Origin of the sequence: Acidovorax sp. LjRoot129 (assembly GCF_964253765.1) — a bacterium.
Classification (GTDB): Bacteria; Pseudomonadota; Gammaproteobacteria; order Burkholderiales; family Burkholderiaceae_C; genus Acidovorax.
On sequence record NZ_CAXUSE020000001.1, the window covers coordinates 3,712,335 to 3,823,228 of the forward strand.

General features: G+C 64.6%; 111 protein-coding genes and 2 pseudogenes (2 of these 113 cut by a window edge). 52 read left to right on the forward strand and 61 right to left on the reverse strand.

The window, feature by feature from the left end:
• Positions 1–447, forward strand: the 3' portion of a protein-coding gene (locus ACSQ3Q_RS16965; RefSeq protein ID WP_436135509.1) for a hybrid sensor histidine kinase/response regulator. The gene continues 1,470 nt to the left of window position 1, outside the view; 447 of the gene's 1,917 nt are visible here — the last part of the coding sequence; its start codon lies beyond the left edge, outside the window; it ends in the stop codon at positions 445–447.
• Here the strand turns inward: ACSQ3Q_RS16965 and ACSQ3Q_RS16970 are convergent.
• The 6 genes from ACSQ3Q_RS16970 to ACSQ3Q_RS16995 form a co-directional block, all read right to left on the reverse strand.
• Positions 419–1,858 carry a coniferyl aldehyde dehydrogenase gene (locus ACSQ3Q_RS16970; RefSeq protein WP_436135510.1) on the reverse strand — a complete coding sequence of 480 codons (1,440 nt, stop codon included), beginning with the start codon at positions 1,856–1,858 and terminating at the stop codon, positions 419–421. The two genes, ACSQ3Q_RS16965 and ACSQ3Q_RS16970, sit on opposite strands and share 29 nt — an antisense overlap.
• Before the next feature lie 224 nt (positions 1,859–2,082).
• Positions 2,083–2,457: a hypothetical protein gene (locus ACSQ3Q_RS16975; RefSeq protein ID WP_436135511.1), complete on the reverse strand. Its 375-nt coding sequence runs from the start codon at positions 2,455–2,457 to the stop codon at positions 2,083–2,085.
• Between the two features lie 84 nt (positions 2,458–2,541).
• Positions 2,542–5,148, reverse strand: coding sequence for an ATP-dependent chaperone ClpB (gene clpB / locus ACSQ3Q_RS16980; protein WP_436135512.1), 2,607 nt, complete (start codon positions 5,146–5,148; stop codon positions 2,542–2,544).
• Between the two features lie 263 nt (positions 5,149–5,411).
• On the reverse strand, positions 5,412–5,771 hold the full coding sequence (locus ACSQ3Q_RS16985; protein ID WP_436135513.1) for a collagen-like protein: 360 nt from the start codon (positions 5,769–5,771) through the stop codon (positions 5,412–5,414).
• Between the two features lie 356 nt (positions 5,772–6,127).
• Positions 6,128–6,658, reverse strand: coding sequence for a molybdenum cofactor biosynthesis protein MoaE (locus ACSQ3Q_RS16990; protein WP_436137020.1), 531 nt, complete (start codon positions 6,656–6,658; stop codon positions 6,128–6,130).
• Between the two features lie 53 nt (positions 6,659–6,711).
• The gene (locus ACSQ3Q_RS16995) at positions 6,712–6,942 is read right to left on the reverse strand and encodes a hypothetical protein (protein WP_436135514.1); all 231 of its coding nucleotides are present in this window, start codon (positions 6,940–6,942) and stop codon (positions 6,712–6,714) included.
• A 120-nt stretch (positions 6,943–7,062) separates the two neighbouring features.
• On the opposite strand from ACSQ3Q_RS16995, the gene ACSQ3Q_RS17000 reads away from it, so the two are divergent.
• The 4 genes from ACSQ3Q_RS17000 (at position 7,063) to dapA (ending at position 9,592) form a co-directional block, all read left to right on the forward strand.
• Positions 7,063–7,317 (forward strand): hypothetical protein, encoded by a 255-nt coding sequence (locus tag ACSQ3Q_RS17000; RefSeq protein WP_436135515.1) that lies wholly within the window; start codon positions 7,063–7,065, stop codon positions 7,315–7,317.
• 129 nt (positions 7,318–7,446) lie between these two features.
• Positions 7,447–7,899 (forward strand): hypothetical protein, encoded by a 453-nt coding sequence (locus tag ACSQ3Q_RS17005; RefSeq protein ID WP_436135516.1) that lies wholly within the window; start codon positions 7,447–7,449, stop codon positions 7,897–7,899.
• A gap of 58 nt (positions 7,900–7,957) precedes the next feature.
• Positions 7,958–8,347, forward strand: a complete 390-nt coding sequence (locus ACSQ3Q_RS17010) for a hypothetical protein (protein WP_436135517.1) — start codon at positions 7,958–7,960, stop codon at positions 8,345–8,347.
• 324 nt (positions 8,348–8,671) lie between these two features.
• Positions 8,672–9,592 (forward strand): 4-hydroxy-tetrahydrodipicolinate synthase, encoded by a 921-nt coding sequence (dapA, locus tag ACSQ3Q_RS17015; RefSeq protein WP_436135518.1) that lies wholly within the window; start codon positions 8,672–8,674, stop codon positions 9,590–9,592.
• 42 nt (positions 9,593–9,634) lie between these two features.
• Here dapA and moaD read toward each other — a convergent pair whose 3' ends face one another.
• From moaD to ACSQ3Q_RS17050, 7 genes are all read right to left on the reverse strand, one after another.
• Positions 9,635–9,889, reverse strand: coding sequence for a molybdopterin converting factor subunit 1 (gene moaD / locus ACSQ3Q_RS17020; RefSeq protein ID WP_436135519.1), 255 nt, complete (start codon positions 9,887–9,889; stop codon positions 9,635–9,637).
• The gene (locus tag ACSQ3Q_RS17025) at positions 9,886–11,139 is read right to left on the reverse strand and encodes a molybdopterin molybdotransferase MoeA (protein ID WP_436135520.1); all 1,254 of its coding nucleotides are present in this window, start codon (positions 11,137–11,139) and stop codon (positions 9,886–9,888) included. The genes moaD and ACSQ3Q_RS17025 overlap by 4 nt, the downstream gene beginning before the upstream one ends.
• A complete protein-coding gene (gene mobB, locus ACSQ3Q_RS17030) occupies positions 11,136–11,693 on the reverse strand; it encodes a molybdopterin-guanine dinucleotide biosynthesis protein B (RefSeq protein WP_436135521.1) in 558 nt (185 codons plus the stop codon). The genes ACSQ3Q_RS17025 and mobB overlap by 4 nt, the downstream gene beginning before the upstream one ends.
• 167 nt (positions 11,694–11,860) lie before the next feature.
• Positions 11,861–13,300 carry a threonine synthase gene (gene thrC / locus ACSQ3Q_RS17035; protein WP_436135522.1) on the reverse strand — a complete coding sequence of 480 codons (1,440 nt, stop codon included), beginning with the start codon at positions 13,298–13,300 and terminating at the stop codon, positions 11,861–11,863.
• Positions 13,300–14,634, reverse strand: a complete 1,335-nt coding sequence (locus ACSQ3Q_RS17040) for a homoserine dehydrogenase (protein ID WP_436135523.1) — start codon at positions 14,632–14,634, stop codon at positions 13,300–13,302. Before ACSQ3Q_RS17040 ends, thrC begins: the two co-directional genes overlap by 1 nt.
• 79 nt (positions 14,635–14,713) lie before the next feature.
• Positions 14,714–15,763, reverse strand: a complete 1,050-nt coding sequence (locus ACSQ3Q_RS17045; RefSeq protein ID WP_436135524.1) for a DUF1176 domain-containing protein — start codon at positions 15,761–15,763, stop codon at positions 14,714–14,716.
• Between the two features lie 32 nt (positions 15,764–15,795).
• Positions 15,796–17,052, reverse strand: a complete 1,257-nt coding sequence (locus tag ACSQ3Q_RS17050; protein ID WP_436135525.1) for a pyridoxal phosphate-dependent aminotransferase — start codon at positions 17,050–17,052, stop codon at positions 15,796–15,798.
• A gap of 158 nt (positions 17,053–17,210) precedes the next feature.
• Between ACSQ3Q_RS17050 and ACSQ3Q_RS17055 the strand changes: the two genes are divergently transcribed.
• From ACSQ3Q_RS17055 to ACSQ3Q_RS17065, 3 genes are all read left to right on the forward strand, one after another.
• Entirely contained in the window at positions 17,211–17,582 is a 372-nt protein-coding gene (locus tag ACSQ3Q_RS17055) for an Mth938-like domain-containing protein (RefSeq protein ID WP_436135526.1), read from the forward strand.
• Between the two features lie 226 nt (positions 17,583–17,808).
• A complete protein-coding gene (locus tag ACSQ3Q_RS17060; protein ID WP_436135527.1) occupies positions 17,809–18,294 on the forward strand; it encodes a peroxiredoxin in 486 nt (161 codons plus the stop codon).
• Between the two features lie 196 nt (positions 18,295–18,490).
• A complete protein-coding gene (locus tag ACSQ3Q_RS17065) occupies positions 18,491–20,266 on the forward strand; it encodes a PhoH family protein (protein ID WP_436135528.1) in 1,776 nt (591 codons plus the stop codon).
• A 135-nt stretch (positions 20,267–20,401) separates the two neighbouring features.
• Here the strand turns inward: ACSQ3Q_RS17065 and dnaB are convergent, their stop codons facing one another.
• The 5 genes from dnaB to rpsF all read right to left on the reverse strand — a co-directional run bounded on the left by dnaB (position 20,402) and on the right by rpsF (position 23,500).
• The gene (gene dnaB, locus ACSQ3Q_RS17070; protein ID WP_436135529.1) at positions 20,402–21,826 is read right to left on the reverse strand and encodes a replicative DNA helicase; all 1,425 of its coding nucleotides are present in this window, start codon (positions 21,824–21,826) and stop codon (positions 20,402–20,404) included.
• A 170-nt stretch (positions 21,827–21,996) separates the two neighbouring features.
• Positions 21,997–22,449, reverse strand: a complete 453-nt coding sequence (gene rplI, locus ACSQ3Q_RS17075; RefSeq protein WP_436135530.1) for a 50S ribosomal protein L9 — start codon at positions 22,447–22,449, stop codon at positions 21,997–21,999.
• Between the two features lie 12 nt (positions 22,450–22,461).
• On the reverse strand, positions 22,462–22,743 hold the full coding sequence (gene rpsR, locus ACSQ3Q_RS17080; RefSeq protein ID WP_005795932.1) for a 30S ribosomal protein S18: 282 nt from the start codon (positions 22,741–22,743) through the stop codon (positions 22,462–22,464).
• 17 nt (positions 22,744–22,760) lie between these two features.
• Positions 22,761–23,051, reverse strand: coding sequence for a primosomal replication protein N (gene priB / locus ACSQ3Q_RS17085; protein ID WP_436135531.1), 291 nt, complete (start codon positions 23,049–23,051; stop codon positions 22,761–22,763).
• 14 nt (positions 23,052–23,065) lie between these two features.
• Positions 23,066–23,500 (reverse strand): 30S ribosomal protein S6, encoded by a 435-nt coding sequence (rpsF, locus tag ACSQ3Q_RS17090; RefSeq protein WP_409785448.1) that lies wholly within the window; start codon positions 23,498–23,500, stop codon positions 23,066–23,068.
• Between the two features lie 318 nt (positions 23,501–23,818).
• On the opposite strand from rpsF, the gene grpE reads away from it, so the two are divergent.
• The 8 genes from grpE (at position 23,819) to leuB (ending at position 32,289) form a co-directional block, all read left to right on the forward strand.
• On the forward strand, positions 23,819–24,370 hold the full coding sequence (gene grpE, locus ACSQ3Q_RS17095) for a nucleotide exchange factor GrpE (RefSeq protein WP_436135532.1): 552 nt from the start codon (positions 23,819–23,821) through the stop codon (positions 24,368–24,370).
• Between the two features lie 87 nt (positions 24,371–24,457).
• Positions 24,458–26,407, forward strand: coding sequence for a molecular chaperone DnaK (gene dnaK, locus ACSQ3Q_RS17100; RefSeq protein ID WP_436135533.1), 1,950 nt, complete (start codon positions 24,458–24,460; stop codon positions 26,405–26,407).
• Between the two features lie 85 nt (positions 26,408–26,492).
• Entirely contained in the window at positions 26,493–27,638 is a 1,146-nt protein-coding gene (gene dnaJ, locus ACSQ3Q_RS17105) for a molecular chaperone DnaJ (RefSeq protein WP_436135534.1), read from the forward strand.
• Positions 27,639–27,838: 200 nt separating this feature from the next.
• Positions 27,839–28,795: a LysR family transcriptional regulator gene (locus tag ACSQ3Q_RS17110; protein ID WP_436137021.1), complete on the forward strand. Its 957-nt coding sequence runs from the start codon at positions 27,839–27,841 to the stop codon at positions 28,793–28,795.
• A 30-nt stretch (positions 28,796–28,825) separates the two neighbouring features.
• A complete protein-coding gene (gene leuC, locus ACSQ3Q_RS17115; protein WP_436135535.1) occupies positions 28,826–30,247 on the forward strand; it encodes a 3-isopropylmalate dehydratase large subunit in 1,422 nt (473 codons plus the stop codon).
• 83 nt (positions 30,248–30,330) lie between these two features.
• A complete protein-coding gene (locus ACSQ3Q_RS17120) occupies positions 30,331–30,459 on the forward strand; it encodes an entericidin A/B family lipoprotein (RefSeq protein WP_436135536.1) in 129 nt (42 codons plus the stop codon).
• Between the two features lie 18 nt (positions 30,460–30,477).
• Entirely contained in the window at positions 30,478–31,128 is a 651-nt protein-coding gene (gene leuD / locus ACSQ3Q_RS17125) for a 3-isopropylmalate dehydratase small subunit (protein ID WP_436135537.1), read from the forward strand.
• Between the two features lie 87 nt (positions 31,129–31,215).
• Entirely contained in the window at positions 31,216–32,289 is a 1,074-nt protein-coding gene (gene leuB / locus ACSQ3Q_RS17130) for a 3-isopropylmalate dehydrogenase (RefSeq protein ID WP_436135538.1), read from the forward strand.
• A gap of 73 nt (positions 32,290–32,362) precedes the next feature.
• On the opposite strand, the gene ACSQ3Q_RS17135 is transcribed toward leuB, so the two are convergent.
• Complete coding sequence (locus tag ACSQ3Q_RS17135) at positions 32,363–33,037, reverse strand: dihydrodipicolinate reductase (protein WP_436135539.1); 675 nt, start codon at positions 33,035–33,037, stop codon at positions 32,363–32,365.
• Between ACSQ3Q_RS17135 and ACSQ3Q_RS17140 the strand changes: the two genes are divergently transcribed.
• From ACSQ3Q_RS17140 to accD, 8 genes are all read left to right on the forward strand, one after another.
• Positions 33,036–33,323, forward strand: a complete 288-nt coding sequence (locus ACSQ3Q_RS17140; RefSeq protein WP_436135540.1) for a hypothetical protein — start codon at positions 33,036–33,038, stop codon at positions 33,321–33,323. The genes ACSQ3Q_RS17135 and ACSQ3Q_RS17140 overlap by 2 nt on opposite strands.
• A gap of 95 nt (positions 33,324–33,418) precedes the next feature.
• Positions 33,419–34,549: an aspartate-semialdehyde dehydrogenase gene (gene asd, locus ACSQ3Q_RS17145; RefSeq protein WP_436135541.1), complete on the forward strand. Its 1,131-nt coding sequence runs from the start codon at positions 33,419–33,421 to the stop codon at positions 34,547–34,549.
• A gap of 288 nt (positions 34,550–34,837) precedes the next feature.
• On the forward strand, positions 34,838–37,483 hold the full coding sequence (locus tag ACSQ3Q_RS17150) for a FimV/HubP family polar landmark protein (RefSeq protein WP_436135542.1): 2,646 nt from the start codon (positions 34,838–34,840) through the stop codon (positions 37,481–37,483).
• A gap of 49 nt (positions 37,484–37,532) precedes the next feature.
• On the forward strand, positions 37,533–38,354 hold the full coding sequence (truA, locus tag ACSQ3Q_RS17155) for a tRNA pseudouridine(38-40) synthase TruA (RefSeq protein ID WP_436135543.1): 822 nt from the start codon (positions 37,533–37,535) through the stop codon (positions 38,352–38,354).
• Positions 38,351–39,112 (forward strand): phosphoribosylanthranilate isomerase, encoded by a 762-nt coding sequence (locus tag ACSQ3Q_RS17160; RefSeq protein ID WP_436135544.1) that lies wholly within the window; start codon positions 38,351–38,353, stop codon positions 39,110–39,112. Before truA ends, ACSQ3Q_RS17160 begins: the two co-directional genes overlap by 4 nt.
• Positions 39,090–40,367, forward strand: a complete 1,278-nt coding sequence (trpB, locus tag ACSQ3Q_RS17165) for a tryptophan synthase subunit beta (RefSeq protein ID WP_436135545.1) — start codon at positions 39,090–39,092, stop codon at positions 40,365–40,367. The genes ACSQ3Q_RS17160 and trpB overlap by 23 nt, the downstream gene beginning before the upstream one ends.
• Positions 40,364–41,173, forward strand: coding sequence for a tryptophan synthase subunit alpha (trpA, locus tag ACSQ3Q_RS17170; RefSeq protein ID WP_436135546.1), 810 nt, complete (start codon positions 40,364–40,366; stop codon positions 41,171–41,173). Before trpB ends, trpA begins: the two co-directional genes overlap by 4 nt.
• Positions 41,174–41,348: 175 nt before the next feature.
• Positions 41,349–42,221, forward strand: a complete 873-nt coding sequence (accD, locus tag ACSQ3Q_RS17175) for an acetyl-CoA carboxylase, carboxyltransferase subunit beta (RefSeq protein WP_436135547.1) — start codon at positions 41,349–41,351, stop codon at positions 42,219–42,221.
• A 127-nt stretch (positions 42,222–42,348) separates the two neighbouring features.
• On the opposite strand, the gene ACSQ3Q_RS17180 is transcribed toward accD, so the two are convergent.
• A complete protein-coding gene (locus ACSQ3Q_RS17180) occupies positions 42,349–42,897 on the reverse strand; it encodes a YggT family protein (protein ID WP_436135548.1) in 549 nt (182 codons plus the stop codon).
• Positions 42,898–43,186: 289 nt separating this feature from the next.
• On the opposite strand from ACSQ3Q_RS17180, the gene ACSQ3Q_RS17185 reads away from it, so the two are divergent.
• The 13 genes from ACSQ3Q_RS17185 to ACSQ3Q_RS17245 all read left to right on the forward strand — a co-directional run bounded on the left by ACSQ3Q_RS17185 (position 43,187) and on the right by ACSQ3Q_RS17245 (position 57,127).
• Positions 43,187–43,828, forward strand: coding sequence for an LON peptidase substrate-binding domain-containing protein (locus tag ACSQ3Q_RS17185; protein WP_436135549.1), 642 nt, complete (start codon positions 43,187–43,189; stop codon positions 43,826–43,828).
• Positions 43,829–43,878: 50 nt separating this feature from the next.
• The gene (locus ACSQ3Q_RS17190; protein ID WP_436137022.1) at positions 43,879–45,789 is read left to right on the forward strand and encodes a polysaccharide biosynthesis protein; all 1,911 of its coding nucleotides are present in this window, start codon (positions 43,879–43,881) and stop codon (positions 45,787–45,789) included.
• Positions 45,786–47,018, forward strand: coding sequence for a lipopolysaccharide biosynthesis protein (locus tag ACSQ3Q_RS17195; RefSeq protein WP_436135550.1), 1,233 nt, complete (start codon positions 45,786–45,788; stop codon positions 47,016–47,018). Before ACSQ3Q_RS17190 ends, ACSQ3Q_RS17195 begins: the two co-directional genes overlap by 4 nt.
• On the forward strand, positions 47,002–47,610 hold the full coding sequence (locus ACSQ3Q_RS17200; RefSeq protein ID WP_436135551.1) for an acyltransferase: 609 nt from the start codon (positions 47,002–47,004) through the stop codon (positions 47,608–47,610). Before ACSQ3Q_RS17195 ends, ACSQ3Q_RS17200 begins: the two co-directional genes overlap by 17 nt.
• Positions 47,603–48,697, forward strand: coding sequence for a glycosyltransferase (locus ACSQ3Q_RS17205; protein WP_436135552.1), 1,095 nt, complete (start codon positions 47,603–47,605; stop codon positions 48,695–48,697). The genes ACSQ3Q_RS17200 and ACSQ3Q_RS17205 overlap by 8 nt, the downstream gene beginning before the upstream one ends.
• An 8-nt stretch (positions 48,698–48,705) precedes the next feature.
• A complete protein-coding gene (locus tag ACSQ3Q_RS17210) occupies positions 48,706–49,746 on the forward strand; it encodes a glycosyltransferase family 2 protein (protein WP_436135553.1) in 1,041 nt (346 codons plus the stop codon).
• A complete protein-coding gene (locus tag ACSQ3Q_RS17215) occupies positions 49,743–50,438 on the forward strand; it encodes a class I SAM-dependent methyltransferase (protein WP_436135554.1) in 696 nt (231 codons plus the stop codon). The genes ACSQ3Q_RS17210 and ACSQ3Q_RS17215 overlap by 4 nt, the downstream gene beginning before the upstream one ends.
• A gap of 52 nt (positions 50,439–50,490) precedes the next feature.
• Positions 50,491–51,819, forward strand: coding sequence for a UDP-glucose dehydrogenase family protein (locus tag ACSQ3Q_RS17220; protein ID WP_436135555.1), 1,329 nt, complete (start codon positions 50,491–50,493; stop codon positions 51,817–51,819).
• A 35-nt stretch (positions 51,820–51,854) separates the two neighbouring features.
• Positions 51,855–53,036, forward strand: coding sequence for a DegT/DnrJ/EryC1/StrS family aminotransferase (locus ACSQ3Q_RS17225; RefSeq protein WP_436135556.1), 1,182 nt, complete (start codon positions 51,855–51,857; stop codon positions 53,034–53,036).
• 8 nt (positions 53,037–53,044) lie between these two features.
• A complete protein-coding gene (locus ACSQ3Q_RS17230; RefSeq protein WP_436135557.1) occupies positions 53,045–53,677 on the forward strand; it encodes a sugar transferase in 633 nt (210 codons plus the stop codon).
• Positions 53,678–53,757: 80 nt separating this feature from the next.
• Positions 53,758–55,302: a lysine--tRNA ligase gene (lysS, locus tag ACSQ3Q_RS17235; RefSeq protein WP_436135558.1), complete on the forward strand. Its 1,545-nt coding sequence runs from the start codon at positions 53,758–53,760 to the stop codon at positions 55,300–55,302.
• A 59-nt stretch (positions 55,303–55,361) separates the two neighbouring features.
• Positions 55,362–56,399, forward strand: coding sequence for a GGDEF domain-containing response regulator (locus ACSQ3Q_RS17240; protein ID WP_436135559.1), 1,038 nt, complete (start codon positions 55,362–55,364; stop codon positions 56,397–56,399).
• Between the two features lie 62 nt (positions 56,400–56,461).
• Positions 56,462–57,127 (forward strand): mechanosensitive ion channel family protein, encoded by a 666-nt coding sequence (locus ACSQ3Q_RS17245; protein ID WP_436135560.1) that lies wholly within the window; start codon positions 56,462–56,464, stop codon positions 57,125–57,127.
• Between the two features lie 101 nt (positions 57,128–57,228).
• On the opposite strand, the gene ACSQ3Q_RS17250 is transcribed toward ACSQ3Q_RS17245, so the two are convergent.
• The 10 genes from ACSQ3Q_RS17250 to lepA form a co-directional block, all read right to left on the reverse strand.
• A complete protein-coding gene (locus tag ACSQ3Q_RS17250; protein WP_436135561.1) occupies positions 57,229–58,065 on the reverse strand; it encodes a HesA/MoeB/ThiF family protein in 837 nt (278 codons plus the stop codon).
• Positions 58,066–58,203: 138 nt separating this feature from the next.
• Positions 58,204–59,295, reverse strand: a complete 1,092-nt coding sequence (nagZ, locus tag ACSQ3Q_RS17255; protein WP_436135562.1) for a beta-N-acetylhexosaminidase — start codon at positions 59,293–59,295, stop codon at positions 58,204–58,206.
• A 52-nt stretch (positions 59,296–59,347) separates the two neighbouring features.
• Positions 59,348–59,764 (reverse strand): holo-ACP synthase, encoded by a 417-nt coding sequence (gene acpS, locus ACSQ3Q_RS17260; protein WP_436135563.1) that lies wholly within the window; start codon positions 59,762–59,764, stop codon positions 59,348–59,350.
• Positions 59,765–59,821: 57 nt separating this feature from the next.
• On the reverse strand, positions 59,822–60,610 hold the full coding sequence (locus ACSQ3Q_RS17265; protein ID WP_436135564.1) for a pyridoxine 5'-phosphate synthase: 789 nt from the start codon (positions 60,608–60,610) through the stop codon (positions 59,822–59,824).
• Positions 60,607–61,371: a DNA repair protein RecO gene (recO, locus tag ACSQ3Q_RS17270; protein ID WP_436135565.1), complete on the reverse strand. Its 765-nt coding sequence runs from the start codon at positions 61,369–61,371 to the stop codon at positions 60,607–60,609. The genes ACSQ3Q_RS17265 and recO overlap by 4 nt, the downstream gene beginning before the upstream one ends.
• 243 nt (positions 61,372–61,614) lie before the next feature.
• Positions 61,615–62,619 carry a GTPase Era gene (gene era, locus ACSQ3Q_RS17275; protein ID WP_436135566.1) on the reverse strand — a complete coding sequence of 335 codons (1,005 nt, stop codon included), beginning with the start codon at positions 62,617–62,619 and terminating at the stop codon, positions 61,615–61,617.
• Entirely contained in the window at positions 62,616–63,299 is a 684-nt protein-coding gene (rnc, locus tag ACSQ3Q_RS17280; protein ID WP_436135567.1) for a ribonuclease III, read from the reverse strand. The genes era and rnc overlap by 4 nt, the downstream gene beginning before the upstream one ends.
• The gene (locus ACSQ3Q_RS17285; protein WP_436135568.1) at positions 63,299–63,664 is read right to left on the reverse strand and encodes a DUF4845 domain-containing protein; all 366 of its coding nucleotides are present in this window, start codon (positions 63,662–63,664) and stop codon (positions 63,299–63,301) included. Before ACSQ3Q_RS17285 ends, rnc begins: the two co-directional genes overlap by 1 nt.
• A gap of 40 nt (positions 63,665–63,704) precedes the next feature.
• Positions 63,705–64,676: a signal peptidase I gene (gene lepB, locus ACSQ3Q_RS17290; RefSeq protein WP_436135569.1), complete on the reverse strand. Its 972-nt coding sequence runs from the start codon at positions 64,674–64,676 to the stop codon at positions 63,705–63,707.
• Positions 64,676–66,484 (reverse strand): translation elongation factor 4, encoded by a 1,809-nt coding sequence (lepA, locus tag ACSQ3Q_RS17295; protein ID WP_436135570.1) that lies wholly within the window; start codon positions 66,482–66,484, stop codon positions 64,676–64,678. Before lepA ends, lepB begins: the two co-directional genes overlap by 1 nt.
• Between lepA and ACSQ3Q_RS17300 the strand changes: the two genes are divergently transcribed.
• Positions 66,474–66,857: a hypothetical protein gene (locus ACSQ3Q_RS17300; RefSeq protein WP_436135571.1), complete on the forward strand. Its 384-nt coding sequence runs from the start codon at positions 66,474–66,476 to the stop codon at positions 66,855–66,857. The two genes, lepA and ACSQ3Q_RS17300, sit on opposite strands and share 11 nt — an antisense overlap.
• Before the next feature lie 113 nt (positions 66,858–66,970).
• On the opposite strand, the gene ACSQ3Q_RS17305 is transcribed toward ACSQ3Q_RS17300, so the two are convergent.
• From ACSQ3Q_RS17305 to ACSQ3Q_RS17365, 13 genes are all read right to left on the reverse strand, one after another.
• On the reverse strand, positions 66,971–68,443 hold the full coding sequence (locus ACSQ3Q_RS17305; protein ID WP_436135572.1) for a DegQ family serine endoprotease: 1,473 nt from the start codon (positions 68,441–68,443) through the stop codon (positions 66,971–66,973).
• A gap of 158 nt (positions 68,444–68,601) precedes the next feature.
• On the reverse strand, positions 68,602–69,576 hold the full coding sequence (locus ACSQ3Q_RS17310; protein ID WP_436137023.1) for a MucB/RseB C-terminal domain-containing protein: 975 nt from the start codon (positions 69,574–69,576) through the stop codon (positions 68,602–68,604).
• A gap of 135 nt (positions 69,577–69,711) precedes the next feature.
• Positions 69,712–70,329, reverse strand: a complete 618-nt coding sequence (locus tag ACSQ3Q_RS17315) for a sigma-E factor negative regulatory protein (RefSeq protein WP_436135573.1) — start codon at positions 70,327–70,329, stop codon at positions 69,712–69,714.
• A 63-nt stretch (positions 70,330–70,392) separates the two neighbouring features.
• Positions 70,393–71,019, reverse strand: coding sequence for an RNA polymerase sigma factor RpoE (rpoE, locus tag ACSQ3Q_RS17320; RefSeq protein ID WP_436135574.1), 627 nt, complete (start codon positions 71,017–71,019; stop codon positions 70,393–70,395).
• Between the two features lie 6 nt (positions 71,020–71,025).
• On the reverse strand, positions 71,026–71,454 hold the full coding sequence (locus tag ACSQ3Q_RS17325; protein ID WP_436135575.1) for a hypothetical protein: 429 nt from the start codon (positions 71,452–71,454) through the stop codon (positions 71,026–71,028).
• 222 nt (positions 71,455–71,676) lie between these two features.
• Positions 71,677–72,921: a beta-ketoacyl-ACP synthase II gene (gene fabF, locus ACSQ3Q_RS17330; protein WP_436135576.1), complete on the reverse strand. Its 1,245-nt coding sequence runs from the start codon at positions 72,919–72,921 to the stop codon at positions 71,677–71,679.
• A gap of 50 nt (positions 72,922–72,971) precedes the next feature.
• On the reverse strand, positions 72,972–73,211 hold the full coding sequence (acpP, locus tag ACSQ3Q_RS17335; protein ID WP_003058049.1) for an acyl carrier protein: 240 nt from the start codon (positions 73,209–73,211) through the stop codon (positions 72,972–72,974).
• A gap of 102 nt (positions 73,212–73,313) precedes the next feature.
• Positions 73,314–74,060: a 3-oxoacyl-ACP reductase FabG gene (gene fabG, locus ACSQ3Q_RS17340; protein ID WP_436135577.1), complete on the reverse strand. Its 747-nt coding sequence runs from the start codon at positions 74,058–74,060 to the stop codon at positions 73,314–73,316.
• Complete coding sequence (gene fabD, locus ACSQ3Q_RS17345; protein ID WP_436135578.1) at positions 74,057–75,007, reverse strand: ACP S-malonyltransferase; 951 nt, start codon at positions 75,005–75,007, stop codon at positions 74,057–74,059. Before fabD ends, fabG begins: the two co-directional genes overlap by 4 nt.
• Positions 75,008–75,070: 63 nt before the next feature.
• Positions 75,071–76,048 carry a beta-ketoacyl-ACP synthase III gene (locus tag ACSQ3Q_RS17350; protein WP_436135579.1) on the reverse strand — a complete coding sequence of 326 codons (978 nt, stop codon included), beginning with the start codon at positions 76,046–76,048 and terminating at the stop codon, positions 75,071–75,073.
• A complete protein-coding gene (gene plsX, locus ACSQ3Q_RS17355; protein WP_436135580.1) occupies positions 76,048–77,100 on the reverse strand; it encodes a phosphate acyltransferase PlsX in 1,053 nt (350 codons plus the stop codon). The genes ACSQ3Q_RS17350 and plsX overlap by 1 nt, the downstream gene beginning before the upstream one ends.
• Positions 77,101–77,206: 106 nt before the next feature.
• The gene (gene rpmF / locus ACSQ3Q_RS17360) at positions 77,207–77,389 is read right to left on the reverse strand and encodes a 50S ribosomal protein L32 (RefSeq protein ID WP_007830466.1); all 183 of its coding nucleotides are present in this window, start codon (positions 77,387–77,389) and stop codon (positions 77,207–77,209) included.
• A gap of 187 nt (positions 77,390–77,576) precedes the next feature.
• Positions 77,577–78,128, reverse strand: a complete 552-nt coding sequence (locus ACSQ3Q_RS17365; RefSeq protein ID WP_436135581.1) for a YceD family protein — start codon at positions 78,126–78,128, stop codon at positions 77,577–77,579.
• A gap of 25 nt (positions 78,129–78,153) precedes the next feature.
• Here ACSQ3Q_RS17365 and ACSQ3Q_RS17370 point away from each other — a divergent pair, with 25 nt between their 5' ends.
• A complete protein-coding gene (locus tag ACSQ3Q_RS17370) occupies positions 78,154–78,753 on the forward strand; it encodes a Maf family nucleotide pyrophosphatase (protein ID WP_436135582.1) in 600 nt (199 codons plus the stop codon).
• The gene (locus tag ACSQ3Q_RS17375) at positions 78,750–79,568 is read left to right on the forward strand and encodes an SAM-dependent methyltransferase (RefSeq protein WP_436135583.1); all 819 of its coding nucleotides are present in this window, start codon (positions 78,750–78,752) and stop codon (positions 79,566–79,568) included. Before ACSQ3Q_RS17370 ends, ACSQ3Q_RS17375 begins: the two co-directional genes overlap by 4 nt.
• 269 nt (positions 79,569–79,837) lie before the next feature.
• Here ACSQ3Q_RS17375 and ACSQ3Q_RS17380 read toward each other — a convergent pair whose 3' ends face one another.
• From ACSQ3Q_RS17380 to ACSQ3Q_RS17395, 4 genes are read right to left on the reverse strand one after another with little or no spacing between them, the layout of a single operon-like run.
• On the reverse strand, positions 79,838–80,887 hold the full coding sequence (locus tag ACSQ3Q_RS17380; protein WP_436135584.1) for a S49 family peptidase: 1,050 nt from the start codon (positions 80,885–80,887) through the stop codon (positions 79,838–79,840).
• Positions 80,888–80,945: 58 nt separating this feature from the next.
• Positions 80,946–81,323 carry a Rieske (2Fe-2S) protein gene (locus ACSQ3Q_RS17385; RefSeq protein ID WP_436137024.1) on the reverse strand — a complete coding sequence of 126 codons (378 nt, stop codon included), beginning with the start codon at positions 81,321–81,323 and terminating at the stop codon, positions 80,946–80,948.
• A gap of 28 nt (positions 81,324–81,351) precedes the next feature.
• Complete coding sequence (locus tag ACSQ3Q_RS17390) at positions 81,352–82,026, reverse strand: HAD family hydrolase (protein WP_436135585.1); 675 nt, start codon at positions 82,024–82,026, stop codon at positions 81,352–81,354.
• 22 nt (positions 82,027–82,048) lie between these two features.
• A complete protein-coding gene (locus tag ACSQ3Q_RS17395) occupies positions 82,049–83,053 on the reverse strand; it encodes an RluA family pseudouridine synthase (RefSeq protein ID WP_436135586.1) in 1,005 nt (334 codons plus the stop codon).
• A 599-nt stretch (positions 83,054–83,652) separates the two neighbouring features.
• Here ACSQ3Q_RS17395 and ACSQ3Q_RS17400 point away from each other — a divergent pair.
• The 4 genes from ACSQ3Q_RS17400 (at position 83,653) to queF (ending at position 90,001) form a co-directional block, all read left to right on the forward strand.
• On the forward strand, positions 83,653–86,841 hold the full coding sequence (locus tag ACSQ3Q_RS17400; protein ID WP_436135587.1) for an Rne/Rng family ribonuclease: 3,189 nt from the start codon (positions 83,653–83,655) through the stop codon (positions 86,839–86,841).
• Between the two features lie 585 nt (positions 86,842–87,426).
• Positions 87,427–88,206, forward strand: a complete 780-nt coding sequence (gene yaaA, locus ACSQ3Q_RS17405; RefSeq protein WP_436135588.1) for a peroxide stress protein YaaA — start codon at positions 87,427–87,429, stop codon at positions 88,204–88,206.
• Positions 88,207–88,221: 15 nt separating this feature from the next.
• Entirely contained in the window at positions 88,222–89,085 is an 864-nt protein-coding gene (locus ACSQ3Q_RS17410; protein ID WP_436135589.1) for a 2OG-Fe(II) oxygenase, read from the forward strand.
• A gap of 70 nt (positions 89,086–89,155) precedes the next feature.
• The gene (queF, locus tag ACSQ3Q_RS17415) at positions 89,156–90,001 is read left to right on the forward strand and encodes an NADPH-dependent 7-cyano-7-deazaguanine reductase QueF (protein ID WP_436135590.1); all 846 of its coding nucleotides are present in this window, start codon (positions 89,156–89,158) and stop codon (positions 89,999–90,001) included.
• Between the two features lie 11 nt (positions 90,002–90,012).
• Here the strand turns inward: queF and ACSQ3Q_RS17420 are convergent, their stop codons facing one another.
• The 11 genes from ACSQ3Q_RS17420 to amaB form a co-directional block, all read right to left on the reverse strand.
• Positions 90,013–90,279 (reverse strand): hypothetical protein, encoded by a 267-nt coding sequence (locus ACSQ3Q_RS17420; RefSeq protein WP_436135591.1) that lies wholly within the window; start codon positions 90,277–90,279, stop codon positions 90,013–90,015.
• A 176-nt stretch (positions 90,280–90,455) separates the two neighbouring features.
• Positions 90,456–90,947, reverse strand: a complete 492-nt coding sequence (locus ACSQ3Q_RS17425) for a tetratricopeptide repeat protein (protein WP_436135592.1) — start codon at positions 90,945–90,947, stop codon at positions 90,456–90,458.
• A gap of 151 nt (positions 90,948–91,098) precedes the next feature.
• Positions 91,099–91,872: an anti-sigma factor gene (locus ACSQ3Q_RS17430; RefSeq protein ID WP_436135593.1), complete on the reverse strand. Its 774-nt coding sequence runs from the start codon at positions 91,870–91,872 to the stop codon at positions 91,099–91,101.
• Positions 91,869–92,510 carry an RNA polymerase sigma factor gene (locus ACSQ3Q_RS17435; protein ID WP_436135594.1) on the reverse strand — a complete coding sequence of 214 codons (642 nt, stop codon included), beginning with the start codon at positions 92,508–92,510 and terminating at the stop codon, positions 91,869–91,871. The genes ACSQ3Q_RS17430 and ACSQ3Q_RS17435 overlap by 4 nt, the downstream gene beginning before the upstream one ends.
• 117 nt (positions 92,511–92,627) lie before the next feature.
• Complete coding sequence (locus ACSQ3Q_RS17440) at positions 92,628–93,857, reverse strand: Y-family DNA polymerase (protein WP_436137025.1); 1,230 nt, start codon at positions 93,855–93,857, stop codon at positions 92,628–92,630.
• 150 nt (positions 93,858–94,007) lie between these two features.
• Positions 94,008–95,060, reverse strand: coding sequence for a M48 family metallopeptidase (locus ACSQ3Q_RS17445; protein ID WP_436135595.1), 1,053 nt, complete (start codon positions 95,058–95,060; stop codon positions 94,008–94,010).
• 129 nt (positions 95,061–95,189) lie between these two features.
• On the reverse strand, positions 95,190–96,887 hold the full coding sequence (locus tag ACSQ3Q_RS17450; protein WP_436135596.1) for a thiamine pyrophosphate-binding protein: 1,698 nt from the start codon (positions 96,885–96,887) through the stop codon (positions 95,190–95,192).
• A 44-nt stretch (positions 96,888–96,931) separates the two neighbouring features.
• Positions 96,932–98,173: a pyridoxal phosphate-dependent aminotransferase gene (locus tag ACSQ3Q_RS17455; protein ID WP_436135597.1), complete on the reverse strand. Its 1,242-nt coding sequence runs from the start codon at positions 98,171–98,173 to the stop codon at positions 96,932–96,934.
• Entirely contained in the window at positions 98,170–99,084 is a 915-nt protein-coding gene (locus ACSQ3Q_RS17460; protein WP_436135598.1) for an amino acid ABC transporter substrate-binding protein, read from the reverse strand. The genes ACSQ3Q_RS17455 and ACSQ3Q_RS17460 overlap by 4 nt, the downstream gene beginning before the upstream one ends.
• Before the next feature lie 85 nt (positions 99,085–99,169).
• A complete protein-coding gene (locus tag ACSQ3Q_RS17465; RefSeq protein WP_436135599.1) occupies positions 99,170–100,360 on the reverse strand; it encodes an NAD(P)/FAD-dependent oxidoreductase in 1,191 nt (396 codons plus the stop codon).
• A 23-nt stretch (positions 100,361–100,383) separates the two neighbouring features.
• Complete coding sequence (gene amaB, locus ACSQ3Q_RS17470) at positions 100,384–101,922, reverse strand: L-piperidine-6-carboxylate dehydrogenase (protein WP_436135600.1); 1,539 nt, start codon at positions 101,920–101,922, stop codon at positions 100,384–100,386.
• Between the two features lie 244 nt (positions 101,923–102,166).
• On the opposite strand from amaB, the gene ACSQ3Q_RS17475 reads away from it, so the two are divergent.
• The 4 genes and pseudogenes from ACSQ3Q_RS17475 (at position 102,167) to ACSQ3Q_RS17490 (ending at position 105,955) form a co-directional block, all read left to right on the forward strand.
• Positions 102,167–103,078 carry a LysR family transcriptional regulator gene (locus ACSQ3Q_RS17475; RefSeq protein ID WP_436137026.1) on the forward strand — a complete coding sequence of 304 codons (912 nt, stop codon included), beginning with the start codon at positions 102,167–102,169 and terminating at the stop codon, positions 103,076–103,078.
• Between the two features lie 176 nt (positions 103,079–103,254).
• Positions 103,255–103,706 (forward strand): annotated as a pseudogene (locus tag ACSQ3Q_RS17480) (DUF1016 N-terminal domain-containing protein).
• 46 nt (positions 103,707–103,752) lie between these two features.
• Positions 103,753–104,316, forward strand: coding sequence for a PDDEXK nuclease domain-containing protein (locus ACSQ3Q_RS17485; RefSeq protein WP_436137027.1), 564 nt, complete (start codon positions 103,753–103,755; stop codon positions 104,314–104,316).
• 133 nt (positions 104,317–104,449) lie between these two features.
• A complete protein-coding gene (locus ACSQ3Q_RS17490; RefSeq protein WP_436135601.1) occupies positions 104,450–105,955 on the forward strand; it encodes a hypothetical protein in 1,506 nt (501 codons plus the stop codon).
• 127 nt (positions 105,956–106,082) lie between these two features.
• On the opposite strand, the pseudogene ACSQ3Q_RS17495 reads toward ACSQ3Q_RS17490, so the two are convergent.
• From ACSQ3Q_RS17495 to ACSQ3Q_RS17505, 3 genes and pseudogenes are all read right to left on the reverse strand, one after another.
• A pseudogene (locus tag ACSQ3Q_RS17495) lies at positions 106,083–106,364 on the reverse strand (IclR family transcriptional regulator domain-containing protein); the annotation flags it as partial.
• Positions 106,365–106,373: 9 nt separating this feature from the next.
• A complete protein-coding gene (locus tag ACSQ3Q_RS17500; RefSeq protein WP_436135602.1) occupies positions 106,374–106,763 on the reverse strand; it encodes a TipAS antibiotic-recognition domain-containing protein in 390 nt (129 codons plus the stop codon).
• Positions 106,764–107,021: 258 nt separating this feature from the next.
• Entirely contained in the window at positions 107,022–107,894 is an 873-nt protein-coding gene (locus ACSQ3Q_RS17505) for an IclR family transcriptional regulator (RefSeq protein WP_436135603.1), read from the reverse strand.
• Between the two features lie 292 nt (positions 107,895–108,186).
• Here ACSQ3Q_RS17505 and ACSQ3Q_RS17510 point away from each other — a divergent pair, with 292 nt between their 5' ends.
• The 4 genes in view from ACSQ3Q_RS17510 to ACSQ3Q_RS17525 are tightly spaced (at most 3 nt apart) and all read left to right on the forward strand, a layout consistent with a single transcriptional unit that may run on beyond the window.
• Positions 108,187–109,281: an ABC transporter ATP-binding protein gene (locus ACSQ3Q_RS17510; protein WP_436135604.1), complete on the forward strand. Its 1,095-nt coding sequence runs from the start codon at positions 108,187–108,189 to the stop codon at positions 109,279–109,281.
• Entirely contained in the window at positions 109,278–110,174 is an 897-nt protein-coding gene (locus ACSQ3Q_RS17515) for an ABC transporter permease (RefSeq protein WP_436135605.1), read from the forward strand. The genes ACSQ3Q_RS17510 and ACSQ3Q_RS17515 overlap by 4 nt, the downstream gene beginning before the upstream one ends.
• On the forward strand, positions 110,171–110,356 hold the full coding sequence (locus tag ACSQ3Q_RS17520; protein WP_436135606.1) for a hypothetical protein: 186 nt from the start codon (positions 110,171–110,173) through the stop codon (positions 110,354–110,356). Before ACSQ3Q_RS17515 ends, ACSQ3Q_RS17520 begins: the two co-directional genes overlap by 4 nt.
• A 3-nt stretch (positions 110,357–110,359) precedes the next feature.
• Positions 110,360–110,894: the 5' portion of an ABC transporter permease gene (locus tag ACSQ3Q_RS17525; protein ID WP_436135607.1), read on the forward strand. Its footprint extends 260 nt past the window's final position; only the first 535 of its 795 coding nucleotides appear in the window; its start codon is at positions 110,360–110,362; its stop codon lies off the right edge, out of view.

The following is a 110,894-nucleotide window of genomic DNA, read 5'->3' on the forward strand; positions in this document are numbered from 1 at the left end:
GAGGCAGTGCGCACGGGAATGCAGTCGCTGCTGCAAAGCTGGGGCTGCCTGTGCATCACGGCCGAGTCGAGCAAGGATGCGCTGGAGTGCCTGGAAGACAGCACGCTCGACATCGTGCCCGACCTCATCATCACGGACTTCCGCCTGCGCCACGAAGAGACCGGCAAGCAGGTGCTGCAGGCCCTGCGCGCCTACCTGGGCACGCCCGTGCCGGCAATCATCCTGACGGGCGACACCTCGCCGCAGCGCCTGCGCGACGCGCAGTCCACCTCGGCCCTGTTGCTGCACAAGCCGGTATCCACCGGCCAGCTGCGCGATGCCATGGTGCAGCTCATCACGCAACCACGGCCGGCGCCGGCGGCAGATGCTGCGGCGGGCGAGGACCCCGACGAGCCACATGCCGCAGCGACATCGACCGCTATAGCCAGCGCCGAAGCAGGCCCATGACCTGGTCGAACTTGGCACCGTAGGGCGGATAGAACATCGAGCCCATCGACCAGCGCGACTGCACCAGCACCGACTTCTGGTGGCAAAAGCGCAAGAAGCCCTGCTCACCGTGGTAGGCGCCCCAGCCGCTGTCACCCACGCCGCCAAAGGGCAGTTTGTCGTGGGCGATGTGCATCAGCGTGTCGTTCACCGTCACACCGCCGCTCACCGTGCGGCGCAGCACGTCGTCGCGCACTGCTTCGCTCTGGCCAAACCAGTACAGGGCCAGGGGCCGCGGGCCGGCGTTGATGTGCGCAATCGCGTCGTCCAGCCGCTCATACGACACCACAGGCAGGATGGGTCCGAAGATTTCTTCCTGCATCAGCTGCATGGCCGACGTGGCGCCGAACACCAGCGTGGGCAGCATCTGGCGGCTGGCACCGTCGCCCAGCGTGCCGACCGTGGACACCGCAGGCTTTCCGGCCGCGGGGTCGATGGTCTGCACCTCGGCGCCCTGCGTCTGCGCCTGCTGCAGCATGGTGCGCAGCCTGGCGTGGTGGCGCGGCGTGATGATGGAGGCGTAGTCAGGGTTGCCTTCGATGGTCGGGAACAGCCGCGCCACGGCTGCGCGGTAGGCCTGTGCAAACTCGCCCTCACGGCCGCGGGGCAGCAGCACGTAGTCGGGCGCAATGCAGGTCTGCCCGGCGTTCAGCAGCTTGCCGTGCGCAATCTTCAGGGCGGCGTCCTGCATGTCGCAGTGCCCGTCAATGATGCAGGGGGACTTGCCGCCCAGCTCCAGCGTGGTGGGCGTGAGGTGCTGGGCCGCGGCCTGCGCCACCTTGCGGCCTACGGCGGTGGAGCCGGTGAACACCAGGTGGTCGAACGGCAGCGACGCGAACAGCGCCGACAGGTTGGCATCGCCCTGCACCACGCAGAACTCGTCGGGCGCAAAGAACTGCGCTACCAGCAGGGCCAGCTGGGCCGATGTGTGCGGTGTGAGTTCGCTGGGCTTGAGCATCACGCGGTTGCCCGCCGCCAGCGCGGTGATGGCCGGGGCCAGCGCCAGCTGCACCGGGTAATTCCACGGAGAAATCACACCCACTACGCCCAGCGGCTGGCGCTGGATGTGCGCGCTGGCGGGCTGCAGAAAGATGGGCGTGCGCACCTTGCGTGGCTTCATCCACTTCGCCAGGTGGCTCAGCGTGTGCGACAGCAAGGTGCGCAGCACGAAAAAATCCGCCACCTCGGTCAAGCGCGGCGAGCGCATGCCAAAGTCGGCCTGCACTGCGGCCGCCAGCACCGGCCCGTTCTCGTCCAACATCTTGGACAGGCGCAGCAGACGCTCGCGCCGCACCAGGAGCGGCACCTCAATGTGCGCGCGGCTTGCCTGGCGTTGGAGATCGAAGTGGGCGTGGATATCGGCTGGTGTCATGGCTGAATGATAAAGAGGTGCCACCAGCCCGCCTGGCACTGTGCTGCCAGCATGTATGCATGCGGGGCCGGCGCCTGCACGGTGCAGGTTGGAGCATGTCGCAGTATCGGGCCGCAGAGCCCGCGTGCGGTGTCAAAAGCTCTGTCTAGAGAGTTGCGTCGATGCGGACGGGTGCGGATCGATGCTGTGCGGTACGCGCCAGGGGGTCAGTGCTAAAGCACCGATCAGCGCAACTCCCGCGCCTCCACATCGCTCACCTGCGCCGCTCCGGGCAGGATGCCGCCGCGGCGCGGTGCCACTGGCTCCTCTGGGCCCTCGGTACCCTGAGTGCCATCGCCTGCGCCCTGCGCCGCTGCCCGCGTGGCGGTGGACCAGCGCTGGCTGGAACGAAACGCCGTGCTGAAGCCCGTACGCGGGTCCATGCGCATCACCCACGGCGTCACGGGCTGCCCCGTGAGCCGTGCCCAGCCTGCTCGCAAGGTCCAGACCAGCGCCAGCACCATGACGGCCGCCAGGAGGCTCACAAACAGCACCAGCCCCATGGCAATCACCACCAGGCGCACGATCAGGCGCAGCCCATCGGCAACAAATTCGTTCAAACGACACCTCTCCTTCACAACTGCGCCAAACGCCGCCCGGGCTCTCACAGAGCCCGGGCGGCGTGCTTTCAACACATCACGGTGTCAGCCCTGCGCTACGGCGCCGAACTGAAAGACACCGGGCTCGAGCACCGGGTTGACCGTGACAGGAATCACGCTCTTGGGTGGAAAACGCCCTTCCAGCAACAGCTTGGACAGCGGATTTTCCAGCCGCTGCTGGATCGCCCGCTTGAGCGGCCGTGCACCAAACACCGGGTCGAACCCCACCTTGGCCAATTCTGCCAAGGCCGCGTCCGACACCTGCAACTCCAAATCCATCTTCGCCAACCGGGTTTGCAGCAGCTGCAGCTGGATCTTGGCGATCGAAGCGATGTGCTGTGCATCCAGCGCGTGGAACACCACCGTCTCGTCAATGCGGTTCAGGAACTCGGGGCGGAAGTGGTTCTTGAGCTCGCCCCACACCGCTTCCTTGATGTCCTCAGAGTCCTGCCCCACCATGGCCTGGATCAGGTGCGAGCCGATGTTGCTCGTCATCACGATCACCGTGTTCTTGAAGTCCACGGTACGGCCCTGGCCATCGGTCAGGCGGCCATCGTCCAGCACCTGCAGCAGCACGTTGAACACGTCGGGGTGGGCCTTTTCCACCTCGTCGAGCAGCAGCACGCTGTAGGGCTTGCGGCGCACGGCTTCGGTCAGGTAGCCGCCCTCCTCATAGCCCACATAGCCTGGCGGCGCGCCGATCAGTCGGGCCACCGAATGCTTCTCCATGAACTCGCTCATGTCGATGCGGATCAGGTGGTCTTCGCTGTCAAACAAAAAGCCCGCCAGCGCCTTGCACAGCTCGGTCTTGCCCACGCCCGTGGGGCCGAGGAACAGGAACGATCCCGTGGGGCGGTTGGGATCCGACAAACCCGAGCGCGAACGGCGGATGGCGTTGGCCACGGCGGCAATCGCTTCTTCCTGGCCCACCACACGCTCGTGCAGCTTGCCTTCCATCTGCAGGAGCTTGTCCTTCTCGCCCTGCAGCATCTTGGACACCGGGATGCCCGTGGCGCGGCTCACCACCTCGGCGATCTCTTCGGCGCCCACCTGCGTGCGCAGCAGGCGGCGTGGGGCAGGAGCACCGTCTTTGCCGTCCTCTTGCGCCTGCGCTTCTTTCAGCTGGCGCTCCAGGTCGGGCAGCTTGCCGTACTGCAGCTCGGCCACCTTGTTGAAGTCGCCCTTGCGGGTGAACTCCTCGATCTGGAACTTGAGCTTGTCGATGGCTTCGCGCACGTGCGCGCTGCCCTGGGCCTGGGCCTTTTCAGCTTGCCAGATCTCGTCGTAGTCGGCGATCTCCTTTTGCAGCTTGGCGATCTCTTCTTCGATGAGACCAAAGCGCTTGAGCGAGGACTCGTCCTTCTCGCGGCGCACAGCCTCGCGCTCGATCTGCAGCTGGATCAGGCGGCGGTCCAGGCGGTCCATGACCTCGGGCTTGGAGTCCATCTCGATCTTGATCTTGGACGCAGCCTCGTCGATCAGGTCGATGGCCTTGTCGGGCAGGAAACGGTCGGTGATGTAGCGGTGGCTCAGCTCGGCCGCGGCCACGATGGCCGGGTCGGTGATGTCCACGCCATGGTGCACCTCGTACTTCTCCTGCAGGCCGCGCAAGATGGCAATGGTGGCTTCCACCGTGGGCTCGCCCACCAGGATCTTCTGGAAACGGCGCTCCAGCGCAGCGTCCTTCTCGATGTACTTACGGTACTCGTCGAGCGTGGTGGCGCCCACGCAGTGCAGCTCGCCGCGCGCGAGGGCGGGCTTGAGCATGTTGCCCGCGTCCATCGCGCCTTCGCCCTTGCCGGCGCCCACCATGGTGTGCAGTTCGTCGATGAAGACGATGGTCTGGCCCTCGTCCTTGGCCAGCTCGTTGAGCACGGCTTTCAGGCGCTCTTCGAACTCGCCGCGGTACTTGGCACCGGCGAGCAGGGCGGCCATGTCCAGGCTGAGCACGCGCTTGCCCTTGAGGCTCTCGGGCACCTCGCCGGCCACGATGCGCTGGGCCAGGCCTTCCACAATGGCAGTCTTGCCCACACCGGGTTCACCAATGAGGACGGGGTTGTTCTTGGTGCGCCGCTGCAGCACCTGGATGGCGCGGCGGATCTCGTCGTCGCGGCCGATCACGGGGTCGAGCTTGCCCATGCGGGCGCGCTCGGTCAGGTCCATGCAGTACTTGGCCAGGGCGCCGCGCTGGCCTTCGGCCTCGGCGTTGTCCATCTTCTGGCCGCCGCGCACGGCGTCGATGGCGGCCTCCAGGCTCTTGCGGGTCAGGCCGTTTTCCTTGGCGATGCGCGCAGCCTCGCCCTTGCTGTCGATCACGGCCAGCAGGAACAGCTCGCTCGCGATGAACTGATCACCGCGCTTAATGGCTTCCTTCTCGGTCGCCTGCAGCACGCGGCCGAGCTCCGGGCCGCCCTGCACCTGGTCATTGCCCTGCACCTGGGGCAGGCGCTGCACGGCCGACTCCGCCGCGGCCAGCAGGCCTTGTACGTTGACGCCGGCGCGCTGGAGCAACGCCCGCGGGCCGTCGTCCTGTTTGAGCATGGCCACGAGCATGTGCACAGGCTCGATGTAGGCGTGGTCATTGCCCAGGGCGAGGGTCTGGGCATCGCTCAGGGCTTCCTGAAACTTGGTGGTGAATTTGTCGAGACGCATGGTCCAATATCCTCCGAATTGCGCTGCACTTGGGGCAAATCTGCTGGAATTTCAAGACAACGCCCCGACTGGGCCTCGCGCCAGGTCAATGCCGCTCAAGCGCAGGTCTGCCCTGACCGGTGCGCGATTGCCCGACGAGAGGGATGTTCCAGCGGCCCCTCCACACACCCACAGACATCTCCCTCCTGTCTGATGCTCCTGGCCGAGCGCAAAAAAAACGCAGGCGGAGCGCGCCTGCGTTTTTGGTGGGCAGTGCCAATAACTTACTTGGCGGGGACGACGATCATGGTGTCGCCCTTTTTGCCGTCAGCGCCGGTGTCGCCCTTGGCGCCGTCGTAGCCCGGGGCACCAGAGGCGCCTGTGGCGCCGGCAGTACCGGTGGAGCCCTTGGCGCCGTCGTCACCCGTAGCGCCGGAAGCACCGGTAGCGCCCGTCGCACCCGTGGGGCCAGGAACGGCCACCGTGGAGCCGGTCGAGCCGGTGGCACCCGTAGCACCTGCCGGCCCGGCGGGGCCTGGAACGACCACTACGGGTGCTGTCGGAGCCGGAGTGACCACTGTGCGCTCGCAAGCGGCAAGACCTAGGGTGGCGATAAGTGCAGCAATCAGCAGCGAAATTTTCATGGGAGCCTTGTATGGGGAGAAGCGCACGCGACGATGAAACTGTGCGGAGAGTTTCTTTCTGGCCGGAACTCTCACAAGTCACTGGCAAGCGGTAGGGCTAATCTAGCGGCGCATTCCAAACGGCCGTGTAGGACGGCCCGTCGACTGCGTGTGGTCAGGACGGTCAAGACGATGCCTCGCCCCAAAGGCAGTGCGCCTTCGGGCCCTCCCCTCAAGAAGAGCGCTGAGCGCTGGAGCGGCACGTTGGTCGCAATCCCAGCATCGCTACTATTTTGATAGCTACACGCACAATACCAATAAGCGCTGGCGGCCAATTTCATTCAAAATTTCGACTCCAGCCAGCGCGAAAAGGCCGGTCAGGCGTTCTGCGCCACGATGCCCCAGCGCGCCAGCGCCGCGTCGTCGCTCACCCGCGCATCCACCCAGCGTGCGCCTTGCGGGGTGGTTTCCTTCTTCCAGAACGGGGCCTGGGTCTTGAGGTAGTCCATCAGAAACTCGCAGGCCTGAAAGCTCTGGCCCCGGTGGGCACTGGTCACTGCTACCAGCACGATCTGGTCGAGCGGCTGCAACAGCCCCACGCGGTGGATCACACGGGCGCCCAGGATGTCAAAGCGCCGAAAGGCATCGTCCACCATCGCTTCGATGGACTTCTCGGTCATGCCGGGGTAGTGCTCGAGCTCCATGGCCGACACGGTGTCGTACTTTGGCGCCGCCTCGTTGGGCAGCGAGGACTCGGAAGTGGAGGACGTGGAGGCCACATTCCGGTCACGCACGGTGCCCACAAAGCTGCAGACTGCGCCCACGCCCTTGTCACCGCGGCGCAGCGCCGCGATCTCGGCGGAGAGGTCGAAGTCTTCGGTCTGGATGGAGACACGCGGCGCGGTCATGTCGGCAGGTTTTTCTGGCGTGGATTGCATGGGTTGCACGAGAAGGCGCGAGGTCAGGGCGAGCGGTGCAGGCGGGGCGCGGCCAGCAGCGCACGCTCTTCCTCCACCACCTTGTTCAGTTGCGCGAGCGCGGGATTTTGCGGCAGCTTGGCCAGCATCGCCTGCAGGCGCGTCACGTCGCCCACCGACGGGGCCACCTTGATCTGCGCGATGGCGGCGGCCAGATTGCCGCTCTGGATCAGTGCCAGCACTTTGCCGGGCCATTCGCTTTTAAGTCGTGCCATGGAGGATTTTTCGATTGTCTGTACGATTCGCCCGCACTGTACTCCCAGTGCATGCCCGCACGGTCCATCCTGAGTGCCCGCACTGCCTACCTGCACTGTCCCAACCCCATTCCCACCCGCATGGCCACGCAAACCATCACCACCGCCCTGTACATGCTCTACCCTTCGCCGCGCAATACGCACAAGGATGTGTTCGAGCACCAGGTCTTTGTTCCCCATCCCTACGCCATCATCGATCTCGACGTGATGGAACTGTCAGGCAAGACCACGCTGTTTGGAGCTTGCCGGCTGTCAGACATGAAGATGGGCCAGGTGGTGAGCTTCGAGCTGCCCGCGGACCAAGCCCGGTTCGAGCGGCTGTTCACGCCCGATTGATGCGCAATGGGTGCGCGACCGGCTGCTCTGTCTGTAGCAAGCAGCGGTTACGTGGTGTAAGTGCCGCCCACCGGCGGCGGACAGCAGAGATACTCCGCGCTCCATCCATTTCCATCGATCAGGCTGCGCATGAAACACCGACTCCTTCTGCTGACTTTGTGCCTGGCCAGTGCGCCACTGTTCGCGCAAAGCGGCAGTGCTGCCGCGGCGCCCAGCAGTGCCAACATCGCCAGCGCGCCTGGCTACACAGCGTCATCGCTCGTGGGCAAATGGGAGCACCGTTACGACACTGCAGAATCGCGCCTGTACCAGGTGACCGAGCTCAAGGAGAACAAGACCTTTACCCAGCATGCGGTCTACAAGGACCCGCAAGGCAACGTGCTGGTGGACAACATGGCCACCGGGACCTGGTCGTTTGACGGCGTGAACTTCATCCGCGTGGTGACGGCGGTCAACCAGCAAAAGCTCCCGCGACGCCAGCAGGTAAAGCTCGCACACAAGATGGGCGCTGTCACCGCATCCAGCTTCCAATCGGTGGACACGGAAACCCAGCGGCAGCTCCTCTTCACTCGCATGCGCTAGCCCCATACGCTAGCCACCGCGCCCGGCGGCTCTGAGCCGCACGGGCCGGCGCTACAGCATGCAGCAGCCGCCACAATGGCGCATGCACGACGACGACAACCAGATCCATGTTCCGCCCTCTTTCATGGCGGTGTACAGCGACACCCGCAACCGCCTGACCGAAAAGCCCGCCGTGGTGCGCACCCGCTACGAACTGTGTGAGGACCTTGCAGGCCACTTGGTGGAGCATGCACAGACGCTGTACCACGTGCAGGCCCCGTCCGAGTCGGAGATCCTTACGCGCATCCACGCCGGTCTGTGCACCGCTGAGTCGGGCGTATCCGTGCCCGAGGCCACCTGGATCGTCACCCGCCTGGCCGAGCTGCTGACCTGGCCTTGCCCTGAACTGGTTGCGCCTCCGCCCGCAGACACGGCGCCCGGTGCCACCGGAGCGGACAGCCAGAGTTAACCCCCGTTTTGAGCGGCCCCCACCCACCCTGCCGCGCCCACCGTGGCGGCTTGGCGACAGCGGATGCGGAGCCCCTCGCTATACTGCGCCCCATGCCCACGCACTGCACTTCTGCCCTGATCGCCGCTCCCGCGGTGGCCTTGCAGTGCGTGGTCAAAGCCAAAAAACCAGAGCTCATCTGACCGGAGCTGTGGTTCCGTCCGGATGAGCGACGGAACCACCTGGTAGAGAAATTCCCCTTTCTTTCTTCTTCCCTCCCCGGCATTCCGCGCGTTCTTTTTCGGACGGTTCTTCCCTTGGTCGAACCTTGAAAGGACGCTACGCATGCCGACACTGACGACACCCTCCCCCGCTGCCTCCCCGACTACTCCCCCGGCCACACTCCCTGCGCACACCCGCACTCGCTTCAGCGGGCTGTGGATCGCCCTGGTCACGCCGTTCAAGGACGGCGCCGTGGACCATCCGGCGCTGGCAGCCCTCACCGCCCGGCTTTGTGCCGACGGTGTTGCGGGCTTCGTGGCCTGCGGCTCGACCGGCGAGGCGGCGGCCCTCGACAAGGCCGAGCAACTGCAGGTGCTGGAAACCGTGCTCGGCGCCGCCCAGGGTTTGCCCGTGGTGATGGGGCTGTCGGGCTACCACCAGGGCCAGATGCTGGAGCAGGTGCGGGCCCTTGCGCACTATCCCGTTGCGGGCCTGCTGGTCTCCGCCCCCCACTACATCCGCCCCTCGCAAGAAGGCCTGCTGCACTGGTTCCGCACGCTGGCCGACGCCAGCGCGGCGCCCCTGCTGATCTACGACATTCCCTACCGCACGGGCGCCACGATCACCACCGAGACGCTGCTGGCGCTGGCGGCGCATCCGCGCATCCAGGGCGTCAAGGACTGCGGCGGCAACCCCGCCAAGACGCAGGCGCTGATCGCCGATGGCCGGCTGCAGGTGTTGACGGGCGAAGACGCGCAGATCTTCCATACGCTGGCCCTGGGGGGTGCAGGTGCCATATCGGCCAGCGCGCACTGGCAGACGCCGCGTTTTGTGGAGTTGATGGCTTTGCTGCGCTCGGGCGATCTGCACGCGGCGCGCCGTGTGTGGCAGGCCTTGCAACCCTGGGTGGACGCGTGTTTTGCCGAGCCCAACCCGGCCCCGCTCAAGGCCATGCTGGCGCATGCAGGGTGGATGCACAACGAGCTGCGCGCGCCGATGATGCCGGCCTCGCAGGCGCTACAGGATCGCCTGAAGGCGCTCTGAGGCGACCTGCAAGCGCGCGAGAGAGCGCGAGAGAGCGAACCCTTAGCCGCCCGTCACCGGCGGAAAAAACGCCACCTCGGCCCCATCGGCCAGGGTGGCGGATTCATCGCTCAAGGTCTGGTTGAGCGCCATGCGCACGGCCCGGCCGCGCGCAAGGCTGCTGGCATGGGCACCGCCGCGTGCAATCAGTTCGTCGCGCAGGGCACCCAGCGTGGCGGCCGAGGTCTCGACCGCCTCGCTGCCTTGCCCAATGGCCTCGCGGATGGAGGCAAAGTAACGCACAGAGACCTTGTTCATCCCAGCAGCTCCGAAAACGCAATGAACCGCACCCTATCGCCGGGGGCAATCGTCTGCCCCGCCGGGTTGTCGATCACGCCGTCGCCCCAGGCGGCCGAGGTGAGCACGCCCGAGCTCTGGTTGGAAAACAGGTCGAGCCCACCGGCTGCGTTGTGCCGCACGCGCAGAAATTCGCGGCGTTTATCGGCTTTGGGCCAGGTGAAATCAGCGCGGGCAGCGATGGATTGGGGGGCGACATCCTGCACACCCTGCAGCCGCAGCACGAACGGCCGCACCAGCAGCGCAAAGGTCAGAAAGCTCGACACCGGGTTGCCGGGCAGCCCCATGAAGTGCGCAGCGCCCTCTGCCCGGGGAATCTGACCATAGGCAAAGGGCTTGCCGGGCTTCATCGCGATTTGCCACAGGTCCAGCGAACCCAGTGACTCGACGGCGGGCTTGATGTGGTCTTCTTCGCCCACCGACACACCGCCGCTGGTCAGGATCAGATCGTGCGAGCCGCTGGCGGAACGCAGGGCGTCGATGGTGGCGTCGCGCCGGTCGGGCACGATGCCGTAGTCCGTGACGGCGCAGCCCAGGCGTTGCAGCATCGCGCGCAAAAAGAAGCGGTTGCTGTTGTAGATGGCGCCAGGCCGCATCTGCTCGGGCGGTACGTCGCCGGGCATGACCAGTTCGTCACCGGTCGAAAACAATGCCACGCGCGGTCGGCGCGCCACTTGCAGCTGGTGCAGGCCGATGCTGGCGGCCAAGCCCAGCTCGGCCGGGGACAGCCGCGTGCCGGCCGCCAGCACCACGGCGCCGCGGGTGATGTCCTCGCCCGCGCGGCGGATCCATTGGCCGATGGGCGGCAGCACATTCACGCGCACGCGGCCCAGGCCTTCGCCGTCCAGGACTTCGCAGTCTTCCTGCATCAGGATGGTGTCCGCGCCCTCGGGAACGGGTGCGCCGGTGAAGATGCGCGCCGCCGTGCCGGGTGCCAGCGGCTCGCCCGCGCTGCCGGCGGCGATGCGCTGCGAGACGGGCAACACGGCGCCCGCGGCAGGCACGTCGGCACCACGCACGGCATAGCCGTCCATGGCGCTGTTGTCCTGCGGCGGCACATGCAGCGCCGAGACACAGTCTTGCGCCAGCACGCGCCCGTCGGCGTCAAAGGTGGTGACAGTCTCTGCGCCCTGCAGCGGCGCGGCATGGGCCAGCAGCTCGGCCAGCGCCTGGTCCAGGGGTTTCATCGGTGCGCGCGGCGGGAGGCTCATGCCAGATCGACTCCATAGAGTTCGGCGTTGTACTCAAAACGCTCCTGGTGCGCGATGAGCCAGTCCGCCATCTGCGACGGCGCGTTGAGGTCCAGTACCGGCAGGCCGGTGGGCGCGGGCAGGCCACCGGGCGCGTCGGTGGCCACGGCGACGACAAAATCGTCTTCGGGGTAACGCACCGGCTTGGTGGGCTGCCCGGGCTCTGGCGCGCGCCACACCTCGATCTTGAGCAAGTCGCTGTCCTTGAAGCCTTCGACCAAAACCCAGTCCACGCCGGCGTACAGCTCGGCCAGCAGGTGGTGCACGCTGAGCGTGGCGGGGCGTTCGAACTCGCGCACCAGCATCAGGCGTTTGTCGGATGCCGCCACCACCTCAAAGGCCCCTGCCTCGCGGTGCCGGTAGGTGTCCTTGCCCGGATGGTCCACGTCAAAGCTGTGGTGCGCGTGCTTGACCACCGACACCCGCAGGCCGCGCAGCCGCAGCTCGGGGATGAGCTGCTCGACCAGCGTGGTCTTGCCACTGCCTGAGAAACCCGCAAAACCGATCACCTTCATCCATCGCTCCTTGGGTTTGCTACTATTTTTATAGCTACCAGCGCTATACATCAAGCGCTGGAGGCCATTTTGATGCGGAAAATGCACTCCACGGTACCTGCCCGACCACCACATGGCGGCCGGGACCTTTCGCGCCGGCGACTGCCCGTACGCGGACTCGGCAACCGTCAGTTTGCTGGCGCGCAATGGCGTTCGATGTATTGCTTGACCAACTGCACGTTGGCGGGCATCACCTGCACGCGCTTGGGCAGGTCTTCAATGCCCGCAAACTTGGCAGGGCGCTCGGGCGCGTGGCCCAGCGCTTCGACGATGGTCTCTGCAAACTTGATCGGCAGCGCAGTCTCCAGCACGATCATCGGCACCGACGCATCGCCATGGTGCTCGCGCGCCACCTTCACGCCGTCGGCGGTGTGGGTATCGATGGTGACGCCATAGCGTTCGAAGGTGTCCTTGATGGTGGCCAGGCGGTCGGCATGCGTGCTCTTGCCACTCGCAAAACCGTACTTGCTGGCCGCATCGGCAAACAGCGGTTCGGCGCTCAAGTCGAACCTGCCATAGGCGGGCAGCGCTTTGGCAAACAACGCGTTCGTGCGCTGTCCGTTGCGGCCCAGCAGGTCAAAAATGAACCGCTCGAAGTTGCTGGCCTTGCTGATGTCCATGGACGGGCTTGAGGTCTCGTGCGTATCGGCCGCAGCCCGCACGCGGTAGGCGCCGGTGCGAAAGAACTCGTCGAGCACATCGTTCTCGTTGGTGGCCACCACCAGCTTGTCGATGGGCAAGCCCATCTGACGCGCCACATGGCCTGCGCACACGTTGCCGAAGTTGCCCGACGGCACGGTGAAGCTGACCTTCTGGTTGTTGGTCTCCGTGGCCTGGATGTAGCCCGCGAAGTAGTACACCACCTGGGCCAACAGGCGCGCCCAGTTGATCGAGTTAACGGTGCCGATCTTGTACTTGCGCTTGAACTCGAGGTCGTTGCTCACGGCCTTGACGATGTCCTGGCAATCATCAAACACGCCTTCGATGGCGATGTTGTGGATGTTCTCGTCCTGCAGGCTGAACATCTGCGCTTGCTGGAAAGCGCTCATGCGGCCGTGCGGGCTGGTCATGAAGACGCGCACGCCCTGCTTACCGCGCATGGCGTATTCGGCCGCGCTGCCAGTGTCCCCGCTGGTGGCACCCAGGATGTTGAGCTCTTCACCACGGCGGTTCAGTTCGTATTCGAACAGGTTGCCCAGCAACTGCATGGCCATGTCCTTGAAGGCCAGCGTGGGGCCGTTGGACAGGGCTTCAAGCCACAGGCCGTCTTCCAGGTGGCGCAGGGGCACGATCTCGCCGGTGCCGAAGACTTCCGCCGTGTACGTTTTCGCGCAGATGGCCTTCAGGTCGGCGGCAGGGATGTCGTCGATGTAGAGCGACAGGATCTGGAAGGCCAGCTCGGCGTAGCCCTGCTCGTGGTAGGCCTTGCGCAGCTTGGTCAGGGTGGCGTCGCTGATCTTCGGGTACTGCTCGGGCAGGTACAGGCCGCCATCGGGCGCAAGGCCCTCGAGCAGGATGTCGCAAAAACGCTTGCGGTCGGCATGGCCGCGGGTGGAGACGTACAGCATCAGTTCAGTTCCTCTTTGCGGATGCGCGTGATGGGCGCCAGCACCGTGGGCAGGGCCTGCATCTGGGCGATCACGGCGTCCATGGTGCCTTCGCGGGTGTCGTGGGTCAGGATGATGAGATCGGTTTGTGTGGAGCCCTCGCCACCCACTTCGTCAGCCTCGCGCTGCAGCACCGCGTCGATGCTCACCCCGGCCTCAGCGAGCAGACCGGTAACCTTGGCCAGCACGCCAGCCTGGTCGGCCACGCGCAGGCGCAGGTAGTAGCTGGTGACCACTTCGCTCATGGGCAGCACGGGCAGCGTACCCATGGCGTCGGTCAGCGTGTTGGCCTGGAAGGCCAGGTGCGGCACGCGGTGCTCCGGGTCGGCGGTGGCCAGGCGGGTGATGTCCACCAGGTCGGCAATCACGGCGCTGGCGGTGGGCTCGCTGCCCGCGCCCTTCCCGTAGTACAGCGTGGTCCCCACGGCATCGCCCTGCACCACCACGGCGTTCATGGCGCCTTCGACGTTGGCGATCAGGCGCTTGCTGGGCACCAGGCTCGGGTGTACGCGCAGCTCGATGCCCTTGTCTGCACGCTTGGTGATGCCCAGCAGCTTGATGCGGTAGCCCAGTTGCTCGGCGTACTTGATGTCGGCCGCACCCAGCTTGGTGATGCCCTCGACATAGGCCTTGTCGAACTGCACCGGGATGCCAAAGGCGATGGCGCTCATCAGCGTGACCTTGTGCGCGGCGTCCACGCCTTCGATGTCGAAGGTGGGGTCGGCCTCGGCGTAGCCCAGGCGCTGCGCTTCTTTCAGCACCACGTCGAAGTCCAGGCCCTTGCTGCGCATCTCGGACAGGATGAAGTTGGTGGTGCCGTTGATGATGCCGGCGATCCACTGGATGCGGTTGGCGGTCAGGCCTTCGCGCAGCGCCTTGATGATGGGGATGCCACCGGCCACGGCGGCCTCGAAGGCCACCATCACGCCCTTGGCCGATGCGGCCGCGAAGATCTCGGTGCCGTGCACGGCCAGCAGCGCCTTGTTGGCGGTGACCACGTGCTTGCCAGCCGCAATGGCTTCGAGCACCAGCGCACGGGCGATGCCGTAGCCGCCGATGAGCTCGATGACGATGTCGATGTCGGGGTTGGCGATGATGGCGCGGGCGTCGTTGACGACCTGGATGTCGGCGCCCACCGCGGCCCGGGCACGGTCTACGTCGAGGTCGGCCACCATGGTGATCTCGATGCCGCGGCCGGCGCGGCGGCTGATCTCGTCCTGGTTGCGCGCGAGCACGTTGAACACGCCGCTGCCGACGGTGCCGATGCCCAGAAGGCCTACTTGGATGGGTTTCATAGCGATGGGGGAAGAAAGAGTTGGAAGATGAAAAATGGGGCGGGCGTCGGGGGCGGGGGCGAGCTGGCGGGGCGCGGCGTCATCGCGTGACGTACGTGGGCAATTGCCACGCGCCGCCTGCAAAACCGCGGCACATGCTGTCGCCCGCTTCGCTGGTCCGCACAAAGCCCCGCCCGTCAAACTGCCACTGGCGCACCCACCAGCAGTCGCCGATGCCGCGGCCCTTCATCGCCGAATGCACGCTGCCGGTGGCGGGATCGAAATCACCGTCTACATCGGCCAGGGGCTCTGGTTGGTAGGGGGGCCGGTCGTTGGCCATCCACAGCAGGCTGCTGAAGTTGTACGCCCCCATGCCGCAGGGCACGGACAGCAGCACCTTGCGCTCCGTCAGGCGGTACACCTGCACATTGGCCGGGTTGAAGGCGTCGTCGCCGTTGCACTGGCCGTCGACGCCGGAGCGGTCCAGCGCTGCTACCAGCGGCTTGGCCAACGCGGCATCGCCCGGGCGCGTGGGCAGGGGCTTGGAGGTCTTGGCAACCGGCGCGGGCAGTGGCGGCAGCACGGACGATTCGGGGCGCGTGCCACGGCGCACGAGCGCCCCGGGCGTGCCGACGCGGCCCTGAGCCTCGTCCATTTTGAGCATGACGGCACTGGCGCCAGCGAGCGACAGCGTCCATTGGTCCTTGCCCGCCAACACGGTCGCTTCGCTGTTCGTCTGGAGCTCTTGCAGCAGGCGCGGCACCTGGCCCGCTGGCACTCGGGAAATGTCGTGGCCTTCCAGTTCCCGCACCGAGGCCTTGCCCACCCGCAGTTCGAGCGCTCCCAGTTCAGTCTTTTCGGTATGGACCTGCAAATCCACCTGCACGGGTGCGTTGGGGCCTGCCTGGCGTGTCAGGAGGACGGAGACAGGCTCCGAATCACCGTCTTCCGATTGGTAGCCCACCGCCCGGCAGGTGCGGGTGTTGTCGCATTGCAGGGCCCAATCCTTGTGCTGAAAGCTGACGGGCTCGGTCTTGGGGTCGGCGGCGTTCGCGGGCGCCATGCAGGCTGCAAATGCCATCGCCAGCGTGCACGCCCCCGCACGGGCCAGGAAACCCCGGACATGGTCAGCAGCTGGGCGGATGTGCATGGGAGGTCTCGTGTGGGAGACGTGCCGCGTCTTCAGCCGGCCGCGGCGGCAACCGCCACAGCGGCCGCCTGCTGGCGCTTGCGGTACTGCTCGAGGAAGCGTGCCACGCGGCCGATGGCATCGCGCAGATCGTCTTCGTGGGGCAGGAAAACGATGCGGAAATGGTCGGGCGCTGCCCAGTTGAAGCCGGTGCCCTGCACCAGCATGACTTTGGTTTCCTGCAGCAGTTCAAGGAAGAACTGCTGGTCATTCTCGATGGGGTACACGGCGGGGTCCAGGCGCGGGAACATGTACAAGGCCGCCTGGGGCTTGACGCAGGTCACGCCCGGGATGGCCGTGATGAGTTCGTACGCCAGATCGCGCTGCTTGCGCAGGCGCCCACCTTCGCCCACCAGTTCGTTGATGCTCTGGTAGCCCCCCAGTGCGGTCTGCACCGCCCACTGACCGGGCACGTTGGCGCACAGGCGCATGTTCGAGAGCATGTTCAAGCCCTCGATGTAGTCCTTGGCAGGTTTCTTGTCGCCCGACACCACCAGCCAGCCCGCGCGGTACCCGCAAGAGCGGTAGCTTTTGGAGAGCGAGTTGAACGTGAGCGTGAGCACGTCCTCGCTCAGCGAACCGATGGCCGTGTGCTTGGCGCCGTCGTACAGCACCTTGTCGTACACCTCGTCGGCAAAGATCACAAGGCCATGCTCGCGGGCGATGCCGACAATGCCCTTGAGGAGCTCATCGGAGTACAGCGCGCCGGTGGGGTTGTTGGGATTGATGACCACGATGCCCTTCGTGCGGGGCGTGATCTTGGCGCGGATGTCGGCCAGGTCGGGCATCCAGCCATTGGCTTCGTCGCACAGATAGTGCACCGGCGTGCCGCCCGACAGGCTGGCCGCGGCCGTCCACAGCGGGTAGTCGGGCGAGGGCAGCAGCAACTCGTCGCCGTTGTCGAGCAGCGCGTTGGTCGCCATCACAATCAGTTCGCTGGCGCCATTGCCCAGGTAGATGTCGTCCAGCATCACGCCCTTGATGCCCTGCTTTTGCGTCTCGTGCATCACGGCCTTGCGCGCCGCGAAGATGCCCTTGCTGTCCGAGTAGCCTGCCGAATTGGGCAGATTGCGGATCATGTCCAGCTGGATCTCTTCTGGCGCATCAAAGCCGAACACGGCCAGGTTGCCGATGTTGAGCTTGATGATCTTGTGCCCGTCTTCCTCCATCTGCTTGGCCGCGTCCATGATGGGCCCCCGGATGTCGTAGCAGACGTTGGCGAGCTTGGCGGATTTCTGGACGGTTTTCATGCGCTGACGATGAAGGGAGTGGGGCCAGGTGGCGCGCCAGGGCGGCTAGCACCTTGGCGAAACCTATAATTTGACCACAGATCGAATGTGCGACCGGCCCCTGGTCCACCTGAAAGCCGGCCTTCACCACCCCGCTCGCCACGGCGCTCTCCACACCCATGAAATTCCAGCCCGATCGCTCGAACGCACAATCCATCAATGGGTACGGCCCCGGTTGGATCAGCGTGGATGCAGACAAGATCACCCACAGCGTCATCCTGGGCTCCAACGGCCTGCGTAAGCCCTGGCCCTGCGCCCGGTTTGAAGACCTGACGGCCGAGCATTTCGCGCAGCTGGCCGAACTGGAGGGGGAGCTCATCATTTTCGGCAGCGGCACGCGCAACCGGTTTCCACCCCCGGCCTGGCTGGCCCCGCTCATGCAGCGGCGGCTGGGCCTGGAGACCATGGACACCGCGGCCGCCTGCCGCACTTACAACATCCTTGCGAGCGAAGGGCGCAACGTGGTGGCCGCGCTGCTGCTTGAAGTCTGAGCGCTGCCGTTAGAGCCCGCGCAAAGGCGGGCGCACAGACTTCTAAACCCCCTCTGCAAACTGCGTTTTCCCGTCTGGCCCAAGAGCTCAGACACACAGTCTTACATTTGGTTAGCAATCGGTTTCGGGGTAAAATCTCGGGTTGCGGTCGGGGGCACCTACAAGAGCAATAACACACCTGCTCCCCCGGCTTATCAACGACTACATCCTGAGAGATTGAAGAGCTATGGCGATCGTTGTCAACAAACCCCTCCCCGAATTTGAAGCCAACGCTACCGGTGGACTCAAGGTCTCCAACACCTCGCATCTTGGCCAAGTGGTGGTGCTCTACTTCTATCCCAAGGACAACACCCCGGGCTGCACCACCGAAGCGATGCAGTTCCGTGACAAGTACAAGGATTTCGTGAAGGCAGGCGCCGCAGTGTTCGGCGTCTCGCGCGACAACATGAAGTCGCACGACGAGTTCAAGGAAAAGCTGGAATTGCCCTTCGAACTCATCGCTGACACCGAAGAGAAGATGTGCCACATGTTCGGCGTGGTCAAGAACAAGATCATGTACGGCAAGAAGGTCAAGGGCATCGAGCGCAGCACTTTCCTCATCGGCCCCGACGGTACACTGTTCCAGGAATGGCGCGGCCTCAAGGTCCCCGGCCATGTGGACGAAGTTCTGAAGGCCGTGAAGTCCATCAAGGCCCTCAAAAAGGCTGCTTGATTGCCGTCTGGCGCAAGACCAAGGCATCCTCGCCACAGCCTGGATGCTTTGCCAAAGCAGCCATCTGAAATAGGCATAATGGATCGATGCCCCAGGTTTTCGCAACGTTTGCCTTCCCCAACAAAGCCGCCTTGGCCTCCAGGCGGCTTTTTGCTTTCTAGACCCATCCATCGACTCTGAACGAGGCCCTGCCACCATGCCCCTGCCCCCCGCACCCAGCCGGCGCGCCGCGCTCCTCGCCCCCGAGGCCTACGATGTGGCCGCCCGCCCCGGCAAAGCCGCCGCATCGGTGGCCATGGCCGAACCAGTCAATGAGGTGGCGCCCATCCGCGCCACCACGAGCCGCAAAGCAGCCGCCATCGAACGTGCGCCGCTGCAGGTGGTGGCCAGCGCCACATCTTCGGCGCCAGAGCGTGCCAGCACCGCCACCCGCGCTCGCGCAGAGCCCGCAGCAGCGCCGGCCGCACGCAGCACAGGCCGCAAGACGCCAGCACGCTCGTCGGTCACTGCCACCGTAGCACCAGCCCCCGCAGTTGCGGCGCCATCGTCGGCCAGCCGCACCAAGCGCAGCCGGCCACAGGGCCCGAGCAAGCTTTTTGTGCTGGACACCAACGTCCTGCTGCACGACCCCACCAGCCTGTTCCGCTTTGAAGAGCACGACATCTTCCTGCCGATGATCGTGCTGGAAGAGCTGGACGGCCACAAGAAGGGCATGACCGAAGTCGCCCGCAATGGCCGCCAGACCAGCCGCACGCTGGATGCGCTTGCCGGTGTGCAGGGTGCCGACATTGCCAAGGGCCTCAAGCTCGATTCCACCGGCCAGCGCGCCGCCGGTGGGTGCCTGTACTTCCAGACGGCGCCGCTCGACTACAGCCTGCCCACCAGCCTGCCTCCGGGCAAGGCCGACAACCAGATCCTGGGTGTGGTCGAGGCCCTGCGCAAGGAGCACGCGCCGCGCGAAGTGGTGCTGGTGTCCAAGGACATCAACATGCGCGTCAAGGCGCGCGCGCTGGGCCTGAACGCCGAGGACTACCAAAACGACAAGACGCTGGAAGACGGCGACCTGCTCTACGCCGGCGTACTGGCCCTGCCCCCGGATTTCTGGGCCAAGAGCGGCAAGAATGTGGAGAGCTGGCAGAACGGCGCACACACGTACTACCGCATCGGCGGCCCCATCGTGCCGCAGCTGATGATCAATCAGTTCGTGTACTTTGAAGCGCCCGGCGAGCCCAGCCTGTTTGCCCGCGTGAGCGAAATCCGCGAGAAGACCGCGGTGCTGCAGACGCTCAAGGACTACGGCTCGGCCAAGCACGCGGTGTGGGGCGTGACCACGCGCAACCGCGAGCAGAACTACGCCATGAACCTGCTCATGGACCCCGACATCGACTTTGTGACCTTGACCGGCACCGCCGGCACCGGCAAGACCCTGCTGGCGCTGGCCGCGGGCCTGACGCAGGTGCTGGACGACCGCCGCTACACCGAGATCATCATGACCCGCGCCACGGTGAGCGTGGGCGAGGACATCGGCTTCTTGCCCGGTACCGAAGAAGAGAAGATGGGCCCCTGGATGGGCGCCCTGGACGACAACCTCGAATTTTTGGCCAAGGGCGATGGCGGCAATGCCGGCGAATGGGGCCGGGCGGCTACCAACGAGCTGATCAGGAGCCGCATCAAGATCAAGAGCATGAACTTCATGCGCGGGCGCACCTTCCTGAACAAGTACGTGATCATCGACGAAGCGCAAAACCTGACGCCCAAGCAGATGAAGACGCTGATCACCCGCGCCGGCCCTGGCACCAAGATCATCTGCATGGGCAATCTGGCACAGATCGACACGCCCTACCTCACCGAAGGCTCATCCGGCCTGACCTACGCGGTGGACCGCTTCAAGGGCTGGCCGCACAGCGGGCACATCACCCTGGCGCGCGGCGAGCGTTCACGGTTGGCGGACTTCGCGAGCGAAGTGCTCTAGCGCTCTGGCGCAGGGCGGCGCGACCCGTCCTGACGCATCTTGCAAGCCCGGTTGTCTGCTTCGGCAGCCACCGGGCTTTGCTATAAATATAATAGCTTCCAGCGCTTATCCATCAAGCGCTGCCGGCTATTTTTACTAGTAATCGTCGCCCGAACCCATCGCCAGGTTCTCGAAACGGGTCTGGTTCTTCTGGAAGAACAGCTTCACGGTGCCGGTGGGGCCGTTACGCTGCTTGCCGATGATGATCTCGGCCACGTTGGGCTCCTTGGAGTCCTTGTTGTAGTAGTCGTCGCGGTAGATGAACATGATGATGTCGGCATCCTGCTCGATGGCGCCGGACTCGCGCAGGTCGGACATCATGGGGCGCTTGTCGGTCCGCTGCTCAACCGAGCGGTTGAGCTGGGAGAGCGCGATGACCGGGCACTGCAGCTCCTTGGCCAGCATCTTGAGGCCCCGGGAGATTTCCCCGAGTTCGGTCGCCCGGTTGTCAGAGCTCGACGAGCCCGAGCCGCTCATCAGCTGCAGGTAATCCACCACGATCAGGCCGAGCTTGCCGCACTGGCGCGCCAGGCGCCGGGCATTGGCGCGCAGCTCGCCGGGCGTGAGGCCCGGGGATTCGTCGATGTGCAGCGACACCGTGCGCAGCTTCTCGATGGCTTCCGTCAGGCGCGGCCATTCATCGTCGGTAAGCTTGCCGGTGCGCAGATTGCCCTGGTTCACCCGGCCAATGGAGCCCACGATACGCACCGCCAGTTGGGCCGCGCCCATTTCCATCGAGAAGATGGCGACCGGCAGCCCTTCGTTGAGGGCGACGTGCTCGGCAATGTTCACCGCAAAGGATGTCTTGCCCATCGACGGACGCGCCGCGAGCACCACCATGTCGCCCGCCTGCAGGCCGCTGGTCATGCGGTCGAGATCGGCAAAGCCTGTGGGCACGCCGGTCACATCCACCGGGTTGTCGGCCATTTCCTGGACCCGGTCGAGCAGCTCGATCACCAGCGTGTCCAGCGACTGGAAGCCTTGTTTGGTGCGCGAGCCCTCCTCGCCGATCGCAAAAATCTTGGCCTCGGCCTCGTCCAGGATGCGCTCTACCGTCTTGCCCTGGGGATTGAAAGCGTTGGTAGAGATTTCATCGCTGGCCGTCACCAGCTTACGCAGGATGGCACGCTCACGCACGATCTCGGCATAGCGCCGGATGTTGCTCGCGCTGGGCACGTACTGCGCCAGGTTGTTGAGGTAAGCAAGGCCACCCATCTCCTGCGCGTTGCCCTGGTTCTGAAGGTGCTCGAACACCGTGATCACGTCGGCCGGCTTGCTGGCGTTGACCAGCGCACCGATGGCCGTGTAGATCATTTGGTGCTCATGGCGGTAGAAGTGGCTCTCTACCAGCAGATCGCCCACCCGGTCCCAGGCATTGTTGTCCAGCAGCAGCCCCCCCAGCACGCTCGATTCGGCTTCGATGGAGTGTGGCGGCACGCGCAGCTGCGCCACTTCCCGGTCGGGCGGCGGCGCGGGGGGCACGTAGCTACTTTCCTCGAGGGGCGGGAACACTGCGGACATGACGGTACTCCGGACAAAGGCTGAACGCAGGTCCCCGTTTCGCGTTGCGCGCACGGGGATAAGCCTGTGGGTAACTCGTGGACTGCCCGTGGGCAACCCTGTACAAAAATCGGTGACCCAAAGACAAAAGCCGCCCGGGGGCGGCTTCTGCACAGGTCACTGGGTGACGATCAGGCGGTTTCGCCGTAGACCGACACGTTGACTTCCACCACCACGTCGGTGTGCAGAGCCACGCTCACAGCGGTTTCGCTCACGACCTTGATAGGGCCGTTGGGCAGGCGGACTTGCGACTTCGCAACCTTGTAGCCTTGCTTGTTCAGCTCTTCGGCGATGTCGTGGTTGGTCACAGAACCAAACAGACGGCCGTCCACGCCAGCCTTTTGCGTCAGCTTGACGGTGGTGCCGGCCAGCTTTTCGCCTTGGGCTTGGGCTTCAGCCAGCTTGGCAGCTGCTGCCTTTTCGAGTTCAGCGCGCTTGGCTTCGAACTCAGCCTTGGCCGATTCGGTGGCGCGGCGTGCGCGGCCCGAAGGGATCAGGAAGTTGCGAGCGTAGCCGTCCTTGACCTTGACGATTTCACCCAGGTTGCCGAGGTTCACAACCTTGTCGAGCAGAATGATTTGCATGGGTTGTGCTCCTTAGATCTTGTGCTGGTCGCTGTAAGGCACCAGGGCCAGGAAGCGCGCGCGCTTGATGGCGGTGTTCAGCTGACGCTGGAAGATGGCGCGCGTGCCGGTCAGGCGTGCGGGGATGATCTTGCCGTTTTCGGCGATGAAATCGCGCAGCGTGTCGACATCCTTGTAGTCGATTTCTTCAACACCGGTCACCGTGAAGCGGCAAAAGCGCTTGCGCTTGAACAGCAGGGACTGGGTGTTGCGCTTTGGGCGCTTGTCTTTGTTGAACTTCTTGAACGTGGCCATTGCGGACCCCTTGCAAATTAATTTTGTTGAATATCCTGGATGTGCAGCACTGCGGTCTTGCCATTGCGCGGGGTGGCTAGAAATCCACTGAAAGTCCAGAGACTTCCGATGTTCTGCCTTGCCAGACGCTCAGCCATCGCACCAAATGCAACGGCTTTCATGGCGGCCTTGACTTCACGGGGGTTGCCTGCTTCGGTTTGCTGGGACTCGTGTTCGAGTCGCAGCGTGAGGGCAGGCAGTCCGGCGGGCGTGTAGCGCAGGGCTTCAGCCTCTGCGATACAAGCGGTCAAGACAACGCGGTTCTCCACTCCAACGGGCTGGATCAGCGCTCGGCGCGCTCTGGACGTTCCTGGCGCTCGGCGCGATCAGGACGCTCGCCGCGCTCACCGCCAGCAGCTGCGTATTCAGCTTGGCTGGCCTTGCGGGCTTCTTCGCGCTCGACGGTCTTCATCATCGAAGAGGGACCTGCATCGGCCTTCTTCTTTTGAACCGTCAGGTGGCGCAGCACGGCGTCGTTGAACTTGAAGGCGTGCTCCAGTTCAGCCATCACAGCTTGGTCGGCTTCGATGTTCACGCACAGGTAGTGGGCCTTGGCCAGCTTGTTGATCAGGTACGCCAGTTGACGGCGGCCCCAGTCTTCCACACGGTGCACCTTGCCACCGCCAGCGGTGATCATGCCCTTGTAGCGCTCCAGCATGGCTGGAACTTGTTCGCTTTGATCCGGATGGATCAACAAAATGATTTCGTAATGACGCATGCATACTCCTTTTGGGTAAGACCACCTGCTGCGTCTAGAAGCAGTGTGGCAAGGCAAAGCCGGCGATTATAGCCCGCTCGCAACCACTTGTACACTCTGGGCGTTTTCACGAGCGATCAGACCCGCGCCTGGCCGACGGAACCTGGGCCGCTCGGGCACCGCGCCCTTGTAAATCTGCTGTTCGGCGCGACATGCAATACAGCAAAACGCGTCGGGCGAGGGCTTTGTGCCTCATGCCCCTTCGCCAGACCTTGAAATGCCCGGGCATGTCCCCAAATCCCGCGCGGACTCACTGTTTATCCACCTTCAGACCCAAACATGTCAGACACCAGCCAACCCATCCCCCCCCAGAGCGCCCCCGCCCCCGAAGAAGTTGAAGCTGCCATGGCTGCCCACGCCTCCGACGAGCTGGCACGGCTGCAGGGCGAGTTGGCCGAGCTCAAGGCCAAAAGCGCCGAACTGGCCGACCAGTTCCTGCGCGCCAAGGCCGAGGCCGAAAACGCCCGCCGCCGTGCCGAAGACGAAGTGTCCAAGGCCCGCAAGTTCGGCATCGAAAGTTTTGCCGAGAGCCTGCTGCCCGTGGCCGACAGCCTGGATGCCGCCCTCGGCATCAAGGAAGCCACGCCCCAGCAGCTGCGCGAGGGCGCCGACGCCACCCTGCGCCAGCTGACTTCGGCGCTGGAGCGCAACAAGGTGCTGGCCATCAACCCCGAGGCGGGTGCTAAGTTCGATCCGCACCAGCACCAGGCCATCAGCGTTGTCCCGGCAGAGCAAGAAGCCAACACCGTGGTCGCAGTGCTGCAAAAAGGCTATGTGATTGCGGACCGCGTCCTGCGTCCGGCCCTAGTCACCGTGGCCGCGCCCAAATAAAAAAGCCAGCCCGACGACTTGAACCGCCACCGGTTATCCACAAGTTACTAGCCATCCAAACCATTCCAGCATCAGGAGAAAAAAATCATGGGAAGAATCATCGGCATTGACCTCGGCACCACCAACAGCTGCGTGTCCATCATGGAAGGCAACACGACGCGCGTGATCGAGAACAGCGAAGGCGCCCGCACCACGCCTTCGATCGTGGCTTACCAGGAAGACGGCGAAATCCTCGTCGGCGCCTCGGCCAAGCGCCAGGCCGTGACGAACCCCAAGAACACGCTCTACGCTGTCAAGCGCCTGATCGGCCGCAAGTTCACCGAAAAAGAAGTACAGAAGGACATCGACCTGATGCCCTACAAGATCGTGGCCGCTGACAATGGCGACGCCTGGATCGAAGTGCGCGGCAACAAGCTGTCGGCCCAGCAGGTGTCTGCCGACATCCTGCGCAAGATGAAGAAGACGGCCGAAGACTACCTGGGCGAGCCCGTGACGGAAGCCGTCATCACCGTGCCTGCGTACTTCAACGACGCCCAGCGCCAGGCCACCAAGGACGCCGGCCGCATTGCAGGCCTGGACGTCAAGCGCATCATCAACGAGCCTACCGCGGCTGCCCTGGCCTTTGGCCTCGACAAGCAGGAAAAGGGCGACCGCAAGATCGCCGTGTATGACCTGGGTGGCGGCACGTTCGACGTGTCCATCATCGAAATCGCGGACGTGGACGGCGAAAAGCAGTTCGAAGTGCTGTCGACCAATGGCGACACCTTCCTGGGCGGCGAAGACTTCGACCAGCGCATCATCGATTTCATCATTGAAGAGTTCAAGAAGGAATCGGGCGTCAACCTCAAGAACGACGTTCTGGCCCTGCAGCGCCTGAAGGAAGCGGCCGAGAAGGCCAAGATCGAGCTGTCGAACTCGGCCTCGACCGACATCAACCTGCCTTACGTGACCGCCGATGCATCGGGTCCGAAGCACTTGAACATCAAGCTGACCCGCTCCAAGCTGGAGCAACTGGTGGAAGAGCTGATCGAGCGCACCATCGCTCCTTGCCGCATGGCGATCAAGGACGCTGGCGTGTCGGTGTCCGACATCCATGACGTGATCCTGGTCGGCGGCATGACCCGCATGCCCAAGGTGCAAGAGAAGGTCAAGGAATTCTTCGGCAAGGAACCCCGCAAGGACGTGAACCCCGACGAAGCCGTGGCCGTAGGCGCTGCGATCCAGGGCCAGGTGCTATCGGGCGACCGCAAGGACGTGCTGCTGCTGGACGTGACACCGCTGTCTCTGGGTATTGAAACCCTGGGTGGCGTCATGACCAAGATGATCCAGAAGAACACGACCATCCCGACCAAGTTTGCGCAGACCTACTCGACGGCCGACGACAACCAGCCTGCCGTGACCATCAAGGTCTACCAGGGCGAGCGTGAAATGGCATCGGGCAACAAGCTCTTGGGCGAGTTCAACCTGGAAGGCATTCCACCGGCAGCGCGCGGTGTCCCGCAGATCGAAGTCTCGTTCGACATCGATGCCAACGGCATCCTGCACGTGGGCGCCAAGGACAAGGGCACGGGCAAGGAAAACAAGATCACCATCAAGGCCAACTCCGGTCTGTCGGAAGAAGAAATTCAGCAAATGGTGAAAGACGCCGAGCTGAACGCTGCCGACGACAAGAAGAAGCTCGAATTGGTGCAAGCCCGCAACCAGGGCGAAGCCGCTGTGCACAGCGTGAACAAGAGCCTGGCCGAACACGGCGACAAGCTCGACGCCGGCGAGAAGGAAGCGATCACCACTGCAGTGAAGGCTCTGGAAGAAGTCCTGAAGGGCGAAGACAAGGCCGCGATCGACGAGAAGACGACCGCGCTGATGTCCGCCAGCCAGAAGCTGGGCGAAAAGATGTACGCCGACTCCCAAGCGGCACAGGCCGCCCAGGCTGCCGGTGGTGCTGATGCAGGTGCTTCGGCCTCCGCATCTTCGGCCAAGCCAGCCGACGACGACAACGTCGTCGATGCCGAAGTCAAGGAAGTCAAGAAGGGCTGATCCGCCCCCGTTGACCCCAGCCGCCGCGCGGTGCCGTTGACGGTGCCTGCGCGGCGTTACTGTTCCAACCGGGCTCAGAAAGACCATGTCCAAAAGAGACTTTTACGAAATCCTGGGTGTTCCCAAAAACGCCTCGGACGAAGAGATCAAGAAGGCCTATCGCAAGCTGGCGATGAAGCACCACCCTGACCGCAATCAGGGTGACGCGGCCAAGCCTGCCGAGGAGAAATTCAAGGAGGCCAAAGAGGCCTACGAGATGCTCTCCGACCCGCAAAAGCGGGCGGCTTACGACCAGTATGGCCACGCCGGGGTCGACCCCAACATGCGCGGCCCCGGTGGGCCAGGCGCAGAAGGTTTTGGCGGATTTGCCGAAGCGTTTGGCGACATCTTTGGCGACATGTTCGGCCAACAGGGCGGACGTGGGCGGGGTGCAGGCGGCCGACAGGTCTACCGCGGCAACGACCTCAGCTACGCGATGGAGGTCACACTCGAGGAAGCCGCACGCGGCAAGGACGCCCAGATCCGCATCCCGTCGTGGGAGAGCTGCGACACCTGCCACGGCAGCGGCGCCAAACCTGGTACCAGCGCCAAGACCTGCGGAACCTGCCAGGGCGCAGGCACCGTGCAGATGCGCCAGGGCTTCTTCAGTGTTCAGCAGACCTGCCCGCACTGCCGCGGCACGGGCAAGATCATTCCTGAGCCTTGCACCACCTGCCACGGCCAGGGCAAGCTCAAGAAGCAAAAGACGCTGGAAGTGAAGATCCCTGCGGGCATCGACGACGGCATGCGCATCCGCAGCACCGGCAACGGTGAGCCGGGCACCAATGGCGGGCCGCCGGGTGACCTGTACATCGAGATCCGCCTGAAGAAACACGACATCTTCGAGCGGGATGGCGACGATCTGCACTGCCAGGTGCCGGTGAGCTTCATCACAGCCGCGCTCGGCGGCGAGATCGAGGTGCCGACGCTGCAAGGCAAGGCCGCCATCGACATCCCCGAAGGCACCCAGGCCGGCAAGCAGTTCCGCCTGCGCGGCAAGGGCGTCAAGGGCGTGCGCGCCAGCTACCCCGGCGATCTGTATTGCCACATTGCAGTAGAGACACCCGTCAAGCTGACCGAGCACCAGCGCAAGCTGCTGCGCGAGCTGGAAGAGTCGCTCAAGAAAGGTGGCGGACGCCACTCGCCCAGCGGCGAGAGCTGGACGGACCGCTTGAAGAACTTCTTCAGCTGATCTGACCTGCATTCAGAGTCAGTTCCTCGCAAAAAAACCGCACGGCGCCATGAAGCCCGTGCGGTTTTTTCTTGCCTGCTTGCCGCAAGAAGGCCGCACCCGCGATGGACGACATCGCGGTACGCGATGACGACGAGGGTCCTTTTATAGGAAAATATGGCAACGCCTTCTCCAAACGAGAAGTACAGCCCCCACATTCGATGAAAAGCTCCGAGCGCAGTTTTGCGCGCCGCATTGACCTCACCTCGCTGCAGTTGTTTGTGGCGGTGTGCGAGCTCGGCAGCATCGGCCGCGCGGCGGAGCGGGAGTTCATCGCCGCGTCGGCCGTCAGCAAGCGCCTGTCGGACCTGGAAACCGCGGTGGACACCGCCCTGCTCTACCGCCATAGCCGCGGCGTGACGTTGACGCCCGCGGGCGAGAGCCTGCTGCACCACGCGCGCACGGTGCTTTTTGGCCTGGAGCGCATGCAGGGCGAGCTCAGTGAATACGCCGACGGCGTGCGCGGGCATGTGCGCATGCACGCCAACATCTCGGCCATCTTCCAGTTTCTGCCCGAAGACTTGGGCGCCTTTGCGCGCGAGCACAGTCAGATCAAGATCGACCTGCAGGAGCACCTCTCCAGCGACGTGCTGCATGCAGTGCAGGAAGGCGCTGCCGACCTGGGTATCTGCAACGTCGGCATGGCCAGTGGCAACGGCACACTGGATTTACAAAGCCGCCCCTACCGCGCCGACAATTTGGTGTTGGTTGTGCCGCTAGCGCATGATCTGTCTGGATACTCTGCTATCAATTTTGATGAATTGCTGGATTGGGACATCGTCGGCCTGCACGCCAACAGCAGCATCAGCCTGGCCATGCGCGCGGCTGCGGCCGCAGCAGGCCGCCCCTTGCGCCAGCGCATCCAGGTCACCGGGCTTGACGCCATGTGCCGCATGATCGACAACGGTCTGGGTGTAGGCCTGCTGCCCGACCGGGCATTTGAGCTGATGCGCGGCGTGGGCCGCCTGGTGGCCATCCCCCTCACCGATGCCTGGGCCCGCCGCGAACTGCGCGTGGTGGCCCGCGACTTCGACGCTCTGCCCGTAACAGCGCGCCTGCTGGCCGAGCACCTGGCGCCCCGCACCCCAGCCGCCGACGCGGCCGAGCCCCAGCCCTAAAATCACCCACCCCCCGAAAGAAAGCACGCCATGGGACGCACCCTGTACGACAAGATCTGGGACGAGCACGTCGTCCACACCGAAGAGGACGGCACCTCCGTCCTGTACATCGACCGCCATCTGGTGCACGAAGTCACCAGCCCGCAGGCGTTCGAGGGCCTGCGCGAGGCGGGGCGCAAGGTCTGGCGCATGAGCTCCATCGTGGGCACGGCCGACCACAACACGCCCACCACCGGCTGGGAAAACGGCTACGACGGCATCACCGACCCGATCAGCAAGGAACAGATCACCACGCTGAACGACAACATGGCGACCATCTCGCCGGCCGCGTTTTTCCCCTTCATGCACAAGCGCCAGGGCATCGTGCACGTGATCGGCCCTGAAAACGGCGCCACCCTGCCGGGCATGACGGTCGTGTGCGGCGACAGCCACACCAGCACCCACGGTGCTTTCGGCGCGCTGGCCCACGGCATCGGCACCAGCGAGGTCGAGCACGTGATGGCCACGCAGACGCTGCTGGCCAAGAAGGCCAAGAACATGCTGGTGCAGGTGGACGGCACCCTGCCCAAGGGTGTGACCGCCAAGGACATCGTACTGGCCATCATCGGCAAGATCGGCACGGCCGGCGGCACCGGCTACACCATCGAGTTCGCGGGCTCCGCCATCCGCAGCCTGAGCATGGAAGGCCGCATGACCGTGTGCAACATGGCCATCGAAGGCGGCGCGCGCGCGGGCCTGGTCGCCGTGGATGACAAGACCATCGACTACGTGAAGGGCCGCCCCCTGTCGCCCACCGGTGTGGAATGGGACCACGCCGTGGCGTACTGGAAGACGCTGCACTCCGATGCTGACGCGCAGTTCGACACCGTGGTCAAGCTCGATGCTGCCGAGATCCAGCCGCAGGTCACCTGGGGCACCTCGCCCGAGATGGTGCTGGGCATCGACGCCCGCGTGCCCGATCCGGACAAGGAAAAGGACGCCAACAAGCGCGGCGCCATCGAACGCGCTTTGACCTATATGGGCCTTGCACCCGGCAAGGCCATCAACGACATCACTATCGACAAGGTGTTCATCGGCTCGTGCACCAACAGCCGCATCGAAGACATGCGCGAAGCCGCCGCCGTGGTGAAGAACCTGGGCCGCAAAGTGGCCAGTAACGTGAAGCTGGCCATGGTGGTGCCCGGCTCCGGCCTGGTCAAGGAACAGGCCGAGCGCGAAGGCCTCGACCAGATCTTCAAGGCCGCGGGCTTCGAGTGGCGCGAGCCCGGCTGCTCGATGTGCCTGGCCATGAACGCCGACCGCCTGGAGCCCGGCGAGCGCTGCGCATCCACCAGCAACCGCAACTTCGAAGGGCGCCAAGGCGCCGGCGGCCGCACGCACCTGGTGAGCCCGGCGATGGCCGCCGCCGCTGCGGTGCATGGCCACTTCGTGGATGTGCGCCAGTTCGTGTGAGCGGATTGCTGCCCGGCACCACCATCCATTTCATTGATCAATCACTGTCCGTTGACCTCTCCACTGCCTGAAGGAGCCTTGCCATGAAAAAGACCGCCGCATTTGTCGCCCTCTCGCTGGCCTTCCTGCTGGCCGGCTGCAACACCGTCAAGGGTGTGGGCCAGGATGTTCAACGGGCCGGTGGCGCGCTTGAGCGCGCTGCCAACAAGTAAGTAGGTAAGCACCACACCATGCAGAAATTCACCGTGCATAAGGGGCTAGTTGCCCCGATGGACCGCGAGAACGTCGATACCGACGCAATCATCCCCAAGCAGTTCCTGAAGTCGATCAAGAAGACCGGCTTTGGCCCCAACCTGTTTGACGAGTGGCGCTACCTGGACAAGGGCGAGCCCGGCATCCCCGAGTCAGCGCGCAAGCCCAACCCCGACTTCGTGCTGAACCAGCCGCGCTACAAAGGCGCCAGCGTGCTGATCGCGCGCAAGAACTTCGGCTGCGGCTCGAGCCGCGAGCACGCGCCCTGGGCGCTCGACCAGTTCGGCTTTCGCGCCGTGATCGCACCGAGCTTTGCTGACATCTTCTTCAACAACTGCTTCAAGAACGGCCTGTTGCCCATCGTGTTGCCCGAGGCCACTGTGGCCCAGCTGTTCGATGAAGTGGCGGCCTTCCCCGGCTACCAGCTCACCATCGACCTGGAACGCCAGGTCGTCGTGCGGCCCCAGGGCGAAGAGATCCCGTTCGACGTGATCGCCTTTCGCAAGTACTGCCTGCTCAACGGTTTTGACGACATCGGCCTGACCCTGCTCAAGTCCGACAAGATCAAGGCGTTCGAGGCCGAGCGACTGGCCGCCAAGCCCTGGCTAGCCCACACGATGGTGTCGTGAGCCGCAGACCGCCTCATTTTTAAGTCAAAATGGCCCCCAGCGCTTGATACATAAGCGCTTGCAGCTATCAATATAGAAGCAAACTCAATGAAAATCGCAGTTCTGCCGGGTGACGGCATTGGCACCGAAATCGTCTCTGAAGCCGTCAAGGTTCTGGAAGCCCTGGAACTCCCGTTCGAGATGGAATCCGCCCTGGTAGGCGGCGTGGCGTATGACGCCCACGGCCATCCACTGCCCGAGTCCACACTCAAGCTCGCCAAGGAATCCGACGCCATCCTGTTTGGCGCCGTGGGCGACTGGAAATACGACAAGCTCGACCGCCCCCTGCGCCCCGAACAAGCCATCCTGGGTCTGCGCAAGAACCTGGGCCTGTTCGCCAACTTCCGCCCCGCCATCTGCTACGAGCAACTGGTGGGCGCATCGAGCCTCAAGCCCGAGCTGATCGCGGGCCTCGACATCCTCATCATCCGCGAGCTGACCGGCGACATCTACTTCGGCCAGCCGCGCGGCCGCCGTGTGGCCACCGACGGCCACTTCCCCGGCGCCGAGGAAGCCTTCGACACCATGCGCTACAGCCGCCCCGAGATCGAGCGCATCGCCCACGTCGCCTTCCAGGCCGCCCGCAAGCGGAGCAAGAAAGTCACCAGCGTGGACAAGGCCAACGTGCTGGAAACCTTCCAGTTCTGGAAGGACGTGGTCACCGACGTGCACAAGGAATACCCCGACGTCGAACTGCAGCACATGTATGTGGACAACGCGGCCATGCAACTCGTGAAGGCGCCCAAGGCGTTTGACGTGGTGGTAACCGGCAACATGTTTGGCGACATCCTGTCCGACGAGGCCTCGATGCTGACCGGCTCCATCGGCATGCTGCCCTCGGCCAGCCTGAACAGTAGCAACCAGGGCCTGTACGAACCCAGCCACGGCAGCGCGCCCGACATCGCCGGGAAGGGCGTGGCCAATCCGCTGGCCACCATCCTTTCGGCCGCGATGATGCTGCGCTTCAGCCTGAACCAGGAAGCCGCCGCCCAGCGCATCGAAGCCGCTGTGCAAAAGGTGCTGGCCCAGGGCCTGCGCACGCCTGATATCTACAGTGAAGGCACCACCAAGGTGGGCACGGCGCAGATGGGGGATGCCGTGGTCAAGGCGCTGGCCGCCTGAACCCAACCGCTTAGCGGTCACGAAAAAGCGCCGGTCTTCTGGCGCTTTTTTCGTTTTCGAGTCCACGTACCGCCTACAGCCAGGCGTTGTCGATGAACTCCATGATGGAGTAGCACCGGTTCTCCAGTGGCCGCTTGCGCACGGCCGCCACGATATGAGCCACACCCGACGCATACGGTGCATCACCATAGACGCGGGTTTCCAGCTTCACGCTGCAAGGGCCGTCCTCCATCAGCACCTGGTGGTACGCGTGGCGGGCAAGATCCTCTTGGGGGATCTGCAGCGCGCCCCGTTGAACCTCCGGGTCGCGCACGGACTGGATATCGCCAGGCGCGACCCCCAATGCCTGAGCCATGCTGACGGCTGTGCCCGGCACTGAGGACTTCTGCGCCTGGTGGGATTCGGTGAGCCCAATGCGGTAGCCGCGAAACAGATGCCCGCTGCGCTCCAGCATGGCCATGAACTTGAGCATCAGAAGGTTGGTGTTGGGACACAGGACGACCGGAAAACCTAGGGCGGTATTTTCCAGCGCTGACCCAGTGGACAGTTCCACCAGCGGAGAGTGCGTCGATTGGCAAAACGCGCTGACGGCTTGGAGCTCGCGGCCCGAACCTGCATGCACCACGACAGATTTTTCTGTGCGCTGCCCCTTGACCGCCCATGGCACCACCTCGCTGTCACCCTCGGAAGGCAGCGCACCCAGAAGCTCTTTGGCCAGCTTGCCTGACCCCACTACGATGACTTGCATGACTACTTTCGAAGCACCACAAAAAAAGCGATGGCAGGACTGTAGTGCGGCCCAGGCCACGAAAAGCGCCCCACACGCAGTCGTTGGCTCTTTTGATGCCCGCCGTCCGGCTGCCATCAACGCAGTAGTGCCCGCTAAACAACGGCGGACGAGCCAGAACCCGCATCCGCTACAATCCGCGTCTATGTTTGCCGCCCGCCCGTTCACCTTGAACACCGCAACTGCCGCCCTGGCAGGCGTGGCTGTGCGCGCAATCACCACCAAAACCACGACCATTAAGGGCTGACTCAGCCTGGTTCGTCGTGCGCCCCTCCTGGCCAGACGAGCCAGGCGAGCAGTCCCGGTCGGGCACTGTTTCTTACACTGAAAAGGGGCGTTGAAATGAGCAAGTTGGTAGGGTTGGTCGGCTGGCGTGGCATGGTCGGCTCGGTCCTGATGGACCGCATGCAGCAAGAGAAGGACTTCGATCTGATCGAGCCTGTGTTCTTCTCCACCTCGAACGCAGGCGGCAAGGCCCCTGCGCAGGCCAAGAACGAGACTGCACTGCAGGACGCGTTCAACATCGAGGCTCTGAAGCGCTGCGAAATCATCATTACTGCCCAGGGCGGCGACTACACCAACGAGGTGTACCCCAAGCTGCGCGCGGCTGGCTGGAACGGCCACTGGATCGACGCCGCCTCCTCCCTGCGCATGGAAAAGAACGCGGTCATCGTGCTTGACCCGGTCAACATGCCCGTCATCAAGAACGCCCTGGCCAACGGCGGCAAGGACTGGATCGGCGGCAACTGCACCGTGAGCTGCATGCTGATGGGCGTGGGCGCGCTGTACAAGGCCGGCCTCGTCGAATGGATGAGCACCCAGACGTACCAAGCGGCATCGGGCGGCGGCGCCCAGCACATGCGCGAGTTGCTCACGCAATACGGCACGCTGAACGCTGAAGTGCGTTCGCTGCTGGACGACCCGAAGAGCGCCATCCTGGAAATCGACCGCAAGGTCATCGCCAAGCAGCGTGCCTTGACCGGCGCCGAAACCGCCAACTTCGGCGTTCCCCTGGGCGGCAGCCTGATCCCCTGGATCGATAAGGACCTGGGCAACGGGATGTCCAAGGAAGAATGGAAGGGCATGGCCGAGACCAACAAGATTCTCGGCCAGGGCGAAGGCTTCGACTCTGCTGCCGTGCCTGTGGACGGTTTCTGCGTGCGCGTGGGTGCCATGCGCTGCCACAGCCAGGCGCTGACCTTCAAGCTCAAGAAGGACGTGCCCCTGGCTGACATTGAAGCCATGATCGCTAGCGACAACGAGTGGGCAAAGGTCGTCCCGAACACCCGCGAAGCCACCATCAAGGACCTGACGCCTGTGGCAGTGACCGGCACCATGACCATCCCGGTGGGCCGGATCCGCAAGTTGGCCATGGGCCCGGAATATGTGGGCGCCTTCACCATCGGCGACCAGCTTCTGTGGGGTGCCGCCGAGCCCCTGCGCCGCATGCTCCGCATCCTGCTCGACGCCTGATCGACCCCCTCCAAAAGCGCGCACGGCACCCGCTGTGTGCGCTTTTTTGCGCCTGGACATCTCGATACACTCGGTTACGCCGCGTTGGCAATTGGCAACATTCACGCGCCCCAAGTTGGGGCACAAACCGCCCCGCCAAAGCTTCGGCGGCACCTCAGCTTGTCAGTGCAAAACATTGATGCTATGGTGCTTTTTACATATTTTCACGCGCCGGGGCGGGACCTGACCATGACAAAAAAAGCACCGCTCGTCCGAGCCGCAAAAAATCCTCATCAGTTGTTGGCAAACATGCATCGTTGGAAATTCTCTGTTCTGGCGGCTGCGGCCGTGGCGTCGGCTGGCTTTTATGCCCCTGACGCATCGGCTCTGGCGCTGGGCCGCATCACTGTGCAGTCTGCCTTGGGCGAACCCCTTCGCGCCGAAATCGAACTGCCCCAGATCACCCCCGCAGAAGCCGATTCGCTGCGCACCACGACGGCTTCTCCCGATGTATTCCGTGCCCAGGGCATGGAGTACACGCCGACGATGAACAACTTGCAGATCCAGCTGCAACGCCGCCCCGACGGCACCGCGGTATTGCGCCTGAGCAGCGACCGCCCGGTGAATGACCCCTTCCTAGATCTGGTGCTGGACGCCAACTGGGGCTCGGGCCGGATCGTGCGCAGCTACACCATGCTGTTCGACCCGCCAGCGCTGCGCCGCACGGCCCCCAGCGTGACGGCATCGCCCCAGATTTCTGCCCCGGCCGCGCAATCCGCCCCGGCAGTGCGGCCCCCCGTTACGCCGCGCACGAGCGAACCCGCCACGGCCGCCGCGCCGCCAGCGCCCCGCCCTGCACCCGCCCCACGCAGTGCGCCCGCTGATGGTGTCACCGTGCAGTCTGGCGATACCGCCGGCCGCCTGGCCAATGCCTACCGCCCCGCCGGTGTGTCGCTCGACCAGATGCTGGTCGCGATGATGCGCGCCAACCCGGATGCGTTCATCCAAGGCAACGTCAACCGCCTGCGGGCTGGCGCTGTATTGCAGATGCCGAGCGAGAGCGCCGCGCAAGCCACGCCCGCACCCGAAGCACGCCAGATCCTTGCAGCACAGTCTCGCGACTTCAACGAATTCCGCCGCAAGCTGGCTGGCGCCGCGCCTTCCGCTGCTGTCGCCGCGGCCGAGCGCTCTGCGTCCGGCTCGGTGCAGACACGCGTCGAGGACAAGAAACCAGCCACCGCTGCACCCGACAAGCTCACGCTGTCCAAAGGTTCGGTGAAGGGCCAAAAAGCAGCCGAAGACCAAGTCGCCAAGGACAAGCAAGCCAGCGAGGCCGCAACCCGCATGGCCGAGCTGTCCAAGAACATCACGGACCTGAACAAGATAGGTGCTGCCTCGGCACCGGCCGGCAGCAGCGCATCGCCCGCTCCAGCCCCCGCTGCTGCGGCCAGCGCTGCCGCCACGGTGGCAGTGCAAGCGCCCGCGGTGCCCGCCACGCCCACAGCCCCAGCCGCGCCCGAAACACCCGCTTCGGCCGCTGCGCCAGCCTCCCCCGCCAGCGCTCCTGATGCCGTGGCGACCTCTGCCGAAGCAGCATCTGACGCCGCCTCGGCACCTGCTTCGGCCCCCACCCCGGCCCCGGTTCCGGTCCCCGTGCCCGCCGCGCCAGCCCCCGCTGAAGAACCCAGCTTCCTTTCCGGGCTCATGGACGACCCCCTCCTGCCGCTGGCCGGTGGCGGCCTGTTGGCCCTGCTGCTGGGCTATGGTGCGTACCGCGTCGTGCAGCGCCGTCGCCAGAACGCTGGCGTGGACAGCTCCTTCCTGGAAAGCCGTATTCAGCCAGACTCGTTCTTCGGTGCCAGCGGCGGCCAGCGCGTCGACACGGCCAACAGCGAGATGACCACCGGTTCGTCCATGGCCTACTCGCCCAGCCAGCTTGATGCCGGCGGCGATGTGGACCCCGTGGCCGAAGCCGACGTGTACCTGGCCTATGGGCGCGACCTGCAGGCCGAAGAAATCCTCAAGGAAGCCATCCGCCACAACCCGGCCCGCGTGTCGGTGCATGTGAAGCTGGGTGAAATCTACGCCAAGCGCCAGGACCGCAAGGCCCTGGAAGCGGTGGCAGGCGACGTGTTCAAGCTCACCCAAGGCGAAGGCCCCGATTGGAACCGCATTGCAGAACTCGGCCGCGACCTGGACCCCGACAACCGCCTGTACCAGCCAGGTGGCCGGCCGGGCATGGCAGAAGATGAGTCGCCATCGCTGCCTCCAGGCGGATTCGCCAGCACGTTCTCAGGTGCGGGCGCTGGCACGGCCGCCACTGCGGCACTGCCTCCGGATCTCGACCTGGACCTCGACCTCGATCTGCCCGACGATGCATTGACCGACGCGCCTTCCCTCGCGCCGGCAGCACCTGGCGGTTTCGCGGCGGCAGCCGCCGCTGCTGCCGCCGGAAACGCGCGCAATTCGTACGACGCTGATGAGCCATCGACGCTGCGGCCTGGCCTGGACCTGCCCGAGCTCCCTTCGGCCAGTGCGCCTGCATGGAACGCCCCCGATGCGACCCCCAGCCCGATGACTCCGCCCCCCGTGGCGAATCTGGACTTCCCACGCACCGACGACCTGACAATGGCGCCTTCCGGCCCCGTTCCTCTGTCCGCCGATGCGAAGGACTCCGGCCCCATGGAGTTTGACCTGGGCGACCTGTCGCTGGATTTGAACGCGCCATCCACACCCATGGCTGCACCAGCGCCCAAGGCCGTGCCAGCCACTGCGCCGATGGATGATTTTTCTGCCGCGCAAGACGACCCGCTGGCCACCAAGCTGGCGCTGGCCGAAGAGTTCAACGCCATCGGCGATACCGATGGCGCCCGGACGCTGATCGAGGAAGTGGTTGCTGAATCGAGCGGTGCCCTCAAGACCCGCGCCCAGCGCATGCTGGCCGAACTGGGTTGATGCGCCGCGCCCTGCGGGCCGCACCTTACCTAGAACCCCGGGCCGCCCCATGACGCGGTTGGCCCTGGGTGTCAGCTACAACGGTCAGGCCTACAGCGGCTGGCAAAGCCAGCTGTCTGGCAACACCATTCAAGACAAACTCGAAGCGGCCCTGGGCCGCTTTGCTACGCATCGGGTCAGTACCTTGTGCGCTGGCCGGACCGATGCCGGAGTCCACGGGCTGATGCAGGTGGTGCACTTCGACACCCCGTTGGACCGCCCCGCCTCTTCCTGGGTGCGTGGGACCAATACGTTCCTCCCATCCGACATTGCGGTGCAGTGGGCGCAGCCTGTGCCGGATGAATTCCACGCCCGCGGGAGCGCGGTGGCGCGGCGGTACGCCTATGTGCTGCTCCAGTCGCCCGTGCGCCCGAGCGTCGATGCGGGTCGGGTCGGATGGGTGTTCCATCCGCTGGACCACAACGCCATGCGCCAGGCCGCAGACCATTTGCTCGGAGAGCACGACTTCACCTCTTTTCGCGCGTCGGCGTGCCAGGCCAAGTCGCCCGTCAAGACGCTGCAGCGCATCGGCATCTCGTGCCGGGGCCAGAGCGTGCCCCACCCTGAATTGGGCTGGAGCCCCTGCTATTGGCGCTTCGAGTTCGAAGCCAACGCCTTTTTGCACCACATGATCCGCAACATCATGGGCTGCCTGATTGCCATCGGCCAGGGCAAGGAGTCGCCCGACTGGATGGAAAAGGTGCTCGCCACGAGGTCGCGTGATGCTGCCGCGCCAACGTTCTCGCCCGACGGCTTGTATTTTCTGGGCCCCGTCTACGAAGCCGCCTGGGGTCTGCCCGAGCGCACGGCTGCGTATGATTGGCTGCCATGAGACCACCCGCTGCGACACCCTCCCTCCCGCTGCCCAGCACCCGCACCCGCATCAAGATCTGTGGGTTGACCCGGGAACAGGACATCGATGCCGCAGTGGCTGCGGGCGCCGATGCCGTCGGATTTGTGCTGTACGGCCCCAGCCCGCGTGCGGTGACCCCGGCACGCGCAGCACAGTTGGCGCGCCGGCTGCCACCCTTCGTGACGCCCGTCCTGTTGTTCGTCAATGAGGATGCTACAAATGTGATAGCAGCTAGCGCTTTGATAGCGGGCGCTACCATCCAATTCCACGGTGATGAATCGCCGGAGGATTGTTTGGCAGCCACCGGCCGGGGCGCGCGGCCCTACCTGCGGGCCGCACGGATTCCCCTCGGCGATGGTGCGGCACAGTTTGACCTCGTAAAATACGCCCACGATTACTCTCACGCCCAAGCCATCCTGCTCGACGCCCACGTCGACGGTTATGGTGGCAGCGGCAAGGCATTCAATTGGTCACTCCTTCCACCAAGCGTCAGCTCTCACCTCGTTTTGTCTGGTGGACTCACGCCTGCAAACGTGACCGATGGCATTTTGCAAGTCCGCCCGCGTTGTCACACGCTGGCGGTTGATGTCAGCTCCGGCGTCGAGGCCGATGGCCCCGACGGCAAACCCGTCAAGGGCATCAAGGACGCCGGAAAAATCCAAAGGTTCATCGCCGCCGTGCGCGCGGCCGATGCCCAACTTGCAAAGAACCCTCATGAATTCCTATCAGCAACCTGATCCCTCAGGCCACTTCGGCTCTTACGGCGGCAGCTTCGTCAGTGAAACACTCACCCACGCCATCCAGGAACTCCGCGAGGCCTACGCCCGCTACCAGAACGACCCCGAGTTCCTCGCTGAATTCGAGTACGAACTCAAGCACTTCGTGGGCCGACCCTCACCGGTCTACCACGCAGCCCGCACCAGCCGCGAGCTGGGCGGTGCGCAGATCTACCTCAAGCGCGAAGACCTCAACCACACCGGCGCCCACAAGATCAACAACGTGATCGGCCAGGCCATGCTCGCCAAGCGCATGGGCAAGCCACGCATCATTGCCGAGACAGGCGCCGGTCAGCATGGCGTGGCCACGGCCACCATCTGCGCGCGCTACGGCCTTGAATGCGTGGTCTACATGGGCAGTGAAGACGTCAAGCGCCAAAGCCCCAACGTCTTTCGCATGAAGCTGCTGGGCGCCACTGTCGTGCCGGTCGAGTCGGGCAGCAAGACCCTCAAGGACGCCCTCAACGAAGCCATGCGCGACTGGGTCGCGAATGTGGACAACACGTTCTACATCATCGGCACCGTGGCAGGCCCGCACCCCTACCCGATGATGGTGCGCGACTTCCAGAGCGTGATCGGCAAGGAGGCTATCGAGCAGATGCCCTCCATGCTGGCCGACCAGAAGATCGCGGCCGAGCAGCCCGATGTGGTGATTGCCTGCGTGGGCGGCGGCAGCAACGCCATGGGCATCTTCCACCCCTACATTCCGTTTGAGTCCACGCGCCTGATTGGCGTGGAGGCGGCCGGCGAAGGTCTCGACAGCGGCAAGCATTCGGCATCGCTGCAGCGCGGAAGCTCCGGCGTGCTGCATGGCAACCGCACCTTCATCCTGCAAGACGTCAACGGACAGATCACCGAGACCCACAGCATCAGCGCCGGCCTGGACTACCCCGGCGTGGGCCCAGAGCACGCCTGGTTGCAAGAGATCGGTCGTGCCGAATACGTGGGCATCACCGACAAGGAAGCGCTATCGGCCTTCCACCACCTGTGCCGCACCGAAGGCATCATCCCGGCGCTCGAATCCAGCCATGCGTTCGCCTATGCCCTGAAGCTCGCGCCGACCCTGCGGCCCGACCAATCCATCCTGGTCAACCTCTCGGGCCGGGGCGACAAGGACATCGGCACCGTGGCCGACCTGTCGGGCGAAGATTTCTACGACCGCCCCTCCATGCGCGGCCTGTCCGTCAAAGGTGCCGCGGGAGACACCAAGCCATGAGCCGCATCCAGACCACTTTTGAACAGCTGAAAACCCAGGGCCGCAAGGCGCTGATCCCTTATGTCACCGCAGGCTTCCCGTTTGCCGACATCACGCCCGCCCTCATGCACGGCATGGTGGAGGCCGGTGCCGACGTGATCGAACTGGGCGTGCCCTTCTCGGACCCCATGGCCGACGGCCCCGTCATCCAGAAGGCCGGCGAAAAGGCACTCGGCCTGGGGGTGGGCATGGTGCAGGTGCTCGACCATGTGCGCGAGTTTCGCAAGCGCAACAGCACGACGCCCGTGGTGCTGATGGGCTACGCCAACCCGGTGGAGCGCTATGACCAGGTGCACGGCGAGGGCGCGTTTGTGCGCGACGCTGCCGAAGCCGGGGTCGACGGCGTGCTCATCGTGGATTACCCGCCCGAAGAATGCGAGGCCTTTGCCGCGAGCCTCCAGGCCAACGGCATGGACCTGATCTTCCTGCTGGCCCCCACCAGTACCGACGAGCGCATGGCCCAGGTGGCGCGCGTGGCCAGCGGCTATGTGTACTACGTGTCACTCAAGGGCGTGACCGGATCCGGCGCGCTCGACACCTCGGCCGTAGAGCAGATGCTGCCCCGCATTCGCCAGCATGTGACGATACCGGTGGGTGTGGGCTTTGGCATCCGCGATGCGGCCACGGCCCAGGCCATTGGCAAGGTGGCGGACGCGGTGGTTATCGGCAGCCGCATCATCCAGCTGATCGAAGACCAGGAGCACGCCAAGGTGGTCCCGCTCACGATCGACTTTCTACGGGGCATCCGCAAGGCTTTGGACGCGTAAAATCAGGGCTCATCCCCCTGAGCGGCTTTGCCGCTTCCCCCTTCTCTCGTACTCCGCGCGGGAAGGGGGACGCTCCCAGCGCGGCGGGGCGGCCCTTGCGCGGGAGCCCTGGTCTTCAGGACCGCGCCAGTTTCAAGGCCGTGCCGCCAATGGCCCATTCACACAGAGGAAAACCATGTCCTGGCTCGAAAAACTTCTGCCCTCCAAGATCCAGCAAACGGACCCGACCGAGCGCCGCCAGGTGCCCGAAGGCCTGTGGATCAAGTGCCCGAGCTGCGAAACGGTGCTCTACAAGTCCGACCTGGAACAAAACCAGAATGTCTGCCCCCACTGCAGCCACCACCACCGCATCGGCGCCCGCGCACGGCTGAACTCGTTCCTGGACGCCGAGGGCCGCTATGAAATCGGCCAGGAAGTGCTGCCGGTAGACGCCCTCAAGTTCAAAGACAGCCGCAAGTACCCCGAGCGCCTGAAAGAAGCGCTCGAGAACACCGGCGAAACCGACGCCCTCATCGTCATCGGTGGCGCGGTCCAGAGCATCAACGTGGTGGTCGCCTGTTTCGAGTTCGACTTCATGGGCGGCTCGATGGGTTCCGTGGTCGGCGAGCGCTTCGTGCGCGGCGTCGAAACCGCCATTGAACAGAAAGTGCCCTTCATCTGCTTTACCGCCACCGGCGGCGCGCGCATGCAGGAAGGCCTGCTGTCCCTGATGCAAATGGCCAAGACCAATGCAGCACTGACCCGCCTGGCCAAGAAGGGCCTGCCCTACATCAGCGTGCTGACCGACCCGACCATGGGCGGCGTGAGCGCCGGCTTTGCGTTTGTGGGCGACATCGTGATTGCCGAGCCCAAGGCGCTGATCGGCTTTGCCGGCCCGCGCGTGATCGAGTCCACCGTGCGCGTGACCCTGCCAGAAGGTTTTCAGCGCGCCGAGTTCCTGCAGACCAAAGGCGCCGTGGACTTCATCTGCGACCGCCGCGAGCTGCGCAACACGGTGGCCAGCAGCCTGGCCATGCTGCAGCGCTTGCCAGCTGACGCGGTGATGTGAGCACGGCCTGACCGCGGAAACGGAGTGATCCGCTGCGCTACCCAGCGCAGCGGATCACTATTATTTTGATAGCATTAAACACTTTATAGATAAGCGCTAGGGGCATTTTTTATGCCTATTTTTGCGATCAGCGCAGCACGCTGGCCTGCAGATGGCCCAGCACGATCATCGCCACCTGCAGCATCACCAGCGCGGCCAAGGGTGAGAGGTCGATGCCCCCCACCAGCGGGATGATCCGCCGAAGCGGCCGCAGGACCGGTTCGCACAGCCGGGCAATGACATCCGAGAGCGGCGAACGCGCTTGCACCCAGGACATCACGGCATACACAATCAACAGCCCGATCAGCCCGGACACCGCCACCCGGGCCAGCCCGAAGAGTGCCAGCCAGGGCAGCCAGGCCCACGCAGATGCGGCCCCCAGCAGCAAGGTTAGCAAAAGGTACTGCACCAGCTGCAACAGCACTGCGGCCACCAGGCTCGACACATCCCAGCGCCCCACGGGTGGAATCATCTTGCGCAGCGGCAGGATCAGCCAGTCCGTGAGCGCAAAGACCAGCCCGCCCACGGGATTTGCAAACGGCACCCGCTGCCACTGCATGTACAGCCGCAACAGGCACGCCCCCGTGAGCAAGCCACCAACAACGTCGAGCAGGAATGAGGCGATTTGGTAGAGCATGGATGAGACAAAAACGAGGGCCACGCTGAAAGCAGCGCCGTGCCATGGGATGATAGCGGCGGCGGGTGTCGCCCCTACAGCCCCAAGGCCCAATGGCACGGGGTCGCGCGTGGCACCAGCGCCGTCCGCGCTTGCGCCGTGCCGGGCCGGCAACCCCTTGGGCTCGACTTGACGAACGTAGGTCGCGCGTATGTCCAGGGACGGGCCCCCACGGCCTACTTCGTAGCCGGTCAACCGCCAAGCCGCTCTTCGCAACTGACTTGAACATGCCGCCCGCCATCTTCTTTTCATGACTCAGCACCTCACACTGTCCTCGCTGCCGCTGTTCCCGCTGGGCTCAGTGCTGTTCCCTAGCGGCTTGCTGGCGCTGCGTGTCTTTGAGGTGCGCTACCTCGACATGGTGCGCAAATGCCAGCAGGCCGGCGCGCCATTCGGCGTGGTGTCGCTCACCCACGGGCGTGAGGTGCGCCAGGCGGGTGCCCCGGACGAACAATTCAGCGATGTCGGCACCCTGGCCGTCATCGAACAGATCGAGACCCCGCAGCCGGGGCTGATCACCTTGTTGTGCCGCGGCACCCAGCGTTTTCGCATCACCCACCGCAGCCTTCTGCCGCATGGCCTGTGGATCGCTGATGTGGAGCATATGGGCCAGGATCTGGCCGTGCCTGTTCCCGACGACCTTCAGAAAGCCTCCGCTGCCCTGGCGCAGGTGCTGCACACGCTGCAACAGCGCGACCCCGACACACCCACGGCCATCATGCCCACGATGGCTCAGCTGGACGATTGCGGCTGGGTGGCCAACCGCTGGTGCGAGTTGCTGCCGGTGCCGCTGGATCTGAAGCAGCGGCTGATGGAGCTGGACAATCCTCTGGTGCGGTTGGAACTGGTGGGCGATGTGCTGGAGCGCACCGGCATCGCCCCCACGCAATGATGAACGGCCGAGGCACCCTCTCCGGTACCAACCAGCAGACGCGCACGCCCATGCTCCAACGCATCCTGGGCTGGTCCCGCACAGCCAAACGGCTCGTGGTCGTGGCCATGGACGTTTGCCTTGGTGTCGCGGCGATGTGGCTGGCCTTCACACTGCGGCTGGACACCCCCCACTGGCCACAAGGCATGCAGTGGATGGCCTATGTCTTGGCCCCTGTGCTCGCATTTCCCATCTTCGCCAAGCTCGGGCTGTACCGCGCCATATTTCGCTACACGGGCATCACCGCACTCATCACCACGGGCAAGGCGGTGGCCGTCTACGGGACGCTGCTCTTGGCATGCCTGCTGGCTGCACAGTGGGAGGGCGTGCCGCGCAGCGTGGGCATTTTGCAGCCCCTGCTGTTCATGCTTTTGGTGGGCGCCAGCCGCGCACTGGGTTGGCTCGCCCTGGCAGGCCGCAACAGCCGCGCGTCGCACCGACTGCTGATCTACGGCGCCGGCAGCGCCGGGGCCCAGACGGCCGCCGGCCTGGGCAACATGCCCCAGTACCTGCTCAAAGGCTTTGTGGACGACGACGCGAGCAAGATTGGCCGCAGCATCAATGGTGTGCGCGTGCATTCGCCGAAGGCTTTACAGGACGTGGTCCGTCGGCTCGACATCACCGACGTATTGTTGGCGCTGCCCAGTTCCACACGGCAGCGTCGCCGGCAAATCATCGAAGGCCTGCGGGACCTGCCCGTGCACATCCGCACCCTGCCCGGCCTGTCGGACCTGGCCAGCGGCCGGGTCACGGTCACAGATTTCCAGGATTTGGAGATCGAGGACCTGCTCGGCCGTGAACCCGTGGCCCCCGACCCTGGCCTGCTGGGCCGCAGTCTGTCGGGCACCGTGGTGCTGGTCACCGGCGCGGGCGGAAGCATCGGGAGCGAGCTGTGCCGCCAGATCGTGCGCGAGCAACCGCGGCAACTCCTCCTCGTCGAGCACAGCGAATTCGCGCTCTACACCATCCACCACGAGCTGCAAGCGCTGCTGGCACAGACAGGAGAACACGCCTGTGAGCTGACTCCTTTGCTGGCCAATGTGACGCAGCAGGAGCGCATGGCCGACATTTGCCGCCGCTACCGCCCCATGTCCATCTACCACGCAGCGGCGTACAAGCATGTGCCGATGGTGGAGGCCAACGCAGGCGAAGGCATCCTGAACAATGTCTTTGGCACGCTTGCCATGGTGCGGGTGGCGCTGGAGCACGGGGCCAGCCATTTCGTGTTGATCTCCACCGACAAGGCCGTGCGGCCCACCAACATCATGGGTGCCACCAAGCGGGTGGCAGAGATGGTGCTGCAGGCCGTGGCCGCGTCGCCGCGCACACCGTTCGGCACTGATGCGGCGGACGGCCCCTGGAAATGCACCACCCGGTTTTCCATGGTGCGCTTTGGCAACGTGCTGGGGTCCAGCGGCAGCGTGATCCCGCTGTTTCGCAAGCAGATCGCCATGGGCGGCCCCGTCACGGTGACCCACCCGGAGGTCACGCGCTACTTCATGACCATCGCCGAAGCAGCCCAGTTGGTGCTGCAGGCCGGTGCCATGGCCGAAGGGGGCGATGTGTTCCTGCTCGACATGGGCGAGCCGCTGCAAATCCTGGAGTTGGCGCAGCGCATGGTGGCGCTGTCGGGCCTGACGGTGCGCGATGCGCGGCACCCGGCGGGCGACATCGAGATCGTGTTCACCGGCCTGCGCCCCGGCGAAAAGCTCTATGAAGAACTGCTGATCGGCGACAACCCGCTGCCCACGGCCCACCCGCGCATCCTCCGGGCCCGCGAGGAATATCGGCCGTGGGACGAGCTGCAGGCTTCGCTAAAGGCTTTGCGGCAGGCCGCCCAGGCGGGTGACCACGGTGCCATGACCGCAATGCTGCGGCAGCTGGTGCCGGGCTACCAGCCCGAAGCCGCGGACGCGCCGTGAAGCCGGGGCTGGTGCGGGGCACGCTGACCCTGCTCACGGGCAGCGTTGCGGCCCACGCCATTCCCCTGCTGCTGGGCCCGGCGCTCACGCGCGTGTACAGCCCCGAGGCCTACGGGCAGTTTGCGCTGCTCTGGGCGGTGTCCACCAACATCGCGGTGGTGGCGTGCGCGCGGTACGAGTTTGCGCTGCCGCTGGAGGCCAGCGACGAGGGCGCCGCCGAACTGCTGGCGTTGTGTGCGCGCATCCTGCTGGCCGTCACGGCGGCATCCGCCGCTGCGGGTGCCTTGCTCGCGTTCTGGCAAGGCATGCCATTGGCGTGGAGTCTGCCGTTGGCCGTGGCAGCGGGCGGCACAGTGCAGTGGCTCACGATGTGGACCACGCGGTCGCAGAGGTTCGGGCTGCTGGCACTGGCCCGGCTGGTTCAGCAAGGGGGCGGCGCCATCGTGCAGTTGCTGCTGGGCTTGCTGAAGATGGGCCCGCTGGGGCTGGTGCTGGGCGCTGCCACCACCGCGCTGGCCGCCGCCTGCCTGCTGGCCCGGCCAGCGCCCGCAGGCGGTTGGCCAGGGCTGTGGCGCAGGCCGCGGGCTGCCTTGGCAGCGGCTGCCCGGCGGCACCGGGATTTTCCGCTGCTCAACACGCCCCACGCTTTTCTGGGCGCGCTGCAGGACACGCTCACGCTGGTGCTGGTGGCGGCCCTCACCGGCGACGCGGCGGCGGGTATCTGGGCGCTGGCGTTGCGCTACCTCAAGGCGCCGGCCACGCTGGTGGGCGGGGCCTTGTCGCAAACCCTGTACCCGCGCCTGCTGCAGGCCAGGGGCAGCGCTGAAGCGCGCACCATCGTGCGGCGCGCGGTGCTGGGGCTGGCGGCAATCGCATTGCCCTTCGCAGCCGTCCTGCTGGTGGGGGGCCCGTATATCTTCACCCTGGCTTTTGGCGACCAATGGGCGCAGACCGGCGAACTCGCCCGCGCCATGGCGCCGTACATCGCCCTGCATTTCATCGCCTCCCCGCTAGCGGTGGTCACCATGGCCTGGAAGGCACAGGCCTGGGCGCTGCGCCTGGCGCTGGTTGGACAATGCCTGTTCTTTGCGGGCCTTGTGCCAGGGCTGTACCTGGGCGGGCTCACCGGCGCAGGATGGGGCATTTCTGCCAGCATGCTGGCCTACTTTGGCTACTATTTCTGGGCCCTGGCGAACTGGAAGGACATTCCCCATGAGAGCGCTGCTTAACCGCTGGCGTCGCAGCCTCTGGCAGGCACTTTTCTACCGCATGGTGTTCGGCGAGCGCGATGCGGCGGGCCGCGTGCTGGCCCACACGCGCATCGCGCCCAGCACCTGCATCGAAGGCGCCGATGGCCTGCAGCTGGCGGACCACGTGTTCATCGGGCAGTTCAACTTCATCGACGCCACCGGCGGCCTGCAGATCGGCGAGGGGGTGCAGGTGACCAACTTTGTGAGCATCGTGACCCACAGCTCCCACCGCGCCATCCGCTTGCTGGGCCAGGGCTATGCCACGCATGCAGGCACCAAACCCGGCTACATCAGCGCCCCGGTGCAGATCGGCGCCTACACCTTCATCGGCCCACACAGCCTGATCGAGGCGGGCTCGCGCCTGGGCAAGGGGGTGGTGGTGTGCGCCTACGCGCAGGTGCGTGGCGAGGTGCCAGATTTCGCCATCATGGCCGGCGCGCCTGCGCGCCAGGTCGGCGATGTTCGCGCGCGGGACGCGCAGTTGCTGGCGCAATTCCCCGAGCTGGTGCCGCACTATGAATCGTGGGCAGGGGCACTTTCGCCAGCCAGTCCGCATACCGCCCATGACTGAGATGACGCAGCCCACGCCCATGCCCAAGCGAACGCCCCGGCACCTGTGCCTGCTCGGCGACGCCACCAGCCCGCACGTCCAGCGTTGGGCGCGCGAGATGCTGCAGCGCGGCTGGCGCGTGTCGCTCATCACGGCCAGGCCTGCGCAGGTACCCGGCGTGGAGGTCCGCACGCTGCGGCCGGTGCGTCGCTCCACCGACTGGCTTTTTCGCGTCCGCGAAACGCAGCGCCACGTGCGGGAATTGGCGCCCGACATCGTGCACGCCCACTACATCACGTCGTACGGGTATCTCGCAGCGCGTTGCGGCATGCATCCGCTGGTGATGACGGCCTGGGGCACCGACCTGCTGGTCACGCCACACAAAAGCCCGTGGATGCGCTGGCTCACGGGCTGGACCTTGCGGCAGGCGGACCTCATTACCGGGGACTCGGCCAGCCTGATGGATGCCGTGGCGCGGTTCGGCCCCGCCTGCCCGGCCGAAGAGATCCACTGGGGCGTGGACCTGAACCGCTTTCGCCCTGCGCCCTGGCACAGCAAGCCCGCCACGCACCTGGTCAGCCTGCGCGCCTGGGAGCCTAACTACCGCATCGCCACCATCGTCGACGCCTTCGCCCGCCTGCGTGCCGGGCTGCAGGACCACGACCTGCACTTGCACCTGCTGGGCGGAGGCACCCTCGAGCCCGCCCTGCGCCAGCAGGTGCAGGCCGCAGGGCTGCAGCAGTGCGTGCACCTGCACGGCCGGCTGGACGATGCGGGCATGGCGCGCGTACTGGGTGATTGCAAGATCTCCATCTCGGTGCCCGACAGCGACGCCACATCGGTCGCGGTGCTGGAGAGCATGGCCTGCGGCCTGGCCGTGGTTGCCAGCGACCTGCAGGCCAACCGGCAGTGGCTCGGTGCGCAATGGCTGGTGCCGGCGGGCGATGCTGCGGCGCTGGCGGGCACCTTGCGCACCCTGGTGACCGACGACTACACAGCGCGCCAGGTAGGCGAGCACAATGCGGCGCGCATCGCCCAAGATGGCGACCGCGCCGCCCAGATGAACCGCATGCATGTGCTCTACCAGCGACTTGCAGGCGCACAGTGAACTTACCCGTGAACATCCCAGAGGACCGTGACTTGAACCCGCTGCTCATCAGCGTCATCGTGCCGTGCCGCAACGAGCGCCAGCACATCGATGCCTTTTGCGACTCGGCCATCAGCCAGGTGCTGCCCGAAGGCTGGCGCATGGAAGTGCTCGTGGCCGACGGCGACAGCGACGACGGCACCCGGCAGCGGCTGCAGGAGCGCTGCGCCAGCGACCCTCGCCTTGTGCTGGTGGACAACCCCGGGCGCATCGTCTCCACCGGCCTGAACGCCTGCATCGCCCGGGCCCGCGGAGCCATCATTGCGCGCCTGGACGTGCACACCCAGTTCGCGCCCGACTACCTTGCCCAGTGCATAGCAGCCCTGTCGCGCACGGGCGCCGACAACGTGGGCGGGCCGTGGGTGGCCCGCGGCACCGGCCGCACGGGCGCAGCGGTGGCGGCGGCCTTCCAGTGCCGGTGGGTGGTGGGCGGCGCCCGGTCGCGCGACGTGCAGTTCGAAGGCGCGGTGGATACCGTCTACCTGGGCTGCTGGCCGCGCAGCGTGTTCGAGAGCTACGGCCACTTCGACGAAGCCCTTGTGCGCAACCAGGACGACGAGCACAACCTGCGGCTGCGGCTGGCCGGTGCGCGCATCTGGCAGAGCCGGCTGATCCGCTCGACCTACCATCCGCGCAACTCGCTGCGGCACCTGTTCTCGCAGCAGCGGCAGTACGGCTACTGGCGCCCCTTCGTCATGCGCAAGCACGGCCAGCCGGGTGCCCTGCGCCAGCTCGTACCGGCCATCTTCGTGGCTGCGTTGGTTGCCACCGCAGCACTGTTGCCCTGGACGGTGCTGCCCTTTGCGGGCCTGGCACTGGCGTACGGCGCCTATCTGCTGGCCGCATCCGCGGCAGCAGCCAAGGCTGCGGGCGACTGGGCCCTGCTGCCGCGCTTGCCAGCGGCCATTGCGGCTTTCCATGTGGGCTACGGCCTGGGCACCTGGCGGGGACTGTGGGACATCGTGCGGTCGCGCACACCGTCGGCCGACTTTGCACGGATCACCCGATGACCATGCAAGAACCCCAGGCCGTCGAGGCCCGCTACGCCCGGCGCGATGCAGCCGCCGACGAGGCCCGCTACAGCCTGTATGGCAACGCGGCCGCGCTGCAGGCCCAGCAGGAGCGCCTGCGCGCCATGGCGCGCACCTGGGCAGTCCACGGCTGGCACAGCCTGGGCAACCGGCGCATGCTGGAAGTCGGCTGCGGCAGTGGTGGCAACCTGCAAGACCTGATCCGCCTGGGCGCCACGCCGGGCTGCCTGACCGGCATCGAACTGCTGCCCGCCCGCGCAGCACTGGCGCGGGACCTGCTGCCCGGTGCGGTCACCCTGCTGGAGGGCGATGCATGCCGCGCCGATGTGCCGCCGGCCAGCCAGGATGCGGTGCTCGCCTTCACGCTGTTCAGTTCGCTGCTCGATGCTGCCTTCCGCCGCGAAATGGCGGAGACCCTGTGGCGCTGGGTGGCACCAGGTGGGGGCGTGCTGGTGTACGACTTTGTGGTGGACAATCCCCGCAACCCCGATGTCCGGCGTGTTCCCTTGCAGGAGCTTCAAGCCCTGTTCCCCGGAGCGCAACTGCGGTCGCACCGATTGACGCTGGCACCGCCCATCGCACGACGGTTGCCCGCATGGATGATTGCACCGGCGTCGCAGCTGCTGCGCCCGCTGCGCACCCACCGCCTGACCTGGGCGGCCAAACCTTGATGAACACTCCCGCACACACCGGGCGCCCCACGCACGGAGCGCCGCACCGCATATGAAGATCACTGTCATTGGCACCGGGTACGTGGGCCTCGTCACCGGTGCATGCCTTGCAGAGATGGGCAACCACGTCGTGTGCATGGACCACGATGCGGCGCGCATCGGTGCGCTGCGCCAGGGGCACATCCCCATCCATGAGCCGGGCCTGTCCGACATCGTGGTGCGAAATGCGCACGCGGGGCGGCTCAAGTTCACCACCGACATGGCCCAGGCCGTCGCGCACGGCGTGATCCAGATGATCGCCGTGGGCACGCCGTCTGGCGAAGACGGGTCGGCCGACCTGCAGCACGTGCTGGCCGCCGCGCGGGCCGTGGCGCAGCACATGGAGCAGTACAAGCTGGTGGTCACCAAGAGCACCGTGCCCGTGGGCACCGCCGACAAGGTGCGCCAGGCCATGGACGCGGTGCTGGCCGAGCGCGCCACGCAGCCCGCCTACTCCATCGCCTCCAATCCGGAATTTTTGAAAGAAGGCTCCGCCGTGCAGGACTTCATGCGGCCCGACCGCGTGATCGTCGGCACCAGCGATGCCGAGGCCGCCAGCCGCCTGCACACGCTGTATGCGCCTTTCATGCGCAACCGCGACCGCTTCGTGGTGATGGACGTGCGCAGCGCGGAGTTCACCAAGTACGCGGCCAACGCGATGCTGGCCACCCGCATCAGCTTCATGAACGAGCTGGCCCTGCTGTCAGAAACGCTGGGCGTCGACATCGAACATGTGCGCAACGGCATGGGCATGGACCCGCGCATCGGCACGCATTTTCTGTACGCCGGGGCCGGCTATGGCGGCTCGTGCTTCCCCAAGGATGTGAGCGCTCTTCTCAAGACCGCGTCCGACCACGGGCACCATTTGCAGGTGCTCGAAGGCGTCAAGGCCGTCAATGACCGGCAAAAAGGGGTACTGGTGCGAAAGGTGCTCGCGCGCTTCGGACCCGACTTGAGCGGCCTGCGATTTGCGCTGTGGGGCCTGGCGTTCAAGCCGGGCACGGACGACATGCGCGAAGCGCCGAGCCTCACCGTGATCTACGACCTGCTGGAGCGGGGGGCCGAGGTCTGCGCGTACGACCCGGTCGCCATCGCGCAGGCGCGCAAGACGCTGGGCGACCGCAAGGGCCTGCACTTTGCGGACAGCGCCAATGCAGCGCTGGACGGCGCCACGGCGCTCATCATCGTGACGGAATGGAAAGAGTTTCGCAGCCCCGACTTCGACCACATCGCGGCCACGCTGCGCGCACCCGTCATCTTCGACGGCCGCAATCTTTTCGAGCCCACAGAGATGAAGACCCTGGGCTTTGAATACCACCCCATCGGCCGCGCCGCGCCCTGACCCGGCCCGCCCCAATTATCGCCACTCGACCCGACATGCCCCACCCATCCACCCCGTCTTCGCCGCCCAGTTTCATCCCTTTCGCCAAGCCGGATATCGGGCCCGCGGAGATCGAGGCGACCACCGCAGCCATGCGCTCCGGATGGGTGACGACGGGGCCTAAAACCAAGGAGTTCGAGCAGGCGTTCGTGCAGTACCTGGGCGGCAATGGGCTGGAGGGAATTGCGGTGAACTCAGCCACCGCAGGCCTGCACCTGGCCCTGGAAGCCCTGGGCATCGGCCCCGGCGACGAAGTGATCGCCCCCACGCTGACCTTCACGGCCACGGTCGAGGTCGTGCGCTATCTGGGCGCCGACCCGGTGCTGGTGGACGTGGACCCAGTGACGCTGAACATCGACCCCGCCAAGATCCGCGCCGCCATCACGCCGCGGACCAAGGCCATCATGCCGGTGCACTACGGCGGCCTAGCCTGCCCGATGGACCAGATCCTGGCCATTGCCAAGGAGCATGGGCTCAAGGTGGTCGAAGACGCGGCCCACGCCCTGCCCACCACGTGGCAGGGCCAGTTGGTTGGGCAGCTGCAGTCCGATGTGACCGTGTTCAGCTTCTACGCCAACAAGACCATCACCACCGGCGAGGGTGGCATGGCTGTCACGCGCGATCCGCAACTGGCCCAACGCATGCGCGTGATGCGCCTGCACGGCATGAACCGCGATGCGTTCGACCGCTTCACATCGAAAACACCCGCCTGGTACTACGAGGTGGTCGCCCCGGGCTTCAAATACAACATGACGGACATCGCGGCCGCCATGGGCGTGGAGCAACTCGCGCGGCTGCCAGGCTTTGTGCAGCGGCGCCAGTACTTGGCGGCGCGGTATCACCAACAGTTGGCCACGCTGCCGCTGGTCTTGCCAGCGGAGGCGCCCGCTGGCGACACGCATGCCTGGCACCTGTATGTCATACGTTTGCAGCACGGCACACGACTGGGCCGGGACGACGTGATCCAGGCCCTGTCGGACCGGGGCATCGGCACCAGCGTGCACTACGTGCCCCTGCACCGGCACCCCTATTGGCGCGACCGCTACGAGCTCACGCCAGAGATGTTTCCGCAGGCCGATGCGGCCTACCAGTCGATGATCAGCATCCCTTTGTTCACCGCCATGAGCGACGCGGACCAGGACCGCGTGATCGCAGCCCTGCACGAGGTGCTGGGCTGACCCACCCCATGCCCAAGCGCCTGTTCGACCTGGCTTTCTCCTCGCTGGCCCTGGTGCTGCTGGCGCCGGTGCTGGTGGCCGTGGCGCTGTGGGTCCGGCTCGACTCGCCCGGCGGCATTTTCTTTCGGCAAACCCGCATCGGCCGTGCGGGACAGCCTTTTCGCATCTACAAGTTCCGCACCATGCAAGCCGGTGCCGATGCGGCGGGCCCCGCGATCACGGTGGGGGCCGATGCCCGCATCACCCGCGCAGGCCACTGGTTGCGGCGCACCAAGCTCGATGAACTACCGCAGTTCATCAACGTGCTGGTGGGAGATATGAGCATCGTGGGCCCGCGGCCCGAGGTGCCCCGCTATGTGGCGCTGTACCCCGAGGCGTTGCGGGGCATCGTGCTGAGCGTGCGCCCCGGCATCACCGACCTGGCGTCCATCGAATTCCGCGACGAGAGCACGCTGCTAGGCCAAAGCAGCGACCCCGAGCGGACCTATGTGCAAGAGATTCTGCCGATCAAGCTGCAGTACGCGGCCCGATACGCCCGCGCGCACACCCTCTGGGGCGACCTGAAAATCATCGCGCAGACCGCCGGCGCACTGTGGGGCGGACGCTCCCACAGGGACATGGCGCCAAAAGACGGCGCATAGCCGATAAAATGAGGGGTTTGGCCGAACCCTGCCTTTGCGGAGCCCGGCCCCAATTCACGCCACCGCACCGACGGCCCCCTATGTCAGACCAGAACCTCGCCCCCGCCTCCCAGGACGACAACCAGCTCATCGCCGAGCGCCGCGAAAAGCTTCGCGCCTTGCGCGAGGTGCAAGCCAATGGCGGCGGCGTAGCCTTCCCCAACAACTTCAAGCCTGCCCACAAGGCAGCGCAGCTGCACCTTGAGCACAGCGACACCACGAACGAGGCCCTGGAGGCCACGCCCGTGACCGTCTCGGTGGCGGGCCGCATGATGCTCAAGCGCGTGATGGGCAAGGCCAGCTTTGCCACGGTGCAGGACGGATCGCTGGGCGACGTGGGCGGCCGCATCCAGCTGTACGTGACCCGCGACGCCGTGGGCGAGGAGCTGTACGCTGCCTTCAAGCACTGGGACCTGGGCGACATCGTGGGTGCCGAGGGCACCCTCATGAAGACCAAGACCGGCGAGCTGTCGGTCAAGGTGACCAGCCTGCGCCTCTTGACCAAGAGCCTGCGCCCCCTGCCGGACAAGTTCCACGGCATGGCCGACCAGGAGCAGAAGTACCGCCAGCGCTATGTGGACCTGATCACCGACGAGCAGGCCCGCAAGCGCTTCATGGCGCGCAGCAAGGCCGTGAGCGGCCTGCGCGACTTCATGGTGAGCCACGGCTTCCTCGAAGTCGAGACGCCCATGCTGCACCCGATTCCGGGCGGCGCCAATGCCAAGCCGTTCGTCACGCACCATAACGCGCTGGAGCAGGAGATGTACCTGCGCATCGCGCCGGAGCTGTACTTGAAGCGCCTGATCGTGGGTGGTTTCGAGCGCGTGTTCGAGATCAACCGCAGCTACCGCAACGAAGGTATCTCGGTGCGCCACAACCCCGAGTTCACCATGATGGAGTTCTACGCGGCGTACTGGAACTATCTGGATCTGATGGACTTCACCGAGACGCTGATCCGCGAAGTGGCATTGAAGGCCACGGGCAGCCTGCAGCTGACCTACCAGGGCCGCGCGGTCGACCTGTCGCAGCCGTTCGCGCGCCTGACGATCCGCGAAGCGATCTTCCAGTACACCGAAGCCGGCGCCCATGTGGACGATGCTGCCTGGCTGACCAGCGCCCTGAAGAAGCTGGGCCTGAACGAAGAAAAGAACAAGCTGTCGACCCGCACCCTGGCCAGCCTGCAGGTGCTGTACTTCGAAGAGACGGTGGAAGACAAGCTGTGGCTGCCCACCTTCATCATGGAGCACCCTACCGAAATCTCGCCGCTGGCCCGTGCCAACGACACCCGCCCCGAGGTGACTGAGCGCTTCGAGCTGTACATCACCGGGCGCGAGTTCGGCAATGGATTCAGCGAGCTCAATGACGCTGAAGACCAGGCTGCGCGCTTCCAGGCCCAGGTGGCCGCCAAGGACAGCGGTGACGACGAAGCGATGTTCTACGACCACGACTTCGTGCGGGCTCTGGAATACGGCATGCCGCCCACAGGGGGTTGCGGGATTGGTATCGATCGCCTCATGATGCTGCTGACCGACAGCCCCAGCATCCGCGACGTGATCCTGTTCCCTGCGTTGCGCCGCGAATCCTGAAAGAGCGCGGGCGCCCTGTGCCGGGTGCTTGCGCCGTCTCACCGCTCTCAGGAGTCACCGTGCCATTCACCTCCAGCAGCACGCCCTACCCCACCACACAGGCGCTGCCCGGGGGCGGCAGCGGTTTCTCGGTGTTGGTGGTCGAGGACCAGGGCTCCGTGCGCGCTGCGCTGGTGGCTGAACTCCGCCGCGCAGGGGTGACCGACATCTTCGAAGCGCCCGAGGGCAACGTGGCTTTGCACCTCTTCAAGTCCCACCGTCCTGATCTGGTTCTGCTCGACATCAAGCTTCCTGGCAAGGACGGCTACTGGGTGGCGCAGCAGATGCGCGAAAGCGAGGCCGGCGACTGGACCCCCATCATTTTTCTGTCGGGCCTGGACAACGAACTCGACGTGTGGCGCGGCATTGAGGTGGGTGGCGACGACTACCTCGTCAAGCCCGTGCGGCCCATCGTGCTCATGGCCAAGCTGCGCGCCATGCGGCGCCTTTTGGACATGCGGCGCCGGCTGGTGTCGATGTCTGCCGAATTGCATGCGGCCAACCAGCGGCTCAATGAGATGGTGGAGGTTGACGCCTTGACCGCGCTGGTCAACCGCCGTGGCTTTGACCGCATCCTGCACAACGAGATCCTGGCTGCGCGCCGCGACGCGACGCCGCTCACGCTGATGCTGTGCGACCTGGACCATTTCAAGCTCTTCAATGATGCCAGCGGGCATGTGCAAGGCGATGCCTGCTTGAAGGAAGTGGGCCGTTTGCTGCGCGAAGTGTGTGTGCGCCCGCGGGACGTGGCCTCGCGCTACGGCGGCGAGGAATTCGCGCTCATCCTGCCCAACACGCCGCGCTCTGGCGCCATGACGTTTGCGCGTGCCCTGGGGCAACTGCTCAAGGTGCGGGCCCTGCCGCACCCCGGCTCACCACTGGGCAATACGCTGACCTTGTCGGGCGGCATCACCACCTGTGTGCCCGACGACAGCACCAATGCCGAGAGCATGATCATGCGCGCCGACCAGGCCCTGTACGCCGCCAAGGCCCAGGGCCGCAACCGATTCTTCAGCTTTGAAATGCAGATGGACACCCTGGAGCAACTGCGCAATTGAGTTTCTTTTCCGCCCTTTCGCTAGACGCCACCGAGCGCAGCGCCCGTACCGCCGTATCCCGCATGCAACTCCTGACAACGCGCTTGCCCGCCTGGATGCAGGACTGGCTGGAGGTCATCGTTCCCAGCATGCAGATCCTGCTTATTCTGTTCGTGGCCTGGCTGCTGCAGCGCGTGCTGCGCCGCATCGTGCGCCGCGCCAGCCTGCGCTACCAGGTGCCGGACGAACTGGTGGTGCCCATGAACGGCCTCATCCGCTGGATCATCGTGGCCAGCGCGCTGCTGCTGGTGCTCGAGCGCATGGGGGTGTCTGCCACGGTGCTGTGGACTGCATTCACCGGGTTTGCCACTGTGGGTGCCGTGGCGTTCTTTGCCGCATGGAGCGTGCTCTCTAACCTGTTCTGCGCACTGCTGATCTTTACCGTGCGGCCCTTCCGTATCGGGGACTACATCGAGGTGCTGGACACGGCCGAAAAGCCGGGTGCCAAAGGGCGTGTGGTGGACATCAACTTGCTCTACACCACGCTGGAAGACCACGCCGGAGCGCACGGCAGTGCCTGGTTGCAGATTCCCAACGCGCTGGTGTTTCAGCGCGTGGTGCGGCGCTTCCATGGCGTTCCGCCACCGCCCGCACCGCTGCCGCCATCGGCGGCCACACCGGGCGATGCGGCGGAGAGCGCGCCAGCAGCGCAAGCGCCCGCCACACCAGGTCCATTTAGCACGCCGTGAATACGTGCGCACGATGCGCATCGCCTCGGTCGCGCGGCATAGTGATTGGCGGTGGCTCCGCTCGCGCGGCGGTGGGCCCGGCGGCCGCAGCGCGCAGGCTCCTAGCCGCCGCTGATGTCGACGATGCGCGTGACATGGTTGCGAAAGCTGTGCACCACCAGGTTCGGCGCCACGGGGACGGCGCGGCCTTCGAGCATGTCGTGGATCATCGAAATGGCCAGCGCTGCAACCGCAAAGCTGCCCACGGAGATTTGTGATGCCGGGCAAGGCCGGCCGTCCTCCATCACGGTCAAGGCGCGCGCGACCTGCTCCATGACCTGTGCGTCGAGGTGCGAGCCGATGCGCGACATCACTTGGGCGAACACCGCGCCGTAGCCGGCCTCGCCCTGGGCCGCCACGCGGGCCACATCGGGGGCGACGATCTGCGGCAAGGTCGGCCCGCTGTGACCAGGGAAATACAGCACCCCCGCGCCAAAACCGATCGACAGTGCAGTGAACACCGGCCGGCCCATGGCCCGCGCGGTACCGTGCAGATGCAGGATGGCCTCGAGGTCCAGGAAGTCGATGGTGTCAAAGACCACGTCGGCCTGGCCCACCAGCGATTGCACGTTGCCCGCGTCCAGATTGGCGGCAACGGCCGTCACGGCGATGTCCGGATTGATGCGACGCAATTGCCTGGCCAGCGCATCGACCTTCAGCGAGCCCACATCTGCAAAGTCGTAGAACTGCCGGTTGAGGTTGTGCAGCTCGACCGTGTCTCCGTCGACCAGCACGAAGTGGCGAAAACCCATCCGCGCCGCCGCGATCGCGGTGGAGGCTCCCAGGCCACAACCTGCGATGAGCAGGCGTACCTCCGATATCTTGTGCTGGATGGACCGGGCCACATAGCCCTCGTTGCGGGCCACGAAGGTTGGGTAATCGAACGAGGCAGTGGTCATGAAGTGAGGAGCGGCAGTGCCGCCAAAGGCGATAGATCAAACAATGTTGCATGCCCGGCCAGGTCAACCAGTCAGCAAGCCCGCCAACCCGCAGGCAAAGTCAGCAGCCGCGCCAGCTCTGGCCGGCGCGCCGGGGCGTCAAGGCAGCAGGTCGAGCGCCTGCATGTAGGCGGGCTGGACCATCAGCTCGTCCCACGGCTGCGGCAGCGTTTCAGGCAGCAGTGCCAGGCGGCGCGATTCGCTGTCCACGCTGGGCTGCCAACGGCCCTCGGCCAGCGCCTGGTCCAGGCCGTCCAGCAGCTCGTCCACGGCCTGGCCGTCGCCCAAACTCTGGTTGCACAGCAGCACCAGGTCGCACCCGGCGCCGAGGGCTGCGATGGCCGCATCGGTGTAGCTGACCAATTGGCCATCGAGGCGGCGCGCGCCTTCCATGCTCAGGTCGTCGCTGAAGATCGCGCCATCAAAGCGCATCTGGCGGCGCAGGATGTCTTGCAACCAGCGCTGCGAGAAGCCCGCGGGACGGCTGTCGACCTTGGGGTAGATCACATGGGCCGGCATGACGCTGGTAAGCGTGGTGCTGAGCCAAGGGTACGGCGCGGCGTCGTCGGTCAGGATGGCCTTGAGGCTGCGGTGGTCCACAGGCACCTCGGTGTGCGAGTCAGCCTTCACAAAACCATGCCCCGGAAAATGCTTGCCGCAGTTGGCCATGCCTGCCTGGAGCAGGCCGTGCATCAGGCTCTTGGCCAGCAGCGCCACCACGCGCGGGTCGCGGTGGAAGGCGCGGTCGCCGATGACACCGCTCTCGCCCCAATCCAGGTCCAGCACCGGCGTGAAGCTGAAGTCCACGCCGCAGGCGCGCAGCTCGCTGCCGAGCACATAGCCTGCGGCTGTGGCGGCATTGGTGGCCCGCAGGGCTCCGCTGCCCGGCACCGCCTTGGCCCCCTCGCCGTCGTTCATCCACAACTCGCCCAGTGCGCCCATGGGCGGAAGGTGCGTGAAGCCGTCGGTGCGAAAACGCTGCACGCGGCCGCCTTCGTGGTCTACGCAGATCAAAAGGTCGTCGCGCACGGCCTTGATGCTGCTCGCAAGCTGCAGAAGCTGGGCCCGGTTTTCCCAGTTGCGGGCAAACAGGATCACGCCACCCGTGAGCGGGTGCGCAAGGCGGCGGCGGTCCACGTCGGTAAGCTCGGTGCCAGCCACGTCGAGGATGAGGGGTGCGTGTTCGGTCATGGGATCAAAACAATGGTTTGCTATTTAAATGATAGCTATCAGCGCTTATCAATCAAGCGCTGGAGCCCAATTTCGCTTCAATTTTCTCGACCACGCAGAAGCTGGCCGCGTAATCAGTCTCGTCGGTCACGCTCAGGTGTGCGGTGAGACCACGCGCTTCAAACCAGTCCTTCAGCGCGCCGTGCAGCACGATGACAGGCTGGCCGGTGGCGAGCTTGGCCACTTCGCAGTGGCGCCAGGTCATGGGCATGCGCATCCCCAGGCCGATGGCTTTGCTGAAAGCCTCCTTGGCCGAAAAGCGGGTGGCCAGGTAACGCAGGCCGCGATCAGGCCAGCGTGCGCTGCGGTCGCGCCATGCGGCCATCTCGCCGTCGGCCAGGACTTTTTGCGCAAACCGCTCGCCGTGGCGCTCCAGGCTGGTGGCGATGCGCCGGACGTCGCAGATGTCAGTGCCAATGCCGTAGATCATATTTTTGCACCCAATAGGCCGCTAGCGCTTATCCATCAAGCGTCAGCAGCTATCAAATCAGGAGTTAGCGGCCACATCGCCGGCACCACGCCGGATGCAGTCGAGGTACGCCTGCACCGTGGCGGCGTAGCCCAGCTCCAGCGCGTCCGCGATGAGCGCGTGGCCGATGGAGACCTCCAGCACGCCGGGCACGCTGCGCACAAAGGCAGTGAGGTTGTCGCGGTTGAGGTCGTGGCCGGCATTCACCCCGAGGCCGGTATCCAGCGCGGCCTGGGCGGCATCACGGTAGCGCGCGAGCTGGTGGGCCTGATCAGGGGTGGCCCAGGCTGCGGCATAGGGCTCGGTGTAAAGCTCGACGCGGTCGGCACCCACGGCCCGGGCGGCGGCCATCTGCTCGGGCGCGGGGTCCATGAAGAGGCTCACGCGCACGCCCAGGGCCTTGCATTCGGCGATCAGGGGCGCAAGCCGCTCGGCGTCCTGCGGAAAGCTCCAGCCGTGGTCGCTGGTGAACTGGTCTTCGCTGTCGGGCACAAGGGTCGCCTGGTGGGGGCGTACTTGGCGGATGAAGTCCATCAGGTTCTGCGACGGGTTGCCCTCGATGTTGTATTCGCGGTCGGGCCACGCCTTCATCAGCGCCGCGAGTTCGAACACGTCCTGGCTGCGGATGTGGCGCTCGTCCGGCCGGGGGTGGACCGTGATGCCCTGGGCCCCGGCCTGGAGGCAGAGCTCGGCCGCGCGCGTGACGCTGGGAATGCCCAGGTGGCGCGTGTTGCGCACCAGGGCGACCTTGTTGACGTTGACCGACAGCGCGGTGGTCGGGTGCGAAGCGTGGAGTGGCTGGTTCATAGGGCCTGCAGGTCGATCATGAGCTGGCGGGTGCGCAGCGTCGGGCTGCCGCAATGGTATTGCAGCAGCGTACGCAGTTGCGGCTTGAGTTCGGCCGACACCGGAGCGCAAGCGCGCAAGGTGGCGGTGTAGCTGGCGACATCATCAAGTCCCCGCTGCAGCGCCTGCCATTGGCTGCCCATCAGCCCGCCCCGATCCGCTGCCGAGGCGGCACGCAGCCCCCCCTCGGGCACGAGCGTGTAGCGGGTGTCCGCCACCAAGGGCGCCAGGGTCATGGTCTGCGCGGCGAGGCTGGGCAAAAGGCCGATCTCGCGCAGCAGCAGCAGCTCAAAGCTGCGCAGCACGGGCTCGAGGGCATCGCCATGTTCACTGGCCAGCACGCGCACCACACCGGCGTAGGCGTCAAACAGCGCGGCATGCGGGTCTGCGCGCGCGAGCAGGCGCAGGAGCAGTTCATTGAGGTACATGCCCGACAGCAGCGCATCGCCCGTGGGCATCACGTGCCCGCCCACCCACTCCGCCCCTTTGAGCGCGTGGATGTCGGCTGCGCCGTCGCCGCCCAGGGTGTAAGTCACCAGCAGGGGCTGCAGCGGGAGCAAGACCGGGCGGAAGTTGGAACTGGGCTTCTTGGCGCCCTTGGCCACAAGGGCCACCCGGCCATAGTGGCGGCAGAACACTTCCAGGATCAGGCTCGACTCGCTCCAGTCGTAGCTGTGCAGCACGAAGGCGGGTTCATCGGAGATGCGCTTGGCGGCGGCCACGGGGAAGGGTCAGGTGGTTGGAGTCAGATAGCGAGGTGGCGATGGGGAGTGTGGCATGGCGATGGAACACAGGACTCGGATTCTGGGGCGACTGCTGGGGCTCACCGGTGCTGGCAAATTCAGCGGGCATCCAGATCCATCACCAAGACAACTGGAAGGCAGACCGGTGCGCGCTCTTCAAGGCTCCGTCCCAGCGAGCCCGGAGCTACGGAGCCTGTGTGGCCAAGGGCCCCCCCTGTCCCATCACTCGTAGCCGAACGACCGCACGCGCGCTTCGTCGTCAGCCCAGCCGGAACGGACCTTGACCCAGAGTTCAAGGAACACCTTGGCATCCATGAGTTTTTCGAGCTCCTGGCGCGCTTCGGTGCCGATGCGCTTGAGGCGCTCGCCCTTGTCGCCAATGACCATCATCTTGTGATTGTCCCGCTCGACCACGATGGTCGCCGCGATCTTCACCAGACGCTTGTGCTGCTTGCTCGCCTCTTCCTCGAACTTGTCGATGACCACGGTCGAGGTGTAGGGCAATTCGTCGCCCGTGAAGCGGAACAGCTTCTCGCGCACGGTTTCCGACGCCAGAAACTTCTCGCTGCGGTCTGTCAGCTCATCCTCGCCATACCACCAGCCCTGCTCAGGCAGGTACTTCGCGCAGATGCCAAAAAGGCGCTCGATGTCGCCCTTGTTCTTGGCGGACATGGGCACGAATTCGGCAAACGGGTGGCGCTCTTGCATGCCCTTGAGCCAGGGCGCCAACTCGGCGCGGCGGTTCACCATGTCGAGCTTGTTGGCCAAGAGCAGCGTGGGGATGCCGGGCTTGAACAGGCTCAATACCTTGGCGTCGGCCAGCGTAAAGTTGCCCGCCTCGACCACAAAGAGGATCAGATCCACATCGCCGATCGCACCCATCACGGTTTTATTGAGGGACTTGTTGAGCGCCGTGGCGTGGCGCGTCTGGAAGCCGGGCGTATCCACAAAGATGAACTGCGTCTGCTCCCGGGTGCGAATGCCGGTGATGCGGTGGCGCGTGGTCTGCGCCTTGCGCGAGGTGATGCTGATCTTTTGGCCCACCAGCGCATTGAGCAGCGTGGATTTGCCCACGTTGGGCTTGCCCACGATGGCGATCACGCCGCAGCGCTGGCCCGGCACAGCCGCAGGGGGCGAAGCCGCCGCCAGCATCGCCTCGAGGTCATTTTGGGCCCCAGCGCTTGCTGCACCTTCATTGCCCGCTACATCTTTGGTAGCATCATTCATAATTTCTTTGCTTTCAATGTGGCCAGCATGGCCGCCGCTGCCGCCTGCTCGCCCGCCCGCCGCGAGCCGCCGATGCCCCGCTCGGTCAGGCCCAATTCGGGAATGTCGCATTCGACATCAAAGGTCTGGCGGTGCGCCGCCCCGACCGTCGCCACCACGCGGTACTGCGGCAACTTCATTTTGCGGCCCTGGAGCCACTCCTGCAACGCGGTTTTAGGGTCCTTGGCCGCGGCTTGCATCTGCGGATTGATCTCGACGCCTTGGAACAACCGGTGCACCAACGCCTCCGCGCTGGCATAGCCTGCATCGAGGTACACGGCTCCAATGAGCGCTTCGAGCGCATCGGCCAGGATGGAGGGCCGCTGCTGGCCGCCGGATTTGGACTCGCCCTCACCCAGCCGCAAGACTTCGGAAATTTTGAGCCCCAACGCTAGCTGGTGCAGTGTGTCCTGCTTCACGAGGTTGGCGCGCACCCGGGACAGATCGCCCTCGGGCAGATCCGCCAGCCGCTGGTAAAGCAGGCTGGCCACGGCCAGATTCAAAACGGAATCGCCCAGAAACTCCAGGCGCTCGTTGTGGTCGGCCGAGAAACTGCGGTGCGTGGTTGCACGCTGCAGAAGGGAAGGATCGGAGAAAACATGCTGCAGGCGCGCCTGCAGCGCTAGAAGGCCGGGTTGCACTAGTTGGTCTGACCTTCAAAGCGATAGACGAGGTAGGCCGGGCCTGCCAAGGCGATTTCGCGGGAGTACTTGAAGGACACGACGACCTTGTCCCCGCGTTTGCCGATTTCCAGGTCTTTGCCCTGAACGGAGGTGATGTTATCAATGACGCCAGCGCGATCAAAACCCGCACGTATCTCCGCTACTGTCGAGCCTTCTTTAGATGCTTTGGCGGCCGCTTTTTTTATGGCTTGATATTCTAAGAAGATCGGCACCGACTGCCCGCCAATCGCAAACGCAGCCACGGCGATCAAGCCAATAAAAATCACGCCAATGAACGACAGCCCACGCTGGCGAGACCGGCTTGCAAAACGGTTGCTATGCATGTATTTCCCTCCCGATTTATATAAAGGCTACAGGCGCCTGTTAGTTGAACGAGCCAATGCGCTTGAGGTTGCCAAAATTCATCCAGACAAAAAATGCCTTGCCGACGATGTTGGCCTCGGGCACAAAACCCCAGTAGCGCGAGTCCAGGGAATTGTCCCGGTTGTCGCCCATCATGAAGTAGTGCCCATCAGGTACCTTGCACACGACACCCTCGACACTGTAGCGGCAGTTTTTGCGGTAGGCAAAATTGCTCGCGCCCTGCAGGAACGCAGGAACCTCCGGGTTGTTCAGCAAGCGGTGGGGCTTGGCACCGAGCTGCTCTTCAAACTGCTTGAAGTAGCGCATCGAGTCTTCTTCCAGAAAATCTGGCAACGCCTGGGTGTCCACGGCCTTGCCGTTGACCGTGAGGCGCTTGTTGATGTAAGCGACTTCATCACCCGGCACCCCCACCACGCGCTTGATGTAGTCCAGGCTGGGCTGCGGCGGATAGCGGAACACCAGCACGTCACCGCGCTCAGGCTTGTTGCCTTCGGTGATCTTGGTGTGGATGACCGGCAACCGAACGCCGTAGGTGAACTTGTTCACCAAAATCAGGTCGCCCACCAGCAGCGTAGGGATCATGGAGCCCGAGGGAATCTTGAACGGCTCAAAGAGGAACGATCTCAACAGAAAGACCGCGACGATCACCGGAAACAGCCCGGCAGTCCAGTCCAGCCACCAAGGCTGCATGAGCACCCGCCCCTTGGCCTCCTGCGCATCCTCCACCTTCTGGATGCCCATGCGGTTCAGCTCAGCCCGGCGTTGCACAGCAGCATCTTCGATCGCCTGCGCTGCACGGCGGCGCTGGGGCAAAAAGTACAGCCGCTCCGCGAGCCAATACGCCCCTGTGACCACGGTGGCCAGAAACAGCAGCAAAGCGAAGTTGCCTTCGATGGCACCAAAGTACCAGGCCCCGATATACCCGCCAAATGCGGCCAGAACCATGGCCGTGAGAATCTGCATTGCTTGCATCAATCTTCCACCTGCAAAATGGCCAAGAACGCCTCTTGCGGCACCTCGACGGATCCAATCTGTTTCATGCGTTTCTTGCCTGCCTTCTGCTTTTCGAGGAGCTTGCGCTTGCGGCTGACGTCACCGCCGTAGCATTTTGCCAGCACGTTCTTGCGCAACGCCTTGATAGTTTCGCGCGCAATAATGTTGGCGCCGATGGCTGCCTGGATGGCCACGTCGTACATCTGGCGGCTGATGATTTCACGCATCTTGCCCACCACGGCGCGCCCGCGGTACTGCGATTGGGAGCGATGCACGATGATGGACAGCGCGTCCACCTTTTCGCCGTTGAGCAGGATGTCGACCTTCACTACATCGGAGGCGCGGTATTCCTTGAACTCATAGTCCATGGAGGCATAGCCGCGCGACACGGACTTGAGCTTGTCGAAGAAGTCGAGAACGATCTCGCCCAAAGGCATTTCGTAGGTCAACATCACTTGGCGGCCGTGGTACGCCATATTGATCTGCACGCCGCGCTTTTGGTTGGCCAACGTCATCACCGGGCCGACGTAGTCCTGGGGCATGTACAGATGCACCGTGACGATGGGCTCGCGCACTTCTTCCAGACGGCCTTGGTCGGGCATCTTGGAAGGGTTTTCGACCATGACGATCTCGCCATCGGCCTTGACGACCTGGTAGACCACGCTGGGTGCTGTGGTGATGAGGTCCTGGTCGAATTCGCGCTCCAGGCGCTCCTGCACAATCTCCATGTGCAGCAACCCGAGGAAGCCGCAGCGAAAGCCAAAGCCCAGCGCCTGGCTGACTTCGGGTTCATAGTGCAGCGAGGCATCGTTGAGTTTGAGTTTTTCCAGCGCGTCGCGCAGGGAGTCGTATTCGCTCGCTTCGGTGGGATAGAGTCCCGCAAAAACCTGCGGCTGGATCTCTTTGAAGCCGGGCAGCGCCTCGGATGCGGGGCCAGCGTTGTTGGGCAGCTTCTTTTCCAGTGTGATGGTGTCACCCACCTTGGCGGCTTGCAGCTCCTTGATGCCGGCGATGATGTAGCCCACCTGGCCCGCATCGAGCGAGTTGCGCGGCTCGTTGGCGGGCGTGAATACACCGAGGTTGTCAGCGTTGTACACCGCCTCGCTGGCCATCATCTTGATGCGCTCACCCTTGAGCAGGCGGCCGTCGACCACGCGCACCAGCATGACAACACCCACATAGCTGTCGAACCAGCTGTCGATGATCATGGCGCGCAAAGGGCCATCGGCCTTGCCACGCGGCGCGGGCACCTTAGCCACGATGGCCTCCAGGATCTCGTCAATGCCCATGCCGGTTTTGGCTGAGCATGGAATCGCATCGCCTGCGTCAATGCCGATCACGTCTTCAATTTCTGCCTTCGCGTTCTCAGGATCTGCATTGGGCAGATCCATCTTGTTCAGCACTGGCACCACCTCCACACCGAGGTCCAGTGCGGTGTAGCAGTTCGCAACGGTCTGCGCCTCTACCCCTTGCGATGCATCGACCACCAGCAATGCGCCTTCGCATGCCGACAGCGAGCGGCTTACCTCATACGAGAAGTCGACGTGGCCCGGTGTATCGATCAGATTGAGGTTGTAGACCTGTCCGTCCTGAGCCTTGTATTGCAGCGCTGCGGTCTGCGCCTTGATGGTTATCCCACGCTCTTTTTCGATGTCCATCGAGTCCAGAACCTGGGCCTCCATCTCGCGGTCTGCAAGCCCCCCACAGCGCTGGATCAAGCGATCAGCCAACGTCGACTTGCCATGGTCGATGTGCGCAATGATGGAAAAATTTCTGATGTGGTTCATCAACGGAAAGCGTCAAGTGATTGAATTAAAACGGAGCCCACAAGAAAAAAGGGCGCGTCGAATGGCGACGCGCCCTGAACCAACAATCATTGGCAACTGCGATAGTTGGAGCTTCATTGTAGGCAAAAAGCCCGCGAGAAAAAGCCCACACGAGTGCATTGAAGGGGAGTTGCCGGGGTGCAACAGCGAAATTATTCACAGCTTATCCACAATCAACACAGCAACAACGCTGGACAACTTGTGGGTGAGCTGTGGATCAGCTGTGCATTGCACACTTCCATCCCGCATCGTGGATCACAGTCCAACCAATATACCAATCATGGTTGAACAGGGGCCTCTATTCTATCGAATTCGATTGAAGGCCAGCCTCTGAAGTAAGTAGAAGCTAACATCTGCGATGCGGGATCGACGCCAAAAAAGATTTCTAGGCAGCCTCTCCCAAGTTAGCGACAGACCGATTTAGCTGGCCTCGGGTCGGCATGCTGCTCAGCGCCCAGGTCGGATCAGCGCATATTGAGCCCACTCGCCACGGCGGTACAGCACATTGATGGCCTTGCCCTTGTCTGCCTTGCCCAGCACAGATTCAAATTCTTTTACACCCGACACTTCAGTGTTTGCGACTGCAAGAATCACATCACCCTCGCGCAGACCCGCCCGGGCAGCGGCATCCGTCGCAGCGGCCACCAGCACCCCGCCCTTGACCTTGAGCTCCTTCTTTTGCGCGTCGGTCAACTCGGTCACGGCCAAACCAATCTGCTGCGCTGCCGCTGAGGCCTTCGGTTTTTCTTCGCGCTCTGCGGCTTTAGCCGCAGGCTTGTCGGGTTCGATTTCGGCAATGGTGATGCCCAGATCCCGCGAAGCGCCTCGGCGGAAGACCGTCATGGCGCTCTTGGTACCGGGCTTCGTATTGCCCACCAGTCGGGGAAGATCCGCCACCTTTTCGATCGGCTTGCCATCAAAGCGGGTGATGATGTCGCCCGCTTCGACGCCTGCTTTGTCTGCTGGCGAACCTGCTTCCACGCCCGTCACCAAAGCCCCCTGCGCTTTGCCCAGGCCAATGGACTCCGCCACATCCTTGGTGACCTGTCCGATCTGGACGCCAATCCGTCCGCGCGTGACACGACCCGACGCGCGCAGTTGCTCACTCACGCGGATAGCCTCGTCCATGGGGATCGCAAATGAAATGCCCATGAAGCCGCCTGAGCGCGAATAGATTTGGCTGTTGATGCCCACCACTTCACCGCGCATATTGATCAGCGGCCCCCCGGAATTGCCCGGGTTGATGGCTACGTCTGTTTGAATGAACGGTAGATAGTCGCCCGTATCGCGCTGCTTGGCACTCACGATACCTGCGGTGACGGTGTTCTCCAGCCCGAACGGCGAACCGATAGCCATCACCCATTCGCCCACTCGCAAGCGGTTCAGGTCCCCCACCTTGACGGCCGGGAGCCCCGTGGCCTCGATCTTCACCACGGCCACGTCTGTCCGCTTGTCGGCACCCACGATCTTGGCCTTGAACTCGCGCTTGTCCGTCAGTGTGACGATCACTTCGTCAGCGCCCTCCACCACATGGGCGTTGGTCATGACAAACCCGTCTGCGGTCAGGATGAAACCCGAACCAACACCCCGGGGCTGCTGATCCTCGTCCTGCGGGCGCTGTGGACGTTGCTGTTTTGGTGCATTTGGAATCGGCACTCCAAAGCGCCGGAAAAACTCCAACATCTCCTCATCCATGCCGCTCGCGTTCGCGCGGCTTGATGCCTTTTCCACAGTTCTGATGTTCACCACCGATGGGCCCACCTGGTCCACCAGGTCTGTGAAGTCCGGCAACCCCCGGACCGCAGCGGCCGGCTGGGCCAAAACCACCTGAGGAGAAAGAGCAAACGCCCCGGCGAGGCCGGCAAACATGCATGCAAACGCCATGGAGCGCATCGGTTTCACATCCAACTTCAGCATCATCGACCTTTCGTGAATTGCTGCGACTGCAGCCATCAAACTGTATGCAACTGTGAAGAGTGTGCGGGCAATTGGTTCCCGTCGCAGAGGGCTAGATGTCGTTTAGGGCAACGCCGCAGCTAGCGCACGGAACGCTTTGCCGGAAGTGATCCAGCTTTCAGTCAGCGCGTGCGCTCGAGCTGCCCCGCAAAAAGGCGAAGGGTTTGCAACGGCACCTCGCCGACTGCGGTGAGCCAAACGTCGGGCAGGATCTTTTGTGCCAGGAGTTGCGTGGCGCCCATGCCGACGACCTGTTGCTGCGCGGGATGGCGCTGGGGATCGAACGGTTCGAAGAACAAGGACACCGAAGCGAGGCCGTCGGAGTAAAGGCATTGAAGAACGCTTTGCGCTTCATCGGCCGTAGAGACGGTACGTCGATGGCAACTCACAGGGACAAAGCCCGCGACCGGTTGACGCAAAGTCCATCCTTCGACGGAGGGAGTCGTTCTGACCACGGCGGGCGCCACGACCTTGTAGCCCGCGGTGGCATCCATCAGACGCGAAAGCTGTTCTACGCGCACGGGGGCATTCAGGTCCAACTCCGAAAACGCCGCCTGCTCCAGAACGCGGCCATCGGGGCCCAGTGTCTGCAATTTTACGACCAGGCCCGTCTCCTGCTCGCTCCACAGTTTGTAGCCGAAACGCAGCGAATCCAATGGTTTAAACCACACCACATCCGCAACAAACCCGGCCACCCGCTCCTGCCCCACCGGACGCGATGCATAAAACTGCGAAATCGAGGTGCCGTCAACGACAGGAACACGGGGAAACAGTCCAGGGGCTTCGCGTCGATCTGAACGGACTGTCCGGGACTGTGGCCAAAAGGTTCGCACTTCGTCATTGCGCCGAAACACAACCCTTGGCGTACCACTCAGTGCTTCAACCCGCTCCAGTTGCTGCCGGCCATCGCACGCATGCCAGATGCGGGAACTGGCCATTGCCCCCGAAGACGCCAGCACGACAAAAGTACCCGCGTAGGGCCGGACGCAGGGGGCGCTGCGCATGCGCTCCATCCATTGCACGACGTCGCGTGCCGCAGCAGACAGCGTCGCCTCACTGGCAGGCACGGGTGTTTTTTCAGAGGTGGACTGCCCCATCGCCGCGGAAAGTCCCGCCGAGCAAATTGCTGCAATCGCCCACGATCTGAGCGCTTGACCTCGGGACGCCCTACCGCCGTGCTCAACAACCATCTTGCTCATTACACCGTCTCAGCACCAGGCACCGGCGATGTCTTAACGGCCGGGGGAATCAAATGTCGCGTTGCGCAGGAAGCCAGCCGGCATCTGTAGCGCAGATGTGCTGCCAAACTGCTTGTGTGCAGCCAGCAACTCATCGAGCCGAGGATCACGAATCATGACTTGGCCGCCTTCGGCATCGGCCACCGCAACCACTGGCGCTGCGCCAGGGCTGGACACAGAATCGGGCGTGCGGGCAAGCTGCGCCCCCCCAGCCGCACCCGGGCCGCCAGGGCCCTGCAGCGTTGCCAAAGAGGTCCAGCCGATGGCTGCCACCGCTGCGAGAGACGCAAATCCGGCCACCATCTTCCAGCGAAAGACCGATGCATTGGCGGCGGCTTCCATGGCGGGTGCTACCACTGCCACCTGCTGCTCGCGCGCATCAACATGCACGGTGGGAGGGGCCTCCTTGGCCAACTCCACCTTCAGACGCGCCATGAAGTCGGGGCTCGCCGGCCGCGCCAAGTCGGAAGAACGCAGCACGTCGCCCACCAGATGGTAGAGCTGCCATGTGGAATGCCCTTCAGTTTCCGCCGCATACGCCAACGCGTCCCTGAATTCGTCGCCATGCAACTGGCCGTCAGCCAACGCCGACAATTGCTCACGTTTAGTCATTGGGCCAGTGTCCAAGCCATCTGCCCATCCATCGCTTTGTACAGACTTGTTCATTTCTTCACCTCACCACCGTTTGCCTGACTGGTTTTCAAGCAGGGGACGCACTTTCGCCGAAATGGCTTCACGCGCCCGGAAAATCCGTGACCGCACCGTGCCGATGGGGCAATCCATGGCCGCAGCGATCTCTTCGTAGCTCAGCCCCTCAATCTCTCGCAAGGTCACCGCCTGGCGCAAATCGTCGGGCAATGCCTCCATCGCCGCGTTCACAGCCTGCGCAATTTCTCGCGCGGCAAGGATTGTTTCGGGGGTTTCGTCGCTGGTTAGTTCATGCCCGAGGCGGGAAGTTTCATCGTCATCGTCACTACCGCGCAGCGCATTTTCTGAGATGACCGGATTGCGCTTCATGTCCATGAGCGCCTTCTTGGCCGTGTTCACGGCGATTCGGTAAAGCCAGGTGTAGAACTGCGCCTCGCCACGGAACTGGTGCAGCGCACGGTAGGCGCGGATAAACGTCTCCTGCGCAATATCTGGAACGATATCGGTGTCCCGCACCATACGACCGATGAGCCGCTCGATGCGGCGCTGGTACTTGATGACCAGTAACTCATAAGCACGTTGATCGCCCGCAACCGTACGCTCCACCAATTGGAAATCGCTGTCGTCGGGAGGGGAAGGCGGAATAACAGTCATGGATACTCAGGATTCACGCCCACGGTGGGTGGCCGGGGCAGTCACGTCATTGTGGTCAACGCCCGGTCTGGCGCGCGAATATACAGCACGGCGCAGATCCAACCAACGCTCGGGCCCTGCTGAACGCTCCAGCCACAGCCAGATGCGGCCACGCCCCACCACACTGGCGTGGAGCCAGAGGTGCGATTGCACATCCAGAAGGACCTCCGGCGCCTCAGCCAGCGGCATGCTGGAGGCGCGGGCGCCGAGCACCTCGAGCATCCAGCTCTCGCCGTCCCAGCGCAAATGGCCTACAAACTGGGCCGTCCAAAAGTGCAGTGCGCCGCCCGCGGCGATCAACCAGAGGCCCGCGCCTGCCCAGACAGGCCATCGAGATACACCATGCACGCCAAAAAATAACCACCCGGCGAGCACGGCAGTGCCGACAAGCAGCACGGCTGACAGCACAAGAGCCAATGCGCGACTTCGCCGAACGGGGTAGTGCACCGCCGGTGGCCGCCGCGAGGTAGAACTCATGATGAAGTACCGAGCGAAGGTCCGCAGCGCAAGCCGCTCACCAAATGAAGGCCGCCGCTTAACCGCGAACAAACCTCTGTCTTGTAACAAGACAACGACTTGCCAGCCCGTTCGAAGTGCGCGCCAGAAATAGCCAGAGAATCAGACGCGCTTGAAGACCAGCGTTCCGTTGGTGCCGCCAAAACCGAAGTTGTTCTTGACGGCCACGTCGATCTTCATGTCCCGCGCGGTGTTGGCGCAGTAGTCGAGATCGCATTCAGGGTCTTGATTGAACAGATTGATGGTCGGTGGGACCTTCTGTTCGTACAGCGCCAGCACCGTGAAAATGCTCTCGATCCCGCCCGCTCCGCCTAGCAAGTGGCCGGTCATGGACTTGGTCGAGCTCACTACGGTCTTGTAGGCATGGTCGCCCAAGGCCGCCTTGATGGCATTGGTTTCGTTGAGGTCACCCAGGGGCGTGGAAGTGCCGTGGGCATTAAGGTAATTAACTTGGTCGGCGTTCATGCCTGCGTTGCGCAAGGCATTCAACATGGCGCGGCGGGGGCCATCCATGTTGGGAGCCGTCATGTGCCCGGCGTCAGCGCTCATACCAAAGCCGCACAGCTCTGCATAAATCTTTGCGCCGCGGGCTTTTGCGTGTTCGTACTCTTCAAGCACCATCACACCGGCGCCCTCGCCCAGCACAAAGCCGTCTCGGTCTTTGTCCCAGGGGCGCGAGGCCGTCTTGGGATCGTCGTTGCGCGTCGAAAGGGCACGCATGGCAGCGAACCCGCCGATACCCAACGGCGACACGGTGGATTCGGTTCCACCGGCCACCACCACGTCGGCATCCCCGTACTCAATCATGCGACCGGCTTCACCGATGCAGTGCAAGCCGGTCGTGCACGCTGTCACCACAGCAAGGTTGGGACCTTTGAAGCCAAACCGCATGGAGACATGTCCAGCCACCATGTTGATGATGGATGCTGGAACGAAAAACGGCGTTATGCGCCGCGGCCCCCGGTTGGTAAGTTCTTCGTGGGTGTTTTCGATCAGCGGCAAGCCGCCGATCCCCGACCCGATCACGCACGCAATGCGGGTGGCCAATTCTTCACTGAGCGCTTCACCCGTCGGCAAGCCGGCGTCCTGCACCGCTTGTGCAGCCGCGGCAATGCCGAAGTGGATGAAACTGTCCATCGCGCGCGCATCCTTGGCGCTGATGTAAGACTCCAGGTCGAAACCTTTGACCTCCCCTGCGATCTTGCAGGCGAAGTTCGATGCATCGAACTTGGTGACGAGGTCAATGCCGGACTGGCCGGCAAGAATATTGGCCCAGGACTCGGCCACCGTGTTACCCACGGGGCTGACGCATCCCAGGCCGGTCACGACAACGCGACGACGGCTCATGCGTGAAAAACCTTCTTCTTGAACAGCTTGAGTCAGGCGCAGTGCGCCGCTCAGGCCTTCTGGTGGGTGTTGGCGTAGTCGATGGCGTTTTGCACCGTCGTGATCTTCTCCGCGTCTTCGTCGGGGATCTCGATGCCGAATTCGTCTTCCAGGGCCATCACCAGTTCTACCGTGTCCAGCGAATCAGCGCCGAGGTCAGCGACGAACGCTTTTTCGTTCGTGACTTGGGACTCTTCCACTCCGAGTTGCTCGGCAATGATTTTTTTGACGCGTGCTTCGATATCGCTCATGGTTTCCCTCTGGGGGTTGTGAATGAATCCGCGATTCTAGCTGCTTAAGGAGAAGCCCTAAACAGCCCGCCGTCCGGATGAAGCGGCGTTATCTTTCATTAATTACATGTACATGCCGCCATTGACGTGCAACTCCTGCCCCGTCACATAGCCAGCCTCGCGCGAGGCGAGATAAGCGACTGCATGCGCGATGTCCTGGGGCTTGCCCATGTGGCCCAGCGGGATCTGCGCATTGAGCGCTTTTTGCTGTTCTTCGGGCAACACAGATGTCATGTCCGTCTCGATGAAACCGGGTGCCACACAGTTCACGGTGATGCTGCGGCTGCCCAGCTCACGAGCCAGTGCGCGCGTCATGCCGGCCACGCCCGCCTTGGCTGCGGCGTAGTTGGCCTGCCCCGGATTGCCGGATGCGCCCACCACGCTTGTGATGCTGATGATGCGCCCGAAACGCTGCTTCATCATCGGACGAATGGCGGCGCGGCTCATGCGGAAAACGGCCTTGAGATTGGTGTCGAGCACCGCATCCCATTCATCGTCCTTCATGCGCATGGCCAGGGTGTCGCGGGTGATGCCTGCGTTGTTCACCAGCACGTGCAGGCCGCCCTGCTGCTTGACGATGGCGTCCAGCAGCGCGTCGATAGCGGTCATGTCATTGACATTCAGATTCGCGCCGCGGCAGCCTGGATAGGCCGACAGGGCCTGGCTGATGCGCTCTGCGCCTTCGTCCGTGGTGGCAGTGCCGACTACCTGGTAGCCACGCGCGGCAAGCTCCAGCGCAATGGCCGCGCCGATGCCTCGCGATGCGCCCGTGACCAGCGCGACCTGCGCTGTCGATGTGGATTCCGTCATGCCAGCAACTCCCGGGTTTCGGCCAGCGAGGCCAGATCAAACAGTGCACCACCGACCAACTCTGGGTCGATGCGCTTGGTGAGACCCGCCAGCACCTTGCCGGGGCCACTTTCAATGATGTGAGTCACGCCGCGCGCCTTGAGCGCCTGCACACACTCCACCCAGCGCACAGCGCCAAAGGCTTGGCGGTACAGGGCGTCGCGGATCGCGTCCGCATCCTGCTGCACAGCAACGTCCACATTGTTGAGGACAGGAATTTGTGGGGCGGCCAGTGCCACGTCCGCCAACGCTGCACGCAGTTTCTCGGCGGCAGGCTTCATCAGGCTGGAGTGGAATGGCGCGGACACCGGCAACAACAGTGCACGTTTCGCGCCTGCGGCTTTCAACAGCTCGCACGCCTTGTCGACACCGGCCTTGGTACCCGCAATCACAGTCTGGATCGGGTCATTGAAATTGACCGCTTCGACCACTTCTGAGGTCCCTGCGCCGAACGATGCCAGAGCCTCTGCGCAGCCAGCGATGACCTTGGAGGCTTCCATGCCCAGGATGGCGGCCATGGCGCCCGTACCCACCGGCACCGCTTCTTGCATGGCGGTGGCGCGCAGGCGCACCAGCGGCGCCGCTTGCGCCAGCGTGAGGACACCCGCAGCCACCAGCGCTGAATACTCGCCCAGCGAGTGCCCGGCAACGGCCGCGGGAGTGGCACCACCTTCAGCGCGCCACACGCGCCAAGCCGCCACACCCGCCACCAGCATCACCGGTTGCGTATTGGTGGTAAGCGCCAGCGCTTCCTTGGGGCCCTCCTTGATCAGATGGCCCACGTTTTCGCCCAGCGCATCGGAGGCTTCCTGCAGGGTCTGCGCCACCACGGGATGGTCGCCCCAACCGTCCAGCATGCCCACCGACTGCGAGCCTTGCCCCGGAAAGACAAATGCAAAAGTCTTCATCATCAAATCATCCAAAATATGAGTGAAATAGTGCTCCAGCGCTTATCCAGAAAGCGCTATTAGCTACAATTTCAGGAGCACCGCGCCCCAGGTGAAACCACCGCCCACACCTTCAAGCAGGAGGGTTTCGCCCTTCTTGACTTGGCCGGTGCGTACACCGTGGTCCAGCGCCAGGGGGATGGATGCGGCCGATGTGTTGCCATGCTGGTCGACGGTAACGACCACTTTCTCCATGGACAACTTCAGTTTTCTGGCCGTGCTTTGCATGATGCGGATGTTGGCTTGGTGCGGAATCAGCCAATCAATGTCGGCTTCCGTCATGCCTGCCTTGTCCAGCACGGCGTGGGCAGCCTTCTCCAGCACCCCCACCGCCAGCTTGAACACGGCCTGTCCATCCATCTTGAGCATAGGATCGCCCAACACCTGGCCGCCCGACACATTGCCGGGCACGCACAGGATGCCGACATGCTTGCCGTCGGCATGCAGATCGCTTGAGAGCACGCCCGGTGTCTCGGACGCTTCCAGCACCACGGCGCCTGCGCCGTCGCCGAACAACACACAGGTCGTGCGGTCGTTGAAATCCAGGATTCGGCTGAAGACCTCCGAGCCGATCACCAGTGCGCGACTCGCAGCGCCCGACTGGATCATGGCATCGGCAACCGTCAATGCATACACAAAGCCGCTGCACACTGCCTGCACGTCAAAGGCGGCACAGCCATTGGCACCCAGCTTGTGCTGCAGGATGCAAGCAGTAGAAGGGAACACCATGTCCGGCGTCGACGTGGCCACGATGATCAGGTCGATGTCGGTGGGCTGCAGGCCCGCCGCCTGCAAAGCGTTGCGTGCGGCTTCCAGGCCCAGATCGCTGCTGGCCACGTCCGGCGCGGCGAAGTGGCGCGCCCGGATGCCGGTGCGCTCCACGATCCATTCATCCGAGGTTTCGATACCGCGCTGGCCCAGTTCAGCCACCAGATCGGCGTTGGTCAGCCGGCGAGGAGGCAGATAGCTGCCTGTGCCGGTAATGCGGGAGTAGCGTCTCATCAATGTGTCGTCGTCGCCGCTACGCCTGGCTGGCTGGGCACTGCAGGCGCCAGCAGAGGCGCCGCATGCGCAATCCGGGTCCGGACACGGTCGAGCAGGTTGTTGCGGGCTGCATCATACGCCCGGTTCAAAGCCTGCTCGAAGGCCATCGTGTCGGCCGATCCATGGCTCTTGAACACCAGTCCACGCAGTCCCAAAAGTGCTGCTCCGTTGTAACGACGGTAATCCATGCGCTTCATCAGCGCTTTTAGGACCGGATAGGCGACGATGGCGGCCATCTTGGTCAAGATATTGCGTGAGAACTCGATCTTTAGCGATCCGATGATCATGGATGCCACGCCCTCGCTCGCCTTGAGGGCAACGTTGCCCACAAAGCCGTCACACACCACGATGTCGACCGTGCCTTTGAAGATGTCGTTGCCTTCGACATTGCCAAAGAAGTTCAAATCACCGGAGTTGGCAGCAGATCGCAGCAATTCGCCTGCACGTTTAATGACTTCGCTGCCTTTGATGGCCTCTTCACCAATATTGAGAAGACCGACGGTGGGCTCGCCCCCATCCTTGAGGACAGACACCAAGGCCGAACCCATCACCGCGAATTGCAGCAGGTGCTCGGCGGAGCAATCGACATTGGCGCCCAGGTCCAGCACCGTTGTGGCGCCCCCCGCCGCATTGGGCAACTGGGTCGCAATGGCCGGGCGGTCAATGCCATCCAAGGTTTTCAACAGATAACGAGCAATCGCCATCAGCGCGCCCGTGTTGCCCGCCGATACCGCGGCAGCGGCCACGCCGTCCTTGACCTGCTGGATGGCGACGCGCATGGACGAATCCTTCTTCTTGCGCAGGGCCACTTCCACCGGATCATCCATGGCCACCACTTCGGAGGCAATGACGATGGTGGCACGGTCGTGCGAGAACGACTGCAGGCTTTCGGCCAGGCCTACAAGCAGCAGGCGGGCGTCTGGATGATTGTCGAGAAACTGGCGGCACGCCGCGAGCGTGACGCGGGGGCCATGGTCGCCCCCCATGCAGTCAACAGCCAGTGTGATCATGGGCGACTAGTCTTGCCGGCCGAAGGCCGGGCGATGGAAATGCAATAGCCAAAACAAAGGCCCGCGCTACGGTTGAGTAGCAACGGGCCTGTGGATGGTACGAAGGTCAGGCTTCGGACTTGTTCTTCAGCACCTGGCGACCACGGTAGAAGCCGTTGGGGCTGATGTGGTGGCGCAGATGCGTTTCACCAGTGGTGGGTTCCACAGCAATGCCTGGCACAACCAGGGCATTGTGCGAGCGGTGCATACCGCGCTTAGAAGGGGACTTTTTGTTTTGCTGAACGGCCATGGTGGCTCCTGGTCTTGAATAGGGTTGGTAAAAACGCGATCAGCCCATAAAAGACACGAGGGGATTCGCGAGAAGCCCTCGATTATAACCCAATTGGTTTTACTGCTTACCTATGACCTTTGGGTTGCGCTGTAAGGGGCCCTGCCAGCACCTGCATTGGCGCTATTTTTCGAGCCCAAGGGAAGGCTCAATTCGCCTTGCCGTCCTTGCGCAAGCCGGCCAGGGCGGCGAAGGGATTGGGCTTCTCGGCACTCGCTTCCTCAAAGTCGTCGTCGGTGGACGCCATGGGCACCGAGCTTGGGCATTCGTCGTGTTTGGGCACCACGGGCAAAGCCATCAGCAACTCGTCTTCGATCAGCTCGCGCAGATCGAACTCACGACTCATGGCCAGCAGGTCTTCTTCGCTCTCATCATCCAGCGCTTCGGCCGTGGCCTCGTCGGCCACGAAGCGGAATGCACGGTCAACCGCCAAAGGCACGTCCACCGGCGTCAGGCAGCGCTGGCATTCCATCGGAAAACTGGCGGAGACTTTAATGGTCAGCCACACCTGCCCCATGCCGCCAAGCGCCGTGCGCACCTCGCCCTGGGCTTCCCAGTCCACCATCAGGTCCGGGTGCAGGCCCTTGGCCTCCTGGGCCAGCCGCTCATACTTCAATAGGGAGTCGTGGCCCGACAGCCGTCCGCCCGCCTGTGCGAAGGCTTTCACGTCCAGGCGCTGCGCGGAGAATTCCTTGGTCATGGCGGCAGTGTAAGAGAATCGGCGCATGCATCAATCCCCCCCCCTGCAACGCCCACTGGTATTGGGTTCGACCTCGCGCTACCGCCGCGAATTGCTTGAGCGGTTGAACCTGCCTTTTGACGTCGCCGCCCCGCATGTCGATGAAACACCGGAGCCCGGCGAAGCCCCACGCGCGCTGGCATTGCGCCTGGCGCTGGCCAAGGCACGCGCCGTAGCGCAACAGCATCCCGAGGCCGTGGTGATCGGGTCGGACCAGGTTGCCGACCTGGCTGGCACGCCGCTGGGCAAACCCGGTGAACACGAACGCGCCGTGCAGCAGCTGCGCCAGATGCGCGGCCAGACCGTGATTTTCCAGACCGCCGTGGCAGTGGTGTGTTTGGCCACGGGGTTCGAGCAACTGGATCTGGCGCCCGTGGAAGTGAAGTTCCGCGATCTGTCGGATGCCGAGATCGAGCGCTACCTGCGCACCGAACAACCCTACGACTGCGCCGGCAGTGCCAAAAGTGAAGGCTTGGGCATTGCGCTGCTCGACGCCATCCACAGCGATGACCCGACCGCCCTCATCGGCCTGCCCTTGATTCGCACCTGCCGCATGCTGCGTGCCGCGGGGCTGGTGCTGCCATGAGCGCTGCATCTTCACCTGACCACGGCCCTGCAGTGGACAAGCCGGCATCCGTGGGCACGCTCTATCTGGTGCCCGCCCCGCTCGACTTCGGCTGCGACACAGAAGCGCCCCTGCAAGATGCGTTGCCAGCCAGCACCCTGCAAACCGCCGCGCGCCTGACCCATTGGGTGTGCGAGAACGCCAAAAGCACGCGCGCCTATCTCAAACGCATCGACGCCCTTCACCCGTTGGCGGCGCCTCTGCAGCAGCAGCAAATCACCGAACTGCCGCGCGAGGTGCACAAAAAGGGCGACCACGGCGGCAAGGGCTCGCCACCGTTCGACGCCCGCCCGCTGCTCAAAGCCGCCTTGGCCGGGCACGACGTGGGGCTGGTCAGTGAGGCCGGCATGCCCGCAGTCGCCGACCCGGGCTCGTCCGTGGTGCGCGCGGCACATGACCTTTCCATCCCGGTAGTGCCGCTGGTGGGCCCGGTGTCGCTGCTGCTGACGCTGGCGGCCAGCGGCCTCAATGGGCAGAACTTCGCCTTCGTGGGCTACCTACCGCAAGACGCGCAAGAACGCAGCCAGCGCATCAAGGAGCTGGAGACGCTGGCCCACAGAACGGGGCAGACCCAGCTCTTCATCGAGACGCCCTATCGCAATGCGGCGCTGTGGCAGGCCCTGGTGCAGGGGCTGCAGCCACACACCCGTTTGGCGCTGGCCAGTGGCCTCACGTTGCCCACGGCCCGCATTCAGAGCCGGCTGGTGCAGCAGTGGCGCCAGCAACCCTCGCCGCCCGACAACAGGACGCCCGTGGTGTTTGCGCTGGGGCATTGAAGCAAAAAAGCTCATTTGCTATATTTTTTATAGCTATAAGTGCCTATAAATCAAGCGCTGGGGCTTAAATTCACTGTGAGTTTGCGCATTAACCAGCACCAACACCTCTTGGTCTTCCGCCCTCCCGCCCTGCTCCTGTCGGTCCCAAAAAATAACCCCGTGCAACCTAAAGGCTGCACGGGGTGCTTATCTGTAGATATGCGCGCCACATGGCGCGAGACCCGCGGCACTACACCCGCTACGGGGCGCGCCGCCCAACGCGCTAGCGGTCAGCGCAGCTGCGGCCCCGACAGGGCCAGAGCCTTCATGGCCCCTACGCCAACGGCCGCGCCAAAACGCTTGACCAGCCGCTCGGCCACGTTGTCGCGGCGGGTGTAGTCGATGATGTCTTCCGCCTTCACCACCTCACGCGCCACGTAGTCGAGGTTGCCGAGGTTGTCGGCCAAGCCCATCTCCACGGCTTGCTGGCCGGTCCAGAACAGGCCGCTGAAGGTGTCTGGCGTGGTCTTGAGGCGGTCGCCACGCCCCGCCTTCACCACGGCAATGAATTGCTGGTGGATCTGGTCGAGCATGGTCTGCGCATAGGCGCGCTGCTTTTCGGTCTGCGGGCTGAAGGGGTCAAGAAAGCCTTTGTTCTCGCCAGCGGTCAGCAGGCGGCGTTCGACGCCCAGCTTTTCCATGGTGCCGGTGAAGCCAAAACCATCCATCAGCACGCCGATGCTGCCCACGATGCTGGCCTTGTCCACGTAAATGTCGTCAGCGGCCGCAGCGATGTAGTACGCGGCCGAAGCGCAGGTTTCTTCGACCACGGCATAAATCGGCTTGTTGTGCTTGGCCTTCAGGCGGACGATTTCGTCGTTGATAATGCCGGCCTGCACGGGGCTGCCGCCTGGGGAATTGATGAGCAGCACCAGCGCCTGCGAGCCCTCGTCCTCCAGCGCGCTGCGCATGGCGGCCACCACAAACTCGGCGCTCGCCTCAGCCCCGGCTGCGATCTCGCCCTTGATGTCCACCACCGCCGTGTGGGGCGTGCTCTTGCTGGTACTGGGTGACGCCTGGCGCAGCGCGAGGAATGCAATGGCAGCGATCAGCAGCAGCCAGGCCATGCGAAAGAAAATCTTCCAGCGGCGCGAACTGCGCTGCTCGTTGAGGGTAGCGAAGGCCAGCTTTTCCAGCGTGGCGCGTTCCCAGCCGGGTTCACGCGATGAGTCGCTCACAGATGCTCCTGAATTTGTAGCTGCTTGCGCCCACAGGTCGGGCGCGGGATTGCTCTTGGGGTCAAAACCCGAAGAGCCGGGCTGTTGGGAATCGGTCGTCATGTGATGTGTCCTGGCACTGTGCAGTCGGCACGGCCGTGGAAGGCGGTCTCTGTAGGGTTCAGAAGTCGACGGGCTGCAGGTTGTAGGCAGTATGCCAGTGCACCACGCCATCGCTTTCCGTCAAAGCTATTTTCACCAAGCCCCCACGGCACGGACCGCCGGCACATTGCCCGGTGCTCGGCAGGTAGGCCGCACCGTGTGTGGCGCACAGCAGCCATTGGCCGGTGTCGTCGAAAAAGCGGTCGGGCTGGTAGTCCATCTCCATCGGCACGTGTGTGCAGCGGTTGAGGTAAGCATGGGGCTGGCCGCGGTAGCGAATCGCAAACGCCCGGCAGGTCTGCCCGGAAAACACCACGTCAAACGGCACGGCCAAACCACTGTCCACAAGGGCGGCGCTGTTGCACAGCGGAACGGTGCGCTCCGGCTGATTCATCATTTGCACGCTGGATTCCACGGGCCCCTCGTCAGGCGTTCTGCAGCAGCCAGCCGTGCAGCTCGCGCACCGAGTGCGCCACATGCAGGGGGCGGAGCGCATCAAACACCTCAGGCTCGTGCGCGCCGTAGCTCACCCCCACGCTGGCACAACCCGCGTTCACCGCCATCTGCAGGTCGTGGGTGGTGTCGCCAATCATCAACAGGCGGTCGGGCGACACGTCGAACTCGGCCATCAGCTCCTGCAGCATCAGCGGGTGGGGCTTGCCGGCGGTCTGGTCGGCCGTGCGCGAGCCATCGAACATGCCGCGCAAGTCCACCGAATGCAACGCCTCGTCCAGGCCTCGCCGGCTCTTGCCCGTGGCCACGGCCAGCAAATGCCCGCGTTCGCGCAGGTCTTTCAGCAGAGGCAATACACCTTCGAACAAGCTCAGGTCGTCCTGGTGCTGGATGTAGTGGAAGCGGTAGCGGTTGCCCAGATCGTTGTGGCGCTCGGGGGGCACATCGGGTGCGGCGTGGGCCAGAGCCTGCATCAGCCCCATGCCGATCACATAGGCGGCGTCCTTGTCAGTGGGCACCGTGCCGCCCACATCGCGCACCGCTTCCTGGATGCAGCGCACGATGATCGCGGTGGAGTCAAACAGGGTGCCATCCCAGTCAAAGGCGATGAGATCAAAACGGCGGGGGCGGAAGCTGGAGGCGGGCATGGGAGGGGGTGCTCGCGCCCCGTCAGGGCGCAGGGGAGACAAAGTCGGCCAACTCGGGCGGCAGCTCGGCATTGAGCGCAACGCGCTCGCCCGAAGCGGGGTGGTTGAACTGTAACCGCCAGGCGTGAAGGAACATGCGTTTCATCCCCAGCTTCAACAGGCGTTTGTTGAGGTCGAAATCGCCATATTTGTCGTCACCGACGATGGCATGGCCCTGGCTGGCCAGGTGCACGCGAATCTGGTGGGTGCGGCCGGTCTTGATCGTCACTTCCAGCAAGGACATGGCCGGCAGGCCCTGCGCAGTGCGCGCCGCCACCGCGCTGCGCACCTTCACCAGCGTGATGGAGCGCATGCCGTCCGGGTCGTCGGCCGTGGTCACGCGCACGCGGCGTTCCCCATCAGCCTGCAGGTACTTGTGCAGCGGCAGGTCGACCACTTTCTTGTTGGCGGGCCAGGCGCCGGTGACCAGCGCCAGATACGTCTTGCCCGTCTCGCGCTCGCGGAACTGGTCCTGCAGATGGGTCAGCGCCGAACGCTTCTTGGCCACGAGCAGGATGCCCGAGGTGTCACGGTCCAGCCGGTGCACCAGCTCCAGAAATTTCGCTTGCGGCCGCGCCTGGCGCAATTGCTCGATCACGCCAAAACTCACCCCGCTACCGCCATGCACCGCCACGCCGGCGGGCTTGTCGATGGCAATGACGTGATCGTCCTCCAGCAGGATCGGGAATTCGCGCGCGGGCGCCGGGCGCTCGGCTTTTTCGGCCACTTTGTCCGAAATACGCACGGGCGGCAGGCGCACCAGATCGCCCGCCTCCACACGGGTGTCGGCGCTCACGCGGCCTTTGTTGATGCGCACCTCGCCGCTGCGAATGATGCGGTAGACGTGCGTTTTGGGCACGCCTTTCAAGTGGCGTATCAAAAAGTTATCGAGCCGCTGGCCCGCGGAGTCTTCGTCGACCTCCACCATGCGGGCTGCGGGAAGCCCCGCAGGAGTGTCGGACGGTTTGGCCCCTATAATGTGTTTCACCTGCGCGTCGTCATGTAAGTGGTTGATTTGTCTGGAGTTTAGTCCACACAGCCCTTGCCCTTCGTGCAGGCAGGTCGATGCCAACGGGCGTCGTGCGCGCAGATTGCAGGCCAGATGCCTGCGGTGGCCTGCACTTCGTACGGCGGGCTGACAGGTTGAAACACTGATACGGAATCCCCCAAGCTGGCAGATGTTCCCCACCCGGGAGCGGTCTGCCAGCGGATCGAAGCGAGCATGTGGCTGTTGATGGCATGGATGATGACCTTGTGGCGGAGGCTGCGGCCTTCGGCTGCATGCTCAAAATCGCCTTCAGCGCTCAGCCAGCAAGCGCAATCAGCTACTCTTTTGATAGCAAAACTGCGTTCCTACCACTCGCCCCCTTCCACGCGCCCCTGCCTCCCGATGCTGCGCTAGAGCGCGGCAGATCACTGGCATCTCCGGCAATTCCCTTCGTTTCGATGCGTCAGTCCAGGCATTCACAGCTCCTGTAGAGCTTGTTGTATTGGTTTGGAAACTGTGGGCGGCAGCCCGCGCAGCCCTCCCTGCTGAGGAGGTGGGCTGCACCGCTGCTGTCCGCGAAACACTGAAGGAATCGCATCATGAAGCGGATGCTCATCAACGCCACGCAGCCCGAAGAACGGCGCCTGGCCATCGTCGACGGACAAAAGCTCCTCGACTACGAAATCGAAATCGAAGGGCGCGAACAGCGCAAGGGCAACATCTACAAGGCCGTCGTCACGCGCGTCGAGCCCTCGCTGGAAGCCTGTTTTGTCGACTACGGCGAAGACCGCCACGGTTTTCTGCCGTTCAAGGAAATCTCGCGCAGCTACTTCGCCCCCGGCGTCTCGCCCGGCCAGGCGCGCATCAATGAAGTGATCCGCGAAGGCCAGGAACTCCTGGTCCAGGTCGAAAAGGAAGAGCGCGGCAACAAGGGCGCTGCCCTGACGACCTTCGTCAGTCTGGCCGGCCGCTACGTCGTGCTGATGCCCAACAACCCCCGTGGCGGTGGCGTATCGCGCCGCATCGAGGGCGAGGACCGCGCCGAGCTCAAGGAGGCGATGGACCAACTGGAATATCCGAACGGAATGTCCATCATCGCGCGCACCGCCGGCATCGGCCGCACTGCGCCCGAACTGCAGTGGGACCTGAACTACCTGCTCAAACTCTGGACCGCCATTGACGGCGCTGGCAAGGGCGGCAAGGGCGCGTTCCTGATCTATCAGGAGTCGAGCCTCGTCATCCGCGCGATCCGCGACTACTTCAACAACGATATCGGTGACATCCTCATCGATACCGACGACATCTACGAACAGGCGCACCAGTTCATGGCGCACGTCATGCCCGAGCATGCCGGCCGTGTGAAGCGCTACCGCGACGACGCCGCCCTGTTCAGCCGCTTCCAGATCGAGCACCAGATCGAATCGGCCTACGCCCGCACCGTGCAGCTGCCCTCGGGCGGCGCCATCGTGATCGACCACACCGAAGCGCTGGTCAGCGTGGACGTGAACTCGGCCCGCGCCATCAAGGGCGGCGACATTGAGGAAACCGCCACCCGCACCAACCTGGAAGCCGCCGACGAAGTGGCCCGCCAGATGCGCCTGCGCGACCTGGGCGGCCTGATCGTGATCGACTTCATCGACATGGAAGAGTCGAAGAACCGCCGCGAAGTGGAAAACCGCCTGCGCGACGCGCTGCGCCAGGACCGCGCCCGCGTGCAGTTCGGCACCATCAGCAAGTTCGGTCTCATGGAAATGAGCCGCCAGCGCTTGAAGCCCGCCCTCTCCGAAGGCTCCTCGATCCCCTGCCCCCGCTGCGGCGGCTCGGGCCACATCCGCGACACGGAAAGCTCGGCGCTGCAGATCCTGCGGATCATTCAGGAAGAGTCCATGAAGGACAACACGGCTGCCGTGCACTGCCAGGTGCCGGTGGAAGTGGCCTCGTTCCTGCTGAACGAAAAGCGCACCGAGATTGCCAAGATCGAACTCAAGCAGCGCGTGGCCGTGCTGATGGTGCCCAACAAGACACTGGAAACCCCCAACTACCGCCTGGAGCGCTTGAAGCACGACGACCCGCGCCTGGACCACATCGAAGCCAGCTACAAGCTCGCCGAAGAAGTGGAAGACCCGACCGCCGTGACGCGCCGCTCGCAAGAGCCGACCAACAAGCAGACGCCGGTGATCAAGGGTGTGCTGCCGGATGCTCCCGCACCGCAGGCCGAACCCCGTCCCGAAGGCGCTGCCCGTCCGCCCCGCGCAGGCCAGGCACCACGCCCTGGTGCAGCAGCGCCTGCCACGGTGGCACCCGCCCCCGTGGCCGCAGCAAAGCCTGCAGCCGCTGCCGCGCCGCAAGAGCAAGGCTTCTTTGCCTGGCTCAAGGGCCTGTTCGGCTTGGGCAGCACGCCAGCCGCGGCCCCTGCGCCGGTGGTTGCCCCCGCCGCCGCACCCGCGGCTGACACGTCCCCCCGTGGCGAGCCCCGCCGCGATGGACGCAACGGTGAAGGCCGTGGCGGCCGCGGTGGACGTGGCGGCCGTGATGGACAACGCGAAGGTCAGCGTGATGGCGCCGGCCGTGACGGCAACCGCGAAGGCAGTGGCGACAGCCGCGGCCGCCGTGGTGAACGCTCGGCCGAAGGCCGCGCACCGCGCGACGCCGAGAACCGCCCCCCACGCGACGCTGAACGCCGCCCCGAAGGCGAAGGCCGTGAGCCACGTGAAGGTGGCCGCGAAGGCCGCAATGGGCGCGAAGGTGGTGGCCGTGGCCGCCGCGACGCAGAGCCACGCAACCAAGCCGCCGGTGTGAACGGTGACAACACCGCAGCGCAAGCCCAGGTGGAAGGCCCGAACAGCCAAGGCAACGCCGATGCAGTACCTGGCGCACAACCCCGTGGCGAACGCGGCCCACGCCGTGAACGTGGCGAACGCGGTGGCAACCGTGGTGAGCGCAGCGAACGCGCCCCCCGCGCCGCCGAGGGCCAGGAAGCCGCCGCGGCCTCGGTCGCCGGCGACTTTGTGGACACGTCCCCGCTGGCATCGCTGCCTGATCTGGACCTGACGGGCAACGAAGCCGCAGGCAATGCAGGCGGCGCCGTGACCGAAGAGCAGCGCCGCGAGCGCCGCTCGCGCGACCGCTACGGCCGTGACCGCCGCGAACGTGGCGACCGTGGCCCGCGCGACAACGCGGACGTGGCTTCAGCCCCGGCCATGCTGGACTTCGACCCCACCGTCGCAGTACCCCAGGACGCCCCCGTGGCCGCCGAGCAGGACGATCAGCCACGCCGCAGCTACTTCAGCACGGCCCCCGCAGCCCCGACCGACACCGCACCAGCAGCCGCACCGGCCGTGGCCGCTGTACCGGTAGCAGCTCCGGTGGCAGCACCCGTTGCAGCGCCTGTGGCCGTGGCACCCGCCGCTCCTGCAGCCATCGCAGTGCCTGCAGCTCCGGTCTCGGCGCCTGCCCCGGTAGCCGCAAAGCCCCCCGTTGCGGCACCTGTCGCTCCGGCCGCTGCACCGGCTTCAACTGGCAATGGCATGCCACGCGTGTCAGCGTTTGCCTTGCCGATGGATGAGCTGCAGCAGGTTGCTGCATCGTCGGGCCTGCAGTGGGTGAATTCGGACGCGGACAAGATCGCAGCCGCGCAAGCAGCGATTGCCGCCGAGCCGCGCCCGATCCATGTGCCACGCGAGCGTCCTCCCGTGGTCGTAATGGACGAAGGCCCGCTGGTTCTGGTGGAAACCCGCCGCGACCTGTCGGCGATGACCCTGCCCTTCGAGAAGCCACCTGCGGCCTGATCGCGGACTCGGTCTTCCGGGCAATAAAAAGGCGGCTCTTGAAGCCGCCTTTTTTATGGCTGGGGTGAAGTGGATTGGGTACTTGAGTAAGGCTCCGAGCCCTGCGCCAAGGTCGCCCAGCGCGCAACCGCATCCTTCACGCTCAATCCTGAGTCCTCACTCGCTCAGTGCCTTTGGACGTCCGTACCGCAGGCCCCCACACGCCATCGGGTCAGCACCCCGGCAGGCGACCTTGCCCCTCTGCCCGTGCACGTAGGTATGCAATACCCGCGAACGCGGCCACGCCCGCTCCAGCAGTTACCATTTTGTCCGTCGCCTAGGAGCGTGCGCGGCAGAAGGCATCGAAGCGAAACGCGCGAAAGCCGCGGATCGTGTGGTGCTACCGACAAGCCCAGGGTAGGCCCCTGGGCGCAGGTGGTAGTGCTACACAAGACCGGTTTGTCGCGCGTTGAAGTCGATGCTCCTTCTGCCGCGCAGGCTCCTAGCCCCACCCACACAGCGACCCCGCCACCCCGATGGCTGCTGCATCCAACCTGCTGGCAGCTTGCCCCCTCCGACCCACGCACCGCCCGCCCGGCCCCGCCCATGCTGTTCCTGCTCTCGCCCGCCAAGTCGCTCGACTACGACACGCCGCTGCCCGAAGGCCTGCCGCACACCACGCCCCAATTCGTGCCGCAATCCACGGCGCTCATCGACGTGCTGCGCACGCATTCGCCGCAGAGCATTGCTTCGCTCATGGACCTGAGCGACAAGCTCGCCGCGCTCAACGTCGCCCGCTACCAGGCGTGGCGCCCACGGTTCACGGCCACCAATTCGCGCCAGGCTGCGCTGGCTTTCAACGGGGATGTGTACGACGGACTGCAGGCCCGTTCGCTTTCTGCCGACGACCTGGCCTGGGCCCAAGGGCATGTGGCCATCCTGAGCGGGCTGTACGGCGTGCTGCGCCCGCTGGACCGCATGCAGCCCTACCGTCTTGAGATGGGCACGCGCCTGGCCACCGACGCCGGCAGCAACCTCTATGACTACTGGGGCAGCCAAATCGCCGAACACCTCAACACCCGGCTGCGCGCCGACACCACCCCGGTGGTGGTCAATCTCGCCTCGCAGGAATACTTCAAGGCCGTGGACCGCAAGGCCCTGAAGGCGCGGGTGATCGACTGCGTCTTCGAGGACTACAAGGCTGGCGTCTACAAGATCATCAGCTTTCATGCCAAGCGCGCGCGCGGCCTCATGGCGCGCTACGCCATCACGCAGCGCGTGGCCACACCGCGCCAGCTGGAAGGGTTCGATCTGGACGGCTATGCTTTCGTCCCCGGGGCCTCTTCTCCAGAGCGCCTGGTGTTTCGCCGCAGATTGACCGACTGAAGGAAGCTGACCGCCATGAGCACATCCTCCGCCATCCAAGCCATCACCCCCGAGCTGCGCCGCTGGATCATCGAGCAGGCGCAGGCCGGCCACGCCGCGCCGGTGGTGCTGCAGTCCATGCGCGACGCGGGCTGGGATGAGGACGTGGCGGCCGAGGCGATGGAAATCACGTTGCAGGACCACCTCAATGAGCAGGCCGTGCAGCAGGGCCTGCCACCCGCCGTGCCGGTGCCGGAGCCCCAGCTCGATGAATCCCCCGCCCAGGTGGACTGCGGCGACCGCGTGGTCCATGTGCTGCTGTCCATCGCGCAGCCGCGGGTCGTGGTGTTTGGCAACCTGCTTTCGCCCGAGGAATGCGAAGCGCTCGTTGCCGTGGCCGCGCCGCGCATGGCGCGCTCGCTCACCGTGGCCATCAAGACGGGCGGCGAAGAGGTCAACGACGACCGCACCAGCGACGGCATGTTCTTCCAGCGCGGCGAGACCGAGCTGATACAGCGCATCGAAGCCCGCATTGCCCGGCTGTTGAACTGGCCGCTGGAAAACGGCGAAGGCCTGCAAGTGCTGCACTACCGCCCCGGCGCCGAGTACAAGCCGCACTACGATTATTTCGACCCCGCCGAGCCCGGCACGCCCACCATCGTCAAGCGCGGCGGGCAGCGGGTGGGCACGCTGGTGATGTACCTCAACACGCCCGACAAAGGCGGTGGCACCACGTTCCCGGATGTGCATGTCGAGGTTGCACCGCAGCGCGGCAACGCGGTGTTCTTCAGCTACGAGCGGCCGCACCCTTCCACCCGCACCCTGCACGGGGGCGCTCCGGTGATTGCCGGCGAGAAGTGGATCGCCACCAAGTGGTTGCGCGAGCGAGAATTCAAGTAAAAACAGGCCCTAGCGCTTATTCATCAAGCGCTTACAGCTATTATTTTTATAGCATCAAATCCGGTACCGAATGAACACGCCAGAACAATCCCAGCTCGGCAAGGCCTCGGCCTATGTCGACCAGTACGACGCCTCGCTGCTCTTTCCCATCCCCCGCGCTGGCAAGCGGGCCGAGATCGGCATCGCTGGCGCGCCACCGTTTTTTGGCGCTGATTTATGGACGGCCTTCGAGCTGTCGTGGCTCAACCAGCGCGGCAAGCCGCAGGTGGCGCTGGCGCACATCACCGTGCCGTGCGAGACGCCCAACATCGTCGAGAGCAAGTCCTTCAAGCTCTACCTCAACAGCTTCAACAACACCCGTTTTGCCGATGCGGCCGAGGTGCAGGCGCGCATCCGTGCCGACATCAGCGAAGCCGCCTGGCGCGGCTCGGACCGGCCCGCCACCGTGGGCGTCAAGCTCATCAGCCCCGAGCTCTTCGACCAGGAACCCGTGCACGAGCTCGACGGCCTGAGCCTGGACCGCCTGGACGTGGAATGCACGCAGTACGAGCCTGCGCCCGAGCTGCTGACAGCGGTGGTGGGCGAGCCCGTCGTGTCAGAGGTGCTCACGAGCAACCTGCTCAAGAGCAACTGCCTGGTGACCGGCCAGCCCGACTGGGGCAGCGTGCAGATCAGCTACACCGGCCCGCAGATCGACCAGGAAGGTCTGCTGCAGTACCTGGTGAGCTTTCGCAACCACAACGAATTTCACGAGCAGTGTGTGGAGCGCATCTTCATGGACGTGTGGACGCGTTGCCAACCCATCAAGCTCACCGTGTATGCACGCTACACGCGCCGGGGCGGTCTCGATATCAACCCGCTGCGCACCAGCCACCCCCAAAGCCTGCCGCGCAACGTGCGCACAGCGCGGCAGTAAGCCCACACCCGTCAGCCCCGCACATCGATCCAGTCGCACCGCAAGGTGTGGCGCAAGTGCGCGCGCGTTCGCCAGGTGACATAGAGGCTGGGCCCGAAGATACCGACCAGGCACAGGGGGGCGATCAACGCCTCGCCAAACGCAAAGATGGGAAACCAGCCCACCCAGCCCAGCATCCAGAGCGTCAGCACCAGATCCCACAGGTGGTATTCGAGCGGATGGTCAGCCTTGTGCGCAACATGCCATTGCTTGATGCGTTGCAGCTCATTCAAGGTCATGGAAATCTCCCGGAAAACGGGAAATTCAATGTAAGTTACAAGTAAGAATTCGTCAAGACGCGCCAGGAAAGGAAGGGCGATGCGCCATCGCCCCGGGCAATAAAAGTCACCCACCTGCGCGCTGATCCAGCGGGCAGCCAGCGCCTGAGCATGCGTTCAGGGCGCCGACGTCCGGTTTACTGCGCGGGTTTATATGCCGCAATGGCCTTGGCCAGATCGGTGGTTTCCTCGCACTGCGCGCAGATGGCTTGCAGCTTGGCGAGCTGGGCTTCGGCCTGCGCCTTCTGGCCCACCTTGAGGTAACCCATGCCCGAGTATTCCAGCGCGCCCTTGTGGCGGGGGTCCAGCGCCAGGGCCTTGTTGTAGGCCGCAAAAGCCTCGTCGTATTTGCCGAGCCAACGGTTGGAGTAGCCCAGCAGGTTGTACGCATCTGCGTTCTGCGGGTTCTGCGCCACCACCTTGCTGAAGCTGCTGGCAGCCAGCGCCCAGTTCTTTGCATCGATGGCTTTTTTGCCCACGGCAAAGTCGTCGATGCGTGTGTTCTCCACCGGCGTGGTGGGCGTATCGGCTGCCTGGGCAACCGGCGGCGCGAACACGACGGGTACCAGCATCAGGGTGAGGCTCAGCAAGGGCGCAGACATCAGGGGGCGAACAGAAAATGAAGGCATGGGAGGCTCCTGAAAAACGTGAAGTGGGAAAGGCCGGAGGCCGCGCTGGCCCCATGCCGGAGACCGGCACCTCGGATAAACGACACGGATTGCAAAACGGATGCAGCGCCGGACAATTATTTCTGCAAAGCCGATGAGAGCCTTGCGCCGCTCACCACAGCTTGGCGCAGTTGCCGGTGAAGAGCACGTTGCTGCTGGGCACCTGCGGTGTTGCCGATGCCTCCAGCGTCACCATGAGTTTGCTGACCTTGGACAGCAGCTTCTCTGACGTATCCGGCAACACCGACACCGCAGAACCCGCCACCGGCACCGTGCCCAACACAAACGGGGCGCCATCGGCTGGCACCGCCCACAACACCAGCTGCGGGGCTGCGCCAGCCACAGCCGCAGGAGTCGTAGGAAGCGTGATAGGCCCAATGACCTTCACCGTCAGCGAGCGCCCATGGCGCAGCGAACTCACCAGCACCTTGCCGTTGCCCGCAGCGTCCGTCAGCAGGCCCACATAGGCCTGCGGCAGTTTGTCCCCTGCGCGCAGGGCCACCTGGTCGCTCGACACGAACAAGGTTGGCACCGCGACCACCAGGGCCACGGTGCCCATCACACCCAACGCCACACCCGCAAAGCCCTGCAATACGCCATTGCGCCGCCACAGCGCACCGGCCCAACCGCCTTGTGTGGCTGCCGCTTTCACATCGCGAGGCCGGGTGCGCGCCTCAATGGCGGCCCACACGCGCGGTGGTGGCTGGTGCACCGGCACCGAATTGGCCAGCACCCCCAGTCGCCCTTCCCACTGCGCCACCAGCAACTGCACGTCGCTGCGATCACGCAGCAGCCGCACAAACCGGCGGCGCGCGCCACCGCCCAGCGTGCCCAGTACATAGGCAGACGCCAGGTGGTCCAGCAGCGCGGGGTGGGTGTACCTCATGCGCCCACCCCTTGTGTGGCCAGGCAGTTCTTCAGGCGCTCCAGGCCGCGCCGGATCCATGCCTTGACCGAGCCCAGCGGCGCGCCCATCTGCGCCGCCACCTCGGAATGCGACAGGCCCTGGTAGTAGGCCAGCGCAAGGCTTTGCCGGTAGCTCCCCTCCAAGGCATTCATGCAGCCTTCAATGTGCAATGCCTGGGTCGCCTGCTCCAGCAGATGCAGTGCGCTGGGCGCAGGCGCCAGCGCAGATGAAGACGCAGCACCCATCGTTTCGCTGCCATCCGCCTCGCTGCTTACAAGCTCTGCGGTGTCGTGCCAGAAGCTTTCTGACCGCCGCGCACGGGCACGCAAGGCGTCCAGCGCCTTGTTGCGCACGATGGCAATCAACCATGTCATGGGCTGGATGGGCTGCCCGCCCACCTCACTGCGGTAGCTTCCAGCGTTTTTCCAGATGCTCACATAGGCCTCTTGCAGCACATCCTCGGCCGCCTGTCCTTGCCCCAACATACGGACGGCCACCCCAAACAGATGCACATGGGTGCGCTGGTAGACCTGCGCGAAGGCAGCGTGGTCTCCCCCGGCGGCGGCAAGGATCAATGCCTGCAGCTCGGCGGAGGGGACATTGGTGGCAGGGGCCATATGCGGGCGAGTATAGGAACGCGGCAGAGGTTGCAGGCAGGCTGCGCTCTGGGTGTTTACGCCGATTGCCACCACCTCGCAGGGCCGTGAAGCGGCACGAAGCGGTGTCGATGCGCGCTAAAAAAGCTGCGCTGTACCACCCACACCGTCTGTGTCATCTGCGACGCCTGGTTTGCGCCGACGCGTTTCCGCGGTGGCCCCAGCCCGTGGCTCCAGCACTGGTTCTTCCCCCCGCCGCGCCAGCGTGCTGGCCCGCACCCCCAGCAGGCGCAGGCGTTTGTCCAGCGGCACGCGTTTGAGGCACTGCCCGGCCAGTTGGCGGATCGTAGCGCCGTCGGCCGTGTAGATCTGCGCCGTGTGGTCGCGCGTGGCGATCTTGAAATCGTCGTAGCGCAGCTTGATACCGATGGTGCGCGCCACATAGCCCTTGCGCTGCAGGTCGGCGGCCAGGCGCACGCACAGGTCGGTGAAGATGGCCGACAGCTCCGCCCGGTCGCGCACGGCGTGCAGATCGCGGTCGAAGGTCGTCTCGCGGCTCATGCTCACCGGCTCGCTCTCGGTCACCACCGGGCTGTCGTCGCGGCCCCACGCCACGCGGTGCATCCACGCGCCGCTGGACTTGCCAAACCGCGCAATCAGCCACTGCGGATCTTGCGCGGCCAGCTCACCGATGGTGTGGATGCCCAGCCCAGCCAGCTTCTCACCCGCCTTGGGGCCGATGCCGTTGATCTTGCGCACGTTCAAAGGCCATATCTTCGTCTCTAAGTCGTCCTCGTAGACGATGGAGATGCCGTTGGGCTTGTTGAACTCGCTCGCCATCTTGGCCAACAGCCGATTGGGCGCCACGCCGATGGAGCAGGTGAGACCCGTCACGTCGAAGATGCTTTTCTGGATCAACCGCGCCAGCACCCTGCCCCCTTCGCGCTGGCCGCCGGGCACGTCGGTGAAGTCGATGTACACCTCGTCCACGCCCCGGTCCTGCATCACCGGCGCAATGTCGGTGATGGTGCTCTTGAACAGGCGCGAAAAGCGCCGCACCTCGTCAAAGTCCACCGGCAACACGATGGCCTGCGGGCACAGCTTGGCGGCTTTCATCATGCCCATGGCCGAGCCCACGCCATACTGCCGCGCAGGGTACGTGGCGGTGGTGATCACGCCCCGGCCGACGTAGTCTTTAAGCAGCGGGAAGTCTTCGACGGGAATGAAGCACGGCTCGCGCGGACCGGAGCCGTCAGGGCTTTGCAGCAACAGGTCGTCCACCTTGCGCCGACCGCCACCGATGACGACCGGCAGGCCCTTGAGTTGCGGGTAGCGCAGCAGTTCGACAGAGGCAAAAAACGCATCCATGTCCAGGTGCGCGATGCGGCGCAGCCGGCCATCCGATGGCGTATCGGCAAAGGGCGGTGTGGTGGCGACGGGAGTGGGTTCGGTCACACGCGCTATTTTGCGCGGTGTTCCGGCCCCGTGGCCGGAGCTACCGCACCCGGTCGCTCCGTCTTATCGCTTGAACAACCCGGCCGCCGAGGTCTTCCATTTGTCCACAGCTTGCGCGCCTGCTGCCAGCACGGGCTGGGCGGCATCTGTGCTGTCAGCGTCGTCGACCGTAGCGATCGGAGGCAGTGCCGGATCAGCGCTTGGTGCTTCGCTCGCGGCAGCGGCAGGCGCGGTCAGCTGCGGCACGTCCCGGCGGTAGTTGCCCGCCAAAATCTCGCGGTACTGCTCGCCGCCCGCGTACTCCTTCAGGGCCTTCAGGCGCACCGGGATGAAGGGGTGCGTGGTGCTGGAGTTCTCCATGATGGACACCAACTGCACCAGCTTATTGACCTCCTTGTGGGCCTCGGTCTGCGCAATGGTCTCCTCGATGTTGCGCTCGTCTTCATAGCCCGCCACCTTGCCCGACAGCTTGGCCAGTGCACTCAGGCCAGGCGCCAGGTTCTGCAGGCACAGCAGCCCAGCGCGGTCGCAAGTGAATTCGGCCCGGCGGTACCACTCCCAGTACGCCAGCAGCAGCGGAATGCGCAGCATGCCCACGCCAGGGACTGGGACGACAGAAGCCAGGATGTCCCAGTAGCGGATCAGCATGTCGCCCAGCTGCCGGTACAGACCATGAGCGGCCTTGATGTGGCCCACCTCGTGGCCAATCACAAAGCACAGCTCGTCGGGCGTCAGCGCCTCCACCAGGCCGCTGTGCAGCACGATGCAGGTGCGCCGCTGGCCCGACGTATAGGCGTTGAGCTCGGGATTGGTGGTGATGTAAACATCCGGCACCTTGCACGACAGGATGGCGCAGCAGCGCTCGACCAGCGCATACAGCGAGCCATAGTTGTTGGCACTGATGCGCACCATCTGCTCGTTGTTGTTCAGGTGCGTGATCTGCTCGGAAAAGTTGGCGTCCAGCCACGACAGCAGTTGCCCGGCGCCCGGAATGCCCTTGAGCGCCGCCAGGGCCTCCTGGTCGCCCGGGTAGGTGAAGGAGGTGTACGAAATGTCGGTCAGGATCACCTGATTGCTGGCATACACCAGGGCGTCGGCATGTTTGAGGGCTGGCATGGGAAGTGTGAAATGGGTGGGGACGTGGATCATTCCACGCCCCACGGCTCCACCCAGGCCCCGCGCCCCACCATCGTGTAACAAATGGCACGGCCCGGCCGCGCGCGCCCACCCGCTCGGAGTCGCCGCCTACTGCTTGGCGAGAGCCGCTTTGCGAATCCCCTGCAGCGTGCCAGTGGGCGTGATCGCCTCGGGGTCGATCAGGCAGTGCAGCACGCTGGGCAGCCCACTTGCGCGTGCGCGCGCCAGGGCGGGGGCGAAGTCTTCAGTGCGCTCCACGCGCTCGCCATGGCCGCCGAAGGCCTGGGCGTAGGCCTTGAAGTCGGGGTTCTTGAGCGCCGTGGCGCTCACACGGCCGGGGTACTCGCGCTCCTGGTGCATGCGGATGGTGCCGTACATGGCGTTGTCCAGCAGCACCACGATGATGGGCAGGCCGTACTGCACGGCGGTCGCGAACTCTTGCCCGTGCATCAGGAAGTCGCCGTCGCCCGCAAAGATCACCACCTCGCGCTGCGGCCACAGCCGCTTGCCGCCCACACCGGCCGGCAGCCCGTAGCCCATCGACCCGCTGGTGGGCGCCAGCTGGCTGGCAAACGTGGTGAAGGGCCAGAAGCGGTGGATCCAGGTGGCGAAGTTGCCCGCGCCGTTACAGAAGATGGTGTCGGCCGGCAGCACGTCCTTGAGGTGCTGCATCACCTGCCCCATCTGCAGGTCGCCAGGGATGCGGATGGGCGCCGGGTCGCTCCAGGCCAGGTAGTCGGCATGGGCGGCTTCGGTGTGGGCCTTCCACGGCACCGGCGCTGCGGGGCGCACCGCATTCAAAGCCGCGGCAAAGGCCTGCGGCGTGGCGTGAATGGCCTGCGTGGGGCGGTAGAGCTTGCCCAGTTCATCGGCGTCGGCATGCACATGCACGAAGGGCTGCGCGGGCGTGGGAATGTCAAACAGCTCGTAGCCCTGCGACGGCACTTCGGACAGGCGACCGCCCACCACCAGCACTAGGTCCGATGCGCGGATGCGCGCCAGCAGCTTGGGGTTCACGCCCAGGCCCAGGTCGCCGCCATAGCAGGCGTGCGTGGCCGCGAACAGCATCTGCCGGCGGAACGAGCAGTACACGGGCAGCGACCAATCTGAAGCAAACGCCGTGAATTCGCGCACCGCCTGCTCGGACCAGCGGCTGCCGCCCAGGATGGCCACGGGGCTCTGGGCGGCCTGCAGGCGCTCGGCCAGCTCGGCCATCTGCGCGGCGCCGGGGTGGGTCTCGGTGACCTGGTAGGGCAGCGCGTCGGCCACGGTGGCGGCCTCGGTCAGCATGTCTTCGGGCAGCGCCACCACCACGGGGCCGGGGCGGCCCGAGGTGGCGACATGGAACGCCCGCGAGATGAGTTCAGGCACGCGCGCCGGGTCGTCGATCTGCACCACCCACTTGGCCATGGTGCCGAAGACGGCGCTGTAGTCGAGCTCCTGGAACGCCTCGCGCCCCATGGCACCGCGCGCCACCTGGCCCACGAACAGGATCATGGGCGTCGAGTCCTGGTGCGCGATGTGCACGCCGGCCGACGCATTGGTGGCGCCCGGCCCGCGCGTCACGAAGCAGATGCCCGGCTGCCCCGTGAGCTTGCCCTGCGCCTCGGCCATCATGGCTGCGCCGCCTTCCTGGCGGCACACCGTCACGCCGATGTCCGCATCGTGCAGGGCGTCGAGCACGGCCAGATAGCTCTCGCCCGGCACGCAAAACAGCTGCTGCACACCGTGGGTGATGAGCTGCTGGACCAGGATCTGGCCGCCGGTGCGGCTCTGGGCGGGGCTGGAGGTGGAAGGCGTGGTCATATCAAAAGGTCCGGAACGAGAAATCAAACAAGAAAACAGGCGGGTCAGCGCAGCGCCTCGCACGCACGGCGGATGCGCGCGCAGGCCTCCTGCAGATCAGCCATCGACGCAGCGTACGAGATGCGGAAATACGGCGCCAGCCCCAGCACACTGCCCGGCACCACGGCCACATGGAACTCGCGCAGCAGGTAGTCGCAAAAATCGGCGTCCGTGCGCAGCAAGGCGCCGCCCGGCGTGGTGCGGCCCAGCACGCCTTTGCAGCTGGCAAAGGTGTAGAACGCACCCTCGGGCACGCGGCAGCGCAGGCCCGGCGATGCGTTGAGCGCGGCCACCACCACATCGCGCCGCGCCTGGAACTCGCGGCAGCGCTCGGCCACGATGTCTTGCGGGCCGGTGAGCGCCGCCACGGCCGCTGCCTGGCTGATGGACGACGCGCACGACGTGGCCTGGCTCTGCACCACGGCCATGGCCGCAATCAGCGCGCGCGGGCCTGCGCCGTAGCCGATGCGCCAGCCGGTCATGGCGTACGACTTGGACACGCCGTTCACGGTGAGCGTGCGCTCGCGCAGCGCAGGCAGCACCACTGCCGGCGTGGCAAACGCGTGGCCGTCGTACAGGATGTGCTCGTAGATGTCGTCCGCCAGCACCCACACCTGCGGGTGGCGCAGCACCACCTCCAGAAGGGGCCGTAGTTGCTCGGCGCTGTAGGCCGTGCCGCTGGGATTGGATGGCGAGTTGATGAACACCCAGCGCGTGCGCGGCGTGATGGCCGCATCCAATTCCTGCGCCGTGATGCGAAAGCCGTTGTCCTCGCTGCACGGCACGACCACAGGCACGCCGCCCGCGATCAGCACCATGTCGGCGTACGAGGTCCAGTACGGCGCGGGCAGGATCACCTCGTCGCCCGGGCTCAGGCTGGCCATCAGCGCGTTGTAGATGACCTGCTTGGCACCCGCGCCTACGGTGATCTCGTGGGTGGCAAACTCCAATCCGTTGTCGCGGCGGAACTTGAGCTGGATGGCAGCCTTGAGCTCCGGCGTGCCGTCGAGCACGGTGTAGTGCGTATCGCCCCGCGCCATGGCCCGCTGCGCAGCTTCCTGAATGTGCACTGGCGTGTCGAAGTCCGGCTCGCCCAGGCCCAGCACGATCACGGGCTGGCCCTGGCGCTTGAGTTCGTTGGCCGCCTGGGTGATGCGCACGATGTCCGACACACCGATGGCGCTGATGCGGTCGGCCGCGCGGAAGGCTGTGGCAGGGAGGGCCGTGGCGGGGATGGCAGCGTTCATTGCTGGTAGGTCTCCAAGGGCTTGTCGTTGGGCGTGGCGAACAGCTGGCGCAGCGTGGTGCCCAGCGGCAGGTTCAGGCTCATGTTCTTGGGCGGGATGGGGTTCACGAACCACTTGGTGTAGATCTTTTCCATCTCGCCGCTTTGCATGAGCTTGGTGAGCACGCCGTCCACCGCGGCCTTGAAGGTCGGGTCGTCCTTGCGGAAAAGCAGCGCAATCGGCTCAGCGCCCAATGGCTCGCCCACGATGCGGTAGGCCGATGGGTCCTTGGAGTTGGAGATCAGGCCCGCCAGCAGGTTGTCGTCCAGCACGAAGGCGTCGGCGCGGCCGGATTCGAGCAGCATGAAGCTCTCGTGGTGGTCCTTGCCCAGCACCGTCTTGACGGGCGCGCCCAGCGTGCGCTCCTGCTTGCGCAGCAGCTGCACGGCCGTGGTGCCGGTGGATGCTGCAATCGTGCGGTTGCCCAGCTGGCTGATGGACTTGAGGTCCGAATCCTTGCGCACTGCCATGCGCACCTCGCTCACATAGGTCGTCACCGCAAAGGCCACCTGCTGCTGGCGCGCGGTGTTGTTGGTGGTGGGGCCGCAGCCGATGTCGAGGGTGCCGTTCTGCACCAGGGGCAGCGTGTTCTGCGCGGTGACGGCCATGTATTCCAGCTTGGCGTCGGGCACGATTTCTTTGAGCACGCGCTCGCACAGTTCGACGTGATAGCCCACGTATTTTTCATTCGCGCCCAGCGCATAAGCCATGGGCGGCGAGGTTTCGCGCACGCCCAGCACCGCCTTGCCCGATGCCTTGATCTTCTCCAGCGTGGGGGTGGTGGGCGTCTGCGCGTGCGCAGGCGCCAAGGTGGCGAAGGCCAGGGTCAGGCCTGCGGCGAGTGCAGTGAAGGGGGTGCGGGAAGTTGCCATGGTCGTTGTCTCCTTGTGGTTGTCGTTGGTTGTCGTGGTTGGCTTGGGGAAAAATGGACTGTCAAAAAAATTGGCAGCGCTGGCTTCAGATCACGTTCTTTTCAAGCAGCGGCTCGTTGCGCGCAATGCGCTCGATGGACAGGGGCGACAGGTCCAGGCTCTGGTAGCGGCCCATCAGCATCAACTCGGCCAGGCCGCGCCCCACGGCCGGGCATTGCTGCAGGCCGTGGCCCGAGAACCCGTTGGCCAGCACGAAGTTGTCGCACGCCGGGTGCAGGCCCACGATGGCGTTGTGATCGAAGGTGTTCATCTCGTAGTAGCCCGCCCAGGCGCCCTGCATGCGCAGCGCCTCGAAGCCCGGAATGCGTTCGGCCAGGGCAGGCCACACGTGGTCTTCAAAGGCGTGGTGCTCCGGCTCCAGCGGCGCAAAGTCGGCATCGTCGCCAGCCTGCGGCGCAAAGCCGCAGATGAAGCCCTGGCCCTCCGGCCGCAGCCAGATGCCGCTGGTGTCGATGAGCAGCGGGCAGCCGGGCAGCGCCGCGGGGCTGGCCAGGTGGAACACCGTGCGGCGCTTACCCACCACGGGCAGGTCGATGCCTGCCCAGCCTGCGATGGCCGCCGCCCAGGGGCCGCCGGCATTCACCGCAAAGCTGCATGGCAAGACATCGCCGCTTTTCAGTTGCACGCTGGCGACGTGCTGCACGCCGTCGCTGCGGGCCATCTGCAGGCCCACGGCTTCATCGGCCACATAGCGCACGCCCTGGCTCTGCGCCTTCTTGCGCAGCGCGGTCAGCAGCAGGTAGCCGTCGAACCAGCCTTCGCCCGACAGCCCGAGCGAACCCAGCACCACATCCTGCAGCGCCAGCCACGGGAACCGCCCGGCCAGCTGCTGCGGGCTGAGCAGCGCCACATCGGCGCCGTGCCGCTTTTGCAGCGCATGGTTCTCGCGCAGCGTGGCCTCACCGGCCGCGGTGGCCAGGTACAGGTAGCCGCCTTCGTGCAGGCCCACATCGGGTGCATCGCCGTTGCAGGCGAGCAGCGTGCCGACATTGCGCAGAAAGCCGATGCCATAGGCCGAGATCTGAACGTTGATGTCGGTGGAAAACTGCTGGCGGATGGAGCTGGCCGACAGCGCGGACGACGCGCGCGCGTAGGTCGGGTCGCGTTCGACCACCACCACCGAGCAGCCCGGCTGCTGCAGCGTGAGGAAGTACGCAATGGCACTGCCGATGACGCCGCCGCCGATGATGACGATGGGAGACGTGTCGGCGGGCATGGACGCGCGTGCCACTGCGCTGCTCACACGTCGAAGGTCACGCCCTGCGCCAGCGGCAGTGCGGTCGAATAGTTGATGGTGTTGGTCGCGCGGCGCATGTAGGCCTTCCAGCTGTCCGACCCCGCCTCGCGCCCGCCACCGGTTTCCTTCTCGCCTCCAAATGCGCCGCCGATTTCCGCACCGCTCGGGCCAATGTTCACGTTGGCAATGCCGCAGTCGGACCCGGCGGCCGACATGAACAACTCGGCCTCGCGCACATTGAGCGTGAAGATCGACGAAGACAGGCCAGCGCCCACCGCGTTGTTCATCGCAATCGCCTCGTCCAGCGTGCTGTAACGCACCACATACAGGATGGGCGCAAAGGTCTCGTGCAGCGCCGGGCCTTCATGGGCTTTCAACTCCACCAGTGCAGGGCGCACGTAGTACGCGTCGGCACCGCTGATGCCGTCCACACGTCCACCACCGTGCACCGTAGCCCCCAGCGCGCGGCTTAGCTCCAGCGCCTGCTGCATGCCATCAAACGCCTGGCGGTCGATCAGCGGGCCCACCAGCGTGCCGGCCACGCGCGGGTCGCCCACCTGCACATTGGCGTACACCTTGGCCAGTTGCGGCACCAGCTGGTTGTAGATGCTGTCGTGCACAAACAGGCGGCGCAGCGTGGTGCAGCGCTGGCCCGCGGTGCCCATGGCGGCAAACGCGATGCCGCGCAGCGCCAGGTCCAGATCGGCCATGGGCGCCACGATGGCGGCATTGTTGCCGCCCAGCTCCAGGATGCCGCGCGCAAACCGTGCGGCCAGGCGCGGGCCCACTGCGCGGCCCATCGCCGTAGAGCCGGTGGCCGACAGCACCGCCACGCGGGCATCGTCGACCAGCACCTCGCCAATGTCGCGCTGACCGATGATCAGCTCCAGCAGCCCCTCGGGCGCGTCGCTTCCAAACCGCGCAATCGCACGCTGCGCAATGGCGTGTGTGGCCAGGGCCGTGAGCGGGGTTTTCTCGGACGGCTTCCACACCACCGAATCGCCACACACCAGCGCCAGCGCCGCGTTCCACGACCAGACCGCCACCGGGAAGTTGAAGGCCGAGATCACGCCGCACACGCCCAGCGGGTGCCAGGTTTCCATCATGCGGTGGCCAACTCGCTCGGTGGCAATCGTCAGGCCGTACAGCTGGCGCGACAGCCCCACCGCAAAGTCGCAGATGTCGATCATCTCCTGCACCTCGCCCAGGCCTTCGGACGGGATCTTGCCCGCCTCGATGGTCACGAGTTGGCCCAGGTCCGCCTTGGCGGCGCGCAGTTCTTCGCCCAGCAGGCGCACCAGCTCGCCGCGGCGTGGCGCAGGCACATTGCGCCACGCGTGGAAAGCCGCCTGCGCGCGGCCGACGGCGGCCGTGGCGTCCGCTGCAGAAGCCTGCGGCACCGCGCCAATCGGCTCACCCGTGATGGGCGAGCGCGCTGGCAGGCTGCCGCCGACGTAGGCCGCACGAGGCACGCCCAGGCGTTGCAGCAGTTGATCGACTTCGGTCACGAGGGAGGGGGTGGCGGCAGAGGTGGCAGACATGGCGGCTCGCAAAAGGCAGACAGAAAGACAGGCAAAGATGGGGAAGCGCATGGGAAAACGCGCAACGAACGCGCCAATATCCGCCAATCGCGCCGCGCTGGATAGCAAAAAAACGGAACTACTTGATCACAAATCAGAATGAAGTGCCTGAAAATAACAGGACCGGCACCGCCCATCCAATCAGCGCTGACGGCTTAAATGATCCATTTTTTGGCATCGCCGATCATTCCCCCAACGCATGACCATGTTGCGCCGCACCTTCCTGCCCTCCACCGCCGACCTGCTGGCCTTTGAGGCCGCAGCCCGCCACCAAAGCGTCTCGCGCGCGGCCGAAGAGCTGCACCTCACGCAAAGCGCCGTGTCGCGCCAGATCCGCCAGCTGGAAGAGCAGCTGGGCACCGCCCTCTTCCACCGCGTGCGCCAGCGCGTGGTGCTCACCGATGCGGGCCGGGTCTATGCCGCCGATGTGCTGGCCGTGCTGCAGCAGCTGTCGGCCAGCACGCAAAAAGCCATGGCGTTTTCCAGCACCGACGGCCTGCTCAACCTGGCCGTGCTGCCCACGCTCGCCACCCGCTGGCTGATCCCGCGCCTCTCCGGCTTCATGGAGCTGCACCCCGAAGCCATGGTCAACTTCTCGGCCCGCACCGAGCCTTTTGACTTTGCCGGCACGCCGTTCGATGCGGCCATCCACTTCGGCGCCCCGCACTGGGCGGGCGCCGTGTGCGAATACCTGATGCACGAGGAAACCGTGCCCGTGTGCAGCCCCACCTACCGAGACCGCCACGGCATCCACACCCCGCAGGACCTGACCCGCGTGGTGCTGCTGCAGCAAAGCACCCGCCCCACGCAGTGGGCTGAGTGGTTTGAGCTGCTGGGCGCCCCCACGGCGCTGGCTCTGCGCGGGCCCCAGTCTGAACACTTCGCGATGATCGCCCAGGCTGCGGTATCGCATTTGGGCGCCGCGTTGCTGCCGCGTTTTTTGATCGAGCAGGAGTTGGCGGCGGGGAGTCTCGTGGAGTTGTCAGACCAGGTGTTGACGAGCACCGATGCGTATTACCTGGTGTACCCGGAGGCGCGGGCGCAGACACCGCTGGTGAAGGCGTTCAGGGATTGGGTGGTGGGGGAGTGCGGGGGGCAGCGAGAGAGCGCAACGTAACCTTGCCGTCCATAGGTTGAAGCGAAGAATATGAGCAAAAATGGCTCTAGCGCTTATCGCCAAAGCGCAAGCAGCTATAAAGGCAGAAGCAATTTTTTGTCGGTATCAGAAGCACGGACGCGCAGAAACAATGCCCGCGCAGGACTGCATACAGACAAAGCACACAGGACCAACGAATGAGCCAGGTACCAGCCACCCCTAGCGACAACCTGCACGCAGAGCTACGCGCCCTGATCGCCACCAGCCGCCAGCGCCTGGCAGGTGCAGTAAATGCGGAATTGACCCGTCTGTACTGGACTGTGGGCGAACGCCTGCGTATAGAGGTGCTGGGCGGCAGCGACCGCGCCAGCTACGGAACCCGGCTATTGGACCAACTGGGCCAGCAACTCTCCACCGAGTCGGGCGCGGCTTTGAAGCGCGAAACCTGCGTCGCATGGTGAAGTTTGCAGAAGCGTTCCCGGATGCTGCGATTGTGTCGACGCTGTCGACGCAATTGAGCTGGAGCCACTTGGTCACCATCGTGCCCCTCAAAACACCCGAGGCCCGGCAGTTCTACGCCCTGCGAGCCGCACAAGACCACTGGAGCGTGCGAGAACTGGCGCACCAGATTGATCGCAAGGCCTTTTGAGCGCACGGAGCTGGCCTCATTCCAGGCTAGTACACCTTTGAAACCAGTGCACGTCGAAGCACCCAGCAGCAGCCCCGCCCTCGTCTTCAAAGACCCCTACTTTCTCGACTTTCTGGGCCTGCGCCAGGGCCACGACGAGGCCAACCTGGAAGCAGCCATCCTGCGCCAGCTCGAAGCCTTCATTCTGAAGCTGGGCCGGGGCTTTGCCTTTGTCGAACGGCAAAGGCGCATCGTCATCGACGGCGACGATTTCTACCTCGACCTGCTCTTCTACCACCGGCGCCTGCGCCGCCTCGTGGCCATCGAGCTGAAACTCGGCCGCTTCAAGGCCGCCCACAAAGGCCAGATGGAGCTGTATTTGAAATGGCTGCACAAACACGAGCGCCAGCCCGGTGAAGAAGCGCCAATTGGCCTCATCCTGTACGCCGAGTCCAGCAGGGAGCAAGTGGAATTGCTGGAAATGCACAAGGGCGGCATCACGGTGGCGGAGTATTGGACTGAGTTACCGCCGAAGGCTGAACTGGAGCAGCAGCTGCATCAGGCGTTGCTGGAGGCGCGGGAGCGGCTGGCGCAGCGGGGGGTTTTGCTGGCGCCGAAGAGTGGTGACTGATTTGGCAAGAGCTTTGGGTGCCCTCGCAATTTGAACGGGGCGCCCAGGTTGGGCTTTCGACCACAAGACACCATTCGCTTCTATCGTCCGACTGTGAGTTAGATTCGCCAGGCATCAATGGAAGGCATAGGCCATGGCCAAACCACACGTCACGCGAACCCTTGGACCAATTCATTTCGAGGACCTCGACCCCCACCGATTTGAGGACTTGATTCGCCAGCTCGCTTACGACTTCCGGTCATGGAAGTCCATTGAGTCCACGGGTCGTGGCGGCGCTGACGATGGATTTGATGTCCGAGCCTTCGAGGAGGTAAGAACGCCAGTGACATCTATCGAAGACGATGTTGACGCAGAGGATGCACCTCATCCGATGGAAGGCAACCTCTGGATGATTCAGTGCAAGCGCGAGAAAGAAGTGGGGCCCAAGAAAGTCGCCACAATCATTTCGGACGCGGTGACGGCACAGAACCCACCTTATGGCTACATCCTGGCAGCACCCGTGCACTTCTCCAAGGCCTCACACGATCGCTTTCGAGAGGAACTCCGTTCTCGAGGAGTTATGGAGTTTTATCTATGGGGTGCTGGCGAACTTGAGGACATGCTGTTCCAACCGAAGAACGATCACATCCTGTTTGCGTTCTTTGGCATATCACTGGTGACCAAGCGACGATCCAGAACGGCTTCCGTTCGCTCAACAGTGTTGGCCAAGAACAAGCTGATGCGTGTACTCGGAGAGCCGCCGACCGGGTGCATCCTTATCCGCGATCTGAGCGACGAAAACTATCCATTTGAGGATGACTACCCAGACTTCGACACGAAACCCCGGTGGAAGAAATACAAGGTGGAGTCGTTTGATCCCCGTGGTTTGGTGGTGACGGTAGCTAGGCATTTCGCGTACTGTGATCGCGACAACAAGGAATGGGACTTCACGAGGGTTGTAGATGAACATCAATTTGCCTTGAGCCATCGGGACGCTCAGGACGAAGAGCTGCTAGCGCAACGACTCGCAGTCCAGGGCTTCTGGGAGCTACTGCCGAGAGCAAATCGTGCCATGTGGGTGCGTCGTGGCCTCATCCGTTTCGACAACATCGAGTACGTCGACGACAAGGGTGATGTCAACTTCGAAATGCCGCACATCTATGTGCTGTACGAACCGAAGCACGGCCCTTTCTCCGGTTACTACGAATGTCTGGAGATCAACGAGCACACGCAAGTGTCGTTGGAGGATTTCACTCGCGGGAAAATCTTTCCCGACGAGTTCTCTGCGCCCAGCTTCGGAAAAATCCACGACGATCAACCCTTGGTGATTGATGAAGCTACACGTTCGATGCTGCAGCACGGACGCCACGAAGTCACGCTTTACGGTCTCGGTACTCAATACGGCCATCTCAAGCCAACCGATGTTGTCCTGGTCGAGGGACAAAAAATGAGCACTGCTGAGAAGCAGTATCTCAAGGTGACAAGCATCAATGCAGTGAAAGCTGAGTTTCTTTTGAAGCAGGCAGGGGACAACCTGACCATGCAGAACGACATGAAGCGACAGATCGGGCGTCCATTAAAGGCTTCAGAAAAGGTCCGAGTTGTGGAGGCTGTCGCCATCTATCAGTGGCAGATTGATCAGAACCGTCCCCTGATCTAACCGAAGCCGCCTCTGGATAGGAGAGCTGCTGAAACCGCTCCTGCAGTGTTTCGCTACGTTCTCCGGAATAACTCAATGGCAAGACCCGCAGTGGTTGCAAACTGCTTTTACCCCCCACCACCCCAATCACCTGCGCCTCAGCTCGCACGGAGGACAAACTCTGCGCCGGCCGCCCCAACGTCGCATCAAACGGATCGATCTTCGGCCCAATCGCCACCGCTTCGCGCTTGACCCCCGTCGGCAGCCGTTCTTCATTCAGTCGTGCAGAGCTGGTGCCCACACTCAGCGCCGCCACGGCCCGGCCCTCGTGGTCGCAGATGGGTACGGCCACGCCGACCATGCCTTCGAGCCACCCGGTGTTGCGGCCTGCGTAGCCCCAGTGGTGCACGCGCTCGATATCGCTGAGCAAACTCTCCTGCTACCTCAGGTTCTCCCGCGCATACGCGTAAACAGCGTCCCCCAAAAACTCCACCATCCTCGAGTGATACCCGTTGTGAAACGCCTTCATGTCCGCGTTGTCTTCATAGAACAGCGCCGTGCCTACATACGCGTCACTCGACGGCGCGTAAAAGCGCGATGCGATGGCGTAGTGCTGGGCCATCAGCGCCTGGATGGTGGGAGACGCAGGCTCGTTTGCATCGATCAGCGGGGCCAGTTCTTTATAGAAAGCATCGAAATCGGCGTGCGCCTGGGGCTTGTCGACGTGGGCCCAGTTGTTGGTGCTGGCCAGGGATTGCGCTTGCTCGGCGCGCTGTGCGGCGCGGCACTGGTCAAGGTATTGGGGGGTAGCTTGTTGAAGAAGACCCATGGTGTGGCGTGTTCGTTTTCAGAAAGATGTTGATTGCGCTGCGGCGTGCGCCGTTGCTCGGCGGGCGGCGCAGACGCGCAAGAGCGCGGACTATAGCGGCGCATCGGCGCAAGCGACAGCCGCATGGGGAACCCGTGCTTTTGAGGCCACAAGACTTGCACAGAAGGCATTGCGAATGCGGCGGGTTGAGCCATCGTCCGCTTGCACCGTACGCATTGCATTGCACGGCACACGGCACAGGGCGGTGTGCACCGCGCTTCAGTCGACTTGTCGGGGTGCTGCCACCCGGTCTGGGCTCGGCGTCACCCGTTGCTCTGGAGGCGACCCCGCCAGGCTCTGCGCAGGCCGCCGCAACGTCGCATCAAACGGATTGATCTTCGGCCCGATTGCAGCCGCCTCGCGCTTGAGCAGCTCCACCACCGTGGGCATGCGGTCGGCATTCAAGCGGTCGGCGATGGTACCCACGCTCAGCGCCGCAACCGCGCGGCCTTCGCGGTCGCAGATGGGGACGGCCACACCGGCCATGCCTTCGAGCAGGCCGGTGTTGCGGCCCGCGTAGCCCTGCTGACGCACGCGCTCGATCTCGGTGCGCAAATACACCTCGTCGTACAAGCCGTACTCGCGCACGCGGGACAGGTTGAAGCGGATGACTTCTTCGCGCTCGGCCTCGGGCAAGAAGGCCAGGATGGCCAGCGCGCCCTGCCCCACCCCCAGCGCCACGCGGCCCCCGATGTCGCCGGTGAACGAGCGGATCGGGAATGGCCCTTCGCTGCGGTCCAGGCAGATGGCGTCGAAACCGCTGCGGGCCAGCAGGAAGATGCTGTCGCCCAGGCTGCCGCACAGCCGAAGCAGCGCGGGGCGGCAAAGGCTGCGCAGGTCGCCCGGGTTGCCCGCGCGCGCGGCCAGTGCAAAGAAATCGATGCTCAGGCGGTAGAGCTTGCTGCGCTCATCCTGCTCGACCATGCCCTCTGCTACCAGCGATTGCAGCAAACGGTGCGTCGTGCCTTGTGTGAGACCGATGGCGCGCGCCAATTGGGTGACCCGGCCGCCCTCGGCCTGCACGGCCACCAGGGCGCGGATGAGTGCAAAGACCCGGGGTACGCCGCCCGTGCCTGCGGTTGCTGCTTCCATGAGTCGTTCCTGCGGAATAGATGGGTTCCATTTTACCCATCACATTCCAATCATCGGAATAATTTGAAGAAAAATTCTGATTAATGGAATACCCGGTGCGATCTGGTTCGGTTGTTGCAATAGAGTGAATTGAAAACGCCAAGCCTATTCATCCTGAGCGGCCCCACGCACCAGCCCGGTGCACCGGAGACACAAAGCCACTTCAGCGACGGCGGCTCGGCGCAAAGACATCCCCCACAGCGGCGCACAGGCCGCGCGGGTGGCAGAAACCGGAACCTGCGAAAGGCCCACCATGTCCTTCCTGAAGCTCACCGATGTGACCAAGTTCTACGGCAGCACCTGCGCGGTGCAGTCCATGAACCTCACGGTAGAAAAAGGCGAATTCGTCTCCCTGCTCGGCCCCTCGGGCTGCGGCAAGACCACCACCTTGCAGATGGTGGCGGGGTTCGAGGCGGTGACCAGCGGGCGCATCGAACTGGACGGGCGCGACATCACCCACGCCAAGGCCAACACGCGCGGGCTGGGCATCGTGTTCCAGAGCTATGCGCTCTTCCCGCACATGACGGTGGCCGACAACGTGAGCTTTGGCCTGGAGATGCGCAAAGTGCCCAAGGCCGAGCGCAAGGACCGCGTGGCCCAGGCCCTGGGCCTCGTGCACCTGGAGCCGCACGCCACGCGCTACCCGCGCGAACTGTCGGGCGGCCAGCGCCAGCGCGTGGCCATGGCGCGCGCACTGGTCATCGAGCCGCCGGTGCTGCTGCTGGATGAGCCCCTGTCCAACCTCGACGCCAAGCTGCGCGAGGAGATGCAGTTCGAGTTGCGCCAGATCCAGCGCAAGGTGGGCACCACCACGGTGATGGTCACGCACGACCAGAGCGAGGCCATGTCCATCAGCGACCGCGTGGTGGTGATGGAGGCCGGACGCGCCACGCAGATCGACCACCCTCACCGCGTGTACGAGCACCCGCGCACCCGCTTCATCTCCACCTTCGTGGGCAAGGCCAACCTGGTGCCCGGCAAGGTGACGTCGGCGACCAGCACGCACACCCACGTGGGCGCAGGGCCCATCGAGGTGCGGGTGGACGGCGCGCAGTTTCGCCCCGGCGCGGCCGTGTTGCTGAGCGTGCGGCCCGAAAAGCTGCAGTTGGTGTCTGCAGTGCAGGGCCGTATCGACGGCGAAGTGCGCGAGCGCTTCTTTCTGGGCAGCCAATGGCTGTACCGCGTGGGCACCCCCATGGGCGACCTGATGGTGCTGGCACCCAACGACGGCCGCACGGCGCTCGACGAAGGTGACCGCACGGGCCTGGACTGGCCCGACCACTGCATGCGCCTGCTGCCTGCCGATGAAACCGCGGTGGCAGGTGCCGAGGCCGAGGCCACGCCATGACAGCCGCCCCATCGACCCTGTCCGCAGCACCCCACCCGCTGCTGGGCAAGAAGGCCATGCCCTGGTGGCTGTCCGGCCCGGCGCTGCTGCTGTTCACCGTGCTGCTGCTGGTGCCGCTGGCGCTCACGGCAGTGCTGTCATTCAACGCATTCGACCCGGCCACGGGCGTGAAGGCGGGCGAGTTCACGCTGGAGCACTACGGCCATGTGTTTGCCGACTCGTACTACCACGCGATCTTCTGGCGCACCTTCTGGATCGCCGGGCTGGTCACGCTGATCTGCGTGGCCATCGGCGCGCCCGAGGCCTATGTGCTCAGCCGCATGCGCAACCCGTGGCGCTCCATCCTGCTGCTGGTGGTGCTGGCGCCCTTGCTGGTGTCGGTAGTGGTGCGGGCCTTTGGCTGGAGCATGCTGCTCGGCCCCGAAGGGCTGGTGAACGCTGCGTTCGGCCTGGTCGGCATGGGCCCGGTGAAGATGCTTTACACCGAGATCGCCGTGGTGGTGGCGCTGGTGCACGTGATGCTGCCCTTCATGGTGATCCCCGTGTGGACATCACTGCAAAAGCTGGATCCGGGCGTAGAGAACGCCGCCTTGTCGCTGCAGGCGTCGCCCTTCACCACGCTGCGGCGCATCGTGCTCCCGCAGGTGCTGCCGGGCATTCTGTCAGGCAGCCTGATCGTGTTCGGCCTGGCGGCCAGCTCGTTCGCCATTCCCGGCCTGCTGGGCGGGCGGCGGCTGAAGATGGTCGCCACGGTGGTCTACGACGAGTACCTGCACGAGCTGAACTGGCCACTGGGCGCGGCCATTGCGCTGACCTTGCTGGTGACCAACCTGGTGGTGATGCTGAGCTACAACCGACTGGTTGAAGGTCGCTACAAGAAGTCGCTGGGATGAACATGACAACCCCCACGCTCCATCACTTCGTGTATTCGCTGCCCCCCATGGGGGCGCAGGCCTCCCTTGGGGCGGCCCGGCGGGAGTCAATCCGCAAAGCCCCCACGCTCCATCACTTCGTGTATTCGCTGCCCCCCGAGGGGGCGCAGGCCTCCCTTGGGGCGGCCCGGCGGGAGTCCTGATCCATGCAAAAAAACGGCCCCATCGCCCTCGCGTTCAACGCGCTCGTCATCGCCTTCATGCTGGCCCCGCTGCTGGTGGTGTGCATCGTCGCGTTCACCCCGCACAACACGCTGACGCTGCCCACCACCGAGTTCTCGCTGCGCTGGTTCAAGGCGGTGTTCGACCACCCGGACTTCATGCAGTCGTTCTGGAACAGCCTCTGGCTGGCCCTGGCGTCGGCCACGCTGGCGACCGTGCTGGCGGTCCCCGCGGGCATTGCAATCACGCGCTACGACTTTCCCGGTCGCGGCTTTCTCAACGGGCTGTTTTTGTCGCCGCTGATCATCCCGCACCTGGTGCTGGGCGTGGCCCTGCTGCGCCTGTTCGCGCTGATCGGCGGCACGGGCAGCTTTGGCTGGCTGGTGGTGGCGCACGCGCTCATCGTCACGCCGTACACGCTGCGCCTGGTGGTGGCGGCGCTTGTGGGGTTCGACCGCAGCGCCGAGCACGCGGCCCTGTCGCTGGGCGCGAGCCAGGCCGCGGTGTTCACGCGCATCA

What these genes read in the sequence shown, in the direction of transcription:
- ACSQ3Q_RS17160 (WP_436135544.1), top strand. Translation starts at nt 38,351, where the DNA reads ATGAGACCACCCGCTGCGACACCCTCCCTCCCGCTGCCCAGCACCCGC.
- ACSQ3Q_RS17120 (WP_436135536.1), top strand. Translation starts at nt 30,331, where the DNA reads ATGAAAAAGACCGCCGCATTTGTCGCCCTCTCGCTGGCCTTCCTGCTG.
- ACSQ3Q_RS17350 (WP_436135579.1), bottom strand. Translation starts at nt 76,048, where the DNA reads ATGAGACGCTACTCCCGCATTACCGGCACAGGCAGCTATCTGCCTCCT.
- acpS (WP_436135563.1), bottom strand. Translation starts at nt 59,764, where the DNA reads ATGATCTACGGCATTGGCACTGACATCTGCGACGTCCGGCGCATCGCC.
- ACSQ3Q_RS17370 (WP_436135582.1), top strand. Translation starts at nt 78,154, where the DNA reads ATGCATCAATCCCCCCCCCTGCAACGCCCACTGGTATTGGGTTCGACC.
- era (WP_436135566.1), bottom strand. Translation starts at nt 62,619, where the DNA reads ATGAATGATGCTACCAAAGATGTAGCGGGCAATGAAGGTGCAGCAAGC.
- ACSQ3Q_RS17475 (WP_436137026.1), top strand. Translation starts at nt 102,167, where the DNA reads ATGTTGCGCCGCACCTTCCTGCCCTCCACCGCCGACCTGCTGGCCTTT.
- ACSQ3Q_RS17460 (WP_436135598.1), bottom strand. Translation starts at nt 99,084, where the DNA reads ATGGCAACTTCCCGCACCCCCTTCACTGCACTCGCCGCAGGCCTGACC.
- rplI (WP_436135530.1), bottom strand. Translation starts at nt 22,449, where the DNA reads ATGCAAATCATTCTGCTCGACAAGGTTGTGAACCTCGGCAACCTGGGT.
- ACSQ3Q_RS16995 (WP_436135514.1), bottom strand. Translation starts at nt 6,942, where the DNA reads ATGGCACGACTTAAAAGCGAATGGCCCGGCAAAGTGCTGGCACTGATC.
- ACSQ3Q_RS17180 (WP_436135548.1), bottom strand. Translation starts at nt 42,897, where the DNA reads ATGCTCTACCAAATCGCCTCATTCCTGCTCGACGTTGTTGGTGGCTTG.
- ACSQ3Q_RS17430 (WP_436135593.1), bottom strand. Translation starts at nt 91,872, where the DNA reads ATGAGGTACACCCACCCCGCGCTGCTGGACCACCTGGCGTCTGCCTAT.
- nagZ (WP_436135562.1), bottom strand. Translation starts at nt 59,295, where the DNA reads ATGACCGAACACGCACCCCTCATCCTCGACGTGGCTGGCACCGAGCTT.
- ACSQ3Q_RS17225 (WP_436135556.1), top strand. Translation starts at nt 51,855, where the DNA reads ATGCCCCACCCATCCACCCCGTCTTCGCCGCCCAGTTTCATCCCTTTC.
- thrC (WP_436135522.1), bottom strand. Translation starts at nt 13,300, where the DNA reads ATGCTGTACGTCTCCACCCGCGGCCATGCCGACCGCAAGCGTTTTTGC.
- grpE (WP_436135532.1), top strand. Translation starts at nt 23,819, where the DNA reads ATGTCAGACACCAGCCAACCCATCCCCCCCCAGAGCGCCCCCGCCCCC.
- ACSQ3Q_RS17050 (WP_436135525.1), bottom strand. Translation starts at nt 17,052, where the DNA reads ATGAAAACCGTCCAGAAATCCGCCAAGCTCGCCAACGTCTGCTACGAC.
- ACSQ3Q_RS17230 (WP_436135557.1), top strand. Translation starts at nt 53,045, where the DNA reads ATGCCCAAGCGCCTGTTCGACCTGGCTTTCTCCTCGCTGGCCCTGGTG.
- ACSQ3Q_RS16990 (WP_436137020.1), bottom strand. Translation starts at nt 6,658, where the DNA reads ATGACCGCGCCGCGTGTCTCCATCCAGACCGAAGACTTCGACCTCTCC.
- ACSQ3Q_RS17490 (WP_436135601.1), top strand. Translation starts at nt 104,450, where the DNA reads ATGGCCAAACCACACGTCACGCGAACCCTTGGACCAATTCATTTCGAG.
- ACSQ3Q_RS17505 (WP_436135603.1), bottom strand. Translation starts at nt 107,894, where the DNA reads ATGGAAGCAGCAACCGCAGGCACGGGCGGCGTACCCCGGGTCTTTGCA.
- asd (WP_436135541.1), top strand. Translation starts at nt 33,419, where the DNA reads ATGAGCAAGTTGGTAGGGTTGGTCGGCTGGCGTGGCATGGTCGGCTCG.
- ACSQ3Q_RS17445 (WP_436135595.1), bottom strand. Translation starts at nt 95,060, where the DNA reads ATGCCAGCCCTCAAACATGCCGACGCCCTGGTGTATGCCAGCAATCAG.
- dnaK (WP_436135533.1), top strand. Translation starts at nt 24,458, where the DNA reads ATGGGAAGAATCATCGGCATTGACCTCGGCACCACCAACAGCTGCGTG.
- ACSQ3Q_RS17380 (WP_436135584.1), bottom strand. Translation starts at nt 80,887, where the DNA reads ATGACGACCGATTCCCAACAGCCCGGCTCTTCGGGTTTTGACCCCAAG.
- clpB (WP_436135512.1), bottom strand. Translation starts at nt 5,148, where the DNA reads ATGCGTCTCGACAAATTCACCACCAAGTTTCAGGAAGCCCTGAGCGAT.
- moaD (WP_436135519.1), bottom strand. Translation starts at nt 9,889, where the DNA reads ATGAACAAGGTCTCTGTGCGTTACTTTGCCTCCATCCGCGAGGCCATT.
- ACSQ3Q_RS17205 (WP_436135552.1), top strand. Translation starts at nt 47,603, where the DNA reads ATGACTGAGATGACGCAGCCCACGCCCATGCCCAAGCGAACGCCCCGG.
- ACSQ3Q_RS17425 (WP_436135592.1), bottom strand. Translation starts at nt 90,947, where the DNA reads ATGCCTTCATTTTCTGTTCGCCCCCTGATGTCTGCGCCCTTGCTGAGC.
- ACSQ3Q_RS17220 (WP_436135555.1), top strand. Translation starts at nt 50,491, where the DNA reads ATGAAGATCACTGTCATTGGCACCGGGTACGTGGGCCTCGTCACCGGT.
- yaaA (WP_436135588.1), top strand. Translation starts at nt 87,427, where the DNA reads ATGCTGTTCCTGCTCTCGCCCGCCAAGTCGCTCGACTACGACACGCCG.
- fabF (WP_436135576.1), bottom strand. Translation starts at nt 72,921, where the DNA reads ATGAGCCGTCGTCGCGTTGTCGTGACCGGCCTGGGATGCGTCAGCCCC.
- ACSQ3Q_RS17465 (WP_436135599.1), bottom strand. Translation starts at nt 100,360, where the DNA reads ATGCCCGCCGACACGTCTCCCATCGTCATCATCGGCGGCGGCGTCATC.
- ACSQ3Q_RS17185 (WP_436135549.1), top strand. Translation starts at nt 43,187, where the DNA reads ATGACTCAGCACCTCACACTGTCCTCGCTGCCGCTGTTCCCGCTGGGC.
- ACSQ3Q_RS17310 (WP_436137023.1), bottom strand. Translation starts at nt 69,576, where the DNA reads ATGGGGCAGTCCACCTCTGAAAAAACACCCGTGCCTGCCAGTGAGGCG.
- ACSQ3Q_RS17025 (WP_436135520.1), bottom strand. Translation starts at nt 11,139, where the DNA reads ATGAGCCTCCCGCCGCGCGCACCGATGAAACCCCTGGACCAGGCGCTG.
- queF (WP_436135590.1), top strand. Translation starts at nt 89,156, where the DNA reads ATGAACACGCCAGAACAATCCCAGCTCGGCAAGGCCTCGGCCTATGTC.
- ACSQ3Q_RS17515 (WP_436135605.1), top strand. Translation starts at nt 109,278, where the DNA reads ATGACAGCCGCCCCATCGACCCTGTCCGCAGCACCCCACCCGCTGCTG.
- ACSQ3Q_RS17390 (WP_436135585.1), bottom strand. Translation starts at nt 82,026, where the DNA reads ATGCCCGCCTCCAGCTTCCGCCCCCGCCGTTTTGATCTCATCGCCTTT.
- plsX (WP_436135580.1), bottom strand. Translation starts at nt 77,100, where the DNA reads ATGATCACACTGGCTGTTGACTGCATGGGGGGCGACCATGGCCCCCGC.
- ACSQ3Q_RS17400 (WP_436135587.1), top strand. Translation starts at nt 83,653, where the DNA reads ATGAAGCGGATGCTCATCAACGCCACGCAGCCCGAAGAACGGCGCCTG.
- ACSQ3Q_RS16985 (WP_436135513.1), bottom strand. Translation starts at nt 5,771, where the DNA reads ATGAAAATTTCGCTGCTGATTGCTGCACTTATCGCCACCCTAGGTCTT.
- ACSQ3Q_RS17520 (WP_436135606.1), top strand. Translation starts at nt 110,171, where the DNA reads ATGAACATGACAACCCCCACGCTCCATCACTTCGTGTATTCGCTGCCC.
- ACSQ3Q_RS17375 (WP_436135583.1), top strand. Translation starts at nt 78,750, where the DNA reads ATGAGCGCTGCATCTTCACCTGACCACGGCCCTGCAGTGGACAAGCCG.
- ACSQ3Q_RS17305 (WP_436135572.1), bottom strand. Translation starts at nt 68,443, where the DNA reads ATGATGCTGAAGTTGGATGTGAAACCGATGCGCTCCATGGCGTTTGCA.
- dapA (WP_436135518.1), top strand. Translation starts at nt 8,672, where the DNA reads ATGCCGACACTGACGACACCCTCCCCCGCTGCCTCCCCGACTACTCCC.
- ACSQ3Q_RS17410 (WP_436135589.1), top strand. Translation starts at nt 88,222, where the DNA reads ATGAGCACATCCTCCGCCATCCAAGCCATCACCCCCGAGCTGCGCCGC.
- ACSQ3Q_RS17450 (WP_436135596.1), bottom strand. Translation starts at nt 96,887, where the DNA reads ATGACCACGCCTTCCACCTCCAGCCCCGCCCAGAGCCGCACCGGCGGC.
- trpA (WP_436135546.1), top strand. Translation starts at nt 40,364, where the DNA reads ATGAGCCGCATCCAGACCACTTTTGAACAGCTGAAAACCCAGGGCCGC.
- ACSQ3Q_RS17010 (WP_436135517.1), top strand. Translation starts at nt 7,958, where the DNA reads ATGCAGCAGCCGCCACAATGGCGCATGCACGACGACGACAACCAGATC.
- ACSQ3Q_RS17135 (WP_436135539.1), bottom strand. Translation starts at nt 33,037, where the DNA reads ATGCAAGTCATCGTAGTGGGGTCAGGCAAGCTGGCCAAAGAGCTTCTG.
- lysS (WP_436135558.1), top strand. Translation starts at nt 53,758, where the DNA reads ATGTCAGACCAGAACCTCGCCCCCGCCTCCCAGGACGACAACCAGCTC.
- leuB (WP_436135538.1), top strand. Translation starts at nt 31,216, where the DNA reads ATGAAAATCGCAGTTCTGCCGGGTGACGGCATTGGCACCGAAATCGTC.
- lepA (WP_436135570.1), bottom strand. Translation starts at nt 66,484, where the DNA reads ATGAACCACATCAGAAATTTTTCCATCATTGCGCACATCGACCATGGC.
- ACSQ3Q_RS16970 (WP_436135510.1), bottom strand. Translation starts at nt 1,858, where the DNA reads ATGACACCAGCCGATATCCACGCCCACTTCGATCTCCAACGCCAGGCA.
- accD (WP_436135547.1), top strand. Translation starts at nt 41,349, where the DNA reads ATGTCCTGGCTCGAAAAACTTCTGCCCTCCAAGATCCAGCAAACGGAC.
- ACSQ3Q_RS17150 (WP_436135542.1), top strand. Translation starts at nt 34,838, where the DNA reads ATGCATCGTTGGAAATTCTCTGTTCTGGCGGCTGCGGCCGTGGCGTCG.
- rpsR (WP_005795932.1), bottom strand. Translation starts at nt 22,743, where the DNA reads ATGGCCACGTTCAAGAAGTTCAACAAAGACAAGCGCCCAAAGCGCAAC.
- ACSQ3Q_RS17385 (WP_436137024.1), bottom strand. Translation starts at nt 81,323, where the DNA reads ATGATGAATCAGCCGGAGCGCACCGTTCCGCTGTGCAACAGCGCCGCC.
- truA (WP_436135543.1), top strand. Translation starts at nt 37,533, where the DNA reads ATGACGCGGTTGGCCCTGGGTGTCAGCTACAACGGTCAGGCCTACAGC.
- rpmF (WP_007830466.1), bottom strand. Translation starts at nt 77,389, where the DNA reads ATGGCCGTTCAGCAAAACAAAAAGTCCCCTTCTAAGCGCGGTATGCAC.
- ACSQ3Q_RS17245 (WP_436135560.1), top strand. Translation starts at nt 56,462, where the DNA reads ATGCAACTCCTGACAACGCGCTTGCCCGCCTGGATGCAGGACTGGCTG.
- ACSQ3Q_RS17315 (WP_436135573.1), bottom strand. Translation starts at nt 70,329, where the DNA reads ATGACTAAACGTGAGCAATTGTCGGCGTTGGCTGACGGCCAGTTGCAT.
- lepB (WP_436135569.1), bottom strand. Translation starts at nt 64,676, where the DNA reads ATGCAAGCAATGCAGATTCTCACGGCCATGGTTCTGGCCGCATTTGGC.
- ACSQ3Q_RS17040 (WP_436135523.1), bottom strand. Translation starts at nt 14,634, where the DNA reads ATGAAACCCATCCAAGTAGGCCTTCTGGGCATCGGCACCGTCGGCAGC.
- trpB (WP_436135545.1), top strand. Translation starts at nt 39,090, where the DNA reads ATGAATTCCTATCAGCAACCTGATCCCTCAGGCCACTTCGGCTCTTAC.
- amaB (WP_436135600.1), bottom strand. Translation starts at nt 101,922, where the DNA reads ATGTCTGCCACCTCTGCCGCCACCCCCTCCCTCGTGACCGAAGTCGAT.
- ACSQ3Q_RS17055 (WP_436135526.1), top strand. Translation starts at nt 17,211, where the DNA reads ATGAAATTCCAGCCCGATCGCTCGAACGCACAATCCATCAATGGGTAC.
- dnaJ (WP_436135534.1), top strand. Translation starts at nt 26,493, where the DNA reads ATGTCCAAAAGAGACTTTTACGAAATCCTGGGTGTTCCCAAAAACGCC.
- dnaB (WP_436135529.1), bottom strand. Translation starts at nt 21,826, where the DNA reads ATGTCCGCAGTGTTCCCGCCCCTCGAGGAAAGTAGCTACGTGCCCCCC.
- rpsF (WP_409785448.1), bottom strand. Translation starts at nt 23,500, where the DNA reads ATGCGTCATTACGAAATCATTTTGTTGATCCATCCGGATCAAAGCGAA.
- ACSQ3Q_RS17200 (WP_436135551.1), top strand. Translation starts at nt 47,002, where the DNA reads ATGAGAGCGCTGCTTAACCGCTGGCGTCGCAGCCTCTGGCAGGCACTT.
- ACSQ3Q_RS17455 (WP_436135597.1), bottom strand. Translation starts at nt 98,173, where the DNA reads ATGAACGCTGCCATCCCCGCCACGGCCCTCCCTGCCACAGCCTTCCGC.
- fabG (WP_436135577.1), bottom strand. Translation starts at nt 74,060, where the DNA reads ATGACGGAATCCACATCGACAGCGCAGGTCGCGCTGGTCACGGGCGCA.
- ACSQ3Q_RS17300 (WP_436135571.1), top strand. Translation starts at nt 66,474, where the DNA reads ATGTGGTTCATCAACGGAAAGCGTCAAGTGATTGAATTAAAACGGAGC.
- ACSQ3Q_RS17065 (WP_436135528.1), top strand. Translation starts at nt 18,491, where the DNA reads ATGCCCCTGCCCCCCGCACCCAGCCGGCGCGCCGCGCTCCTCGCCCCC.
- ACSQ3Q_RS17365 (WP_436135581.1), bottom strand. Translation starts at nt 78,128, where the DNA reads ATGACCAAGGAATTCTCCGCGCAGCGCCTGGACGTGAAAGCCTTCGCA.
- leuC (WP_436135535.1), top strand. Translation starts at nt 28,826, where the DNA reads ATGGGACGCACCCTGTACGACAAGATCTGGGACGAGCACGTCGTCCAC.
- ACSQ3Q_RS17500 (WP_436135602.1), bottom strand. Translation starts at nt 106,763, where the DNA reads ATGGGTCTTCTTCAACAAGCTACCCCCCAATACCTTGACCAGTGCCGC.
- ACSQ3Q_RS17420 (WP_436135591.1), bottom strand. Translation starts at nt 90,279, where the DNA reads ATGACCTTGAATGAGCTGCAACGCATCAAGCAATGGCATGTTGCGCAC.
- ACSQ3Q_RS17000 (WP_436135515.1), top strand. Translation starts at nt 7,063, where the DNA reads ATGGCCACGCAAACCATCACCACCGCCCTGTACATGCTCTACCCTTCG.
- ACSQ3Q_RS17215 (WP_436135554.1), top strand. Translation starts at nt 49,743, where the DNA reads ATGACCATGCAAGAACCCCAGGCCGTCGAGGCCCGCTACGCCCGGCGC.
- mobB (WP_436135521.1), bottom strand. Translation starts at nt 11,693, where the DNA reads ATGAAGGTGATCGGTTTTGCGGGTTTCTCAGGCAGTGGCAAGACCACG.
- ACSQ3Q_RS17285 (WP_436135568.1), bottom strand. Translation starts at nt 63,664, where the DNA reads ATGCATAGCAACCGTTTTGCAAGCCGGTCTCGCCAGCGTGGGCTGTCG.
- ACSQ3Q_RS17005 (WP_436135516.1), top strand. Translation starts at nt 7,447, where the DNA reads ATGAAACACCGACTCCTTCTGCTGACTTTGTGCCTGGCCAGTGCGCCA.
- ACSQ3Q_RS17510 (WP_436135604.1), top strand. Translation starts at nt 108,187, where the DNA reads ATGTCCTTCCTGAAGCTCACCGATGTGACCAAGTTCTACGGCAGCACC.
- ACSQ3Q_RS17190 (WP_436137022.1), top strand. Translation starts at nt 43,879, where the DNA reads ATGCTCCAACGCATCCTGGGCTGGTCCCGCACAGCCAAACGGCTCGTG.
- ACSQ3Q_RS17440 (WP_436137025.1), bottom strand. Translation starts at nt 93,857, where the DNA reads ATGGATGCGTTTTTTGCCTCTGTCGAACTGCTGCGCTACCCGCAACTC.
- ACSQ3Q_RS17140 (WP_436135540.1), top strand. Translation starts at nt 33,036, where the DNA reads ATGACTACTTTCGAAGCACCACAAAAAAAGCGATGGCAGGACTGTAGT.
- leuD (WP_436135537.1), top strand. Translation starts at nt 30,478, where the DNA reads ATGCAGAAATTCACCGTGCATAAGGGGCTAGTTGCCCCGATGGACCGC.
- ACSQ3Q_RS17060 (WP_436135527.1), top strand. Translation starts at nt 17,809, where the DNA reads ATGGCGATCGTTGTCAACAAACCCCTCCCCGAATTTGAAGCCAACGCT.
- ACSQ3Q_RS17045 (WP_436135524.1), bottom strand. Translation starts at nt 15,763, where the DNA reads ATGCACATCCGCCCAGCTGCTGACCATGTCCGGGGTTTCCTGGCCCGT.
- ACSQ3Q_RS17435 (WP_436135594.1), bottom strand. Translation starts at nt 92,510, where the DNA reads ATGGCCCCTGCCACCAATGTCCCCTCCGCCGAGCTGCAGGCATTGATC.
- ACSQ3Q_RS17265 (WP_436135564.1), bottom strand. Translation starts at nt 60,610, where the DNA reads ATGAACCAGCCACTCCACGCTTCGCACCCGACCACCGCGCTGTCGGTC.
- rpoE (WP_436135574.1), bottom strand. Translation starts at nt 71,019, where the DNA reads ATGACTGTTATTCCGCCTTCCCCTCCCGACGACAGCGATTTCCAATTG.
- ACSQ3Q_RS17250 (WP_436135561.1), bottom strand. Translation starts at nt 58,065, where the DNA reads ATGACCACTGCCTCGTTCGATTACCCAACCTTCGTGGCCCGCAACGAG.
- fabD (WP_436135578.1), bottom strand. Translation starts at nt 75,007, where the DNA reads ATGAAGACTTTTGCATTTGTCTTTCCGGGGCAAGGCTCGCAGTCGGTG.
- ACSQ3Q_RS17110 (WP_436137021.1), top strand. Translation starts at nt 27,839, where the DNA reads ATGAAAAGCTCCGAGCGCAGTTTTGCGCGCCGCATTGACCTCACCTCG.
- acpP (WP_003058049.1), bottom strand. Translation starts at nt 73,211, where the DNA reads ATGAGCGATATCGAAGCACGCGTCAAAAAAATCATTGCCGAGCAACTC.